Source organism: Vibrio sp. 1641 (assembly GCF_033339995.1).
GTDB classification, from domain to species: domain Bacteria; phylum Pseudomonadota; class Gammaproteobacteria; order Enterobacterales; family Vibrionaceae; genus Vibrio; species Vibrio alginolyticus.
In genome coordinates this window covers 1-115,343 of record NZ_JAWOVP010000005.1, presented here as the reverse complement: position 1 = coordinate 115,343, position 115,343 = coordinate 1, and the positions used below count along the sequence as shown (strand labels likewise).

The window sequence follows — 115,343 nt, the reverse complement described above, 5'->3', positions numbered from 1 at the left end:
ACAGTCGCGTACAATGCCATTGCTTTTGGGTAAAAGAGACCGTGCAAATGAACATCAAGCATGCTCATTCACCTTTTTATCCATTCTTTTTGTTCGTACGCAATGTTTGTAGTCGCGAAATTGTATGTCTTGAAATGCTTCAACCATCATACCTAAATTCCAGAAACCGCGGTATGTCTTGGTACCGTCACCGTTAATGTCGCGGTATCCTGAGTGAAAGTAGGCACTTAAATCAATAGATTGATAGAAATTTAACATAAATACTTGCTCAATAATGGTAAAGCCGAGCTTATAGCCTGCTTTATAGAGCTCGCTCATCATAGTTTTTTGCGCCAGATACAAAAAATACAGCTTTTGTTGAATGTTGCCTCCCACCGTAAGACGCAGTACTTCGCAAACCGCTTCACTGTTCTTTACACGAGATTGAAACTGAGCATCAAACTCAATAAGAGTGTGCTCATGAGTTAGAGCACGACACTCCAAAATACCCAGTTGATTGAGAACACTGTACCCATGATTAGGAAAGCAAAACTGCCATTGTTCGTTACTAAACTTTGGTGAGTAACTGAGCCAGTTATTTCGTTGATGCCAGCTTTGCACTAAAGCGGAGGAGGCCATGATTGGTGAAGATGACGATTTGAGCAAGAGGGCAAAGTGCTGCCCTTTTTGCGAGAGTGATAAAAGAGGCAAGATTTCAAACCATTGTTCAGTTTGGACGAAAAGCTCAAGATTACTCAGTGTGATCGCTTCGGAAATCGGCATTAACGCTGCATGATTTGGCAGCATTACCTCAAGATCGCAATCTGCGATATCTTCAATTAACACGCTAGTATAGCTGTGGTCGTCAAACGGAAGCGGAGTAGGAATCGCAGCTTCGTTTGAAGGATATTTTTGCTTGATTGCTTCGATCTCGCATTGACACCAGAAAACCATCCAATGCGGGTAACAATCTGCGGCAAGTTGTTCAAGTAAACGAATCTCTTTGGAGAAACCTGTCGGATACTGTTGCACTAAATCTCGATAATCCATTAACTCAAATAGTGCAGAAAGACTTTTTGATGCGTGTTTAGGAAAGAGAGATTTAAGCAGTTTTATTCGATACAGAGCAACCTGTTGAAAAAGAGCATCTCGTTTTTGTTTCGTTAGGGTAAGAATAACTGAGTCAACCAGGGCCTGCTGCTTTGATTCGATCGGCAAATTTATTTTGGTGAGATATTCCAAAGATTGCTCAAGACTCATGATATAACCTAGCTCTAACGTTTTGTTATATTTTGTAATGGTTTATATCATTTTGAAAAATTTATGCCATCGGTTTCTATTTGTATAGTTACGTAATGCAAGAAAAGACAAAAAAACCGCTCATTATGAGCGGTTTTTGGTCTATTCAAGAAAGGGTTAGGCTTCTTGCTTTTTTAGCTCAGCTTCTGCCGTTTCTTCTTCAATTAGCGCATCAACGATAACTGCACATGCAGCATCACCTGTGATGTTCAGTGCTGTACGAATCATATCGAAAATACGGTCAAGAGCGAATAGCAGCGGTAGACCTTCAATTGGAATGCCAGCGGCAAGAAGCACGGCAACCACTAGGAAAGAAGGGCCAGGAACACCCGCTTGACCAACCGCACCCAATGTAGACGTTACGATAATTGCAATGTAAGCGCCCATGCCTAGATCGATATTGAACAGTTGAGCAAAGAAGATAGCAACCAAGCCATAGTAAATCGCATTACCTGACATGTTGATCGTTGCGCCTAGAGGCAGAACAAATGATGCAGTTGAATTTTTTACGCCCAGCTCTTTTTCACAGGTGTCCATTGTAACAGGCAGTGTTGCCATAGAAGACGCTGTTGAAAGCGCAACTGCTTGCGGTTTCTTCATTGAAGACAGGAATTTCTTCGCAGATGTCTTCGTGAAAACATGCACCATTGCTGGGTAAACAACGAAACCGAAGATTAGGATGGCGGCAACGTAAACAACGAACAGTTTAAACACCACCATTAGCGCACCAAAACCGAACGTACCGACGGCTTCTGCCATCAGACCAAATACACCGATAGGTGCAATGATCATTACTTTGTTGATCATCCAAACCATTGCGTCAACGATGCAGTTAACACCATTGATGATTGGTTCACGACGCTCTTTTGCTTGCTTAGAAATCGCAATACCAAAGAACATACAGAAAACGAGGATCTGTAGGATGTTTGCTTCATTTAGTGATTGGAAAACGTTGGTTGGGATCATACCAGTGATGGTTGCCCAGAAAGTAGGTAGTTCACCTTTTGAAGCGTATTCTGCTGAGAACATGCCTTCAACGCCAGAGACGTCGATACCCATGCCTGGTTGGAATACTTCACCCATAAATAGTGCAAGCGCAACGGCTAGGGCGGATGTTAAACCAAAATAACCTAGAGTGACGATGCCAACTTTACCTGCTGACTGGCTGTTCCCAAGACCAGCGGCGCCAGAAATCAAGGCGACAGCGACCAAAGGAATAACCAACATTTTGATTAAGTTGATAAAGATAGCACCTAAAGGAGCGAACACTGTCGCATCATGACCCATCATGGCACCAACGGCTGTGCCCACGATCATGGCGATTACGACTTGTACGCCAATGTTGTTTAGCAAACTCTTTTCTTTTAACACTTCCATAACCTCTGTGCTAATAAAATGTAAAATCCTAAAATTACCCACTAACCATAAATGGATTTACGGATAATTATCTCGCCTTGCTTTTTACACTTATCGTTTACAATTGGCAATATGCAGCAAGGTATTATTGATGGATTAATCGATATTTTATTGACGAACGATAAAGTTTTGTTCAATAGCAAACGTTTGCTATTGATTTTTCTTATAAGGGTCGCGCTTAGGATTGTTCAAGTTTATTTTTCTTTATTTGTTTTCTTTTTGTTAATTTTAACCGCTTTTGTATTTGCTATTGCAGTCAGAGTTTTTAGTGACTTGGGTTGATATTTATAACAATTCATCTCTTTCAAGCTCACACTTTTATTAATTTGCCTTCTGAAATGTTAATTGCTTTACATTCTTGGCTCTAATTGCGTTGTAAACATAATGTTAAATTGTAATGACTGGTGAGACTCAAATGCTGACGATCCAGTGTTAGAGATAACTTGCTTAGTTAATGCTCCTGAGCTGATTAGACGAGAAAGACAAGTAAGAGGTGAAGAGACTATGATGAATCTTGCTGCTGCGTTACAAAGAAATGCTGCGAGTAAACCAGATAAAACGGCGTTGATATGTGGCACTGAAAAGATAAATTATGCGCAGTTTGATGCGATCGCCGGCAAGATCGCAGCGTCTTTAATCAATAAAGGCGTAAAGCCAGGTGACCGCGTTGCGATTTCATGCCCAAACATTCCTTTTTTCGCGTTTGTTTATTATGCAATACAAAAAGCTGGCGCGGTTGCAGTCCCATTAAATGTGCTTTTGAAAGCGCGAGAAATTAAGTATCACTTAGAAGATTCAAAAGCGAAGTTTTATTTCTGCTTTGAAGGGACGAAAGAACTGCCAATGGCAAAAGAGGGTGTAAAAGCCTTTGAACAAGTCGATACATGCGAAGGCATAGTCGTACTGACTCAATCTCAAGATGAAAGCTATTGGAATGGTGTAATAACTCTCAATGCGTTTATAGCCGATGTCCAACCGTTGCCAGATTATATACCGCGTAATGCGGATGATACTTGTGTGATTTTGTATACATCAGGGACGACAGGCTTACCAAAAGGCGCTGAGCTGACTCAGCAGAACATCATAATGAACGCTCTGGTGGCACAAAACATTATGGGCAGCCAGGCCGATGATATTCACTTAGTAACTTTGCCTTTATTTCATACATTTGGTCAAACCGTCCACTTAAATGCTAGTGTTTTGGGCGGGGCAACATTGGTGTTAGTGCCTAGGTTTGAGCCTAAACATGTTCTTGAGCTGGTGGAAAAACATAGGGTGACGATATTTGCTGGTGTGCCAACGATGTACATCGGTCTGCTTCATGTGCAGCATCAATTTGATACCTCGTCATTGCGTGTTGCAGTAAGCGGTGGTGCGTCATTGCCAACCGAAATCTTTCGAACCTTTGAAGAAACATTTAATGTGCCGATCTTAGAAGGATACGGGTTGTCGGAGACAAGTCCTATTGCATGTTTTAATCATTTGGATCAGGAGCGCATACCAGGCTCGGTAGGTCAACCGGTTCAAGGTGTCGAAGTAAAAGTTATCGATATTGAAGGTAATGCACTACCGATAGGCGAAGAAGGTGAGATTGTTGTGCGTGGTCATAATGTTATGAAGGGATATCTTGACCGCCCAGAAGTTACTGAATCTGCACTACAAAATGGTTGGTTCCATACTGGTGATGTGGGCCGATTTGACAGTTCAGGTAATTTGTTTATTGTCGATAGAATGAAAGATCTGATCATTCGAGGTGGATTTAATGTTTATCCCAGAGAAATTGAAGAAGTTTTCATGACTCATCCTGCAGTTTCAATGGTCGCGGTGATAGGGATTCCAAATGAAGAGTATGGCGAAGAGATAAAAGCCTACGTTGTACTTAAACCAAAAGAATACATTGACGCCGATTCATTACAAAAGTGGGGTAAAGAGCAATTAGCCTCGTTTAAATATCCTCGTTATGTCGAAATTCGTGAGCACCTCCCGATGAGTGCGACAGGAAAGATTTTGAAACGTGAGTTGAAATCTGAATTGAATATAGCTTAGTCAATTCAATGGTCTTTGTGTCACAGCGCCACTTGCCTAAGCGCAAATGGTGTTGTGCTCTTGACCAATTAGATGCATAAGGTTTTTAGCTATCGTTAGACAATACTTACCGTTTGTTGAATGGATCTATTGCTCGAGTTTTTTAAAGTATTCTTCTAAGCGCTTCGGATTGGTAATGGTTACTGAGCCATAGTTTAGCTCTAGCATCCCGATACTTTCTAATCGTTTTAGTATCTTGTGTACACTCTGACGAGTTAGCCCCATCATGTTAGCGATATGTTCTCTTGTTACCCTGACAACGCATGGTCGAGTATCGATCGCTTGATTAAGTTGGTATTCAGCAAGCAGCAGCAACCTTTTGGCGACTCGTTCTTCAATTCCTCTAATCGCGTCATCTTCGATAACAGAAATAGCAGACCACAAGCGGCGGCTAAGTAAGTCGAGTATAGTGGGGTAACTTTGAGGGTATTTGGCGAGTAATTGGCGAAATTTATCTCCAGGAAGCTCCATTACAGTCACGTCAGAATGCGCGGTCGCACCAAAAATACGAGGCATACCGGGAGAAAAAACATTGTCTCCAAACCAGCCACCAGCTTCGAAAATCATCAGTGTGACTTCTTTGCCTTTTGAACTAATTGAGTTCACTCTCACTGCACCTTGAGCTATGACCATAAGAGAAGATTGAAGCGCACCTTTATTGCAAATCAGTGCTTTTTCGTCGAAGCAGCGAACCTTAGTCATTTGCGCTGCTTCACTAAGCCCTTTATCTGGCAGCCCTGATAGTACAGGACATTTGGCTAGCAGTGTTTTGACTTCTTCCATGTAGCAACCTTACTGCACATTGCTTTATTGAGTGAGTTAAGTTACCCAAGCTTAACACTCTTTGAGTGCTCTGCTTGAGATAGATTTGGAAAGTGCGGGCGTTGAACAAAAAATGACGTGGTATAAACGCGATAGTAAGAAAACGCCCACTAAACATAATGTTAAGCGGGCGTTGTTGTGTCATATCAAACTGAAATTATTTTTGAGTGGCAGCTTTCATTGCAGAAACGAATTCACCTAGCTTGTCGAGCATAATTTGTGGCTGATCAACGTTCGCTTCAATGATTTTTACCACGGCTGAACCAGAAATTGCACCAGCGGCGCCAGATTCTAGTGCTTGTTTCACCTGTGCAGGCTCAGAGATGCCAAAACCAAGTAGTGCTGGTGGCGCATCAAACTGGTTCAGTCTATCGAGCATATGACCTACAGGCATGTTTGCTTTGGTTTCTGCGCCAGTAACACCTGCACGAGAGAGTAGGTAAGTGTAGCCGCCACCTAACTCTGATACTTGCTTCAGTGTTTCATCACTTGCCGTTGGTGGTGCGATGAAGATTGGGTGAATACCAAACTTTTCTGCAGCAGCAACAAATTCGGCACTTTCATTAGTTGGTACATCTGCAATCAAAACAGAATCGATACCTGCTTTTGCACAACGCTCATAGAAGTTCTCGATACCACGAGAGTAAACAAGGTTCGCGTACATAAGAAGACCAATAGGTAACTCTGGGTATTTAGCACGGATCTTACCAATTTGCTCAAAGCAGATATCTGGTGTTGCGCCTGAGTCTAACGCGCGAATGTTAGCGCCTTGGATGGTTGGGCCATCCGCTAGCGGATCTGAGAATGGAATACCAAGTTCAAGGGCATCTGCACCAGACTCAACCAGTGTTTCCATGATTTTGTAAGACTGCTCGGCGTTTGGATCGCAAACCGTTACGAACGGTACAAATGCGCCTTGGTTCTTTTCGTTTAGGCGCTCAAACATCTTTTCATAACGGCTCATTAGATTGCTCCTTTTTCTTCTAAGATGGCGTGTACGGTGAAGATGTCTTTGTCACCACGACCTGATAGGTTAACGACCAATAATTGCTCTTTTTCTGGATTCTCACGAGCCATACGCAGTGCATGAGCCAGTGCGTGAGAAGATTCAAGTGCAGGGATGATGCCTTCGTGACGCGCAATTTCTTGGAATGCTTCTAGTGCTTCATCATCCGTCACGTTGTCATATTCAGCACGGCCAATTGCGTTTAGATGTGCGTGCTGTGGACCAACTGAAGGGAAATCAAGACCAGCAGAGACAGAGTATGACTCTTCAACCTGACCGTTTGGATCTTGCATCAATGGAGCTTTCATACCAAAGAAGATACCCGTTTTACCATGTTTAAGTGGTGCACCGTGCTGGTCAGTATCGATACCTTTACCTGCTGGCTCAACACCAATTAGGCGAACGCTTTCTTCTTCGATGAAGTCAGCAAACATGCCAATCGCGTTTGAACCACCGCCCACACATGCGATAACCGCATCAGGAAGACGACCTTCACGTGCCAAAATCTGATTCTTCGTTTCTTCACCAATCATGCGTTGGAAGTCACGCACGATTGTTGGGAATGGGTGAGGACCTGCCGCTGTACCTAATAGGTAGTGTGCATCTTCATAAGTTGCAGACCAGTCACGCAGCGCTTCGTTACATGCGTCTTTAAGTGTTGCTGAACCCGAGTGGACAGGAATAACCTCTGCGCCCATTAGCTTCATACGGAATACGTTCGGGCTTTGACGCTCAACGTCTTTTGCACCCATGTACACGCGACACTTAAGGCCAAGCAGTGCACATGCTAGTGCGGTTGCAACACCGTGTTGACCTGCGCCAGTTTCAGCGATGATTTCGTTTTTGCCCATGCGTTTCGCAAGTAGCGCTTGACCCAACACTTGGTTGGTCTTGTGCGCGCCACCGTGAAGTAGGTCTTCACGTTTTAGGTACAGTTTGGTTTTCGTACCTTTGGTTAGGTTACGAGTTAGAGTCAAAGCCGTTGGACGGCCCGCATACTCTTGAAGAAGCGTCATGAATTCGCTGCGGAATTCTGGATCTTCTTGCGCGTCGATAAACGCTTGCTCTAGTTGCTCCAGTGCTGGAACTAGATTTTGCGGAACGTACTGACCGCCGTATTCGCCAAAGTAGGCATTCAGTTTTGCCATCGTTATATTCCTTCTCGTATTTTTCGCTACGAATAGCTTTAAATTTTTTAGCTGATATCCAGCTTTAGTAGTTGCGAATAGCAGTGAATGCCGCGAGCAACTTCTGTGAATCTTTTTTGCCTGGTGCGCTTTCTACACCAGAGTTTAAATCTAATCCCAAGCAACCTAGTGTCGCTGCTTGTTGAGCATTTTCTGGCGACAGTCCGCCCGCTAGCATAATTTGACTTGGGTCGCCGATCAGTGACCAGTCGAACACTTGACCAGTTCCACCAGTTTGAGTGCCAACTTGCGCATCTAATAAATGGCGATCAATGTTGTCTGCTAGCAGTTCTGGCTTGGCATCAGTCACGCCGTAAGCTTTCCAAATTTCTACCGCTGCTGGTAGTTCGGCTTTGAGTTGGTTTACGTAAGCTTGGTCTTCTTGACCGTGCAGTTGCACCGCTTTTAAACCCAAAGAGGTGACGACAGAAGCAACAAAATCGATATCGTGATTTTGGAAAACGCCTACATAGTTCAGTGGAGCACCGCTCATGGTTAAGCGAGCACCCTCAAGGTCGACCGCACGCTTCGACTTCTCGACAAAAATCAGGCCACCAAATACTGCGCCTGCTTGATATGCTTTTGCTGCGTCATCTGGATGCGTTAAGCCACACACTTTGTTTTCGCCTAAGGTCACTTTACGTACAGCAAGTTCTAAGTTGTCTTCTGCCATCAGTGAACTACCAATCAAGAAGCCGTCTGCGTATTCCGCTAAATCACGAACTTGTTGATGCGTATAAATGCCAGATTCTGAGATTACTGTTGCGTTAGGAGCCAGTTCACGAATTGTCGGTGCCAGTTCTTTAGTACGATTCAAATCAGTACTTAGGTCGCGAAGGTTACGGTTATTAATGCCGATAACGCGTGCGCCAAGCTTAACGGCACGATGAAGCTCTTCTTCGTTGCTGACTTCGGTCAAGATACCCATGTTCAGGCTGTGCGCCGCTTCCTCTAGCGCTTTGTACTCTTCGTCATTAAGGACAGAAAGCATCAGTAGCACGGCATCAGCACTGTAATGACGTGCTAGGTAAACTTGGTAGGTATCTACCATGAAGTCTTTGCACAGAACAGGTTGTTTGACTTGACCGCGTACTTGAGGAAGAAAGTCAAAGTTGCCTTGGAAGTACTTCTCGTCTGTTAGGACTGAAATCGCATCAGCATGGTTGTTATAAACCGATGCAATGTAATCCAAGTCGAAGTGATCACGAATCAAACCTTTAGAAGGAGATGCCTTCTTACATTCGGTGATGAATGCCGTCGTTTCGCCACTCAGAGCATCGTAGAAGCTGCGGTCCGATGGCAGCAAATCAGACTGAAATGTGCTTAGCGGTTGAGACACCTTACGGTCTGCTACCCACTGATATTTGTCGCGGACAATTTTCGCCAGTACTTCTGCCATTTCTGCTTCTTTCTTAGAAACGTGTTCAGACAGGTTGTCAGCTTGCTGAGTGTTGAAGTCAGTCATGTTCTTCAATTCCTTAAGCGTGTGCGGCAAGTTGTTGTACCAATTGGTACGCCTTGCCTGAATTCATTGCCTCAATCGCTTGTTGCGTGTTGGCTTTTAAATCTTCGTGGCCGAATAGGCGCATTAGCAGAGCAACGTTCACCGCCACTGCGCCCAATTGCGCGTCTGTACCTTTACCCGTCAGAATGTTGGTAATGATCGCTTTGTTTTCTTCAGGATCGCCACCTTTGATCGCTTCTAGCGGGTGCGCTTCTAGACCGAAGTCTGCAGGCGTTAGTTTGTATTCTGTGATCTTACCGTCTTTGATCTCGGCAACGGTTGTTTCACCGTGAATTGCTACTTCGTCCAAGCCACTGCCGTGTACTACAGCGGCGCGCTTCATACCCATTTGTAGCATGGTTTCTGCGATAGGACGAACCAGTTCTTCACTGTAAACGCCCATCAATTCGATGTTAGGACGAGCAGGGTTAATCAGTGGGCCAAGAATGTTAAAGATAGTGCGTGTTTTCATGGTTTGACGCACTGGCATCGCATGGCGCACACCACCGTGGTATTGAGGTGCAAATAGGAAAGCAACACCGATATCGTCTACCGCTTTGCGCGTATCTTCTGCGCTCATGGCTAGGTTGATACCAAATGAATCAAGAAGGTCAGAAGAACCCGATTTGCTTGAAACGCTGCGGTTACCGTGTTTCGCCACTTTTAGACCACATGCTGCAGCAACAAACGCCGCAGTGGTTGAAATGTTGATGGTGTTGTGACCGTCACCGCCAGTACCTACGATATCTGCGAAATCGTAATCTGGACGAGGGAATGGGTTTGCGTTTGCCAGCAGTGCTTTCGCTGCGCCCGCAATTTCATCTGGTGTCTCGCCTTTGATTTTTAGTGCAGTCAGTGCTGATGCCATTAAAATTGGGTCTAGTTCACCACGGATAATGATGTCGAATAGCTGTTGGCTCTCTTCCTGAGTAAGCGATTCTTGCTCGTACAGTTTGGTAATAATAGGGTTGATGATTGCTTCCATATTTCCTCTCCTAAATTTCTTATGTGCCAAGTGCTTTTTAAGCAGTGAGTGGGTTCGCTGAAGTTTGTTCTTCAAGTGCCCATTCAATGGCATTGGCCAACAGTGTTGCTCCGTAGGTCGTCATAATAGATTCCGGGTGGAACTGGAACCCGCAAACTTTATCTTCTTCATGTACAACAGACATTACCAAGTCATCTACTTCTGCTGTGATGTTTAGGCTCTCAGGAACCTTGGTCGCAACCAGCGAGTGGTAACGTGCAATCGCAAGTGGTGATGGTAGGTTTTGGTAAATCGCATGGTTTTGGTGCTCCATCATAGAGACCTTACCGTGAATGATTTCGCCTGCGCCAGCAACGGTGCCGCCGTATGCTTCAACAATCGCTTGGTGACCAAGACAAATCCCGATCATCGGCACTTTGCCTTTCATGCGTTGGATAAGCTCTGGCATTGAGCCTGCCTCTGACGGTGCGCCTGGGCCTGGCGATAGCAGAACCACTGGGTTTTCAAGCTCGTTTACCGCTTGTTCAATGGTTTCTGCTGGGATGTTGTTTCGGTAAATCTTGACTGAGTGACCTAGCGAGCGGAATTGATCCACAAGGTTGTAGGTGAACGAGTCAAAGTTGTCGATAAAAATGATATTAGCCATCTCTGAACCCTATTCCTTATTGTGACTTATGCGCTGCTTGGATAGCAGAGATTACCGCTTGTGCTTTGCTGCGCGTTTCGTCTGCTTCCGCTTGCGGGTCAGAGTCGAACACCACGCCAGCACCAGCTTGAACTTGAGCAATGCCGTTCTCAACGTACGCTGAGCGGATCACGATACAAGTATCTAATGTTCCTTCGCCGGTAAGGTAGCCCACAGCACCGCCGTAGCTACCGCGTCGTGCGCCTTCTACGTCGCGAATCAACTGCATTGCACGAATCTTTGGTGCACCAGTGAGTGTGCCCATGTTCATACATGCTTGATATGCGTGCAGCGCGTCTAGGTCTTCACGCAGTTGACCAACCACACGAGATACCAAGTGCATTACGTGGCTGTAGCGGTCGACTTTTAGAAGGTCTGCTACGTGGCGAGTGCCAGCTTGAGCAATACGAGCGACGTCGTTACGTGCTAAGTCAACCAGCATCATGTGTTCTGCGTTTTCTTTCATGTCGGTACGCAGTTCAAGTTCGATGCGGCTATCTAGGTCGAAATCAATCTCGCCGTTAGGGCGCTTACCGCGGCGACGAGTGCCTGCGATTGGGTAGATTTCAATTTGGTTAGTGTCGGTTTCGTACTTAAGCGCGCTTTCTGGTGATGCGCCAAACAGAGTGAACAGCTCATCTTGCATGTAGAACATATAAGGGCTCGGGTTACTTTGTTTTAGTTCTTTGTAAGCTGCCAGTGGAGAAGGGCAAGGTAGAGTGAATCGGCGAGATGGTACAACTTGGAATACATCGCCTTTCACTACGAACTCTTTTAAGTCGCGAACAGTTTGGCAGAAGTCTGCATCAGATACGCTAGGTTCTACCGTTACGTCAGCGATTTGTTTTGCGCTTGGCAGTAGTTTTGGCGCTGCACACTGAGCGCTGACTTCTGCAATACGAGTCTCTAACGCTGTTTTCTCTGAACCATCAACAAACAACGTCGCTTGAAGCTGGCAAGATTCCGTTTGATGGTCGACAACAAGCAGTGTTTCCGCGACGTAGAAAACGTAATCTGGACACTGATTTGTTGCTTCTGCATTCCCAAGCGGCTCGAAATTTGCGACTAAGTCGTAGGCAAACAGACCACCAAGGAAAATCGCGTGTTTGTCTTGCTGTGAAATATCAAAACTATGCTGAACCAAACGCAGCGCATCGAAAGAAGAGGCTTCACGTAGGCGAGAGTCTTCATCTAACGTGCCGCATGGCTGGCTAAATTCCAAAGTTAGCGTTTCGCCATCGAACTTACTCTCTACATCACCACGGATGTTCTGGTTTAGGTGAGACAGTAGGTTTTTACCGTTGTTGGTCAAGGCGTGCATGCTAACGGTATGGCCGAAGCAAACAATGCGAACCGCTGAATCTACGATCAGCAGGGATTTTAAATTTTGCTTTGAATCGATCTCAGCAGATTCCAGCAATAGGCTGTCAGTTTTGTTCTCACATAGTGTGTGGAACAAGCGAGTCGGGTCTTGAGTATAAGGGACGGAAGCCGTTAGCACTTCAAGCTGTCCAAGTTTCTTAATTTCAATGGCCTTGTTCACAAGACCTCCTTGTAGCTGTTTAAATCTTCCTGCCGTACATAGTCGCATAAAGCAAACGTTCTCCCAATCTAGAGTTGGCTATATTCGATTAATGTTTAGGCAGTTGAATGTGAAATGAGCAACAAAACAAAAAAGCCCGCTTAAGTAGCGGGCTTTACAACGTTTGGTTCTATAAACTAGAAGTATACGTTTGCCCACCAAGAACTAGTCCAAGTGCGCCACCAAGCAAGATCTGATGAGTTTGCCTTATTAAGACAAACCGCAACTTTCGCTTTTTGGTTTTGGTTAAATTCTTGTAACATGGTGAACCTTAAATTACGTACTTTGTATTTGTGTACTAGTTAACTAGTGCGAGAGTAAAAAGTCAACCCCAAAACGGCATTAAAACGATAAAAATATGAGAATTGATTTACATAGTCACACCACTGCATCGGACGGTCGGTTAGAACCTAAAGATTTAGTGGAAAGGGCGCTGAGTTTTGATATCGAGGTTTTGGCGATCACTGATCACGATACGGTTGACGGTTTGGCGTTAGCTAAGCAATACGTTCAAGATAATAATTTGCCGATAAAAATCATCAATGGCATTGAGATATCGACCGTCTGGCAAAACAAAGACATTCATATTGTCGGCCTGAATATTGATCCGGAAAATGAACAATTATCTGCCCTCATAGAACAGCAGAAGCAGCATCGCATAACACGATCTGAGTTAATTGCAGAGCGACTACAAAAAGCTACTCGAGTAGGTGTGCTTGAAGAGGTAAGGCAAATCGCCGGTGATGCTCCAGTGACAAGAGCGCATTTCGCGAAATGGTTGGTAGATAATGGTTACGCAAAAACCATGCAAATGGTGTTTAAAAAATACCTAACGCGTAATAACCCAGGTTATGTACCACCGAATTGGTGTTCGATGAAGGATGCGGTTGATGCTATCCATGCGGCTGGTGGAATGGCGGTATTAGCGCATCCTGGCAGATATAAGTTGACAGCGAAGTGGATTAAGCGTCTTCTAGCAGCGTTTGTCGAAGCAGGTGGTGATGCGATGGAAGTTGCACAGCCACAGCAAGCGCAACAAGAAAGGCGCAACTTGGCTGATTATGCTATACAATACAAACTATTAGCCTCTCAAGGCAGTGATTTTCACTACCCATCACCGTGGATGGAGCTAGGAAGGAACCTATGGTTGCCTGCTGGCGTCGAACCAGTTTGGAAAGATTGGGGAATAGATCCTTCGTTGAATAATACTCAGTAATACGAAGTCGAGAACCCATAAAAATATAGAGCCGAGAGGCTCGATAATGAGGAATTACAATGAGCCAGTTTTTTTACGTTCACCCAGAAAACCCACAGGCTCGCTTGATTAATCAAGCAGTAGCAATCATTCGTAACGGCGGCGTTGTGGTTTACCCTACTGATTCAGGGTATGCACTTGGCTGTCAGTTGGAGAACAAACAGGCACTGGAACGAATCTGTCAGATTCGTCGTCTGGATGATAAGCATAACTTTACTTTGCTGTGTCGTGATTTGTCGGAGCTTTCTCTCTATGCCCGAGTGGATAACTCTGCATTCCGACTGCTGAAAAATAACACACCAGGTCCTTACACCTTCATCTTCAAAGGCACAAAAGAGGTGCCGCGTCGTTTGATGAATGCAAAACGTAAGACCATCGGTATCCGTGTTCCAGACAATCAAATTGCCTTGGACTTGTTGGAAGCATTAGGTGAGCCGATGATGTCTACGTCGTTGATTCTACCTGGCAGTGACGTAACAGAATCTGATCCAGAGGATATTCGCGATAAACTAGAACATGCGGTTGATGTGATTCTTAATGGCGGTTACTTAGGTGAACAACCTACGACTGTAATTGACTTTAGCGAAGGTGAACCTGTTGTGGTTCGTTTGGGATCTGGTGACCCTGCACCATTCGAATAGTAGACGCACACCACCGTCAAACAAAATAGGAGGCATCGCGCCTCCTATTTTAGTTGTCATATCGAATATCTCATTGAACTTAACTGATTGAGGTTAAGCGAAATCGAAAATGTCGATACCATTTTGTTCTGCATAGTTGATGTATGCAGAGCTCACACCGTTTAGTGTCACTTCAACATTGTATTCATCACTTGAGAATACTGCCCAGCCACATTCATTGTAAGATAAAGTCAGATCATCCGCTGAATCCAAGAACGTATCTCGAATGCCATCGTTATCAGTGTCTCGGCCCATATCAAAGACAAGTTTGTCATGGAAAATATTAAAATCGACAATGTCGGCTTTAACATCAATATCGTTGGAAGACACTGGCTGATCAGGTACACCAATAGCCAGGCGGTTTGTAAGCACGAAGGTGTCGTCTCCACAGCCACCGCTCAGTACTGATTCACCATCACCAACAACGAGCGTGTCGTTACCCCAGCCACCACTCAAGTAGTTGTTGCCTGAATAATCAAAAATTGTGTCGTCGCCGCAGCCACCAAAGAGTTTGTCGTTTCCTAATCCGCCGGATAGGAAATCGTTTCCAAAGCCGCCAGAAACAAAGTCGTTACCTCGGCCACCAAGCAAGGTATCATCTCCCCAGCCACCGAAGACAATATCATTACCTCCGTATCCTACAAACTTATCATCACCACAGAAGCCGAAGAAGATATCGGTTGTTTCAGAGCCTTTTGTGCCTGTCATATCGTCATCTTGAGATGTCCCAAAAATCCAATTTAGGTCGAGATTTAGCATAGACATTGTTCTATTCCTTTTTGTCTGATTTATGCCAATCGCCGAGAGTGCAGAGCGAACCTAGAGAGTCAGAGTACACGATAGCATTAGTGTTATTTTTGATGTGAACTAATGACTTAAAGACAATTTTTGTCTTGTTACCCACGACCTTGTTTTGCTATGAGCGCTCATTGTCTGCGGTGATTGGTATTACTTAGCAGCAAACAGGGACGGCTTATTCTTCGTTGCTTTCTAGCAATACGAACAGTAAACACACCCCAAGTGGTTATTGTTGTAACCCTGACAATTTTATCAGGTACCGCGTGGTTAAAGTGGTTCAGGAAGACCGATATTAGTGGGATTCTCGTTGAGCAATGCCTGCATTAAGTAGTAAAAAAGTTGCAGAATAGGACAAATATTTCGGTCATTTTTGAAGTGAATTTTGGTGTGGAGAATGGCGCCGATTTAGCTTACATTAACTAAGAAAGTTACGTATAATGTCCGACCGAAAAATCCCACTGAAATGGGTAAATAGCAAAATGCAGACCAATCCTGGTCTAGACGTCTGTGAAGACGACACATAGGTAGATAAATGAGCGAAAAGTTACAAAAAGTATTAGCACGTGCTGGTCACGGTTCTCGTCGTGAGATTGAATCGTTAATTAAATCTGGTCGCGTTAGCGTGAACGGTGTAGTCGCTAAGCTTGGTGAAAGACTTGAAGACGAGAGCAGCGTAGTTCGTATCGATGGTCACATTGTCTCTGCAAAGATTCAAGAAGAAGTGATTTGTCGTGTACTTGCGTACTACAAACCTGAGGGTGAACTGTGTACTCGTCACGATCCAGAAGGTCGTCGTACTGTTTTTGATCGTCTGCCAAAAATTCGTGGCTCTCGTTGGATTTCAGTTGGTCGTCTGGATGCGAACACTTCTGGTCTTCTACTTTTCACAACGGATGGTGAACTGGCGAACCGCTTAATGCACCCAAGCCGCCAAGTTGAACGTGAATACCTAGTACGTGTGTTCGGTGAAGTAACTGAACAGAAAGTTCGTAATCTAGTAAAAGGTGTTGAACTGGAAGACGGTTTAGCTCGCTTTGAAGATGTTGTTTACGCGGGTGGTGAAGGCATGAACCACACGTTTTACGTTGTTATCAACGAAGGTCGTAACCGCGAAGTTCGTCGACTATGGGAATCGCAAGAGTGTACCGTTAGCCGTCTGAAACGTGTTCGTTACGGCGACATCTTCTTAGACAAGAAACTGCCTCGTGGCGGTTGGATGGAGCTTGACCTGAAAGAAGTAAACTACTTGCGTGAGCTTGTAGAGCTTCGTCCAGAGAAAGAAACCATGCTTGATCTGAACAAAGACAATACGTCACGCAAACGAGAGCGTGCACGCAGCCAAAAAATTCGTCGCGCAGTTAAGCGCCATGAAGAGCGTGTTAACACGCCAAAAGGTCGCAGCAACAACCCTTCTCGTCGTAAGCCGAAGAAGACTGCTGGTGACCAAGGCGCACGCAACAAGCATCGTTAATCGATAGCAAAACATCAGAAAGGCTTGCCAATTCGGCAAGCCTTTTTCTTATCTGTTACATAACAAAAGGATCTAAAGCCTATATAGAGCAGGGTGCTTTGTATAAACATATATCTCAGCTAGACGAAAACAACAGATAAAAAAATACCAGCACTAGGCTGGTATCTTTGTTCATGATGAAGAAACGTTAATCGCGTTTCCAAAGCATATGGCAGAACTTATGTTCAGGGTCTCGGCTGATTAGCATACGAGCAAATACGTCATCAAGAACGTCATTTTCCTCATTTACTAGGCCGATACGAACCTCTGCATATACTTCTTTGTCGATCTCGAAGCCAACATGTTCAACCCAGTCATCACCGGTTTCAACAAGTTCTGCGGCACCACGATCTTCAAATTGCGCAGTAAACAGAATCACGTCAGCTGGCTCTAGGTTATCTGGAGCCATCTCAAGGAAAATGTCGTACGCTGCGTCGATGACGTCGTCGTAAGAAATCAAATCAGACATGCTTATGCTCGGCTCATGTATTTACGTTCAGCTGTGTTAATGATAACTCGGTCACCAGTTGCAATGTACTCAGGAACCTGGATGACAAGACCTGAAGCGAAGCGTGCTGGTTTAGTACGAGCAGATGCAGAAGCACCTTTGATTGAAGGGTCAGTTTCTTCAATCACTAGCTCAACAGAAGATGGTAGTTCAATACCCACTGCAGCACCGTTAACAAGGATAATGTGGATACCTTGTGTATCTTCGTTGATGAACAGCATGTCGTCTTCAACTTCATTGTGCTTGAATGTGTATTGTGAGTAGTCTTCGTTATCCATGAAGATGTGCTCATCGCCGTCAGCGTATGAGTACACAACTGCACGTTTGTTCATTTCTACCGTTTCAACAACGTCATCAGACTTGTAACGCTCATCTACACGTGCGCCCGTGTTTAGATCTGTACAACGCATTTTGTAGATTTTAGCGCCGCCACGACCGCCAGGAGTCGTTACTTCGATGTCTTTAACTAGAAGAGTTTTACCATTAGACTCGATTGCGAAGCCTTTTTTGATTTCACTTGCCTTTGGCATTGTATATTCCTATTCATACTTATTAAGCAAAACTCGGTGATTATAGCGCTAAGTTAGCCGCCTAGCATTAAAATTCATTACAGAAATTTGTTGTTACTCCCATGACTAAACACCTGAATGGACTTGATTCGGTGAGTCGGCTAAGAGAACATATAGCCCAACTTCTTGAACCATCTGAGAACACGTTCTAAGTCATGTCTCTGCCTGTTATCGATCCTAAACAACCATTTCAACCAGAGTTTGCGCCTTTAATTAGGGAAGTCACCGCTTGTCTCAAAGGTGGATTGGGGCAAAACTTACACAGCGTTTATGTATACGGTAGTGTTGCTCGTAAAACAGCGATCGTTGGGAAGTCGAACTTAGACCTGGTTGTCGTTACTCAATCATCCTTTGAGCACAATCGCGCGACTTTGCTCAACACAATTAAGTGGCGTGCGCAGCAGAGTTACCCTCACGTTAATGGTGTATCGGTCCGTACAGCCTTAGTGAGTGAAGTGGCTAATTTAGACAGTATTTTCACTTGGGGCTTTATGCTTAAGCATTGCTGTGTCTGTGTTTATGGTGATGATCTAGCAGACTGTTTTGGTGATTACGTCCCAAGTTGGGAAATTGCTAAGCACTGGAATATGGATGTGGAAGATTGGATTACGGTGTATCGCAAAAAAATCGTACAAGCGAAGACGATAGAAGAGCAGGTGGCCGCCCAGCGCGTGATTGCTAAAAAGTTACTAAGAGCGTCATACTCTTTGGTGATGTATCGAGATAAACGTTGGTTTGATGACCCTATACAATGTGGCAAGGTATTCTTAACTTATCATCCTGAAAAGCAGCTTGAGATCGAGCGGCTAGAAATTTTACTTTCTGGCCGGGGGATTCCCAAGCGTTCTGTTATTGGGCTAATTGATGCGTTTGGTGATTGGTTAGTCAAACAGTACCAGAAAACAGAGTTTCGTATCGGCTAAAACAACCCCATTTGTGGCGCTGAAAGCCTGTCAAAGTCCGTCCCAATGAAAGGGAGAATCGCATCCGCAACGGGTTTGAGTTGTTTATCAATGTAATGTTGATAATCAATCGGGCTATTGAGGTACTCATAAGGTTCAGGGCCGTTCACGGTAATAATGTATTCAATTCGCCCTTTGTTTTGATACTGTAATGGGCGGCCAAGCTTGGCATTTATCTCATCCGCTAAACGAGCTGCACGCACTTGTGGCGGGACGTTCTTCTGATACTCATACAGTTTTCTGCGCAGTCGCTTTTGATACACCAACTGTTCATCAAATTCACCGTTATTAGTTTTCTCAACCATCTCTCGGACATAGTCGCTTGGATCTTCACCATGGAAAATCATGCTATAGAGTGTATTTTGAAATTTCTGTGCTAACGAGGTCCAGTCAGTACGGGCACTTTCTAACCCTTTAAATACAATCCGTTCTTGCTCTCCTTCACCGATTAAACCCGCATAGCGCTTTTTCGAGCCAGTTTCTGCGCCACGAATCGTTGGCATAAGGAATCTGCGATAATGGGTTTCATACTCGATTTCCAACATAGATGTTAGGTTGTACTCAGAACGCAGGTGTTTTTGCCACCAAGAGTTGATGTAATCAACTAATTGATTTCCAACAGCGTCAGCTTCTACTTGACTGTATGGTCGATTCAACGACACGAATGTGGAATCCGTATCGCCGTAAATCACTTGATATCCTTGCTCTTCAATCAGCACCTTAGTTTGCTTCATGATTTCATGTCCGCGCATGGTAATACTAGAAGCTAACCGAGTATCAAAGAATCGACATCCCGATGAGCCCAGTACGCCATAAAAGGAGTTCATGATGATTTTGATTGCCTGAGAAAAAGCTTTTTCATTGTTCTTCTTTGCAACATCACGTGCTGCCCAAAGCTTTTCAATCATTTCTGGTAAAAAGTGTTTCGTACGATGGAACTGCCCACCGCGAAAGCCAGGTACAGCCTGATTTTCTTCTTTTCCAATATCGAGCAATAACCCCTCAACTAACCCCATAGGATCAATCAAGAACGAGCGAATAATCGATGGATATAGACTCTTAAAATCCAATACTAAAACAGAATCATATAGGTTAGGGATGGAGTCCATCACGTAACCTCCGGGGCTGGCAATCCAATTTTCAGGGTGTAGGTTTGGGGCAACGTAGCCTGCTCGGTGTATCTGAGGCATGTATAGGTTTGTGAATGCTGCAACCGAACCGCCGACACGATCCAGTTCGACACCAGTGAGACGAGAGCGCTCTATTGCAAAGTCTAGCAGGTGAGTGTGATTGAAAATCTTATTCACTAACACGCAGTCTTGTAAATTATATTTAGCCAGCGATGGTTTGTCGGAGCGGTACATACGATTGATCTCATCCATGCGGTCATGAACGTTATGGATTTCTTTCCCTTCCCCTAAGAGTTCTTGAGATACAGACTCTAATGACCAAGACCGAAAGTGATAAGTCGCCGTTTTTAACGTATCGATACCGTCCATTACAACTCGCCCTGGAATGGAAATAAACCCTTGTTGGCTTTGAGATGAACTTCTGAAAAAGCTGGCTTGGTCTGCTCTACCAAGCATTAGCTTCATGTTGTGCCATTCTGCTCGTTTGTGCAGTAGACGAAAGTCAAAATCAATGACGTTCCAACCGACAATGACATCGGGGTCGAATTGTTTAAACCAAACGATGAGTGCTTCTAGAAGCGCTTTTTCATCCTTAACCCATTGTATCGGTGTCTCCGAAGGTTCTGGTTCTCCGATCATGATAACGCGGGAATCCATGACGCTGTCTAATCCGATTGAGTAAAGAATGCCTTTCTCAGAGCATTCTAGATCTAGCGAGACAACGTTTAACTTCGGCTCATATTGCCCCGCACGGCATTTTGCGCTCTGGACGCGTTGGTAGCCATTGGTGCGAGTCACATTGCCTGTAAACTCGATACTGCCTTTGATAAAACGCTCCATTAGGTAGCGATCGGCGAGGCGAATATCACTTTCATACGTAGTGATATCTTTTTGAGCGAATGTGTCTTTGAGTGCGAGAGCGTCTTTGGTTACATTGGTATAGCAGGCAGCAAGAGGCGTATGTTCAAACGTTTTGAGATCCAAAAGGCGGATGTCGACGAATATGTTTTTTTCTCGTGCGAGTGTCTTTGCTTGCTCTGAGTGTTTCTGAGCGATGAAAAAGACTGGCTTCTCACCATTAATAAGTAACTGAGTAGGACCTGCTTCTGTCGAAAGCCACAGCTCGATTTGAGTTTGACCTTTGATGTCTCGTGCCTGTCGAGTTAGCAGGAAGCCTTGTTGAATATTCAAATGTGAGAAACCTTAGAAAACTTGAAGAACGTTAGTCTAACACTAAGAACTGTGAAAATAACCAGTAAAGAAAGCGTCTCAAATTTTTGCTGGAATTAGTGATTACAAGTTAGTCTTTGGTGCAAGAGGGACAGTGTCATTTTAAGTTATAGCGTGTTTCTCTGGGCAATATGAAACCTAGTTACTTGATTTATTGTACTTAATGTTGTTAATTGTCTTTTCTTAGATTTCGGTTCTGCTCATCACGCTCTAAAATAATAGAGTGGTTTATGAATAAGTTCTTGCTAAAGTTTGCGTTTCAGCACATATTCATAGAAAGCAATTTTTTGTCGATTACGTTAGTATATAGGCAGTCATACTGATATCCACATTTAACAAATAATGGTTATGTGGGTGCAGAACCAATACAAAGTGTGGAGATACAAGTTTGATAAATGTTTTCCTTGTAGATGATCACGAGCTGGTTCGCACAGGGATACGACGTATTATTGAAGACGTCCGTGGAATGAACGTAGCAGGAGAAGCTGACAGCGGTGAAGATGCAGTAAAATGGTGTCGCAGTAATCATGCTGACGTCGTTTTAATGGACATGAACATGCCAGGAATTGGCGGCTTGGAAGCCACTAAAAAAATTCTTCGCGTGAATCCTGATGTGAAAATCATCGTACTTACCGTTCATACAGAAAACCCGTTTCCAACCAAGGTGATGCAGGCAGGTGCGTCTGGTTATTTAACCAAAGGTGCTGGCCCTGACGAAATGGTGAATGCGATTCGTGTAGTTAATAGTGGGCAGCGTTACATCTCGCCAGAGATTGCGCAGCAGATGGCATTGAGTCAATTTTCTCCAGCCTCTGAGAACCCTTTTAAAGACTTATCCGAACGTGAATTGCAGATCATGCTTATGATCACCAAAGGCCAAAAGGTAACGGATATTTCTGAGCAACTTAATTTAAGTCCAAAGACAGTCAACAGCTATCGCTACCGACTCTTTAGTAAATTGGACATTAATGGTGACGTTGAGTTAACTCACTTAGCGATTCGCCACGGAATGCTGGACACCGAGACCCTTTAGCGTGAATCCTCCTTTCGATTCGGCTTCCTTTCTCAAGACAGTAACTCATCAGCCCGGCGTTTACAGAATGTACAACGCCGAAGCTGTTGTAATCTACGTAGGTAAAGCCAAAGACCTTAAAAAGCGCCTTTCAAGCTACTTTCGAAAAAAAGTAGACAGTGAGAAAACTCGCGCGCTTGTCAGTAATATCGCCAAAATAGACGTCACGGTGACTCACACTGAGACAGAAGCGTTGATCTTAGAGCATAACTACATCAAGCAGTATTTGCCGAAATACAATGTGTTGCTGCGAGATGATAAGTCTTACCCTTATATCTTTATTAGCGGTCATAAGCACCCACGGCTTTCTATCCACCGTGGCGCCAAGAAGCGCAAAGGTGAATATTTTGGCCCCTACCCAGATTCTGGTGCAGTAAGAGAAACATTGCATTTGCTGCAAAAGATATTTCCTGTGCGCCAGTGTGAAGACACTGTCTATTCCAACCGAACGCGCCCATGTTTGATGTACCAAATTGGTCGCTGTGCAGGACCATGCGTTAATACCATCATTTCTGATGAAGAATATGCAGAGTTGGTTGGCTTTGTGCGCATGTTTTTGCAAGGCAAAGATCAGCAAGTACTCAAACAGTTGATTGAGAAAATGGAAGTTGCCAGTCAGCAATTGCGCTTTGAAGATGCCGCTAAATTTCGCGATCAAATCCAAGCGATTAGGCGTGTTCAAGAGCAGCAGTACGTCTCAGAAGACAGCATGGATGATATGGATGTACTCGGGTTTGCTCAGGAGAATGGTATCGCGTGTATCCATATCCTGATGATACGCCAAGGCAAAGTGCTTGGTAGCCGTAGCCATTTTCCGAAAATCCCACAAAATACAAGCCAGCAGGAAGTGTTCGATAGTTTTCTGACTCAATACTATTTGAGCCATAACGAAGCACGTACAATTCCTTCTCGTATTATTTTGAATCAAGAGTTGGCAGAAGATATTGCGCCAATACAGAAAGCGTTAAGTGAAGTGGCAGGGCGTAAGGTTCATTTTCATACGTCGCCAACTGGCTCTCGAGCAAGGTATCTCAAGCTTTCGAACACGAATGCACTAACGGCGATTACCACAAAAATCAATCACAAGATGACGATTAATCAGCGTTTTCATGCGCTTCGCGAAACATTGAAGTTGGAGTCTATAGCTCGAATGGAATGTTTTGATATCTCCCATACGATGGGGGAAAGCACGATTGCGTCATGTGTGGTGTTCAACAACGAAGGCCCCGTAAAGCAAGAGTATCGTCGCTACAACATTACTGGGATTACCGGTGGTGATGATTACGCAGCAATGGGACAAGCGTTGGAGCGCCGTTATTCGAAGCAATTGGACGTAGAGAAAATTCCCGACATCATCTTTATCGATGGCGGTAAAGGTCAGTTAAATCGTGCGCATGACATCATTTCGCAATATTGGGGGGATTGGCCAAAGCGTCCCATCATGATTGGTATTGCAAAAGGCGTTACTCGCAAACCAGGTTTAGAAACGCTGATTACAGTCGATGGGGAGGAGTTTCATTTACCAAGCGATGCTCCTGCGCTGCACCTTATCCAACATATTCGTGATGAAAGCCATAACCATGCTATAGCGGGGCACCGTGCTAAGCGAGGTAAAACCAGACGTACGAGTGCACTCGAAGGGATTGAGGGAATCGGCCCTAAACGACGTCAGGCGTTACTCAAGTACATGGGTGGGTTACAAGAACTTAAACGTGCAAGTGTCGAAGAAATCGCCAAAGTACCGGGAATAAGTCACTCTTTAGCAGAAATTATTTTCCAAGCATTGAAACAATAAGGAAAATCGCGCAACATTAAGCCGCAATGTGTAAGAGAATAATAAAATGCGTTTGAATATCCCGAACATTCTGTCTCTTCTTAGACTGTTCCTAATCCCTGTTTTTGTGGTTGTCTTTTATCTACCTTATTCATGGGCACCGTTTGCAGCAGCAATGGTGTTTTGGGTAGCGGGTTTTACTGACTGGCTTGACGGCATGTTGGCCCGTAAACTTGGTCAAACTTCTCGTTTTGGCGCGTTTATTGATCCTGTCGCTGATAAAGTGCTAGTGGCAACGGCATTGATTCTAATCACGGAACATTATCATTCAATTTGGGTGACCATTCCTGCGGTAACGATGATTGCGCGAGAAATCATTATCTCAGCATTGCGAGAATGGATGGCTGAAATCGGTAAGCGAGCAAGTGTTGCGGTATCTTGGGTTGGCAAAGTAAAAACTGTTTCGCAAATGTTCGCCTTATGGGTGTTGATATGGCGTTACGATGAATGGATGGTTTGGCTAGGCTTTGCGGCCTTGTATGTGGCAACTTTCTTGACATATTGGTCAATGATTCAATATTTGGCTGCTGCGAAAGACGATCTGTTGAATGAAGAGCACCATTAAATTCTGATGTTAGAAAGCAGGCTTAATAGCCTGCTTTTTTGTATCTAAGACAATCTACAGCATTTTTTGGCTTCTCTCGCTTTTCAATGCTTGCTAACGGCCATGTTTGCAATTTGTATCTGGGGCTTTTGCTTCGATAGGGTTCTATTTGTGATCTAAGTCTTGTTTTTGTCCTTGGAGAGTCTTAGAGAGGCGAGTCTTCTGATTATTAATACTTCAATGCACGCAACGCACGGCCAGCAGTGTAAGGCGTAGCCAAAGTTTTATGATAAACAAGTGTATTTAAGCGATTTTTAGTATTAAAACTAAGCAATCCATCGTCTTTCGCACAAATTCTAGTCAAACGATTTAAAAAAATAAAAATAGTGTTGACTCGATCGCTCGAATCCGTAGAATGCATCCCGTACCCAAGAGAGCACGGCTCGAAAGGGTGGTGAAAAAGCTTAGCTTTATTCACAAATGAGGCGCCTTGGCAGAGTGGCTATGCAGCGGATTGCAAATCCGTGGACCTCGGTTCGACTCCGGGAGGCGCCTCCATTATTATTTTGAGAGCGAATGGCTTTCGAGAAAAATGCGACACTAGCTCAGTTGGTAGAGCGCAACCTTGCCAAGGTTGAGGTCACGAGTTCGAACCTCGTGTGTCGCTCCAAATTTTATTGATATGGCATTGGCGATATCAGATGGTGTTTTACTTTTCTGTAAAGGCATCACAAAGAATATTTGTGTGCCCTGGTGGTGGAATTGGTAGACACAAGGGATTTAAAATCCCTCGACGTTCGCGTTGTGCCGGTTCAAGTCCGGCCCGGGGCACCATCTCATATTAAATGCGACACTAGCTCAGTTGGTAGAGCGCAACCTTGCCAAGGTTGAGGTCACGAGTTCGAACCTCGTGTGTCGCTCCAGATTTAAGGCCTAACATGAAAATGTTAGGCCTTTTTCGTATTTTTTGAAAATCTCAAACTTCTTTTCTGTCACAGGCTTCGTTAAGTAACGAACCCTTTGTCTCATTGACTCAAGTGATTGCTCATTCTGCCATTGCAAAGCATCTTAGCCATTCCTACTAGCCTATGTTTAAACCATCACTTGTGGAGAATAACCACTCTTAATCCAGGCAAAGCTGTGACGAGAATGCTATCTTTTTAAATGTTCCGGATATAGAAAGGAATGTTTTACGATTAAGCAGTACAACCTTAAACCTCTGTTGGATGAGGTGATGATATCTCAAGAATATTTGTTTAAATAACAGCTGTTTGAGAGAAGCAGAAAAGCATAGCTCATGAATATGAACATGTGAGTTACGATGGGGTATGTTTTGTTGTGATTTACATCACTGCTACTAATATGAAAAATCGTTGCCAGAAGATTTTATTTTGTGATAAATTCGCGCGCAATCTCGGAGCGTAATTAACAACGTTTGATCTCTGGGGGATACGCGTAGTGACCATTCAAGCTGATTGTGACACTGCGTAGGGTAGGTATCGGCAAAGCCTTTTGTCGATAGACGGGATACTAATGCTGTAAACGCGGCATATTAATGGGAAACCCAACATTGAAACCTTTGAATAAACACACACTAATCAGCTTCATACTGCCGAAATGTCCTGTTTTACAAAACGGGTGCATTACAGAACCTTGATTAATCCCTTTTACATATAAAGTCGCGAGTATCGTGGCGGATGATCTGTATTTGTCATTTATGCACTGACAAATGCGGAGGGGTATTCACACCTCCTGTAATTTCATTCTAATGATTATTAATACAGGATACAGAATTATTATAATTCAAGGGATTATGTAGTATGAGCACTGCCTTTGAAGTCGATAGCAATATCGCAAACATTTTTTCGTCTCAGGTTCCTATCGTTGAGGGAACGTATGACTTAACGCCAGATCAGGTATTGATTGATCAGGCTGAGCATGAATCTGAAGTACGTTCTTATCCACGTCGTTTGCCGATCGCAATTAAACAAGCCTTTGGGTGCTTGGTTGAAGATACGCGTGGACAGATCTTTCTAGACTGCCTTGCGGGGGCAGGCACTCTAGCTTTGGGGTATAACCATCCTGAAATAAACCAAGCGCTGAAAGAACAATTAGATTCAGGACTGCCATATCAGACGCTAGATATTGCAACATCAGCAAAAACGACGTTTATTCAATCCGTTAAGTCTTTTCTTCCTCAAGAGTTAAGCGAGAACAGCGTTATCCAATTTTGTGGCCCGTCTGGAGCTGATGCGGTTGAAGCTGCGATCAAGCTAGCGAAACAAACGACAGGTCGTAATACCATGTTTGCTTTCCGTGGTGCATACCACGGTATGACAAACGGTACGATGGGCATGATGGGTAACTTAGGCACCAAAGCTCGTCGAACTGGTTTGATGTCGGATGTGCACTTTATGCCTTTCCCATACAACCTGCGTTGTCCTTTTGGGCTTGGCGGTGATGAAGGTGCTAAAGCAAGTATCCGCTATATCGATCGTCTTTTAAACGATGATGAGTCAGGCATTATGAAGCCTGCCGCGATTATCGTGGAGCCAGTGCAAGGTGAGGGTGGTGTTGTTCCTGCGCCAGCATTCTGGCTACGAGAGTTACGTCGTATTTGTGATGAACACGGTATCTTACTGATCTTCGATGAGATCCAGTGTGGTGTTGGTAAAACTGGCTACAATTTCGCGTTCGAAGAGTCGGGCATTGTTCCAGATATTCTGTGTTTATCAAAAGCAATTGGTGGTGGTTTACCAATGTCGCTATTGGTTATCAACAAGCAACATGATACATGGAAGCCGGGCGAGCACACAGGTACATTTCGTGGTAACCAGCTAGCTATGGTCTCTGGTGCGAAAGCATTAGAAATTATCCAGCGTGATAACCTTGTTGAGCATGCCAATGTTGCGGGTCAGTACCTGCGCTACGGCCTTGAAAGTATTCAAAAGCGTGTGAACTGTATCGCAGAGGTTCGTGGCAAAGGTTTGATGCTAGGCGTGGAGATTAAAACTCCAAACGGTGAGCTCAATAAATTTGGTGAACCTCAAGCGGATAGTGAACTCACACTTTCTATTCAACGCGCAGCACTCGAGCGTGGCTTGATCGTTGAGAAAGGTGGACGCGAAGGCGCAGTAATTCGTTTCCTTCCTCCTCTTATCATCTCGTTTGAGCAAATCGACTTTGCTTTACGTGTATTTGAAGACGCGATTTTAGCCGCTGGCGGTAGTCACATCGAAACTCAGCCACAAGATGAATGGAAGAAGCATTTCATCCACACTGGAGAGATGGGCAGCAATGAATTTGCTTCGGTGATGAATCACACTACTACGGCAATGAAGTCAGTGTTTGAACAAGTGACTGCACCGTATTCAGGTATGGATCCAAAAGCATTGGAAGCAGCGATTCACGACGTTGATCTTGATAATGGAAATGCGCCTCTTAAATCCGTTATCGACGATGCTGCTGATCTGGTCGCGAAAAACGCAATTTTTACTCAACATCCAGATTGTATTGCTCACCTGCATACTCCACCGTTGATGCCAGCGATTGCGGCAGAGGCAATGATTGCGGCTTTGAACCAGTCGATGGACTCATGGGATCAAGCTTCATCAGCGACTTATGTTGAACAGAAAGTTGTGAACTGGCTATGCGATAAATATGAGTTAGGTGAAAAAGCGGACGGTATCTTCACGAGCGGCGGCACGCAAAGTAACCAAATGGGTTTGATGCTTGCGCGAGATTGGATTGCTGACAAACTCAGTGCACACTCAATTCAAAAGCTTGGCCTTCCTGAATACGCAGACAAGCTACGTATTGTATGTTCGAAAAAATCCCACTTCACGGTTCAAAAATCAGCGTCTTGGATGGGATTGGGTGAAAAAGCGGTCATGACCGTCGATGCTAATGCCGATGGAACGATGGATGTCACTAAGTTAGACGAAGTTCTCAATCAGGCCAAAGCAGAAGGTTTGATCCCATTTGCCATTGTTGGTACAGCGGGTACAACGGACCACGGTGCTATTGATGGCTTAGACTTTATCGCCGATATCGCAGCGAAACATGACATGTGGATGCACGTCGACGGTGCATACGGTGGAGCTCTGATTCTAAGTAGCCAAAAAGCGCGTCTGAAAGGTTGTGAGCGTGCACATTCCATCAGCGTAGACTTCCATAAGCTGTTTTACCAAACCATCAGTTGTGGTGCGCTATTGGTAAATGACAAGTCTAACTTTAAATTCCTGCTTCACCATGCAGACTATTTGAACCGCGAACACGACGAACTACCGAACTTGGTGGATAAGTCTATTGCGACAACTAAGCGTTTTGATGCGCTCAAAGTGTTTATGACGATGCAAAGCGTAGGGCCAAAAGCCCTAGGCGATATGTATGATCATTTGCTTGAACAGACGCTTGAAGTGGCGGACATGATTCGAGATAACAAACACTTTGAGTTGTTGGCTGAACCATCACTATCTACGGTTCTGTTCCGCGCGACACATGAATCAGCGGATCTTGATGAACTGAACAAAACGTTGCGCTTAGAAGCGTTAACACGCGGTATCGCGGTATTGGGTGAAACCATTGTCGACGATAAAACTGCATTGAAATTTACGATTTTGAACCCGTGTCTGACGACGGCGGACTTTGAATCTTTGCTCTCAAAAATCAATACGCTAGCGGCAGAGCTAGTTTAACAAAGGTAACGGAAAACTATGGCAATTCTACAGATTGGTGCAGGCGGCGTTGGCTGGGTAGTTGCACATAAAGCAGCACAAAACAACGACGTTCTGGGTGATATCACAATCGCATCACGTACCGTAGGTAAGTGTGAGAAAATCATCGAATCGATTCAGAAGAAAAACAATCTGAAAGATTCAACTAAGAAATTAGAAGCGCGAGCGGTAAACGCGGACGACGTAGATTCTTTAGTTGCTTTAATTAAAGAAGTACAACCTGACTTAGTGATCAACGCAGGTCCTCCTTGGGTGAACATGTCTATTATGGAAGCATGTTACCAAGCTAAAGTGTCATACCTTGATACATCTGTTGCGGTTGATTTGTGCTCTGAAGGCCAACAAGTACCTCAAGCTTACGATTGGCAGTGGGGTTACCGTGAGAAGTTTGAAGAAGCGGGCATTACAGGTATTCTTGGTGCTGGTTTCGATCCGGGCGTAGTATCGGTGTTTGCCGCATACGCAGTGAAGCATCTGTTCGATGAAATCGATACTATCGACGTAATGGATGTAAACGCAGGCGACCACGGTAAGAAGTTCGCAACTAACTTTGATCCAGAAACGAACATGCTTGAGATTCAAGGCGATTCGTTCTACTGGGAAAACGGCGAGTGGAAACAAGTACCTTGTCACTCACGTATGCTTGAGTTTGAATTCCCGAATTGTGGTTCACACAAAGTGTACTCAATGGCGCACGACGAAGTTCGATCTATGCAAGAGTTCATCCCGGCGAAACGCATCGAATTCTGGATGGGCTTTGGTGACCGTTACCTAAACTACTTCAATGTGATGCGCGACATCGGTCTACTCAGCCCAGATCCACTAACGCTTCACGACGGTACGGTTGTTCAACCTTTGCACGTGCTAAAAGCACTACTACCAGATCCAACATCACTCGCGCCAGGCTACACTGGCCTAACGTGTATCGGTACTTGGGTTCAAGGTAAGAAAGATGGTAAAGAGCGCAGTGTATTTATTTACAACAACGCTGATCACGAAGTCGCATACGAAGATGTTGAACACCAAGCTATCTCATACACCACTGGCGTACCAGCGATCACTGCGGCTTTGCAGTTCTTCCGTGGCAAATGGGCAGACAAAGGCGTGTTCAACATGGAGCAGCTAGATCCAGACCCATTCCTAGAAACCATGCCATCTATTGGTCTAGATTGGCATGTTCAAGAACTGGAGCCAGGACAACCTGTTATCCATAAATTGAAGTAAGAATTTAGCGACTCTTATTTGTACGTTTAAGCCGATGCACTTGCGTCGGCTTTGTTCGATTTTATAGTGTCTTTGCTAAGGCGAAGGGACGTAAGGTATCAAAATGCAACAAAACGAACTAAAAACGCCATACTTCATGATCAATGAAGACAAGCTGATTGAGAATCTAGAGAAAGCAAAACAGCTAAAAGACATCTCTGGTGTGAAGCTTGTATTAGCACTGAAGTGCTTCTCAACATGGGGTGTATTCGACATCATCAAGCCTTACCTAGACGGAACAACAAGTTCTGGCCCGTTTGAAGTGAAGCTTGGCTACGAAACGTTCGGTGGTGAGACACACGCATACAGTGTGGGTTACAGCGAAGATGACGTTCGCGATGTGGCGGACATCTGTGACAAGATGATCTTTAACTCTCAGTCACAGCTAGCGGCTTATCGTCATATTGTCGAAGGTAAAGCATCGATTGGCTTGCGCCTAAACCCAGGTGTGAGCTATGCAGGGCAAGACTTAGCAAACCCAGCGCGTCAATTCTCTCGTCTTGGGGTTCAGGCTGATCACATCAAACCGGAAATTTTTGATGGTATTGATGGCGTAATGTTCCACATGAACTGTGAGAACAAAGACGTGGATGCGTTTATCGGCTTACTCGATGCTATTTCAGATCAGTTTGGCGAGTACCTAGATAAGCTGGACTGGGTGAGCATGGGCGGCGGGGTATTCTTCACATGGCCGGGTTATGACATCGAAAAGCTTGGCCTAGCGCTGAAAGCGTTTGCTGAAAAACACGGCGTGCAAATGTACCTAGAACCGGGCGAAGCGATCATTACCAAGACGACTGACCTAGTGGTCACTGTGGTTGATATCGTTGAGAACGTAAAGAAGACGGCGATTGTCGATTCAGCCACAGAAGCTCACCGCTTAGATACGTTGATCTACAATGAGCCAGCGTCAATTCTTGAAGCATCTGAAAATGGTGAACACGAGTATGTGATCGGCTCGTGCTCTTGTTTGGCTGGAGACCAGTTCTGCGTGGCGAACTTCGAACAGCCTCTAGAGATAGGACAGCGTCTGCATATTCTAGATAGTGCCGGTTACACCATGGTGAAACTGAACTGGTTTAACGGTCTACGTATGCCGTCGGTCTACTGTGAACGCTCGAATGGTGACATTCAAAAACTGAATGAATTTGACTACTCTGATTTCAAACGTTCACTGTCTCAGTGGTCAGTGAAATAAAACGTATTGAGTATTAGAACGACAAAGAGCAGCTGAATTGCTGCTCTTTTTATTGGGGAAGCGTTAAAGGTGTGCAGTTAGCTTTCTACAATTACACGAGTGTCTTCACTCAGAGATTCTAACTCATTGGCTATGTCTTCAATTTCTAGCTCGCTAGGCAGTTTTATCGCCATTTTAGCGCTGAATAAGCTAGAGCTTACCCCTCCGCCTCCAGCAATGAATACACGCTGACAATCCATATCTAAAATTGAGATACCTTGATTATCGAGAACGTGAGTAATTTCATTCACAATACCCGCTCTATCGTTGGCATCTAAACGAAGTTGGAAGATAGTGTCTTCACGATATGAATGAGGCTCAGAGTCGACGAACCTAACAACAAGAGTCTGACAAGAAGAGAACGCCTGTTTAACGATGTCGGCATTTTCTCTTGGAAGCTCTACTTTGATGACACCTGCAACTTGGTCTTCGATAAAGTTTACTTTGCTGATCAGCCATTTCCCGCCGTTTTCGTGTGTGATTGCAGCGAGCTCTTTAATCGTGGCGGGTGACGCTTGTCCGACAAAATTAACAATAAATACGGTGTTCATAATGTCCCCTCCTGGAATCAAGGTTTGGACGCAGTACGAATAAACGTGCTACTTAAGTTATTGGAATAAATCCTTTTATTTAGTGTAGGTGCTAAGGGCGGGTAATGTTTGATGAAAGTCAATTTTTAACACTAATTCGTGATGGAAATAATTAAAACAATGTTCAGAGCACAAAAAAGCAGCCATCGTAAGGCTGCTTTTTACCGAGTATCAACTTAGGATTAGAAGGTTACTTTTAACTCGACACCATAAAATTGACTGTCGTAGTTTGCGCCTGCGTCCATGGCGAATTTTGCAACATCTTGGTTTCCAAACCAAGGTGATGAATTGAATTGTAGTTCTGCACTACCGCCCCATGCATCAGTTACCCAATAATGAATATGTCCAACAGGGTTTAAGAAGAAGAGCGAAACATCACCTGCGGTTTCAGAGCCCATAACTTCGCCACCGTTGGCAATAATGTCTTGCTCAGCCGTTAACATCATTTCACCAACAACAGCACCAAAGAACGGTGTGATAAAAATATCCTGCCAAGATGGTACTTCTGCGAACGCCTCTACGCCATACTCCCAAAAGAACGTCGACATAGTTGCGGAGTACAAAAACGACTGAAATTCATTATAGCCAGCGTGACGTGCTGCCGTGTAGTAAACGCCGCCAAAATATGGGTGCATGATGTAGTTGAGGACATGTTCATCGCGATCCCAAACGGGGCCGTCAGAGACATTATCTTTCCACTTTTGCCCCAACTTACTCATGTCTCGGTCTTCTTCGTCCCATTTGGTGATACTTTCTGGAAGAAAAGTCATCATGCCTACGGTCGCGATACTGAGACCTAGAATGGTGTAGGTTTGACCCATCAGATAATCCCAGTCTTTATCTTGAGGGATGATGAGATGTTTAGGCTGAAGCCCTGCGTCAAGGTTTAGCGAATCATCATTATTCTGTTCATACATAACACCGCGATTTTGAGCCTCGAAGGTGTACAGAGTCGTCGTTTCGCAGTAACCTGACAAACAATCAGGTGTGTAAGAAAACTCTGTATGACGGCTTAGGTCATAGTGACTTGCGTGCGCAAGCGCTGACGAAGCCAAGCAAAGGCCTGTTAGAGTCGTCTTGAACATGGATGATTTTGACACAAAGGTCTCCGAGTTAATGGTGTATGTTCGGGCTCGTAATTATCCCTCAAAACATCAATCATTTAAACACTTGACCCTTATTTAGTCCCAACAAACCTCGGCGAGATTTGTCCAAATAAAAAGAAAAATAAGCGCTATAACGAAAATAGGATTGTGCTTACGTTCAGGAGTCAGTTGTGAAAATAGCAATGCTTAGTACTGGTGAGGAAGTCCTCCACGGTGATATTGTTGATACTAATGCGGCATGGTTGTCTAGCCTGTTTTATCAACATGGATTTGGCTTAACAAAGCGCTCAACGGTTGGCGATAGCCTATCGAGTTTGGTTGAAGAGTTTTTAATGCTCAGCTTTAACAACGATGTGGTTATTGTTAATGGTGGTTTAGGCCCTACAACGGATGACATGAGTGCCGCCGCCGCCGCGAGAGCCGCCGATTGTAAACTGGTGCTATTCAAAGAGTGGTTGCAGCATCTAGAAAGTTTGTATGCTCGACGTGGCATCCCTATGCCGGACAGTAATTTAAAGCAAGCAATGCTGCCAGAAACGGCAGAGATATTGGACAACCCGATAGGCACTGCTTGCGGTTTCAAAATGCTGATTAATGATGCCATTTTTTATTTCACACCGGGTGTACCAAGTGAATTTAAGCTCATGGCAGAGACGCAAATTCTTCCCGATCTGAGAAGAGTGTTTCCCGATGTGCAAGGTTCATGTTGTAGCCGAATCTACACGTTTGGTCTGTCTGAATCCGGTATTTCAGATAAGCTAGATCAGCTAAAACTTCCTCAAGGCTATGAGCTAGGGTATCGCTCTTACTTGCCTTTTATTGAAGTGAAACTTTTTGGTCCTTCAGATCAGCTTGAAAAGCGTTTGAAACTCGTACAGATAATTAATAAACACCTTGAGAGTAATACCGTTAGTATTGACTTACCTATGGTTGAAAATGTCGGCCAGTTGTTGGTCGATAAAGGACTAACAGTGTCGACCTCCGAAAAAAGTAGCGGAGGATACTTAACGTACTGGCTAAACGGTGATGAAAACGCTGAAAAGCAACTAGGGCATGGTTGGATACTACCGAGCCTGACTCAAGCGATGGCCAACAGCGGAGATCCATTAGCAGAAACGTTTGCTCTGGCTGGTGCTACACGAGAGAAGTGTGGGACGGATTTATCACTCGTTACTGGCCATATTGAAGAGGGTGTTTTTTCCGTCGCTTTATCGACACCGTCAGGCGAGTGGGGAGCGTTATATAAACTCTCGAAAAAGTATCAGCGCAGTGATCAAGTTAAAGTGATCAGCACGGCAGCACTAGACTTGTTGCGTCGCTACCTAGAACGTAAACCGATGTTTGCGCATTATGCATTTTTAGAGAAAGTTAAAGAGATGCACCTCCCGAGCAGTGCTTTATAACCAAAGCTCTATACAGTAGTCTGAGAGACAAAACACAGAGACAAAAAAGCCAAGGTGATTGCCTTGGCTTTTGCATTTTATACCGTCGAGTCAACGTTATGCGCGCTGCTTTTCTTTCATCGCGTAGTTAACGCCGCTAAGTGACAAATCTGATTTTGCTTTACAGATACAAGGTAATATTTCATCACTTTGTGTGTAAGCCATGGCAAAACCAACATACTCCACTTCACCAGACTCCAATTTGCAGCGACAGGCGCCGCAGTGCCCATCACGGCAGTTATATTCTGGTAATAGGCCAGCTTGCTCCATTGTTTCCAAAATCGTATTGGAAGGGTTGGATTCAATGCTGATCAGTTTGTTGATTTTGAGTGTTGCCATTACAGCTCGAATCCTTCGAAGTCATCTGCGCGAACTTCATTGTCAATTTGACCCACAAGGTAAGAAGAGATTTCTGCTTCTTGAGGCGCAACTTGAACGTTATCTGAAGACAACCAAGCGTTAATCCATGGAATTGGGTTGGTTGTTGCTTCTGGATACGCTGCTGGTAGACCTACCGCTTGCATACGAATATTTGTGATGTATTCAACGTATTGGCTTAGGATGTCTTTGTTTAGACCGATCATAGAGCCATCTTTGAATAGATACTCTGCCCACTCTTTTTCTTGCTCAGCCGCTTCTTTGAATAGGTCAAAACAGTCCTGTTTTGCCTCTTCTGCGATTTGCATGAAAGTGAAGTCATCTTGACCGTTACGTAGCAGGTTGATCATGTGCTGCGTGCCGTTTAAGTGAAGTGCTTCGTCACGAGCGATCAGCTTGATGATTTTCGCGTTACCTTCCATTAGTTCGCGTTCTGCGAAAGCGAAAGAACATGCGAAACTGACGTAAAAACGAATAGCTTCTAATGCGTTAACAGACATCAGACAGATGTACAGCTTCTTCTTAAGATCGTACAGACTAACCTTAACCGTTTCACCGTTAAGGACATGCTCACCTTCACCGTAGCGATGGTAATCATTCGTCGCTTGAATCAAATCGTCGTAGTAGTGCGCGATGTCTTTTGCACGCTTCAGAATGTGCTCGTTCTCAACGATATCATCAAACACTACAGCAGGGTCGTTCACGATGTTACGAATAATGTGTGTGTAAGAACGAGAGTGAATCGTTTCAGAGAAAGACCAAGTCTCAATCCAAGTCTCTAGTTCTGGCAGAGACACAAGCGGCAGCAGTGCCACGTTAGGGCTGCGGCCTTGGATAGAGTCAAGAAGCGTTTGGTACTTCAAGTTAGAGATGAAGATGTGCTTCTCGTGATCTGGCAGTTTGTTGTAATCGATACGGTCGCTAGATACGTCTACTTCTTCTGGACGCCAGAAGAAAGAAAGTTGTTTCTCGATAAGTTTTTCGAAAATCTCAAACTTTTGTTGGTCGTAACGTGCAACGTTTACTGATTGACCTAGGAACATTGGTTCCTTCAATTGGTCATTCTTTTTTTGGTTAAAAGTACTGTAAGCCATAATGCCTCAATTCCTTTTAAACCTCCCCGTAAGGGGGAGGTTATCGATAGTCTGTCTTTACGGGTTCGCTAGGTACGGGAAGATTAAATCTTACAACCGCCGCCAGCACAATCGTCATCTTGTGGTTGAACAGCGTCTTTCTGTTCATCTTTCGCGCCATCACGAGTGTTGTGGTAGTAAAGCGTTTTCACACCAAACTTATACGCTGTTAGCAGGTCTTGAAGTAGTTTCTTCATTGGAACCTTGCCAGTCTCGTAACGTGACGGGTCGTAGTTAGTATTAGCAGAGATAGCTTGGTCAACAAACTTCTGCATAATACCCACAAGGTGCAGATAACCGTCGTTCGAACCGATATTCCAAAGCAGTTCATAGCTGTCTTTAAGTTCTGTGAACTCTGGTACAACTTGCTTCAGGATACCGTCTTTCGAAGCTTTTACTGAAACGTAACCACGTGGTGGCTCAATACCGTTAGTTGCGTTTGAAATCTGAGAAGAAGTCTCAGAAGGCATTAGCGCAGTCAGTGTTGAGTTACGTAGGCCGTGCTCCATAATTTCTTTACGTAGGCTGTCCCAGTCGTAGTGCAGCGCTTCGTCACAAATTAGGTCGATATCTTTCTTATACGTATCAATCGGCAGTAAGCCTTTCGCGTAGTTCGTCTCGTCGAATGAAGGACACTTACCTTGTTCTTTCGCCAGTGCTACAGATGCTTTCAATAGGTAGTACTGCATTGCTTCGAACGTACGGTGAGTTAGGCCGTTCGCGCTACCGTCAGAGTATTTCACGCCATTCTTCGCTAAGTAGTAAGCAAAGTTAATCACACCAACACCTAGCGTACGACGGTTCATAGTCGATTTGTATGCCGCTGGTAGAGGGTAATCTTGGTAATCAAGCAGTGCATCTAACGCACGAACAACAAGATCGGATAGCTCTTCGAAATCATCTAGAGACTTGATAGCACCTAAGTTGAATGCAGAAAGCGTACACAGTGCGATCTCGCCTGAGTCATCTTCAACGTTAGTTAATGGTTTCGTTGGCAGTGCGATTTCTAAACATAGGTTCGACTGACGAACTGGAGCGACTTCAGAATCAAATGGGCTGTGAGTATTACAGTGGTCCACGTTCTGGATGTAGATACGACCCGTTGATGCACGCTCTTGCATTAGCAGAGTGAACATTTCAATCGCTTTAACCGTTTCTTTCTTGATTGAAGGATCGTTCTCGTACTTCACGTATAGACGCTCAAACTCTTCTTGGTTTTCGAAGAATGCGTCGTACAGACCAGGTACATCAGATGGTGAGAATAGCGTAATATTGCCGCCTTCAACTAAACGTTGGTACATCAGTTTGTTTAACTGAACACCGTAGTCCATGTGACGAACACGGTTTTCTTCAACACCACGGTTGTTCTTAAGTACCATTAGTGAGCGTGCTTCACCGTGCCACATTGGGTAGAACACAGTAGCTGCGCCACCACGTACACCACCTTGTGAACAACATTTTACTGCTGTTTGGAAGTACTTGTAGAACGGAATACAACCAGTGTGGAATGCTTCACCACCGCGAATCTCTGAGCCTAATGCACGGATACGACCTGCGTTGATACCAATACCAGCGCGCTGAGATACATAACGAACAATTGAGCTTGCTGTTGCGTTAATAGAATCAAGACTGTCTCCACACTCGATCAGAACACATGAGCTGAACTGGCGAGTAGGGGTACGCACGCCAGACATAATTGGCGTAGGTAGAGAAATCTTAAATGTCGATGTCGCATCGTAGAAACGTTTGATGTAATCAAGACGTGTCGCTTTTGGATATTTCGCAAATAAGCACGCTGCTACAAGGATGTATAAGAACTGAGCACTTTCGTAAATTTGGCCCGTAACACGGTTCTGTACGAAGTACTTACCCTCTAGCTGCTTAACTGCCGCGTATGAGAAGTTTAGGTCGCGTTTATGGTCGAGGTACGCATCAAGTTCGTCGAGTTCTGCTTTTGTGTAGTCTTCTAGAATATGTTGATCGTACTTACCCATATCGACGAGGCGAGACACGTGATCATAAAGCGTTGGTGGCTCGTATTGGCCATACGCTTTTTTACGCAGATGGAATACCGCTAGGCGAGCAGCTAGGTATTGGTAATCCGGAGTCTCTTCAGAGATCAGGTCTGCCGCAGACTTGATGATTGTCTCGTGAATATCTGTCGTTGTGATGCCGTCGTAAAACTGGATGTGAGCGCGAAGTTCTACTTGAGAAACCGAAACATTATCTAGACCTTCTGCAGCCCAAGTGATAACGCGGTGGATTTTATCCAGATCGATACTTTCTTTACGGCCATCACGCTTGGTGACGGTAAGTTGTTGGTTCATTCTGCTTTATTTCCCTAAGAAAACTGATAAAAGCCGTATTTTTGTTTGTTTATGTGCAATATGAGTAAAGCTTGCGGCGGCTTTGTGATCAAAGTCTATCTATATATTGTCGCTTAAACACAACATATAGGGGTTCATTTGTTTGCGGGTTACAAGATAGTGCTATTACACTGATTTATCAAGGTACAGTTCGGGGATGACTTGTGGATAACTGACAAAATGAAAAAAATCAGTAAGTGAACACTAACCGATGAGAAAAGGGCAGACTTGAATGGTTAAAAGTACGGTTTCGAGATCGGTTTAGAAATAACCGCATGCAAAAATATTTTCCTTGATCTTTGGCCGTTTTTATCTACGAAAAATGGCTTGGTCAAAATGGAATCTAGAGCACGAATTTTAGCCATAAAAAGACAAAAAAAGCGGCAACTTTGTGCTACCGCTTCCGATTCATTTTCTTTAAAAAATGTCAATCACAAAACTCATTTTTTAACTTAATAGCGTTCAGTATTTTTTAGTATGAACGATGTAGTTTACATCTACATTACGACCGAGTTTGTAGCTGTCATTTAGAGGGTTGTAATGAAGCCCAGTAATGCCCATTTCCGTCAGGTCAGTTTGGTCTATCATCTTCATCATTTCGGCTGGCTTGATAAACTTATCGTGCTCATGAGTGCCTTCAGGAACAATCTTAAGAAGCTTCTCAGCACCGACAATAGCAAATAAGTACGACTTAATGTTTCGGTTCAAAGTTGAGAAAAACACGTGACCACCGGGTTTGACTAGCGCAGCACAAGAGCGGATAACGGAGAGAGGATCTGGAACGTGTTCAAGCATCTCCATACAAGTCACGACATCGTAAGTTCCTGCGTTTTCTATAGCGTGGTCTTCTATTGTGCTCTGAATGTAGGTCAGTTGAGTACCTGTTTCTAATGCATGTAGTCGCGCGACTTCTAATGGTTCTTTACCCATATCAAGTCCAGTCACAATAGCGCCTTCTTTTGCCATGCTTTCAGCAAGAATGCCACCACCACAGCCGACATCAAGTGCGCGCTTGCCAAACAAGCCATTTGCTTTTTCAAGTACATAGTTCAAACGAAGTGGGTTAATTTGATGAAGTGGCTTAAACTCGCCTTCTAAATCCCACCATCGAGAAGCCATGTCCTCGAATTTCTTAATTTCACTTGGGTCGACGTTTTGTGCTTTAGTCATAATTGGTTTTATTGCATTCAATCTGAGTCCTTTAGAGGGCGCCAGTATACTCCAACGTTTTATACCCAAACAACCTCGATGTGCTTAGTTAAGGGACAATGACAGAGTTCACTGGCGCGGCAATAGCGACAGGTTCCTGTATTTTTGAAAGCGCTCGCTATTGTTTTTGGTTCATCCTTGAACTGGTGCCAGTGACAATAACTCTAAAACCTGCATTTTCGCGTTGTGTAGTTAAAGGAATTTACCTCGCTTTTCCGCGTAAAGAGTCCGATTTTGCTCAATGTTGACCGAAATATAACCACTAATCAGAAAGATATGGGATTAGTGTGCAAATTCTCGACATTTGATTCATAACCAAGCTCACAACCTGATAAAAGGAGAGGGAAAGTGATGCCGAAGTGATGAATTGTGTGTTATATTTTTGCACCTTACACGTATCGTAATTACGATCAGATAATAGAGGGATAATGGCTCTATGAGCGATTTAGCTAAAGAGATCACGCCCGTAAACATTGAAGATGAGCTTAGAGGTTCATACCTAGACTACGCGATGTCAGTCATCGTGGGTCGTGCTCTTCCAGATGTGCGTGATGGCCTAAAACCAGTACACCGCCGCGTTTTATTCGCGATGAACGTACTAGGCAACGATTGGAACAAACCATATAAAAAATCAGCCCGTGTTGTCGGCGACGTAATCGGTAAATATCACCCACATGGTGATAGTGCTGTGTACGACACAATCGTACGTATGGCTCAGCCGTTCTCGCTTCGTTACATGCTGGTCGATGGTCAAGGTAACTTTGGCTCGATCGATGGCGACTCTGCTGCGGCAATGCGTTACACCGAAGTTCGAATGGCAAAAATTGCCCATGAACTATTGGCTGACCTAGACAAAGAAACCGTAGACTACGTACCAAACTACGACGGTACTGAGCAGATCCCAGCGGTTCTTCCAACTAAAATTCCAAACCTATTGGTTAACGGTGCTTCTGGTATCGCAGTAGGTATGGCAACCAACATCCCGCCTCATAACCTTGGCGAAGTGATTGATGGCTGTCTTGCATACATCAATAATGAAGAAATCACTATTGATGAACTAATGGATTACATTCCTGGTCCTGATTTCCCAACGGCGGCGCTTATCAGCGGTCGTAAAGGCATTGTAGACGCGTACAAAACAGGTCGTGGCAAAATCTACATGCGTTCGAAAGCGGACATCGAAGTGGAGAAGAATGGTAAAGAGACCATTATCGTCACTGAAATTCCTTACCAGGTGAACAAAGCTCGCTTGATCGAAAAGATCGCTGAGCTAGTTAAAGATAAGAAAGTAGAAGGTATCAGTGCACTGCGCGACGAGTCAGATAAAGACGGTATGCGCATTGTTATTGAGTGTAAGCGCGATGCTGTGGGCGAAGTAGTTCTAAACAATCTTTACGCTCAGACTCAGCTGCAAACCACTTTCGGTATCAATATGGTGGCTCTAAACAATGGCCAGCCACAGCTATTCAACCTAAAAGATATGTTGAAGTGCTTCGTTGATCACCGTCGTGAAGTTGTGACACGTCGTACTATCTTCGAACTGCGTAAAGCTCGTGAACGTGCTCATATCCTTGAAGGTTTAGCTCTAGCGCTTGCTAACATTGATGAAATCATTGAGCTTATCCGTAAGGCACCTACACCGGCTGAAGCAAAAGCGGGTCTTATCGCTCGTGGTTGGGATTTAGGCAACGTTTCAGCAATGCTAGAGCGTGCTGGTACAGATGCTGCGCGCCCTGAATGGCTAGAGCCTGAATACGGTATTCGTGATGGTCAGTACTTCCTGACTGAGCAACAAGCACAAGCTATCCTAGATCTACGTTTACATAAACTAACAGGTCTAGAACACGAGAAGATTCTTGGCGAATACAAAACACTTCTAGAAGAAATCGCTGAACTCATGCATATCCTTGCGAGCACTGAGCGTTTGATGGAAGTTATCCGTGAGGAACTTGAAGCGGTTCGTGACGGCTTTGGTGACGCTCGTCGTACAGAAATCACAGCTGCGAGCCATGATATTGACATGGAAGAGCTGATCGCACGTGAAGACGTTGTAGTTACTCTATCTCACGGTGGTTACGTTAAGTACCAAGTACTGAGCGACTACGAGTCACAGCGCCGTGGTGGTAAAGGTAAGAGTGCGACTAAGATGAAAGATGAAGACCATATCGAGCGTCTTCTAGTGGCGAATACCCACGATAACATTTTGTGTTTCTCTACTCGTGGTAAGACATACCGCCTGAAAGTTTACCAATTGCCTCTAGCGAGCCGTACTGCGCGTGGTAAGCCAATTGTGAACATCCTTCCACTCGAAGAAGGTGAGCGCATTACCGCAATTCTGCGTGTTGATGAATTCTCTGAAGACAAATTCATCTTCATGGCAACAGGTGACGGTACGGTTAAGAAAACGCCGTTGAACCAGTTTGCAAACGTACGTTCAAACGGCCTAATCGCTGTGAACCTACGTGAAGACGATTCGTTAATCGGTGTGGATATCACTAACGGCGAAAACGAAATCATGCTGTTCTCTAAAGCGGGTAAAGTGGTTCGCTTTAAAGAAGCAGAAGAGATTCCAGTACTTGATGAAAATGGTAAACCAGTTCTTGATGAGAATGGTCAGCCAGAGATCAAGTTTAAAGGTGTTCGTCCTATGGGTCGTACCGCCTCTGGTGTTCGTGGTATGAAACTGGCTGAAAATGACCAAGTTGTATCACTTATTGTTCCTTCGCACGAAGGCGACATCCTAACGGTTACAGAAAACGGTTATGGTAAACGTACAGCACTTAGCGAGTACCCGACAAAAGGTCGTGGCACTCAAGGTGTAGTTTCTATCAAAGTTTCTGAGCGAAATGGCCCGGTAGTTGGTGCTATCCAGGTTGTTGAAGGTGATGAAATGATGATGATCACCGACGCTGGCACGTTAGTACGTACTCGTGTGGGTGAAGTTAGCCAGGTTGGTCGTAACACACAAGGTGTAACGCTTATCCGTACTGCGGAAGATGAATCAGTTGTTGGTTTGCAACGTATTGAAGAAGTTGATGATGAAGAGCTGCCTGCTGATGAAGATGCAGAAGCGTTAGAGTCAACAGACGAAAATACGCAGCAAGACGCTTCAGAAGCTCCAGCTGCTGATGATGCAGAGGAAGGTAACGAAGAGTAATCTTACATCGTTATCCTGATATGAAAAGCCGAGCCTTAGTTGCTCGGCTTTTTTGTATCTGTATCAACGCATTTAAAGTAAGAAATGCGTACACTGACGTTATCTTTGTTTACAGGACGTGTTATGTCTGTTTGGTTTTTCGCTGCCATCACTCTGATGGGGCTGTTTATCGTACTCTTATCACTGAGTGCATCAAAAGTTAAACCTGCTCAATGGTTTGGCTTTTGCCTGTTAGTACTTGTCGTGACGAGTGCCAGTTTCTTATTGCTGCATCAAACTCCGCCTAAACCAATACAAGCGGAAATGTCACGAATGATGACTGCTCGTGACATCATGAAAGAGATTCAAGACCAGTTGCGTGAAGATCCGAACAACGCTGAATTGTGGTTCCAACTCGGGCAGGGCTACCTGCTAGAGGGGGAATTTGATGGCGCGCTGATTTGTTTTGATTACGCGATCCAGCTGACTGAGCCAGTCAGTGCCACGCAACTTGCCGCAAAAGCGACGACCTTGTACTACATTCACCAGCAATCAATGACGCAAGAAGTTAGCTTGCTTTTGGAGCAAGCTTTGCAGATAGAACCGCACAATGAAGCCGCTTTGTCTTTGATCGCAAATGATCATTTTCTGTCATTCCGATTTCAGGAAGCGATTGATGCCTGGGTACTATTATTAGATTCTGATGATCCAAATTTAGATAGGGTGCAAATCATTAACTCTATTAACAAAGCAAAAGAGCTGTTGTAAGCGTACAATTTAACAAGCAATAGAGGGAAAGGTGGGCAACGAATGAAAAATAAAGCACTAAGCATATTGGTTTTGCTGTGCGGCTCTGTGCTGGCGGGTTGTAGCTCTTCCGATCATTCTGGCTCTTCCTCTACGGTTTATTATTCATCGGGTTACTACGACCCGTGGTGGTACGATCATGACGACTACTGGATTTATTACTATCCGGGCTGTTGCGATAACGACGATGAATACAAAGAGAAACTGGAAGAGTGGTGGAATGGTTTAGATGAAGACCAACAGCAATCCATCAAAGACAAAGTCGAAGATTGGAAAGACGATGATATGTCCGCCAATATCGATAACATGAAACGCCAACTCGACGATCATTGGCAATCACTGCCAGACGAGCAAAAGCAAGAGATTCAAACCAAGTGGGAGAATCGTCCGGAGCGTATTGAGCCAGCGGCTTTACAAGACAAAGCGGTAAAAGAAAAGGTTCAACAAAGAAAAGCATTACCGGAAACGAAGATCCAGCGTCCAGTTGCTCGTCCAAATGTGCAGATACCTAAAGCACGTCCAAATATTCAACCTAGACCTAGGCTTCCTCGTCGCTAGTACATTCGATTTTTGTCTCTCGATAGAATCAGGATGAAGAGATAAAGATAATAAAGAAAGAAAAGGGGCGTTCAGTACGCCCCTTGTTGTATCTATAAGTTAACCGTTGCCAGTTAGACTAATACGTGGCTTCGCGTTCAGCCGCTGCTTTATCCCATTCTGGTGCCACCGTTTCTAGGAAGTGTTTCTTATCTGCGTTCATCTTTTCCATATCCATGCCCAGTGCTTGTTGTGCTTTCGCTTTGGTCGAGATATCTGGAATTTGAACAGGATCAGTAATGCCTTTGGTTGCCAGTAAACGAACCAATTTGGTACGGGCGTCAGCAGCGCGATCAACTGCAGTACCTAGTACTTCAAGTGCTATCTCAGGAGCATGCATGTGGACACCGTGAGAAGCAATCGCGTAGTCCCAACGCCATTGTGCATGGCGAATATCTTGTAGGATAGATTCCATCTCTGCTTCTGTTGCACCTGCTTTCCACGCTGCGCCTGCTTCAAAGTGTGCCGCTACGATTTGCTTCTCGGCGGTTAGCTTCATGTTCAGTACTTGCGCTTTGCGAGTCGAGACGATGCCTTGTAGCTGCTCTTTAGTTTGGGTATGGCATTGCGCACAGGTGTCTTCAAAACGATCAAATGGGTTACCCACTTTGTGGTCTGTGTACACCGTACCGTCTTCTTTGGTCACTTTAGGCATGTGGCAGTCCACACACACCACTTTGTTTTTACCATGAATACCCGCTCTCCAAGTTTCGAAACCCGGGTGTTGTGCTTTTAGCATCGGCGCTTTAGATACGGCATGCGTCCAATCTTTGAAATTCAACGCGTCGTAGTATTTCTCCATGTCATTAACGGTGGTGCCCATATCCCATGGGAATTTAACCGCTTTAGTTGGGCCGGTGAAGTAGTATTCAACGTGACATTGAGCGCAGACCGATGCTTGCTTATCTAGGCGAGACTGTTCATCAAAGTTTTTACCAATAGTATCAAAAGCACGCTCGACGTATGGGCGAGTCAGTGCTAGCGCAGGTTCGCCTTTCTTGAAGGCTTCAGAGCCTGTGTTGTGGCAATCGGAACAACCGATAGGGTTGACGATTTCTGAGCCTAAGCGTGCCCATTTACCTTCGAAATAACCGTCTTCACCACGTTCATCAATCACGCGAGCAACGTCTGGGCTTTTACAGCTCCAGCACGCCATCGGCATAGGCCCGGACTTCTCGTCGGTTGGTGCGCCGGTACGTAAGGTTTGGCGAACATCATCAAGTGCGTAAAAGTGACCGCGCGCTTTGTTGTAGTCTTTCGCGAAGCCATAACCTGCCCACAGGATAACCATGTTTGGGTCTTCACTTAGAGCATCTTCAATGTGCTCACTTTCGGATGTTGCTTTCCAAGAATGGTATTGATCAGGGTGGTTCTGTTCAAAGACATCGTTACGAGGATCGATAAAATCCTTCTCTTCTGCCGCTAACGGAGCGTCAACCAAAAATAATTGGCTGGCGAATAAGGTCGCAACCGCAATAGGTGCGCTCATCCAGTGTTTTATGCTCACAGTGTTATCTCCATATTCGTTTTTATTAGCAGCGTTGTGAGGAGCTATTCCAAATAAGAACTGGAGATCTACGATTAATAATATTGCTTAATTGGATAGATGAAATAGTGAGTGAATCTTGTCTTGTTTTAGATCAATTTACACCAGTGATCTCAGTCATGTTTGAATTCATATACCCCTAAAGTAGTAGTTGTTAAGTCATTGTTCTGCAATGCTTTGGGTTTTTAACCTTTTTAAAAATAGGGTGATTTAGTTCGCTTTTTGAGCAGGCGTTTCTACCCCTTATGAATAATAGAGGTATTATAAATATAGGTTTAGCGTTGTGGCTTTCCGAAATAAGAATTGATGTCATTTGAAGATCTAAAAAATATCTTCAGAGGAAATTAATTGTCGCTCAAATAAATAATTGAGAATAGTTATCAATTATTATCGAGCTAAGGAAAGAACAATATGGGCAATATAAAATTGACCATAGAGACAATGCTGAAACTTCTCTTCGTCTTTGCCATCTATGGTTTCTCCATCGCCGCCCATGCGACTTCTTCAGAGCCGATTGAAGGTGCTCAAGCTGAGCGTCATCAAGTCGAGTTGATCCGTGACCGTGACTACAAGTGTCTGCAATGTCATAAGGATGCAAAAGAGACTCTGAACCTTTCGCATGACCCGCAAGCTCTACTCAGCCAAGGGAAGCAACTTAATTGCACCAATTGCCATAGCAACATTGGTCCCGACCATCGTGAGGGCGCGCCTGATGTAATTAAGTTTTCTGCCGCGCAATCGAAAGAGGTACACGACAAAGTGTTCCTTGATCCAAGTATGATTCTTAAAGCCAACAGCCAATGTGTGGATTGCCATGCACCGACACAACTGAGAGAAAGCCACTGGACGCACGATGTGCACGCCAAAAACCTCACTTGTTCAAATTGCCACGATGTACACGCAGCGAAAACCAAAGCGTTGTCGTACGACAGAAAACAACTGATCAAGCAGTGTGTGGATTGTCACTCTGAATTTGCCGTCGAACCTGAACTTGCCAAAGAAGAGGAGAGATAGCATGAAATGTTCGAGAAGAAACTTTTTAGCCGGCAGCGGCGCGTTGATTTTAACTACAGGCGTTGCAGGCACTTCCGTTGTTAGCTCCTCTCTTTATGCCAGCAACCGTGAACAAGCGAAACGCATGGGTATGGTTCATGATGAAAATGCCTGCATTGGCTGTACCGCTTGTACCGATGCTTGTCGCGAAGTAAATAAAGTCCCTGAAGGCGTAACGCGACTTAAAATTCATCGCAGTGAACCGATTGGCGAATTTCCAGATGTGGAATACCAGTTTACTCGCGAATCCTGTCAACACTGTGATAACCCTCCATGTGTATACGTTTGTCCAACAGGCGCTGCATACAAAGATGAAGCGACCGGCATCGTGGATGTACACAAAGAGAAATGTGTCGGATGTGGTTATTGCCTTGCTGCTTGCCCTTACCAAGTGCGCTTCTTTAATCCAGTCGATCACTCTGCGGATAAATGTAACTTCTGCCGTGATACCAACCTAGCGCAAGGTAAGCAGCCAGCTTGCGTGGAATCTTGCCCAACAAAAGCACTCATCTTTGGTGATTTGAATGACCCAACTAGCGAGGTGAGCAAAGCTATCGAAAGCCATGTTGTCTATCGCGATAAATCGCATTTAGGTACGCAACCTAAACTGTACAAAATTCCGCATAGCAAAGGGGAGGTGTCATCATGAACGGCTTCGAAAGTGTATTCCACTTTGACTCGTTAGTCTGGGATTGGATCATCGCGATTTACTTATTCCTTGCTGGGATGTCAGCGGGTGCGGTGATGATTTCAATCTATTTAAAACGCAAAGTGATTGAAGGTGATCCCGCAAAAAACGGCATCATGAAAGCGATGGCTTGGCTCGCACCATTTGGCATCATTGCTGGGTTGGTAATTTTGATTTTCCATTTAACCAAGCCTTTAGAGTTTTGGAAGATCATGATCTACTACAACCCAACGTCTGTGATGTCGATGGGCGTGATCTTATTCCAAGTGTACATGATCGTGTTGTTTGCTTGGATTGGCGTTATCTTCCGCCATCAAATCATCAGCTTCTGTGAAGGGAAGTTACCAAGCAAACTGCTGGATTTTGCCGATGGCATTTTGATTAAGGCGGGGAAAGCCAACAACGCCATTGAATTGTTCTTGGGCTTCTTAGCCATCGTGCTTGCAGCGTACACTGGCTTTCTATTGTCTGCGTTGAAGACTTACCCAATGCTAAACAATCCAGTACTGCCAATCTTGTTCCTGTTCTCTAGTTTGTCCTCGGGCGCAGCAGCATGCTTGATGTTCGGCATCTTGGTGTTTAAAGAGTCGACTAGCAGCCCAAGTGTGTCTTGGGTACACGGATTTGAACGCCCAGTAGTATTGTTTGAGCTGTTTGTCTTAGTGACTTTCTTTACTGGACTGATCTTCAGCGGTGGTCAGAACGAAGTCGCGGCTTGGAATGCTATTTCGAGTGGATTCTGGGCTCAATGGTTCTGGGGTGGGGTAGTGTTCATCGGCATGATAACGCCTTTGACTCTCAATTGGTTGACGCCTTCTGAAGTGCGCCACAAAGGCAGTTACGTTTTTGTGGTCACGACGTTGAGCTTGGTTGGCGTACTTATGCTGCGTACTTTCATTCTCTATGCCGGTCAAATGACCGTAGTGTAAGGGGGATAAATGGAAGCTGAGCTAGGGTTCTTCTTACTGATATTGGTGGCTGTAACATCGACTTGTGCATCGTTGCTGCATTGGCTACGTCTTGCTTTGGGTAAGAAGGCGACATTGCCGCATCAAGTCGCGATGTCCCACATGATTAGCTTAGCTTCCATCATTTGTTTAGCACTTCTGATCGTCTGCTTCGTGCAAGACAACTTCGCGTTGGAATATGTTGTTACGCATTCCAACAGTCAACTTCCCGTGGCGTTCAAAATTGCTGCCGCTTGGGGTGGGCACCAAGGCTCCATGTTGTTTTGGGTCGTCACCTTGAGTTTATGGGCGTCGTTTATTGCATTTAAGTCACCGCTCAACGCCCAATATACTTGTGACTGTTTAGGAATCATGAACGTTCTTATTGCGACATTTGCTTGGTTCACGTTAATGACCTCTAACCCGTTCGAGTATGCCCAAGTATTGGCGTCGGAAGGACGAGATCTAAACCCAATGTTGCAAGATGTTGGGCTTATCATTCATCCACCATTGCTTTATCTCGGTTATGTCGGTTACGCAGCAATATTAGCTTTTGCATTAGCAGCCCTATTGGGTAAACAACCGATGAGCGATTGGTATGTGGTTGCTCGAAGCGCAGCGTTTTTTGCATGGGGAACGCTCACGTTGGGTATCTTGGTGGGATCATGGTGGGCGTACAATGAGCTAGGGTGGGGCGGCTGGTGGTTTTGGGACCCTGTGGAGAACGCTTCTCTACTCCCTTGGCTTACTGGTACTGCTTTGTTGCACAGCGGTGTTGTCGCAACACGTAACAGAGGCGCAATTTGGAGTACCTATGCACTGGCGTTTGCTACGTTCAGCCTAAGCATTTTAGGGACATTCGTGGTGCGCTCTGGCGTGCTGACTTCAGTGCACGCTTTTGCGGTGGACCCAACTAAAGGTTTGGTGCTGATTGGTGTATTGAGCTTGCTTGTCATTATCACTTTTGGCGTACTGATTTTGCGAGGAGAACAACTCCCTCGTTTCAAACTTCAATCTCTAGCGAGCCGAGCTTACACTGCTTATATCGCCAAAGGGCTGCTGGTTATTGCGACTGCCATCGTTTTTCTTGGCACTTTTTATCCGATGGTTTATCAACTGCTCGGTTTAGGGAACATTTCGGTTGGCGCACCTTACTTTAATAGTCTGACCTTTCCATTAAGCATACTGGCTCTGATTGCCTTAGCATTCATGCCAGTGCTGAAATGGACAAAAGGCGCAGTGCCGAGTGGAAGCACTGATATCGCGATCAGTATTGCGTTATCTCTTGTCTCTGGGATCGGGTTTATCTTCTTAGTGCACGCACTGCATTTCGAAGTATTGCTAACCATAACGTTGGCTACTTGGGTGATTGTGGCGCATCTCGTTATGCTGTTTCGTTGTTCCAATAAGCGCAAACTCATGCCAATCGTGATGGCACATATCGGTTTTGCGCTGGCGGTGAGTGGAGCTGTATTCAACAGTCACTACTCATATGAACACAATTTACGTGTCGAACCCGGCAGTTCTCAACAAAGGGCGGGGATCACTATCGATTATCATGGTATCGAATGGCTGGTGGGGCCAAACTACACCGCGGAACAAGGACAGATCACCTTGCACTTGGGAGATGGCCGCATGCTCAATTTCAACCCGCAAAAGCGTCATTATCCTGTGCGAGTGATGAATATGACCGAGCCTGCGATTCGTTCACTATGGCATGGCGATTATTACGTGACATTGGGTGACAAAGTCGATACTCATGCTTATGCGATTAAAGTTCAGTACCGCGCAGGTATTTGGTGGATATGGTCTGGCGGGCTACTAGCTGTGTTTGGTGCGCTATTAACCGGCCTAAAGAAAAGGAGAGAGGCTATCAATGCGATCGAGAAATACGCTTAAACTCGCAGGTCTGTTTGTGGCTGTTGCCGTGTTTGCTGTAGTAACTTCGGTGGCTTTGTCTGAGCGACCACATGTTGAATTGTCCCCACAACGAAATTTAGAGACACCTAATTTTCGCTCTACTTCTCTGATCTCTGATGACATGGTTTCTGAGCAGTTGTTCAAAAGCGACGGATATAAATTATTGAATGTTTGGGCATCTTGGTGCGGAGTATGCAAACGAGAGCATGAAGAATTATTGCAGTTAGCAGAACTCGGTGTGCCTATTATTGGGCTGAATTATAGAGATCAAAAACAAGCCGCTCGTGAATATTTGAGCTCTAAACGAAATCCATATATTGAAGTAATTAGTGACCCTAATGGAAAGCTCGCTGTGGAGCTAGGTGTTATCGGAACGCCGGAAACTTACTTGATTGATCCAAATGGTCGTATATTGATCAAATATCGTGGAGAGCTAACGGCAGATAAATGGAACGATATATTTTCAGGATACTTGAATGTTTCGATTTAATAATCTTCTCCTCACTTTAATCCTATTTATACTATTTTCTCCTTTCACGAGAAGTGCGGATATAGAACAGAATGTTGATCTGTTTGAATTTCATTCTGTTGAAGTGCAACAGCGTGCAACCTCGTTAGCCAAGACATTACGCTGCCCGCAGTGTCAAAACCAAAACCTTGTCGAGTCTAATGCACAAGCGGCTAAAGACCTGAGGTTGAAAGTGTATACGATGGCCAATGAAGGCAGCTCAGATCAAGAAATAAAGGACTATCTAGTTGCTCGTTATGGGAATATTGTTCTGTATCAACCACCATTAAATTATTCCACGGCGCTGTTGTGGATCTTTCCTGTGCTATTTTTGATCTTTTTTGTCTTATATTCGATCCGAATGGTGAAGCGTAATTAATGTGACCGTTATTCCACTATTAAAAATAAATTGTGCACTTAACAAGCAGAATGTTATCATTTTTCCGAATTTATGAAGTTTCCAGTATAAAGAAAATAAAAATTTTGAGCTGGATAAGTAATAAAAGAACGAAATAGGTGCACGCAGTGGATTCAGTTATATTACAACTTAAAAAAGACTTCTATTCGCAGATTCGTGCATTGCAATCACCGAACCTGCCTCAAGTTACTTCAACGCTCGCCGTGTTGACCGACGAGGAAATCCAAGAACTCGAAGCAGTTTGGATTGAACTCGCCGTTTGGAAGCGCAGTCAGACCCATTAAAAGATAGACCAAACGACCTTCTTGAAACCCCAGACAAAATTTGTCTGGGGTTTTTTATTGTAGTTTTTTTAAATTGTTATAATATAACAATTGTTCAGTTGGAGAGTGGTTCTCTTTTACTGTCTTGAGTGGATAACTGCCCTCAATTGTGATCTCTATATTGCAAAATGCGGTATCAGTCCCCATAGTTGAAGAGCAACGAGTAAATCCCATGAATGCAATAACGAAAACGCATCAAGCGCATCAAGCAATAAATCGAGTGAGTATAGATATGGCGGAAGTACGTGCCAGAGTAGATTTTAAAGTCGGGGCAAAAAGTAACATTGATGCCGAAATTCTGTCTTTCCATGGTCTGAAGACAGACAAAGAGCATGTTGCTATTATCTTTAAACAAGCGGACCAAACTCAGGACATGCCTTTAGTTCGTATGCACTCTGAGTGTTTGACAGGCGATGTGTTCCACTCTTCACGCTGTGACTGTGGTGAGCAACTAGAAGAGACGATCAATCGCATGGGCGAGTCCGGTGGTATCATCTTGTATCTCCGTCAGGAAGGTCGTGGTATTGGTTTGTACAATAAGATCGATGCATACCGCTTACAAAGCCAGGGCATGAACACGTACGAAGCTAACAACCATTTGGGCTTTGATGATGACCTGCGTGATTTCACAGAAGCAGCACAAATGCTAGAAGCTTTAGGCGTGAATAAGATCCGCCTCGTGACGAACAACCCTAAGAAAATTCGTGAGTTATCTGAGTACGGAATTGAAATTGGCGAGGTTGTCAATACCTCTGCACATATCAAAGATGGCAACGAAAATTATCTGAAGGCAAAAGTCTCTCACGGAAAACATGACCTAAAGGTTTAATCCTAAAGATAAAACTGACAATAAAGTCTGTGAAAAACCTCATTTTTATGAGGTTTTTTTGTATCTGGAGTTGCAAATAAATTGTAAATTTGTATTATCTCGAGACTAAAGTGCAAATAAGAATAATTAGCACTACCAATACGATAATTGAAAAGCTCAACAAGGATGCTTCAGATGAATGCAAAAAAAGTTTTAGTCCAATCTATTGCTGCATCACTCCTCATTGCCAGTGGTTCTACCGTTGCTGCCACAGTAACTAAACAACAAGTAGTCGAACATTACGCGGACGTTGCCCATGCTGTATTTGCTGATTCAGTAACAACAGCGAAAGCGCTTGATGTGAAAATCGACGAATTTCTACAATCACCATCAGCGAAAAAGCTTGAAGAAGTAAAACAAGCTTGGCTAGATTCTCGCGTGCCTTACCAACAGTCTGAAGTTTTCCGTTTTGGTAACGCGATTGTTGATGATTGGGAAGGTCAGCTGAACGCATGGCCACTTGATGAAGGTTTGATTGACTACGTAGCGGCTGATTACCAATACGAATTGGGTAACGAGGGCGCTGCTGCCAACATCATCGCGAACACTAGCCTACAGATCGGTGCTTCTAAACTGGACGTTTCAAAAATCACTCCAGAATTGCTAGCGGATCTAAACGAAGTAGGCGGTTCTGAGGCAAACGTTGCATCAGGTTACCACGCGATTGAATTCTTACTTTGGGGTCAAGACCTAAACGGTACTAACGCGGGTGCAGGTCAACGTGCTTACACTGATTTCGTTGTGGGTTCTGAGTGTACGAATAGCCATTGTGAGCGTCGTGGAGAGTACCTAAAAGCAGCCGCTGATCTACTGGTTCAAGACCTTGAGTGGATGGAAAAGCAGTGGTCTGCTGAAGTAAAAGGTAACTACCGTGAAGAGCTACTGAACGACTCAGCGGACAATGGTCTACGTAAGATGCTATTCGGCATGGGTTCTCTTTCTCTAGGTGAGCTAGCGGGTGAGCGCATGAAAGTGGCACTAGAAGCGAACTCAACTGAAGACGAGCACGATTGTTTCTCAGACAACACGCATAATTCTCACTACTACAACGAGCAAGGCATCTACAACGTTTACACAGGTACATACAAAGGTGTAAACGGCAAAGAGCTATCTGGTCCAAGTATTGCTGATCTTGTTGCTCAAAAAGATAAGAAAGCCGCGACCGACATTCAAAAGCAGTTTGATACAACACTTAGCCAAGTTGGTGAGCTAGTGACTTCTGCAGAGAAGAATAACCAGCATTTTGACCAACTTATTGCGGCGGGTAACGCACAAGGCAACGCGCTGGTAAACGACACCATCATGTCGTTGGTAGCGCAAACTGGTGCGATTGAGCGAGCGGCAAACATTGTCGGCATCGACAGCCTAAGCCCTGATACTGCTGACCACGAGTTTTAATAAGAAAACCATAATAAATAAGGGCTCTTTGTGAGCCCTTTTGCCGTTTGAGCTCGTTGTTATCACCCTTGTTGTCTATGTAGAGCAATGATATGAAGCCATACCTAATTTCTGCGCTAGCCGCGATCCTTTCTTCTTCTGCCATGGCTTACGATGTTAAGTCTGGTGGCAAAACCAGTGTTAAAAAAGATGGCGCGAATGCCTATTCTCTTCCTGCTGCCAACCTGCCGATGAGCAAACGCCTAGATTTTAGTGTGGGTAACAGCTTTTTCCGCAACCCTTGGGTACAAGCGCCAGCGTCAACAGACGCTCGTGATGGCCTAGGTCCGCTTTTTAACACCAATGGTTGTCAGAACTGTCACATCAAAGACGGTCGTGGTCATCCGCCAGAGAAAGATGATTTACATGCCGTGTCTATGTTAGTGCGCTTAAGCATTCCTGCGATGACGCCAGAACAAAAGAAAGCCTACATCAAAGACGGTGGCATACCTGAGCCGACTTATGGTGGCCAGCTTCAAGATTTCGCCCTGCAGGATCAAACGCCAGAAGGCAAAATCGAAATCACTTACACCGATGTCCCAGTGAAATTTAAAGACGGTACGACGGTGACACTAAGAAAACCTCATTTGAACATTACCGAACTGGGTTACGGCGATATGCACCCAGATACCGAGTTCTCAGCACGCGTGGCACCGCCAATGATCGGCCTTGGTTTGTTAGAGAGTATTCCCGACGAAACGCTACTTGCTTGGGCTGATGAACAAGATGCCGACAAAGACGGTATCTCAGGCAAAGTAAATAAGGTGTGGGATATTGAGAAGGACGACTTCTCGATTGGTCGCTTTGGCTGGAAAGCAGGACAACCGACGCTAATGCAGCAAAATGCAGCAGCATTTAATGGTGATGTGGGTCTTACGAGCCATTTATTCCCAAATGAAAACTGTACCTCGAAACAAAGCATTTGTGACGACATGCCAAATGGCGGCAAACCTGAAGTGAGTGAAAATATTCTCGACTTCGTAGAGTTTTACAGCCAACACTTAGCCGTACCTATTCGCCGTAACGTCAATGATCCTAACGTGAAACTTGGTCAGCAAATCTTTGCTGCGTCTGGCTGTGAAAGCTGCCACAAGACCAGTGTTAAAACGGCGAAACGACCAGAGTTACCAGCGCTTTCTGAGCAGCTTATCCACCCATACACCGACATGCTTTTGCATGACATGGGTGAAGGCTTAGCCGATAACCGTCCGGAATATCAAGCAAACGGCCGCGAGTGGCGAACAGCACCGCTATGGGGCATTGGTTATACCGAAGAAGTAAACGGACATACTTACTTCTTACATGATGGTCGAGCTCGTAACCTGATGGAAGCAGTGTTGTGGCACGGCGGCGAAGCTGAAACTGCGAAACAAAATGTTTTAGCTCTGAACAAAAAAGAACGTGATGCTCTCATTGCGTTTCTGAACTCTCTATAAGGACCTAACCATGAAAAAGACACTGTTAGTGAGTGCGATTGCCGCAACGTTAAGTTTGGTTGGTTGCCAATCGACCATCGGTTCGAGCTCTGCCAAGCCTGAGAGTACAAGCCATATTTCTCAAAGCGTGTACGAGGTCGAGTTTCAATCAGCTCAGACGTTTTTAGCGCAAACCACAGAACTTGAACAGCGCTTCGCGGATTACTGCGCATCAGAGTCGAAAGATGATGCACAAGTAAAACAGCAGTGGCATCAAACTATGCTTGCGTGGATGGCATTACAAGGTCAAGAACGTGGCCCTGCTACGGCATTGGAGCAAAGCTGGAATGTTCAGTTTTGGCCAGATAAAAAGAACACGACTGGTCGTAAAATGTCTGTACTGACGAAATCTGATCAAGCTTGGAGTGCAGAAGATATCTCCACCCAAAGTGTCACCGTGCAAGGTTTAGGGGCTCTGGAATGGCTGCTTTACGATAAAGCGTCGACCTTATCTAGCAACAGCAATACCTGTGTGACAGGCGTAGCGATTGCAGAAAACCTCGATAACAAAGCGCAGATCATCGCGGATTCTTGGGCAGAGAACCCTTGGAAATCGCTAGAGATGACGGAATGGGAGTCTGAGTACATTTCACTGCTCTCGAATCAGCTTGAATACAGCATGAAGAAGTTGAGCCGACCGCTAGCGAAGATTGGTAAGCCTCGCCCGTATTTCTCAGAATCGTGGCGTTCAGAGACCTCGCTTTCAAACTTAAAAGCCAACCTTCAAGGGATGGAAGCGTTGTACTTTGCTAACGGGAATGGTCTAGATGCGCTACTTAGAGAGCAAGGCCATGCAGATCTCGCAGACCGTGTCGTTCATCAGTTTGAAATGGCGTTAGAAACTTGGCCAGAGGATAAGAGCTTGTTTGCTGCACTACAAACAAAAGAAGGCTATCGCATGGTGCTCGCTCAATACAACAAGCTAGAGCAATTGAAGTACCTGATTCACGAAGAAGTGGCGATCGAGCTTGGCGTAGTTATAGGATTTAATGCAACCGATGGTGACTGATCAAACCCGCCGAACTTTGCTGAAAGCCGCTCTATTCGGGGCGGCTACACCTATGATGCCATTTGGTTGTTCTTCAACAAGCTCACGTGAGCCTGCGTTGATCGGCTGCTCTATCATTGGCCGAGATAAATATGCAGCGGTGGTGGCGGATGAGCATGGTATGCCGCTATCTTCATTGCCGATTCCTGAGCGTGGTCACGGTGTGGCAACCAACCAACAAGGCCACGCCGTAGTTTTTGGTCGTCGACCAGGTACTTTCTTCATGGTATTTGATTATCGCTCAGGGCAGATGATCAAACTGCAACTAGCAAAGTCAAATCGTCATTTCTATGGGCATGGCGTTTACTCCCACGATGGCACGTTGCTATTTGCCACAGAAGGGGAGAGGGGGACAAGCCGCGGGATCATTGGTGTTTATGATGTGCAGAAGCAATATCAAAAGATTGATGAGTTAACGGGTTTTGGCCTTGGCCCTCATGAAGTGATCATGATGCCTGATGGCGCATTAGCGATTGGCGTCGGTGGCGTACACACCAACGGCCGTGAACCTCTCAATCTTGATAGCATGAGACCCAGCCTGAGTTACCTTTCACAAGAAGGTGAGCTGTTGGATCAAGTGTCTTTACCGGATCATAAGTTGAGTATTCGCCACTTAGCCCATGATGGTGCGGAAACCGTGCTTTGTGGTCAGCAATATCGTGGTGAGCCGGACGAGTATCCAGCCTTGATCGCCATGCACACGCGTGGTGGTGAAATGCAAGATCTTCAAGCTGAGCCTGAAGAGTGGGCGCGTTTCAATCACTACGTTGCGAGTATTGCAGCAACCGATGAATGGATCTTAGCCACTTCGCCTCCGGGCAGTTGTTATGGTATATGGTCTAAATCTACGGGCAAATTGGTCGAGTTAAGTGCGTTACCAGACGCCTCTGGTGTTGTGATCTACGGTGATGAATTCCGAGTCAGTTCTGGAGCGGGAAAAGTGGTAGAGCAAAGGCCTGAAGAGTCAAAAAATACCTTCGCAAGCGGTGTGCAATGGGATAACCATTGGTCGAGAATTATCTAGAAAGATCATTGAGTAATTACTTATAGAGAGTTTTGTTGTCGTTTTCGGCATCAGATTCTTAATTTTAAACCTGCAAGCTGTGAGATATTTGCCATACTTTTTATTATGGCAAGTAGCGCAAGGATCATTTCAGTGTTTGCTAGGGTTTTAATCATGACGGCACTTCTGGTGCCGTTTTGCAGCTTTTCCACCGTCGTTTCTCTCGAAGCTTCAGCGCAAGTCGAGCAAGAGGGAGCGGTACAAAAGCTGTCTGTAGAAAAAATGATCCATTATCCAGAGGTGATTGATCAACTGTATCAAAGCACCAATTACCGTTTGAACTGGGAAAATGAAAGTGATATTGAGCAGTTTCTTTTTCAAGTAAACCTGGTTGCACTTGCGGATGTCACCGACGAATTCGAAAATCAACTTCACCGGATAAACCAAGTAAGGTGGCAGGGAGATAATCTCGACTTCGATTTAGTGATGACAGATTCACTCTTGATGTACCTTAGTTATCTTGAGCAACTCCCCGAAGAAGGGATTAATTGGCTATTTACAGACAAAGCCCATGTTACGTTACCCGCTCCTAGCATCGATACTTTATCGGTTCTGAGTAATGAGATTACGGTTGGCAAACTTGGTCAGTTTTTGGCAAGTCTCCGGTCTCCACTACAAACAGATGATGCTTTCTACTCCGCCTATTCTTCGCTATCGGAACATTCTCAGTACCAATATCCGGCCTATCAACAAACTGGGCTAGCACGTGTTGGCGATACATTAGAAAACAGACCCCTGTTGATTGAGCGAATGGAGATCGTAGGCGTAGATGTTTCTTACTTGGATTTAGTCACTGAAGAATATGACGAACAATTAGAGCTTGCGATAAAAGAGTTCCAGCGTATTCATGGTTTGAAAGAAGATGGCGTTATCGGCCCGAATACCATTCGATGGATCAACTTTTCTCCTCAAGAGCGATTGCATCTGTTGGCGTTGAATTCTGAGCGTTCAAGAATTTGGTCGAAAGAAAGGGATAATGTTGTCTTTGTTAACGTGCCTGGATACGAAGTCACGTATTGGCATGACGGTCAACCCTTGTTTGAGTCTAAAGTCGTGGTAGGGAGAGCATCAAGAAAAACGCCCATCATGTCGGTAGCACTGGATTCAGTTATTCTCAACCCAACTTGGAACGTGCCTTGGACTATCATGGTTAAAGACATTATTCCTAAAGTAAAACGTAATCCGATGTATTTGATTAACCATAACATTCAAATCATTCGGTCTTGGACTTCGAACGAAATTATTGACCCTACAACCATCAATTGGGCAACAGTGAATCCGAGAACATTTCCTTATCGTATGCGACAGGCGTCAGGCTTACAAAATGCACTGGGATTGTACAAGTTCAATATGCCTAACCCACAAGCTATTTATTTGCATGACACGCCAAGTAAGAACTTGTTTGAACAGGACAGACGCGCATTCAGCTCAGGATGTGTTCGTGTAGAACATGCAGACCGGTTAGCAGAACTTCTGTTCAAAACTCAGGGGTTGGAAGAACGTTTAGCGAAAAAGCGAGAAAGTTCTCGTCGGTCTAACACGTCAGTTCCTTTGGGAGAGCGCATTCAAGTACACATCATTTATCAAACAGCATGGTTGGAAGAGGGAACGCTTTACTACCGTGATGATATCTATAAGTACGATCACCGCAGTTGAAATCTTTAAGGAAAATTTACAAAACGAAGAATTCTCTTTTCGTTCAATAATTAATCAATAATTACTGCGTCTGAAAATCAAGATGGAGTGTTTTATGCGTTTGACGTGACAAATGTGTTTGGTTAATGTCCACGACTTGTCTAGTTGTTGAGCACTGTATTTTGAAATGGTAAGTCGTAACTTTTCCCGCCGAGATTTCCTTAAAATGACCGCTGGTGGTGTGGTGTTGGCGTCTGCCCTGCCATCATTTTCTTGGGCTTCACTCCCTGACGAGCCACGTGCGCTGGCGATGAACAACCTTAATACTGGAGAGATCCTCGAAACATGCTATTTCGATGGAAAACGATACATTAATGATGAACTTCAAAGGCTGAATGAGTTTTGTCGAGACCATCGACGAAATGAGGTTCATCCCATGGATAGACGCTTGTTCGATCAAATAAGTCAAATTCAAAAGTTAATTGGTACAGAAGCAGAGGTGATCGTCATTTCAGGTTACCGTTCTCCTGCCACTAACGCCTCGCTGCGCAACGGGTCTTCTCGTGTAGCGAAAAAGAGCATGCACATGGAAGGAAAGGCCATTGATTTTCGTTTAGACGGCGTGAAGCTTTCAACGGTTCGTGATGCTGCATTAAGCCTAAAAGCCGGTGGCGTGGGTTATTATCCAGGTAGTAACTTTGTTCATATCGATACGGGAGCTGTTCGTTCCTGGTAGTGCTAGTTGAGACAAGGTTTCTAGTCTCAGAACGTCGTCGATTACCCACAGTTCAAAGCTTGAAGTCGCTAGGCCTTAGTGTCATAGTTGCGGCAGTTTTCACGCAAATTTATTCGGTATAGGTTATCTATGGCTCTGAAATACCAAGTTGTTCCAGTAACATCTTTCTCTCAAAACTGTTCTATTGTCTGGTGTGACGAAACCATGAAAGGTATTGTGGTTGACCCAGGCGGCGATGAAAAGCAGCTCGTTATGCTTATCAAAGAGCTGGGTGTTGACGTGGTAAACCTAGTGCTAACACACGGTCACTTGGACCACGTAGGTGGCACGGAGCCGCTGTCTGCACTGCTTGGCGGTACAGAGATTGTTGGCCCTCACAAGGCAGATAACTTCTGGTTGCAAGGTTTGGAAGGTCAGAGCCAAATGTTTGGTTTCCCGCTGACAGAAGCGTTTGAACCGCACCAATGGCTAAATGAGGGTGACACTGTCACTTTTGGTAATCAAGTGCTGAATGTATTCCACACACCTGGTCATACACCTGGTCACGTTGTGCTTTACAGTGAAGAAGCGCGTTTAGCGTTTGTGGGTGACGTTTTGTTTAACGGTAGCATTGGTCGAACTGACTTCCCACAAGGTGATTTCAATACGTTGATTAGTTCTATCAAAGAGAAATTGTGGCCTTTAGGCAATGATGTCACGTTTGTCCCTGGTCACGGCCCTCAATCGACTTTCGGTCACGAGCGTAAAACTAACCCGTTCGTTGCTGACGAGATGCCGCTTTACTAAAAGTGCGTGTACTAAGCATTATTCTGGCTCGGCGGCAGCTAAGTATCGCCGAGTCAGTCCCACAAAATCCTCAGCCTCACGATCTAGATCACTTGCTGATATAAATAGATCGTAGCCATAAAAGCCTCTCTGATACTTCATCCGGTTGGCGAGCATCGCTAACAAACCTTTGTACTCAATCCCATCTCTGTTTATATACGGTTTAGGGTCAAGCACCATATCCTCAAACTTATCTTCACACTGATTTTGTTTCGCGCCTAAGTAAAGCAGTGCTCGCTGGCTGAGGAGAATTTCTGTCGCTATACGAGGGCAGATTGAATTTAAGTAGGGTGAGTAGTGTTTTAGACGAATACCGATCCAAGGTAGCGGTTGGTGCCACCCTTCCTGTTGGTAGCTACAAATACCGATTGACTCAATATTTCGCCATCGGACGACCCAACCTCCTTTAAAAAGGTGTTGCTGAAAGTGAGAAGCTGTCAGCGTAAAAGTGACTTGGCTTTTCTTAATCATCAAGATGGCGAAACCAACGATTGCAGACATCAAAATGACCGACAGCATGGCTTGCTTCCATCCCGGAGAAATGGCAACCAAAAACAAAGTGATGAGTGCAACGAGCAACAAAAGTATTCTGTTGATAGGGGAGTCGGGTTTGAAATGTGAATTTGTTAGGTGCAGCGTTTCCATGCTTATAACCTCATCGAATACTTGTTCAAAAATGAGTGGGCAGCTTTATATGCATTGACTTGCATTTAAAATAAAACAAACCTCTGTTTTTATACCCAGTATTCAATAAATCCGTTCATAAAATATCTGATTAAATAGTAGACGTTCTATGCTTTGAGCGCATTTTTCATCGCGTTTCGCCGCTAAAACCTACAAATTGCTTGTGAATTTTGGTATAAAACGCGCTTCAAATTTTCATCCCTGCTGAGATGCAGTGAACTGGAGAAATATTCAATGAGACTTGCTCATAAGCGTAAAGTGCAGATGAAACTGCAAAAACGCATTAAAGCGACAGTAGCAAACTTAGCTGCAGCACCTAAAGCAGTGAAGCCTGTTGCGGAAAAAGCAGTAGCACCTTCTGTTGCTGAAAAAGCTGTTGCGGAGAAAGTAGTAGCTGATAAAAAAGTAGCTGCAGTGAAAACAGTTGATGTTGCCCTTACTCCTAAGCAACAACAAGTATTAGACATCGTTATGGCGAATGCTGAAGGTATTAACCCTAAAGGCATCGGTCTAGCTGCAGGTCAAGAAGATACTAAAGCGGCATCATGGGCTACTGGCGCACTAAAGAAGCTTCTTGAAGAAAACCTAGTTCAAAAAGAGCAGTTAGCAGGTAACAAAGTTATCTACAAAGCAGTTTAATTACCGCTACCGTTCTGGATTGAATACCTCGGCCGATGCCGAGGTATTTTTTTATCTTGGTATTGGAAATAATGCATTAAGTACTGACTTTAACACTACCAATAAGTGGTTTGTCACATTTTCTTAAATACTATGTAAATTTTTTGGCAGAAAAATACGTAAGTATTGTCTTTTATTTTTATTCATAGATAAAAATATAATTTATTGATTTTGCTATTATTAGTCTTTTGTCATGACGGTTTTCCTACGTACTTGTACGTAATACCTTAGGCTAATGCCTTATTGATGAATCACTCGCTTCCGTGTTCATGCCCATTTCGCATTAGACAACATTGTTACATCTTTTATACCGAATACAGCCAATCCTAATGAAATGGATGACAACAATAACCTTGGTGATAAAGGACGTGAACGATGAGTCTAATCCAAAAATCTTTAAAACGAGTGCTCAAAACAACCGCTGTCGCTGCCGCGATGGCACTCGCAGCGACTTCTGTAAACGCTGCTGAAAAAGTCTATCGTTTAAAGCTTGCTGAAACTTGGGGGCCTAATTTCCCAATTTTTGGTGATACCACAAAAAACATGGCCAAAATGGCGGAAGAGATGTCCAACGGACGTTTGCAAATCCGCATTGATTCCGCAAACAAGCATAAAGCGCCTTTTGGGGTGTTTGATATGGTTAAGTCGGGTCAGTATGACATGGGTCACTCAGCGTCTTATTACTGGAAGGGTAAGGTTCCAAACACACTTTACTTCACTTCTATGCCCTTCGGTATGTTGCCAACTGAGCAGTATGCATGGTTTTACTACGGCGGTGGTATGGAGCTGATGGAAAAAGTGTACTCTCCACATAACTTGATGTCTTTCCCTGGCGGTAATACCGATACTCAGATGGGCGGGTGGTTCCAAAAAGAGATCAAGTCCGTCGAGGACTTACAGGGTTTGAAAATGCGTATCCCAGGGTTTGCTGGTGAGATTTTGGCTGAGTTAGGTGCCAAGCCAACGAATATCGCCCCTGGTGAGCTATATACTTCTCTAGAGCGTCGCACAATTGATGCCTTGGAATGGGTTGGTCCATCGCTGGATCTACGTATGGGCTTCCACAAAATCGCGCCTTACTACTACACAGGTTGGCATGAGCCAGCGACTGAGCTTCAGTTCCTCGTTAACAAGCGTACCTGGAATCGTCTACCTGATGATCTAAAAGCGATTTTACAAGTAGCCATGAAAACGGCCGCTTACGATATGTACACGCAATCGAAACACGAAAGCGGCAAAAACTGGGCATCTATTAAGTCTGAATACCCAAATGTTGAAGTAAAAGATTTCCCACCTGAAGTCGTAGCTGCGTTGCGAGAAGCAAACGATCGTTTGTTGAAAGAACATGCAGAAAAAGATGCTTTGGCGAAAGAGATTCAAGAGTCGCAAGCGAACTATATGAATCAAGTTCGACCATGGTCAGATATTTCGCACCGAGCGTACTTAAACAGTCAAGCTCCACAATAACGTTATGAAGCAGGCGATGCCGAGAGGTTTAGCCTGCTATCGAAGCCCAAGAAAACTTCATAATGAATGCTCCGCACCATAGCGGAGCGCATCTAAACGTTCCACGGAGTTCGGAATGAGAAGTCTTATTTATATTGAGCGATTATTTAACCGCTTTAGCGATTTTCTCGGATGGTTATCCAGCATCCTGTTTATTTTGTTGTTAGCAAACGTTGTGTACGACGTTGTCATGCGTTACGTGTTTAATGATGTGTCTATCGCATTCCAAGAAATGGAATGGCATCTATTCTCTGCCGTATTCTTGCTTGGTGTGCCTTACGCAATTAAGTCCGGTGGCCATGTCCGAGTCGACATTTTTTATGAACGCTTATCTTACAAAGCACAATCCATCATCGACATCATAGGCACACTATTTTTCTTATTCCCTTTTTGCCTACTGGTCGCTTGGTTTGGTATTGATTTCGCCAAGGAAAGTTACGCGTTAGGCGAGACGTCTGGTGACCCAGGTGGGTTACCATATCGTTGGATTATCAAAGCGATGATTCCGCTGTCATTTTTCTTTATGGCGGTGAGTGGTATTGGATTGTTACTTCATTCAATCAACAAAATTGTCAACCCTCATCTCATCTATGCCGGTAATAACGGTAAGTCGTAAAAGGAAGTCATTATGATCGGTATAGTGATGTTTTTTGTTGCGCTCTTTGCGCTTCTATTGGGATTTCCCGTTGCCTTTACTTTTGGTGGTATCGCGCTGATTTTTGGTGTTTGGGCTGAAGGCATCGAGATGTTTGCTTTTATGCCATATCGAATTCAGTCCATTATGGAAAATACGGTGCTAATGGCCGTACCGCTGTTCGTTTTTATGGGGCTAGTGCTACAGAAAACGAAGCTTGCTGAACAGCTACTAGAATCAATGGGGCGTTTGTTCGGTGGCGTTCGCGGTGGTATCGCTATTTCTACCGTGTTAGTTGGCGCATTGCTTGCAGCTTCAACGGGTGTGGTAGGCGCATCAGTTGTTGCGATGGGCTTAATATCTCTTCCTGTGATGCTCAAGTACAATTACGACAAAGGTTTAGCGTGTGGGACTATTTGTGCGTCTGGCACGTTGGGCCAAATTATCCCACCTTCTATCGTGTTGATCTTGTTGGGTGATGTACTTGGCGTACCGGTAGGGGACCTATTTCAAGCTGCGATCTGGCCCGGTATTACACTTGTTGGCGCCTATGTGATCTATATTCTCATCTACGCGAAGTTGAACCCTCAAGCCGCACAGGCGATAGAGCGCGATGAGTCGATCAGTCGTAAACAAGAAGTGCTCACCGCACTGAAAGCTGTATTGCCACCTTTAGCATTGATCATCGTGGTATTGGGCTCCATCTTTGCAGGGATTGCAACACCAACAGAGTCAGCGGCACTGGGCGGTGCAGGTGCGATAATTTTATCACTATTGTATAAACAGTTTAGTTGGTCGATGATTTATGATGCATCAAAAGAGACAGTTAAAGTAACCGCAATGGTCTTTGCGATCTTACTTGGTGCGACCGCCTTTTCAATGGCATTTACCTACACTGGTGGTGATTATTTAGTTGAAGAGTGGATGTTAGAACTGCCGGGTGAAAAGTGGGGATTCCTTATTATTACCATGGTGGTGATTCTGATTTTAGGTTTCTTTATCGACTTCGTTGAAATCTGTTTTATCATCGTGCCAATTATTGCGCCAGTCGCTGAATTGATGGGCATTAATATGACGTGGTTTGCGATTCTTATTGCGATGAACTTACAGACGTCGTTCCTCACACCGCCATTTGGCTTTAGTTTGTTCTATCTAAAAGGTGTCGCTCCAGCAGGGGTTACTACGCGAGATATCTACAAAGGTGTGATGCCATTCATCGCGATTCAGATTGTTGTGTTGGCGTCTTTGCTGTTTTTCCCAGGTTTTTACGGTATGAGTTAATCACTCGATAATAAAGAGATTTTGTGAACTGAGAGTTTTTACCTTTTGAGACAAGTTGTTAAGCTGTTAATTATGTCTATGCAGACACAATCGATTCGTTTGTACTGCTAAGATAGTAAGCTGTAAAGGCAGCGTTTCATGGAGGGAAGGGATGCCTCTCAAAGCAAAGTTAATTCTGCTGACACTGATACCCGTGGTATTGGTGTCAGCGAGTATCAGCTGGATCTCTATCTATCAAACTAAGACCCTTGGCAAAAGGGAGGTGGAGATCTTTCATCAAAACCTGATCCAATCAAAAGAAGCGGCGCTGAAAGATACGGTCGACGTCGCTTTTGACTCCATTTCTTACATCTACAACGATCCGACTTTAGAAGAGAGTGCTGCCAAAACGCGTGTGAAAGCGATTTTAAATCGTTTGAGTTATGGGTCGGACGGCTATTTTTTTGCTTATGATAAATATGGTACCAACCTTGTACACCCAGTTCTTCCGGAGCTTGTCGGGGAAAACTTACTCTATCTTGAAGACGAAAATGGCGATCGCTTAATCGAAGCTTTATTGTATCAAGCGCAATCAGGTGGTGGATTTCATCAGTACCTATGGCAAAAGCCATCTACAGGTGAAGTCGTCCCTAAGCTTAGTTACGCTGCATGGCTCGATAAGTGGGAATGGATGATAGGGACTGGGCTGTATATTGAGGATGTCAGCCGAGAAGTCGCCAATATGCGCGCGGCAGTGAACAAAAATATCGAAACGACATTTTTCTCAGTCGTCGTGATCTTAGCGGTGACCGTTGCTGTAATCATTGTTCTCACTTTGGCGATCAATCTGCACGAGCATCGCCTCGCTGATAAGAACCTGAAAGAATTGGCACATAAAACCGTGATGTTCCAAGAAGATGAGAAAAAGCATTTAGCGCGAGAACTGCACGATGGAATCAATCAGTTGTTAGTCTCCAGTAAATGTCATTTAGACTTAATGAGTCATAGACTTGAAGACGAAAAACTCAAATCCCACTTAGATAAATCACAACGATCGCTCGTCACCGCGATAAATGAGGTGCGGCATATTTCTCATCAGCTCCGTCCAAGCGCCCTCGATGATATCGGTTTAGAAGCAGCACTGACGACCTTGCTACAGGATTTTCATTCCCATTCCGGGATTGATATCGAGAGCAATTTCGATACTCAGCAGCACAAACTGACTTCGGAAGTCGCAACGACGCTATATCGCGTCGCTCAGGAGTCTTTGAATAACATTGAAAAACATGCGCGAGCGAAAAAAGTAACGGTTACTTTGCAAAAAATGGGCAATATGCTGCAATTACTCATACGTGACGATGGGGTTGGATTTGTGGTTAACCATGCAGTGCACCAACAAGGGATTGGGTTAAGGAACATGCAAGAGCGTGTAGAGTTCATCGGTGGTGAATTTGAGCTAATGAGTGAGCTTGGCTTGGGAACAGAGATTACTGTGCTGCTTAATTTGGATGAAATAGTTTATGGATAAACCGATTAGTGTAGTGATTGTCGATGATCATCAAGTGGTATTGGATGGCTTCATGGCTCGTTTGGAGTTAGAGTCTGACATCGAAGTGGTGGGTACAGCAAGTAATGGCTTGGAAGCGATAGAGGTCGCAAAACACTTGCAACCGGACGTCATATTGATGGATATCAGCATGCCAATAATGAACGGTATTGAAGCGACTGGTGTAATTAAAGAAGCTCGCCCAGAGAGCAAAATACTTATGTTGACCATGCACGATAATCGCGAGTACATCATGAAGGTCATGCAAGCTGGTGCCGTAGGATATATGCTCAAGGAAATCTCGGCCGAGAAAATGGTGCAAGCAATAAAAACGGTGAACCAAGGCTCGACGTATTTCTGTGAATCCGTCACACAAACACTCTTTACCCAAGAAGTGGTGCCTGCCACGCAAAAAACGAATCCTCTCAGCCGCAGGGAAGAAGCGGTACTTAAATTAGTTGCTCAAGGAAACAGCAGCAAAAAAATCGCCACTTTACTCAATATTAGTTATCGAACGGTAGAGACGCATCGCCATAACATTAAGCACAAGTTGGACTTACATTCGACGGCAGAGTTAGCAAAATATGCGTTTGAAACTGGCTTGACTGAGTAGGAGAGTAGTGCCCGCAAAAAGCGAGCACGTGGGAGCGAAACTAATCGGCTTTGGTAATGCTACCAAGCTCTAGCATTGGAGCAACATCGATGTCCTCTGCATTCATCATCGTCGAGATGCGTTGAACGGAAGATAGTAGAAGGGATTGCTCCCATTCTTCCAATTTTTGGAATCGATTAATGAAGTGCTCTTGCAGCGGCGTTGGTGCTTGTTTTAAGGCTTCTTGGCCCTTGCTCGTAAGTACAGCATGCACTTTACGCTTGTCTTGAACACTGCGCTGACGCTCAACAAACTGGCCTCGTTCTAGTCTATCTAGAATGGTCGTTGCGGTCGCTTGGCTCATGTTAGTGTGGCTAGACAACTGTTTAATCGTCACGTTATCTAAGTCATTGATAGCGCGCATCAAAATCAACTGTGGAGCAGTCAATCCAGACTCTTTGCTCAGCTTTTTAGAATGTAAATCAATAGCGCGGATGATCTGACGAATCGAGACCAATACTTCTTCGTACTTTTCCAATTTATTCATCCAGTCTGTAGGGAACATTTATCGAGGCGACACTAACTTAAATGCGCCCTTATTTAAAGGGGGGAAATCAAAAATTACCCCTACAATTTTACGCCGTGTCCTCAATACCATTTTGTCGCGCCTTTTCGACAAAATAAGAAGAGCTAAAATTATTATAGCAATAAATGTTTGTGGTCTAACTATTGTAGTAGTGATTTGTTCTATCAAAGGCCGTAACCACACAGTGAAAAGTAAGTTATTGGATTTTTTAATAGCAAAAAGATAGACAAAAACGTGTCAAATGATAGGATCTTGCGCCTTCACGGAATGCAAAACGTATCGTGTTCGAAAGATTTTTTTGTTTGGTACGTAAAAACACTACAAAAATAGAGAGGAACGATGACAAAGGGTATAGATAAGTACAGTATCGATAGTACCGACTATACGGTAGGTCAGGACAACGTTCAAAAATGGGGTTTTGATGTTCATAACCCAGTTTTTGGTATTAGTGCAGGTTTAATTGCGCTGTTTCTTGTCGCTGCATTAGTTCTAGATGCACATACCGCAAAGACGGCACTTGATGGGCTGAAGTGGAAAATTATTGGTTCATTCGATTGGTTGTTCATTATTGCAGGTAACATTTTCGTTATTTTCTGTTTGGCGCTTATCGTCTCACCAATGGGTAAGATTCGACTAGGTGGTAAAGACGCTGTTGCCGATTACTCGTTTATGTCATGGCTTGCAATGCTATTTGCAGCTGGTATGGGTATCGGTTTAATGTTCTGGAGTGTTGCAGAACCTGTCGCTTACTTCACCGGTTGGTATGAAACGCCACTTGGTGTTGAGGCAAATACACCAGAAGCCGCGAGATTGGCACTGGGTGCAACGATGTTCCACTGGGGCCTTCACCCATGGGCAATTTACGGTGTTGTAGCACTTTCTTTAGCATTCTTTGCCTACAACAAAGGTTTACCGCTATCTATGCGTTCGATCTTCTACCCACTTCTGGGTGATCGTGCATGGGGTTGGGCTGGCCACATTGTGGACATTCTGGCTGTGCTTGCGACTTTATTTGGTCTTGCTACATCCCTAGGTCTAGGTGCGCAGCAAGCAGCAAGTGGTATTCATCACGTATTTGGTGTTGAGCCAGGCCTAGGTCTGCAAATCGTCGTTATTACCGTGGTGACTTTACTTGCTGTTGTTTCAGTCGTACGCGGCATCGATGGTGGTGTTAAAGTCATTAGTAACATCAACATGGTTGTGGCGTTCTTGCTACTTCTCCTTGTTGGTCTTATCGGTTGGGCGGCGAGCCTAGGTTCGATTCCAACCACACTTATGGCATATGTAGAGAATATCATCCCACTAAGTAACCCGTTTGGTCGTACGGACGAAGCTTGGTTCCAAGGCTGGACAGTGTTCTACTGGGCTTGGTGGATTTCATGGTCGCCATTCGTAGGCATGTTTATCGCGCGTGTTTCTCGTGGCCGTACCGTTCGCGAGTTCATCACAGCAGTTCTGCTGGTTCCAACTGCGGTTACCGTTGTTTGGATGTCTGTATTTGGTGGCCTGGCGATCGAGCAAGTTGTTGATAAAGTAGGTGAGCTGGGCACAAATGGCTTGACTGACGTATCACTTGCTATGTTCCAAATGTTTGATGTTCTTCCATTTGGTAGCGTGCTTTCTATCATCGCTGTTGTGTTGGTACTTGTGTTCTTCATTACGTCTTCTGACTCTGGTTCACTTGTTATCGACAGTATCACGGCAGGTGGTAAAGTCGATGCACCTGTACTTCAACGTGTCTTCTGGGCATTCATGGAAGGTGCAATTGCGGTTGCTCTGCTATGGATTGGTGGCTCCGAGGCGGTTCAAGCTCTTCAGGCTGGTGCCATTTCTACAGCACTGCCATTTACCTTCATTCTGCTTGCAATGTGTGTGAGCTTATTGATGGGTATGCGAACTGAGCGTCAGTAATTCGGCATTTTATAAAACCGTTTGACTAACAATCAATCAAAAGGCCAGCAATTTGCTGGCTTTTTTTGTGCGGTTTTTATGACGCTCGAGACAAAAAAATGACACATGAAAGTTCATATTTTACAAAGAGTTAATGTGCTATTTTGTTTTTTAAAAATTAGTGAATAGTCGTAAAAAAGTGTGTAATATTCATGCACCTTAACTGTTCTCCCAACTCAAAAAACTATAAATATGAAATTATCATTAAAACAAAAGCTTATAGGCGCAAGCCTTTCTGCTGTTGTTGTGATGGCAACAGCACTTACTTGGTTGTCGGCTGGTCAATTATTTGATCAGACTCGTTCAGGTGTCTATTCACGTGCGCAAAGTCTTAGTACTACTGCGTCAGAGGGAATTTCTGATTGGGTCAATATCCGTAAAGATATTGCCACTGCGTTCAACGACTACTCGACCGAGCAAGACGTTGTTCCTTTCCTACAACAAGCTCGCAAGGCTGGTGGCTTCGATGACATCTTCCTTGGTACACCAAACGGCGATATGTACCGCTCTCATCCGGAGCGTAACCGTGCTGATTATGACCCACGCACACGTCCTTGGTACAAGGATGCTGATGCCGCGGGTAAGCAAATCATCACAGCCGCATATCAAGACGCAATCACGAATGCACTACTTGTGACCATTGCTGAGCCAGTAATGAAAAATGGTCAGTTTGTTGGTGTTGTTGGTGCGGACGTACTGATCGATCAGCTTATCAGCGATGTGATTAACTTAGATGCAGGTGAAAACGCGCATGCGATGCTAATCGACATGAATGAAGGCACCTTCTTAGCGCATCCAGATAAAAGCTTGACGCTTAAGCCTATCACCAGTGTTCTAAAAGATTTTTCAGAAGAGGCAATTGAGCGCGCCGCCGATGAAGGTCGTATCGAAGATACGGTAATCAAAGGAAAAGAGAAGCTTTACTACTTCAATAAAGTTCCTGGTACGCATTGGATGTTTGCGATTGAAATGGATCGCGCAACAGAAGAAGCAGGTCATGCGGTATTGCTACGAGATCTATTGTTTACTGCTGTGGCGATCACGATTGTGGTTATTCTTGCAGTTTCTTGGCTAGTTGGTTTCTTGTTCCGTGACTTGAACCGCGTATCAAATGCACTGGAAGAAATTGCATCTGGTGAAGGTGACTTAACGCAACGCCTAGAACCACGCAGTGATGATGAAGTAGGTAAACTGGCGGAAAACTTCAACCGTTTTGTTGGCAACATGCACACAATGGTTACTAAGCTTAGCCACGTATCTTCTGCGCTTTCAGAGCAAGCACGCACGACAGCACAGCAAGCTGAGGAGCGTAGTCAGCGTATCTCTTACCAGCAAGATGAAATCAACATGGTGGCGACGGCCGTGAACGAAATGGCAGCAGCGACACAAGAAATTGCAGGTAATGCTGATAGCACGGCAAGTAACTCAGAAGAAGCGGTTCAAGCTTGTTCACACGGTTCAAGCCAAGTAACTCAAACGCAAGGCTCTATTCAGAACTTAGCGCAAGAAGTTCAAGTTGCTACTGATGTGATTCAAGAGCTAGAAGCACACGGAAATAGCATCAATACGATTCTATCAACGATTCAAGGCATTGCAGAGCAAACGAACCTACTTGCACTTAACGCGGCGATCGAAGCGGCACGTGCAGGTGAGCAAGGCCGTGGTTTTGCTGTGGTTGCAGATGAAGTCCGCGTATTGAGCCAACGTACTCATGCTTCAACGCAAGAGATTCAAGAAACTATCGAGATGCTACAAGGCACAACAGCCAAAGCGGTCGGTATTATGGGTGACAGTCGTCGTCTAGCTGATACCAGTGTTGATGATGCCAATGCGGCTGCAGCGAGCTTGACGCAAATCCACACTGCTGTTGAGCGTATCAGTGATATGGCAACGCAGATTGCTTCAGCAGCAGAAGAGCAAGCATCGGTAACCACTGAGATCACTCGTAACACTGAAGGTATTCGTGACGTGTCTAACGAGCTGTCAGTCGAAGCTCATCAAGCAGCAGAACAAGCTGCTCACCTGTCTGAGCTATCACACGAACTTGAACAAGAGATTCAACGCTTTAAGCTGTAATCTTGTCTCAACCTAAGTAAAAAGGAGCCATCTGGCTCCTTTTTTGATCGCTATTAAGCGTGAAGTATATTACAGCCAGAACTCACTGATGGGTTGCTCTTCACTGTAATGATGGGCGATTTGCGCTTGCAGTAGCTCTGCGGTAGCAATTGCATCGGTTAATGCATGGTGAGGCGTATAGTCTGGCAACCCATAACGGCGTCGAGATTGCGCTAGCCGAACCGATTCTGGTTTTTTCCCTTTTAAACGCTCCCAGAGAGAGCCTGAACGTTTCTGTTGAATCGTTTCTTCAAGGTGCAGCGTATCTAAAACAGGAAACTCAATACCTTCCCCTAAACGGCTTTTGAGCGCTTTATCCAGAAACTCTCTCTCGATACGACGGTAATGAACAACAATGATTTTCCCGCTTAAGCATGGTAGCAGCTCGCTTAAGATATCGCCTAAGTCAGGTGCATCGATCAATTCGCTGTGAGTAATACCGTGTATAATGACTGAATCTTCATCGAGTGCACGCTGTGGACGTACCTTCCAATGACGCGAGTTACGTAGGAAAATTCGCTTCAGGTTAAACGGCACCAAACCAATAGTAATGATGTCATGTTTTTCAGGATTCAAACCCGTCGTTTCGAAATCTAACGCCACGAACTCCACCTCAGATAACGGTGTTTCTGGAGCAGGCGGCTTGTTGCTATAAAACGCAATTAAATTCTCATCCTTCGCCATCTCCAGCTTTTGTTCAAACTTCGTTGGCCACTGAATGGTTGGCTTCTGAAAGAGCTTTTTAATCATGCTAAACCTCACTTAAAGCTCTTGTTCGCTTGGTAGCGGAACTTAAGGAAATTTTGACCATTGCTTAGGATCTGGAATGCATCCTTTAGGTTGCGACGTTCAAACTCAGAGAGGTTTTCCGGTTCGATATTGTTATCAGGATCAATGCCTAGTTCCACATCCGTCGCTTGGTGACGAATACGTACCATGGAAATAAATTCTAACGCGTCTTTTAAGTCTTGTGCTCGACCTTTTGGCAAAATGCCAGCATCAATAATGTCGTCAAGACGCTCAAACGAGTTCTGTGCACGTGAACCAACCGCCAGAGAGTGAACGCGAATTAAGTCGACCAGAGGAGCAGTACCGCGACGTTTGAGGTTGATGGAGTTGTTGTGTCTGCCATCTTTTTCCATCACGAAGTCTTTAAAGAAGCCCAGAGGTGGTGTTCTGTTTAGTGCGTTACGAGCCAAACACGCTAAGAAGCGGTTGTTCTTTCGAGCGCGACGAACAATAAAGCTAGTTAACTGTTCTGCCCATTTTAAGCGGCCATAGACGCCATCCAAGTCGAAAAAGATGGAGGCGTTGAGTAGTGCTTTCGGGTTCGGGTTATCAATCCAGTCAGCAAAACACTCTTCCCACTCTGAACGAGTCATGCGCCATAGTGGGTTGGTTGCCATAATATCACCTGTGCAATATTTGTAGCCACAGGCATCTAACCCATCGCTGACGTATTTTGCTAGGGCTTCGAAGTATTTACCATGTTTCTCTTCTTGATAAGTCTCATCTAGAATGATGGCGTTATCTTGGTCAGTCACCAACAGTTGCTCATCTCGCCCCATTGAGCCAAGTGCAAGGAAACAATAAGGAATTGGCGGTGGGCCAAGCTCTTCTTCTGCCATTTCTAGCAGACGCTGTTTGAAGCTTCGGCCAATGACCGACATCGCGCTACCCACCATGTGAGAGTTGGCATCTTCATTGACCAGACGCACGAAGCTGCTTTTCACTTCTTCGGCAACAACGGCTAAATCTTCGATAGTCTGTTGTTGGAAAATACTACTCACCAACAACAACGAATTCTGAGATTCATAACGAACAATGTCGGTTGTTTCGATAATACCGATTGGTAATTGGTTTTTTACCACTGGTAGGTGATGTACGTTGTAACGCAGCATCGTTAACATTGCTTCATAGATGTAAGCGTTGTGGTCAAGAGACATGACCTCCGTGGTCATCACACTGGACACATCGTCCTGTGGGGACAAACCTTCAGCTAACACACGGGTACACAAGTCACGGTCAGTAATGATACCAAGTACTGGGGACTGTGGATCGTCTTCGTCACGAACGAAATCTGGGTCGACGATAAGTAAAGCCGATACGTTGTCATTCGCCATTTGCTGCGCGGCTTGCTGGATTGTCTGACCACGATCAATCGTATGAGCATCGCCAGTCAGCAAGGTTTTCACTTTCGACGTCGTCAGGTCATTGGCGTCTTTGTTTTCTGAAATGGCTTGGCGTAAACGAGCGCTATTTTCAACTTCAACAAAATCCGCAAAGGAATCAAAGTTATCGTAAATTTCTTGGAAAATGTCACCAGGAATACAGTAGAGCAGGGTATCCTCAATGGCTTTTACCGGAAAGCGGACTTTGTTATTGGTGAGCATGCCCATCTGGCCAAATAGGTCACCTTCGTCAAGGCGATTATACAGCTCACCTTTGCGTCGATAAACTTCAACAACACCGCTTCGCACCACGTATAAATCTTGGATATAGTCTCCAAAATGGATGATGGGGGTATCTTCTCGGTAGTACGAGATTTCGACACTCTCTGTCACCTTGTTTAGTGTTTCTTCAGGGAGTTCATTGAACGGGGGATACTTGGCGAGAAAGTTGTAAATCTCGAGAAGTTCTGCATCCATCGAAGGCGCCTTTTAGTTCGCAAATAATAAAGTAATCTTAACTTAGTTTTAAAACAGAGTCTTATCTGAACCGCGATTTTCGTGCTCAGTCATAAGATTCTGACATATCGCACGATAAGGGAGCTTCATTTTTACTACTATATGGTCACCTCAATTGAAAAAGACGTCGTCGATATGTTTTCTTCGTGATGACTGATTAGATCTTTGGCTGTTTCAGATCGTTATCACGTCTTTAGATTAAGCTATTCTTCTTGAGCCAAGTAGCTCAGGCGATGGAATACAGTGTTTAGATAATTCTCATGAAAGGAAGTCGAATGGTGAGAAATTTATTGCTTGTTTCTTTAGCTGCTTTGCCGGCGATATCAAGCGCAGCGGTCATGGACCAAGCAGAAAAATTTGGGTACGAACACATTCATTTGGATGTTGGTGCCGGAACGACAAACGAAGAATGGTTAGATAACTCTAATGCGACCACAGTTGGACTCGGTGGTAACTATTTGTTTACTGAGAACTGGTTGTTTAATGTTGATTACTCAGCGCAGTTTTTCCATCCGGATGATTTTACTCTTCGCATTGACCGCCTTTTGTTTGGTGGTGGTTACCGTTATGGAGTTACAGAGCAATTCGATATCTACGGGATATATGGAATAGGCGCAATCAAAGCGAAAGCGACGGACGACAAAACGGATAATACGTTGTCTTCCGATAGCGAATTGATTCAAGCTGTAGCTGTTGGGGTGAATTACTTGCTCAGTGAAAAGCTTATTGCGACAGCTGAAGTGGAGTTTAACCGTAGTGATATCGTTGATGAGAACAATTTTAAGATCGGTTTTAACTACCAATGGCATAAAGTCATCGGCACTGGTCTTTTTTATCAGTTTAGAGATACTGATTACAGCGGTGAAAGCTCAGATTACGTCAATGAAGTAGGGCTGAGTTTGAAGTTTGTCTACTAGATCGGACGGGTTCGTTTTTGGCGTTAAGTTAAAACAAAAAAGGTCAGCTTATGCTGACCTTTCCTTTTAATAAAGTATGCGACAGTCGATTATAAAACCGCTGCAATGCCTTTACACAGAGGGCCCATATTTGACTTCGTCATACCAGCAACACTGATTCGGCCAGAACCGACAATGTAAATACCGAACTCTTCTTTAAGGCGGTTAACTTGCTCTTTAGAAAGACCAGAGAAAGAGAACATACCATTTTGACGTTCGATGAAACTAAAGTCTGCGTCCACACCCTCTGCTTTTAGTGTCGCTACAAATAGTTCACGCATTTCTTGAATGCGGTCACGCATTTCTGCTACTTCAGCTTCCCATTCCGCACGCATTTCGGCGTTGCCAAGAATGTGAGTCACGACAGCGCTGCCGTGTGCAGGTGGGTTAGAGTAGATAGAGCGAATAATGGCTTTAACTTGAGAAAAAGCGGTTGTTGCGACTTCTTCTGACTCAGCTACTAACGTGAAGGCACCTACGCGTTCATTGTATAGGCCAAAGTTTTTCGAGAAAGAGCTCGCGACTAGGATTTCTTTGTTGTATTTAGCAAAAGTACGAAGACCTGCAGCATCTTCTTCCACACCTTTAGCAAAGCCTTGGTAGGCGAAGTCGAACAGAGGAAGCAATTTCTTCTCTGCGACAAGTTTCGCCAATGTTTCCCATTCTTCAGTCGTAGGATCGATCCCTGTAGGGTTGTGACAGCAGCCGTGTAGAAGCACGATGTCGCCTTCAGATGCAGATTGCAGATCATTTAGCATCGCATCGAAGTCTTTGTCTTTTGTTTCAGCATTGTAGTAGCTGTATTGTGCCGTTTCGATACCAGCAGCAGTAAATACGCCGTTGTGGTTCGCCCATGTTGGGTTGCTGATCCAGATCTTTACATCGCCTAGTTGACGTTTAATAAACTCGCCGGCAACACGTAGTGCACCAGTACCACCCGGAGCTTGAGCTGTTTTAGCGCGTTTTTCGTTTACAATTTCTGCATCAGAGCCGAAAAGCAGTTTTTGCACTGCAATGCCGTACTCTGCTGTGCCTTCGATGGTTAGGTAAGATTTGGTTTTTTCAGTTTCAACAAGTGCTGCTTCAGCTTTCTTTACTGTCGCAAGAACGGGAGTTTCGCCTTGCTCGTTTTTGTAAATACCTACGCCAAGGTTAATTTTGTCTGCGCGAGCATCTTTTTTAAACTCTTCAGTAAGGCCAAGAATAGGGTCAGCCGGAGCGGCAACTACTTTTTCAAACATAATCTTCATCCATGTTAATCGAAGGGGTGTGCTAACATTTATACCTTTCAGCAATATTGGTTACAACCGTTACTGAAAAGAAAACCTAAAAAAGTTGCGATTTGAAACAGAATTCTAACATAACTAAAGTTTTTGCCATGAAAACGTTTGGTAGGCACAGAGTTTGAAGGGCATTTATGCCATGGTTGGAGAAGTTTTGCACACATCCCAATCGTTTCAATTCAGTGCTTTGCGTTAACACGTTTATAATTGTCTAGTGAGGATTTGTTGAGACAAAAACGCCCCACCAAAGGTGGAGCGTTTACTGTTAGAGTATGGATATCGGTTGGGGTTATTTCTTCAGATTGATTTCCGACTCAACCGCATTGGTTTCGATGTCAGGGTTAGAAGAAAGTTTTTCAGTCGCCCAGTCGTTCATATGCTTTAAGATCGCTTTTAATGCGTGCTTTTCGGTTGGTACTTCTGTCTTTTCAACTTCAAGTTTTTGCTTCGGATGCGTACCCGTCGCATCTTCCGCAACGTGTAGCCAATCTGGGTGCCAGTAATAAGGTTGGCCGGAAGGAGAGCTCCAAGAATGTACGCCGTTGGATTCACCTTTGTATTTAATATCTTCTTCGTTGTATTTCGCCATTATTGTTTTCTCTCATAATCCATGAGTTGAGGTGTGCATCACCATTACTATTTAAATGTAACAGATGTAATGAAAATTAATGTGATAACAATCGACTTATTTTGCCCTTTGAACGCTATAGAAGATGCGTACTTCTCATTCAGAAGAATTTACTATTTGGCAGGTTTTAGCTTTATTTGTGTTTAAAGCATACAACGATGGATTCGCCTACCTAATGCTATTCTTGAACGGTGATAGAGCCTAAACTACTCGTCATTCAAGTGTTTGAGAATCGCCGCTTTTGCATGCTCTTCTGTCGCTGTTTCTCCATCAGGGACTTCAAGGTCAGCCTTTTTGTGTTCACCCAAAGCATCTTCAGCGATATGCAGCCAATCAGGATGCCAATAATAAGGGGTGGTACTGCCAGGATGGTCCCAACTATGTACACCTTTATGTTTTCCGCGATACGAGAGATCGTCCATTGTAAAAACTTTCATCGCTTCCTCCTGATTTAAATACAGTAGCTCGAAGTGAGTTTAACGCACTCAGTCCAACGTAAAACCTTGGCTTTTAGGTATTGCAAAGATGTGAGGCAATATGTGTGTAACGGTCAAAGTATGGGATATAAACGCTCACTTCGTGGCTGAAATATCTATTGATAAACTTGATAAATTACGTTGCTAAATTGAATACTCCCATATCAGAATGCTGGCGCGAAGTATGCTATGGTGCGGCTGTAAGTGAAATGAGGGAAACATGAACCGATACCGTCAACTGGCTGAGCTGTTCAAAACGCAGATTCAGCAAAATACATGGAGAGCAGGGGAAAAGCTGCCATCAGTGCGTGTAACAAGCCGAAACCATTCTGTCAGCGCAGGTACGGTATTACAAGCTTATCAGCTGCTCGAAGCACAAGGTTGGGTCGCAGCGAAACCTCAGTCTGGATACTTTGTGACTGCGGAGCTGGACCGCTTCGAACCGAGTTCTCCAGCCACTTCCGTTTATCGCTCCAGCATCAACGATGAACTTTACGACTACCTCAAAAATCAGGCCTCACCGAATGCGGTGAAGTTTGGCTCCGCGTTTCCAGACCCTGCATTGTTCCCATTAGAAGCGCTAAACCGCAACCTAGCCAGCTCAGGCAGGAAGATGGGGGCAGAGACGTTATTGGATAACTTGCCGCCGGGCTGTGAGTCTCTACGCCGTTTGTTTGCTCAACGGTACATCCAACAAGGTATGGTGTTTACCCATGATGATATTGTCGTTACTTCTGGCGCATTAGAAGCGTTGAATTTGAGCCTTCAGGCCGTGACCCAGCCTGGAGATACTGTTGTAGTTGAATCACCGACGTTTTATGGCGCACTTCAAGCGATTGAACGTTTAGGTCTAAAGGCGATAGAAATAACGGTGGATCCGTTAACTGGACATTCAGTAGATCAAATTGAATCGACTTTTGCCGACAATGATGTTCGCGCATGTTGGTTAATGACTAACTTTCACAATCCAACAGGAACCTTATTAATTGACGGGCAGAAGCAACGTATCGTCGAACTGGCTGACAAATACGATGTGTACTTGATCGAAGATGATGTGTATTCAGAGCTTTATTTTTCTGAAAAAAAGCCAAGCTCACTTAAAGCTTTTGATACACAAGAGCGCGTGTTGCATTGTGGATCATTTTCAAAAAGCCTTTGCCCTGGCTATAGGCTGGGCTGGGTGGTAAACAAACGCTTCAATGAGCAACTTCAAAAGCTGCAACTTATCTCGACGTTGTCAGGCAGTGCACCAATCCAGCAGGGTATCGCGCATTACTTACAAAACGATAGTTATGATAGCCATCTTAGAAAACTGCGAAAGAATCTTGAGCAGCGGCAATTGGCGTTTATTGAACTGGTTGATAAGTACTTTCCCCAATCGATTCGTTACACGCAACCGGAAGGCGGCTATTTTCTTTGGATAGAACTGCCGAAAACAAAGTGCGGAAAAGCGATTTATCAAAAGTTATTGGAAGCGAACATCACTGTAGCATTTGGTCAGTTGTTTTCTGTCGCTCCAAATTATGAGAACTACCTGAGGCTTAATACATCGTTACCTGTAAATGATGAATTAGAACAAGCCGTGAAGACGGTCGGAGAATTACTTCATTAGCCAACTGTTTACCTGTTTTTTGCTCAAACTGTATCAGTGGACGATACCGAAGCTGTGTTTCAATCATGGGCAGACAACCATTTAGGTTAGGAGCCGTAATGAAAAAGCAGTTGGTAAAGCATGAACTTAGGTTGATGGGTGTTGCTATTTTTAGCGCATTTTTGTTGGTGTTTGCACACTTGATATTGGCGAAATCTTTTTCTCATATGGTTTGGACGGAATACACTGCTGCCGTTATCCCATTTGTGATGTTTGGCTTGTGTGTGGTTGGAGTAAAATACGCAGCGCGAGCAGATGAGGATGACGACGAAAATAACAACTAGAGTGCATACACCGGTTGCTAGAAAATCATTCGTACAAATAAAAGACCTCCACATGGGAGGTCTTTTTAATTCGATATCACTAAAAAGTGATTAGAAGTTCGCAGAGCGAGGAGTACGTGGGAATGGGATCACGTCACGAACGTTGCCCATACCAGTGACGTAAGATACTAGGCGCTCGAAGCCTAGACCGAAGCCTGCGTGTGGCACTGTGCCGTAACGACGTAGATCGCGGTACCAGCTCATGTGTTCAGGATCGATACCCACTTCACGCATACGTGCATCTAGAATGTCTAGGCGCTCTTCACGCTGAGAACCACCGATGATTTCGCCGATGCCCGGTGCTAGAACGTCCATCGCTGCAACTGTTTTACCGTCATCGTTAGCACGCATGTAGAATGCTTTAATGTCTTTCGGGTAGTTCTTAACGATTACAGGTGCTTTGAAGTGTTCTTCAGCAAGGAAACGCTCGTGCTCAGAAGACATATCGATACCCCATTCAACTGGGAATTCGAACTCACGACCTGAATCAAGAAGGATCTGGATTGCGTCAGTGTAGTCAACCTGCGCGAAGTCAGAAGAAACGAACTGCTCTAGACGAGTGATTGCTTCTTTGTCGATGCGTTGAGCGAAGAACTCAAGGTCATCGCGACACTCTGCAAGCACTGCTTTAAACACGTACTTGAGCATGTCTTCAGCCAGTTTCGCTACATCATCCAGTTCTGCGAACGCAACTTCAGGCTCAACCATCCAGAACTCTGCTAGGTGGCGGCTTGTATTTGAGTTTTCAGCACGGAAAGTAGGGCCGAAAGTGTAAACTTTGCTTAGCGCACAAGCGTAAGCTTCTGCGTTTAGCTGACCAGATACTGTTAGGAACGTCTCTTTACCGAAGAAGTCTTCGTTGTAGTCCACTTTACCAGCGTCAGTGCGAGGAAGGTTTTCCATGTCTAGCGTAGATACGCGGAACATTTCACCAGCGCCTTCAGCATCTGAAGCCGTGATCAACGGCGCAGATACCCAGAAGTAACCTTGCTCGTGGTAGAAGCGGTGGATTGCTTGAGATAGGCAGTTACGTACACGTGCTACTGCACCGATTACGTTTGTGCGCGGACGTAGGTGCGCAACTTCACGTAGGTACTCGATTGAGTGACGAGTTTTTGCCATTGGGTAAGTTTCAGCATCTTCAACCCAACCAACCACTTTAACGTCAGTGGCAGCAAGTTCGAAGTCTTGACCCTTTGCAGGAGATTCAACAATCTTACCAGTTACTTCAACAGAGCAGCCAGTCGTTAGCTTTAATACTTCCTCTTCGTAATTATTAAGATTATTTGGGACCACGGCCTGAATCGGGTCGAAACAAGAGCCGTCATATATGGCAAGGAAAGAGATTCCAGCTTTGGAATCACGACGTGAACGGATCCAGCCACGAACAGTCACTTCGCTGTCTACTGCTAGCTGACCTTTCAATACGTCTGATACAGGCGCGTAAGTCATGTTTTCAATATTCTCCATTGAGGTAAAAATTCAACTCAACGCTTACTTAAAGTACTTGTCTAATAACATTTTTGTTCAAAAAACAAGCTAAGCGCTGAGTTGGGTAGCATTTTACAGATTCAACGAGACATATTACCTGTCAATTCGCTCGCATCAACCTTTATATTCGTTTTGATGGGGAGAATCTCTCTATTTATTCACTCTTTGGTGCTCTGAAAGTGTGAATTGGTTTAGTAATTGCTCTAAACGTTCGGATAGATGCTCTAAATCAACACTAATATCACGCGTGTGTGATGCTGATTGCGATGTGTCGTTAGCATGCAGTGTGATCACATCTATTTTAGATTGAATATGCTGACTTACATCAGATGTGGTTTGCGTCTGGTTTTGGATATCTTCTGCATGTCTGAGCACTTGGCGCATTTCGTCAACAACGTTATGCATTGTGGCTGATAGTGCCTCGACATCGACAGAGCGTTGATGAGCAAACTGGCAGACGGTATCAACAGAAGTTAATGACTCTTCACTTCCTTGCTGGAATTGAGAAATGATATGTTCAATATTACCAGTGGCTTCAGCCGTCCTAGAAGCCAGGTTACGCACTTCTTCCGCGACGACCGCAAAACCGCGTCCTTGCTCTCCGGCTCGGGCGGCTTCAATAGCAGCATTCAACGCGAGCAGATTGGTTTGTTCTGCAATACCCTTAATAACCACAAGAATGGACGACACTTCTTCGGTTCTTTGGTTTAGAGAGCTGATTTTTTCCCGTACGGTATCAATGTTACTTACTAGTTGTTTGATGTCTTCACTTACATTGTGTGCTTGGCTTGCACTATGAGTGGCGACATCAACGGTGTGATTGACCAAAACAGTAGCGTTGTTAGTCGAGTCCTCAACAGCAGTTTGTTGCTGCAGCATATCGGTGATATTGCTTTGTACTTCGCTGGTCTCTAGCTGTTGGTTATTGGCCGCTTTATCTGTGGACTGCGCGACAGCAGTTAGTTTACTCGCGGAGTCGGCAAGTGAGTGAGAGGTGTCTTGCACACGTTCTAAGCTTTCGGAGACCGTGTCCATGAATGAATTGATGGCTGTAGAAAGTTGGCCCACTTCATCCTGTTGGTGATGCATCAGTCGTTGAGATAGATCTTTACTATGGCTCACATTCGACATGAATTTCGACGTTCTTTGAATTGGTCGTACAATGATTTTTTGAATCAAACTCATCGTTATGATGAAGCCCACAAATGCGATTACGGCCATTATTCCCATCGCAAACATTGCCTGTTTACTGATCATTGAATTGACATGATTCATGTTGTATTCCAAGCGAATCGCGCCCAACACTTCTCCTGCTGGTGCAACGTGGCAAGAAACGCAGTTGGTGCCACGGTAATTTTCGCTCGATTTCATTGGTAGCGCGACTACTAACCCTTTGCCCCAATCGGCTGAGATTGGTTCAATCACCAGTTCACCATTCAACGCTCGTTGATCAATATCATCGACAGGCTGCTGGTTTTGTTGCCCAGGTCCGTAAAGTTTGGTCACAGTATCAGCTCGCAACACGCGAACTGCTTCAATGCCTTCTTGGGCCAGGGCCTTTTGACGTAAGGTTTCTTTTTGCGACATGGTGCCCGTAAGCATCATCATATTTAGGCTATCGAAATAATTACTAGCCTTATCATGGAGTTGTTCACTAAGAACATCATTGATTAAGGTTTTTTGTTGATGGTATTGGTAAGCCGTAGAGGCAGCTAGAACGCAGCTGAAGACAGCAATTAACGCCAGTAAGAGCTTAAAAGTGATAGTTGAGCGCATAAATTTATAAGTGTAATTGGAACGAACTGCACAATATTAATGTGCACAAATGCCCACTGCGAACAACGAAATGAATGATTGTGACCCCACACATGTTGGGGATATGTAATTGTGATGTGAGTGCTGTGTAATCAAATGTTTGGCGCATGACAGAAATACGGCGCTTTGGTGTGAGTGATAGCAAAGAGGCCAGGAACCAGCGGAAGTTTTTGCTACGCTTGTATGGGGTAACGCTTGTCTCTTGGCAGCGAATTCCTTAGTATTGCCTGTCTTTTTAAAGCCTGAGAATCAAGATGAAAACAGAATTATACAAAGAGTTTATGTTCGAAGCAGCACACCATTTGCCACACGTACCAGAAGGTCACAAGTGTGGTCGTTTGCACGGACACTCTTTCCTTGTTCGTCTTTATGTAGAAGGTGAAGTTGATCCACATACAGGTTGGGTAGTGGATTTTGCAGAGATCAAAGCTGCATTTAAACCAATTTACAATCGCTTAGACCATTACTACCTAAACGACATTGAAGGGTTAGAGAACCCGACTAGCGAAGTGTTAGCAAAATGGATTTGGCAGCAGCTCAAGCCAAGCTTACCACTGCTAAGTAAAGTAGAAATCAAAGAAACGTGCACAGCGGGTTGTATTTACAAAGGCGAATAAGTCACTTTCTGTTGAGCATTAAACAAAGGCAAGCGAGAAGCTTGCCTTTGTTGTATCTGAATGGCCCAATTTTGATTATGCTTCACCAGATAGCTTAATGGGTGTCGTAGAATCCATTCTTTTTCATTATCACCCAATGTTGTTTCCTCTGTATTAATGAATCCGCACGCATCAAGAAAACTGATAGCGTATTGCTGACTTTGTGGGACAGTGGCGCAAAGAGAGGTGCTTTTAGGGTTAATGGTATATGCATAAAGGAACAGTTTACGCAATGCCTCACTCCCAACCCCTTGACGTTGGAAACGTTGATCAATCATCAAGTACTTAAGCTCCAGTTCGTATCGTTTAGCAAACGGCGCATGTTGGGAGAAACCTTTATCGATAACAAGGTAGCCTACTAATAGATCATCAGAATAAATCGTAAAGAACGCCTCTGACTTACTACGTTTTTGATAAGCCATTTCAAACGGTGTAAAAAATCCTTTTTGCTCTTCTTGCACATCCAATTGCATCAAACTTGAAAAATCTTTCAGTTTGGTGGGTTTAATCGCAATCATCGCTCAATCACAAATTGGCGGCATACCTTTATGCCACCACGAGTTTTTATAGAGTATTAAATCTATTTTAAGTAACTAACCGAGTGAAGAAAAGCTAGCAATGAAGAGGGTAATAATAACCTTGGTGAATGTATGCGCCCAATGTTGTGAGTAAGTGAGCACTGTCTGCCGTTTCTACGCCTTCAACAATGACCGTGCAGCGATACGTATTGCCCATAGCAATTAACTGACGCAAGGTTTCTATCTTTTTATCATCAGTTTTTAGGCCAATAACAAATTCTCGGTCGATTTTGAGGTAGTCCGGATTCAGCTTGCTGATAAGCGCCACATTATTATTACCGGTGCCAAAGTCATCAATACTGATTTTACAATCCAGAGCTTTTAGTTTCGCGACATTGCCATAAATCTCAGAGGTATAGTACATCGATGCATTTTCTGTGATTTCGATTGTCAGCAAACGGCAATCCCGATTAGATAGCTCTCTATATAGGATTGAAAAGTTACGCCCTCGCAGCAAAGAAGGACAAACGTTAATGCTAATAGGGATGGGCAACGCTTTTTGTTTGGTGTAGATGGAATCAATCACCAGTAAGGTATGAGTTAGCAGCAATCCATTGCGGATCAGTGTTTCAATAAACCGTTGCGTATTTTTTACCTTAAACCGGGAGAGGGCTTCGTAGTGCACAATCTTTTGTGCCGAAGTGTTATAAATCGGTTCCAGTTTTATTTTGAATTGTCGAATTGCGCACAAGTAAGCCATAAAGGCTTGTAGGGAGCGGTGACGCAGTATAATGAGAAAAAGTAAGCTCAGTAGAATGATACTTTGAAACGGTCCAGAGATGTAATACACCTCTTTATAGCCACTATTCTTTACGTGATAATTGAAGAAGCGTTCATTGGTGTTACCAATCTCTAACGACGTTCCGGTATTCGTTGATAGCTTCATACCGGAAAGAAAAAAACGTGAAATATGATTTTCAACATTGTCGGATAAGTTAATGTTTTTAACACGAACCAAAACGGTTGCGTTATTTAAGTCAAATGATTGGGTCGTGTAATTGTTATTGTTACTCCACTCTTCAAAGGCTTTTTTGCTGACAGGGACAACGGTTTCTGGAGTGACTAAGCATCGAATATTGAAACGATCTAGCATCATGCTCGATTCCACCAACTTCACATTATCAAATAGTGACTTCAGTTCGCTTTCATTAGCAAAGCAACTCCTACGGGAAAGGTTCTCTGCAATTTCGAAGGCGTTATCCAGATAATTATGTTTAACGATGCTGTTTATCGCGTAGTAACAGATAGCAAAGAAAATGATCGCAGTGATCAACACAACCCACATTGCTTCTGAATAGATCTTTTTATTACGCAAGCAAATACGAAGCGCTTTGCGAAGACTATTGGTTGTGTATTGATTGATCTTCTGTTGATGTTCGATGCCATTCTGATGGTTGTTTTGCATAGTAAAAGGGATGAAGTATCCGGTCCGGTGAATGTTTTCGATAATGTTTTTGTTAGTGGTTAAATGTTCTTCCGTGAGCTTGCGAAATTTCTTTCTTAGAGCGGCCACCGCGTTTTTAAAGCCATTTTCAGGCAGTGTCATTTTGTATTGTTGAGTGATTTTGCTTTCTATTAACCGCTGACTAATCGGCGTATTTAAACTGCCGTATGTGGCGATAGTTGACAGAATGGCGTACTCATTTGGGTTGACAGGAATGGAGTGGTGGAGTGACTGATTGAGCTCTAGAGATATTTCGTTTTCGGACAAGCAAACGCAGATTTGGTTTCCAATTTCAAACCTAATCATGTGTTGATGTGCTCCAAGTTTAATTTTTGGCTACGTTATCAATAAAGCTTGGGAAGAGATGTGATTTTTTACTGAGATATCCATAATATTTGGATATATTCAACGTTTTAGGTTTTTTTTACTTGTCCTGATAACGCATTCTCCTGGGTTTTTGGGGTATAAAAAAACCCGAGCATAAACTCGGGTTTTGATTGGTATTCAGAAAGGCGTGTTAGCAAATCACTTTGATTGCTAGACCACCTTGAGATGTTTCGCGGTATTTCGCGTTCATGTCTTTACCTGTTTCTAGCATGGTTTCGATAACCTTATCTAGAGAAACAGTTGGAGCTGAAGAGCGACGTAGTGCCATACGAGTAGAGTTGATTGCTTTTACTGCCGCAATACCGTTACGCTCGATACATGGAACCTGAACCTGACCTGCAACTGGGTCACACGTTAGACCTAAGTTGTGCTCCATTGCGATTTCTGCTGCCATACATACTTGCTCTGGGCTACCACCCATAAGCTCAGCAAGGCCTGCTGCTGCCATAGAACATGCCACGCCAACTTCACCCTGACAGCCAACCTCTGCACCAGAGATCGACGCGTTACGCTTGTAAAGACCACCGATTGCGCCAGAAGCTGCAAAGTAACGGATGTAATCTTTTTCAGTCACAGTTTGGATGAACTTATCGTAGTAAGCCAGTACCGCAGGGATGATGCCACACGCACCGTTAGTTGGTGCTGTAACAACGCGGCCACCTGCTGCGTTCTCTTCGTTTACTGCGAAAGCAAACATGTTTACCCAATCAACAACAGACATTGGGTCGTTTGTTGTCTTTTCTGAAGTAAGTAGCTGCTGGCGAAGTGCTGCTGCACGGCGAGGCACACGCAGTGGACCAGGCAAAATACCTTCTTCATTCATACCGCGATCCATACACTCGCGCATTGTGCGCCAGATGTTTGCGAAATAAGTACGAGTTTCTTCATCTGAATGAAGCGCATGCTCATTCTTCATGGTTAGTGCGCTGATGGACAATCCACTTTCGTGGCATTGGTTAACCAGTTCCTCTGCCGTTGTAAACGGGTAAGGTACTTTTACTGGGTTTTCAGCTTCTTTACCGAAATTTTCTTCATCAACGATGAAACCACCGCCGATAGAGTAGTAAGTTTTTGAGTACGCCTTTTCGTCATCAATCCAAGCGTGGATCTGCATGCCGTTTTCGTGTAGCTCTAGGTTTGTTTTGTGGAAGTTCATTCCACCTTCACGTGGGAACGATACTGTGTGACAGTGCATGCCAACAGGAAGGCGTTCAGTTTCTTCTACACGAGCGATAAAGCCCGGGATAGAATCGATATCAACTTTCTCAGGAGTGTTGCCTGCAAGACCCATGATGATAGCAATATCTGTGTGGTGACCTTTCCCTGTCAGTGATAGTGATCCATAAACGTCAACGGTGATTTTAGTGATGTCGCGCAGTTTTCCCATTGCACGAAGATCATCAATAAACTCTTTACCCGCTTTCATTGGGCCTACAGTGTGTGAGCTTGAAGGTCCAACACCGATTTTATAGATATCAAAAACACTAATCATATCGATTACCTCAGAAGAAAGCCTCCCAAGGGGAGTTGGGAGGCTTAATTTTATCGTTATATTTTTGGATTAATCATACTGCAACGGGCAGAGATGATTAAAGAGCGCCGTAGATTACAGAACTAATTGCAGCAAGACCACAGATTGCTGTGAAAATTTGCACAGGTGCTGAAGTTTTGTACTTAGCCATCGCAGGAACTTTTTGCATTGCGAAGATTGGCATCAAGAATAGGATTGCCGCAATCATCGGTGCACCCATTGTTTCAATCATACCTAGGATGCTTGGGTTAACGATAGCAACGATCCAAGTTGTGATTACAATGAAGATTAGAGACATCTTCTCGATCTTGCTTACTGGTGATTTTGAACGAGATTTCACTAGACCAACTAGACCTTCGTGCGCACCTAAGAAGTGGCCAAAGTAGCTAGAGGTGATCGCTGCGAAAGCAACCAATGGACCCATGTAAGAGATCAGTGGAGATTCATGCACGTTTGCTAGGTAAGAAAGAACAGAGATGTTTTGCTCTTGCGCTGTTGCTAGTTGCTCTGGAGACAGAGAAAGTACAACAGAGAAAACGAAGAACATAACAAAGCCCATCAGCATCATTGCTGCGCCACCAGTGATAGCGTCAGTTTTCTTAACTGCGTCATCACCATATACACGACGTTGCTCTTTAGAGAACTGAGAAATGATTGGGCTGTGGTTGAAAGAGAACACAATAACAGGGATTGCTAGCCAAACGATAGCTGGCATTGCACCCCAGTCAGGTGACACTTCCATCATTGAAGTGTTCCAACCAGGAATTAGGTATACAGACAGTGCTAGTAGGATGAACACGAGAGGGTAAACCATTGCTGAAGTTGCTTTCAGCATAAGCTCTTTACCGAATACTACGCCTGCTGTCATTGCAGCAATAAGTGCACCAGAAAGTAGCCAGCGAGGAATAGATTCCATGCCCATTTGGTTAACTAGGAAAGAGTCAACTGTGTTTGTGATACCAACACCGTAGATAAGTACGATTGGGTAGATAGCGAAGAAGTAAGCGAACGTAATAAGGTTTGCGCCAGTCTTACCAAAGTGCTCTTCTACTGTGTCGGTGATGTCCGCTTCAGGGTTTTTCGCAGAAAGAACGAAACGAGCTAAAGATTTGTGTGCGAACCAAGTCATTGGTGCTGCAATTAGGGCTAGGATTACTAATGGCCAGAAGCCACCTGCACCTGCTTTAATAGGAAGGAACAGTACACCTGCACCTACTGCCGTACCAAAAAGGGACAGACACCAGGTAAAGTCTTTGTAAGAAAACTTACTAGACGATTGTGCGGTAGAAACCGCAGAAGTAGTTGTATTCATTTTTTAGTTACTCATTTTGGGAACAGGAAATAAGTCGGGAGTAATTTTGCAAGATTTTACACTAGGAAAATTAGATCTAAATCATTTATTGCTTACGCTTATTGAATGATATGTCAAAAACCTGCTTTTTATCACGAAAATGATGTGCTACTCGTGATTTCTGCTAATGAGTAAAATTAGAAAAACTTATCAATAGGGCTGTTTGTATAAATTTATTTCACCGCAAGCGTTTGCGGTGAGAATGGAAAATTAATCTAATGTGAATGAATGTTTATGAAGCAACGTTTTATTAATATTGATGCGCATAATGATCGCGCCTATAAAAGCACCGATATCAACAACTGTTTAATGTGAAATAATATGTTTTTGCATTGATTCGATAATTTGTGCCGTCATGCCCCAGATGAAATGCTGTCTATATGGGATAGCAAATACACGATGACTGCTTCTTTTTAGGTCAAATTTGGTGCTATACAATTTTTTGGGGTTCAGAATATGGTTGGCAGGAACCTCAAAAACTGACTCTACTTCATTTGGGTCAATATGCGTTTTATATTCCGGAGAAACAAAAGCCAAAAAAGGTGTCACATTAAATTGACTAATCGTTGGTAGTGTAGGCAGTTGACCAAACACATGAATATGCTCATCTTCTATCCCAACTTCTTCTTTGGTTTCCCTTAAAGCGGTATTCACGAGCTGAATATCTTCCTGCTCATATTTGCCACCGGGAAAGCTGATTTGTCCCGGATGATGGCGTAAGTGGGCTGCACGCTTAGTCAGAATGACTTGTAACCCGTCATCGCGTTCCACAAAACCGATTAAGACTGCCGCATCTCTCAGGGACTTTTCTTTCATCCATTTCAGTCGTGCAAGGGACTCTTTGTGGTAGCCCGTTGGAAGCCGAAATTGAAAGTTCTGTAGTAAATGAGTTTTGTCGATAACCAAACTGAGTCCTTATTTATCGTGCCTAACCATTATTTATTATACTCAAAGACGGCAAAGCGTATGGCGTTATCGTTACTGGTTACCAAATAAAGCATTCGCATTAAAACACTCGCCAGCACTTTCCCTCTTTGTGTTGTGTGTCTCACTCTGCTTGAACATATTAATTTGAAACTTATAAGGTTATACACCATTCTTTATTTTAGGACGTCACTATAGGGCAAGTATTGGCCAATGAAAGGGATTATTTTCACCGAGTTCATGGAGTTAGTGGAAGAGAAATTCGGTCTTGATGTGTTAGACCAAGTTCTCGATCTTTCTAACGATGAAGGTGTTTACACTGCTGTTGGTAGTTACGATCACAAAGACTTGGTTAAGTTGATCGTGAATCTCAGTAAAGTATCTGGTGTTCCCCCCGAGCAACTGCAAGAGGTGTTTGGAGAGTGCGTCTTTTTGAATTTACTTCGCTCTATTCCTAGTCACGCCAGTTTGCAACAGTGTGAAACGACGTTTCAATTTGTTCGCCATGTTGAAGATTTTATTCATGTCGAAGTTAAGAAGCTCTATCCTGATGCTAACCCTCCGCAATTTGATTTCATTAGTGAAAACCAATCCCAATTGGTATTTGACTACCACAGCGCAAGATGTATGTCTCACGTATGCTTAGGATTGATAAAAGGTTGTGCTGCACATTTTGGTGAGGTAGTTCATATCAAACATCAAAACCAGTCAGAAGATGGCAGCAAAGTACGTTTTTGGTTAGAGGCTCAATAAGAACGATATGACGGGAAGTTCCTCATTAGAAAGGAAACTCAAACGAGAAGTTGCATCAAGAAAAGCAGCTGAGCAGCTGTTGGAACAGAAAAGCTTAGAGTTATATGAATCCAACCAGCAACTCAGTGTTGCATTGAAAAAGCTGGAGCTGAAATCTAAAAAGGATCTTCGTAAGTTTGAGTTTGAAGAGCAAATTGATGCCACGTTGATTAAGTTCGGTCGTACTTTTTTATCGAGCACGTTCGATGAAGCAATGATAGCGAGCTTTATTGAGCAGCTCACTTCTAACTCGATCATTTCTGCGGCTTACTTGTTTCTTGACGCTACAAAGCTGAGCTCATTGCGTCGTCATCACTTTGGTCACATACAGCTTCGTCATAACAACGAGATTTTCACCACTCCTAATTGGCAGGGAGAGAATTTGCATTTGCCAGTTATCATTGATGGGGAAACGGTTGGGGAGTTGATTTTCTCTGTGTTGCAAGATCAAATCGATCAGTCTTTTATTTCCAAACAGATGGAGCTCGTGTCTGACTTAGTTCATGGTGTTATTGGTCGACACTTAAGTTTAGAGCGAGAGGTCGAGCTGAGAAAGCGGGCTGAGGAATCAGAGAAAGCGACGAAGGAGTTTGTCGCCATGATTAACCATGAGCTGCGAACTCCTCTCAATGGCGTATTGGGTAGTGCGGAGTTATTGAGTCGAACCCAATTAGAAGAAGAGCAGCGTCAATACTTGAGCAATTTGACTCAATCAGGGGACTTATTGAGAGTTATCATTAATGATCTTCTTGATTTCAGTAAGATGAATGCCGGTATGATGGAAATCATACATAAAGTTTTTGCCTGGGAGGAGCTTGAAAAAGCCATCATGGGTGTATTTGCAGCTAAGGCTGCGGAAAAACGCATCCATTTCTCTATCGACAAAAAGCTGGGGATCCCTGAATTTTTAGTCGGTGACTTAGAGCGCATTACACAAATTTTGGTTAACTTGGTGGGAAACGCGATTAAGTTTACTCACTTGGGTGGTGTCGTGTTACGTGTGGAATGGCTTAACGGCACGGCTTATTTTGAGGTTGAAGACACTGGTATTGGCATCCCAATAAAAGCACAGCCGTCACTCTTTGACCCATTTGTCCAAGTTGATCGCTCGGCGAAACGCAGCTTTGAAGGCTCAGGTTTAGGTCTCGCGATTTGTAAAAACCTCGTGGATTTGATGCAAGGTCAAATTAGCTTTGAGAGTGAAGAGCGCAAAGGGACAACTTTTAAAGTTGCTATTCCTCTTGAGGAAGGGCAAGCACAAGGCACAGCAGAGGGGGAATTGGTCACTATAGAGCGAAGCGATTTAGCAGGACGCTCAATATTAGTGGTTGATGACATCAGAATGAATCAAGTCATTGTTACTCAAATGCTGAAAAAACTCGACATTACACCTGATTTAAAAGCCAACGGAAAAGAAGCATTAGAAGCGGTGAAAAGTAAAGACTACGAACTGATATTCATGGACTGCCGAATGCCAGAAATGGATGGTTATGAGGCGACGATGTATCTGAGAGAGCGTGGCTTTACTCATCCTATTATTGCATTAACCGCTGGCACTACCATCGAAGAGCGTCAAAAGTGCATTGATTCAGGCATGGACGACATACTCACTAAGCCGTACACCGCAACCGATATCGAACAGATTATGTGTAAGTGGCTTGAGCAGTAGACGCTGCCTCTTAAAAAGTATGTTTGTTGGCCAACGGCTAAAAGCTAAAGTACATGCAAATAAAACACACAAAAAAACGCACCAAACTGGATAATGCCGCTCGTTTAACGATGTTTTTTGGGTCATTCTAGCGAGCCTTGGCGAGACTAAGAATCTAGTAGCAACACGATGAGCGGGTAATGAAACAAATTTGACCACAAAGTGCTTGAATAGAAGAACCTGTATCACGCTCCTTCGTCGCTGTGCAGGGTGATGAGATACAGAAATATGCCACTCGCTGTTAAATGAGCGGCATTATCCGTTCTGGAGGCGTTTTAGATTGTTTTCGTCAATAGCATTAAAGCGGCGTTGTGTGCTGTTGAAACCTACGATTGCAGCGCTGGCAAAATCTTTGAAAGCTTATCCAACGTTTCTTGATACTCAGAGGCGCAATCGCTATCTGCCACGACGCCGCCGCCAGCCCAAGCGTAAAGTTTGTTTTTTTCCGCTACAAGAGTTCGGATAGTAATGCTGGTGTCCATACGACCATGGCGTGAAATGTAGCCAATACTGCCGCAATACGCGCTGCGTCGATGCGGCTCCAGTTCTTCAATAATCTGCATTGCGCGAACTTTAGGTGCTCCCGTAATTGAACCGCCTGGAAAACACGCTCGCAGCAAATCCGCAGGAGCGTATTGTTCATCCAAATTTGCACGAATGGTGCTCACCAAATGATGCACGGCAGGGAAGCTTTCAATATCGAACAACTTTGGCACGTGGACGCTACCCGGTGATGCAACTCGACCAATATCATTACGCAGCAAATCGACAATCATCAGGTTTTCTGCCTGATCTTTTTCCGCTGTCTGCAAGTCATGGGCATTAGCGTTATCTTTCGTTGGATCTTCGCTGCGTGGGCGAGTACCTTTGATTGGTTTTGTTTCAATGACGCGATCTTTGAGCTCTAAAAAGCGCTCTGGAGAGATACTCAAAATCGAAGACTCAGGCATACGGATAAACGCTGAGAATGGCGCTTGGTTGGCGGACTCCAATTTCAGATACGCTTGCCACTCGCTGCCTTGATACGGTGCGTTAAAGCGCTGCGCCAAATTTATCTGATAACAGTCACCGCTCAACAAGTATTCTTGCACCTTGTCAAAGCGAGTAGCGTAGCTCTCTTTCGTCATGTTTGACTGCCAAGCACCAGACAAAGCGAAGTCAACGGTTTGTTCTGCTTTTTGCTCGTTTAACCACTGCCAAGCTTGCTCGATATTCTGACCAACTAGGCATGCTTTTTTAAGCTTGTGGTCAACAACAACGGCCCATTCATACAGACCTACCGCCATATCCGGCGTGTTGAGATCTTTTTCTGCCACTTCTGGCATCGTTTCTACGCGGCGACCTAAATCGTAACTGAAGTAACCGAGCGCACCACCAACAAAAGGCAAATCCAATTCTTTATTTAACTCTACGTGAGGAAGCCACTGTTCTTGCAATTGATGAAGCAGCGTGAATGGGTCATCTTGAGTTGAATAGGCATTCGATGGCGTTTCAACTTGTGTGTTGTCGGCAGTGGTTTCTAACGTTGCAATCGGGTTGGCGACCAACACATCGAAGCGGCTATCGATATGCGTTTTTGATGCAGAACGCAGCAACATCGCCCAAGGTAGGTGTTGAATGCGAGAAAAAAGGTGAAGAGCAAACTCTGGTGCGTATTCCAACGCTTTAAAATCAATGAATTGATTGTCCATGTTGTTCATTTGTGTAATTTGTGACAAAGAGATCGTTCACTGCATGGCATGTCATGGGCAGCAAGAGTATCATATTCCTCTGTGTAGCCAAACTCCCTCTATTCATAGGGTTTTGAGATGGTTTACAAGTAGGCAACTTCAGCATTTCGTGTGTCGATATCAGCCGTTCGACAATTGTTTATAAAAAACGAAGCTCAAAAGAGCAATAAGCTCAACAAACACGATTGAAGCCAAGCCAATAATGGAAGCATAACTATAACGAGGCATGTAATGACGGTAATACGCAAGCAGGATGTGATCAGCAGTGTCGCTGATGCGCTACAGTATATTTCTTACTACCACCCGCTAGACTTTGTTCAAGCTCTTGAAAAAGCCTATCACCGCGAAGAGAGTCAAGCCGCGAAAGACGCGATTGCTCAGATCCTAATTAACTCCCGAATGTCCGCAGAAGGTCACCGTCCAATTTGTCAGGATACTGGTATTGTGACGTGTTTCGTCAACATCGGTATGGGCGTGCAATGGGATTCGACCGACATGACGGTTCAGCAGATGGTAGATGAAGGTGTTCGACAAGCGTACACGAACCCTGATAACCCGTTGCGTGCGTCAGTACTTATGGACCCTGCTGGTAAACGTATTAATACCAAAGACAACACGCCTGCCGTCGTACATATCAACATGGTTCCGGGCGATAAAGTTGAAATTCAGATCGCTGCGAAGGGCGGCGGTAGCGAAAACAAAACTAAGATGGTGATGCTAAACCCATCTGACGATATTGCTGAGTGGGTAGAAAAAACGCTACCAACAATGGGGGCGGGCTGGTGTCCTCCTGGCATGCTTGGCATTGGTATCGGCGGTACGGCTGAAAAAGCAGCGGTATTGGCAAAAGAATCTCTAATGGAACACATCGATATTCAAGAGCTTATTGACCGTGGCCCACAAAACGCAGAAGAAGAGCTTCGTTTGGATATCTTCAATCGCGTGAACAAACTTGGTATCGGCGCGCAAGGCCTTGGCGGTTTGACGACTGTTGTCGACGTTAAAATCAAAACTGCGCCAACGCACGCGGCTTCTAAGCCTGTTTGTTTGATACCGAACTGTGCGGCGACTCGTCACGTGCACTTCACGCTTGATGGTAGCGGCCCAGCAGAGCTAACACCACCTAAACTAGAAGATTGGCCAGACATCACTTGGGAAGCGGGCGAAAATACGCGTCGCGTAAACTTAGATACAATTACTAAAGAAGAAGTACAAGAGTGGAAGACAGGCGAAACGGTTCTTCTATCAGGTAAAATTCTGACTGGTCGTGATGCTGCGCATAAACGTATTCAAGGCATGCTAGATAACGGTGAAGGTCTACCTGAAGGCGTAGATCTAAACGGTAAGTTCATTTACTACGTAGGCCCTGTCGATGCAGTTGGTGATGAAGTCGTTGGTCCTGCTGGCCCAACAACATCTACGCGTATGGATAAATTCACCGACATGATGCTAGAAAAGACCGGCATCATGGGCATGATCGGTAAAGCTGAGCGTGGCCCTGCAACGGTTGAATCTATCAAGAATCACAAAGCGGTTTACCTAATGGCTGTCGGTGGCGCTGCGTACTTGGTGGCGAAAGCGATCAAGAAAGCTCGCGTTGTCGCATTTGAAGATTTAGGTATGGAAGCGATTTACGAATTTGAAGTTGAAGATATGCCAGTAACAGTGGCTGTCGACTCAAATGGTGTTAACGCGCACCAAATTGGTCCAGACACTTGGAAAGTGAAAATTCAAGAGATGGAAGCATAAGGCAAAGGGCAATCTTGCTGCGTCTCAGTAGAGAGAATGTGACAAGGTGCTGATTTACCTAGCAAACAATTGACAAAAGTGCAGCGAAACCTGCACTTTTTGTCTATATAATTAAGGATATAAACCTTTAGGCATAGCAATCAAACGTTATGCGAACAATAATTAGGAGACGGCATGCCTCGTTTTATTCAGATTCTACAAATTATTCTTGCTGTAGTGATAGGTGGCTTTGTTGGCTATGACTTGATTCTTCACGGTATCAGCATCTTTGATGAAAAGTACGTGACCATCACATGTGTGTTGTGGTTGATTTTAGAAATCGCTCTATTTGTTATCTATAAGTTAATCGAAGACGACTAGGCTTAAAGAAAGCGGGTTCCTGTTTAACATAGTAATCAGCGCATATAGAGTTACTAATGCTGTAGATTAAGTAAGCCTCTGAACCACTCAGGGGCTTTTCTTTTTTAACACAGCATTAAGCCGGATGTTTTGTTCATCTTTTATTAAGGTATATAAAGTTAAACTCATAGGATTCGGGATAGAACAGTATTCATAGCTCGAAATTCGAAGTCGCTGACAACGTTGTTTTAAAGTGGAGTAAGATAAAGAAGCGTAATGAAGAGAATAAAGAAAGAAGTTAATGACTTTATCAACAGAGGTATGGACTCTAATGTTCGAATTGCTGTCACCGGACTTTCTCGTGCCGGTAAGACGGCATTCATCACGTCATTAGTGAATCAGCTTCTTCATACTGCAACCCATGACAATTTGCCTCTTTTGACTGCGGCTAGAGATAAGCGCCTTATTGGAGCGAAACGTGAGCCTCAATCGAATATGATGGTGCCACGCTTTGCTTACGATGAGGCGATGAGCCAAATTCATGCTACTCCACCTCAGTGGCCAGTACCGACACGTGATGTGAGTGAGATTCGCTTAGCGCTCAAGTACAAACCAAATAAAACCACGAAAAAGCTGTTGAGTAAAACCGCAATTTTAAATGTTGATATTATCGACTATCCAGGAGAGTGGTTGCTCGACCTGCCTTTATTGGACATGGACTTTGCAACGTGGTCGCAAACTCAGTTTGATGCACTTAAAGGCCAGCGTGGCGATTTAGCCAAAGCTTGGCTTTCTGAACTAGAGAAAGTGGACCTCTATGCAGAAGTGAATGAGAAACTACTTGAGAAAGTTGCACACACATACACCGAGTACCTTCATGCCTGTAAAGACGCTGGCCTTCATTGGGTTCAGCCTGGCCGCTTTGTATTACCTGGTGAGCTAGCAGGCGCGCCGGTGCTACAGTTTTTCCCGTGTCGTGTTGATTCAGAAAGCAAAGCGCCCAAGGGCAGTAACTTAGCGATGCTAGAAGCCCGTTTTCAGGAATACCAACAGAAAGTCGTGAAAGCGTTTTATAAGCATCATTTTGCGACCTTCGATCGCCAGATTGTACTGGTGGATTGTTTGCAGCCTCTCAATGCCGGTGATGAAGCGTTTTACGACATGCGCCAAGCGCTAGAACAGATCATGCATAGCTTCCGTTATGGTCGTAGTAGCTTTTTGCGTCGCTTGTTTTCACCAAAAATCGACAAAGTGTTGTTCGCTGCTACAAAAGCGGATCATATCACGCCCGATCAGCACCCAAATTTGGTGTCTCTGCTCCAACAAATGGTGCATCCAGCATGGCAAACGGCAGCCTACGAAAATATTGAGATGAGCTGCATGAGTATCGCTTCCATCCAAGCAACCACGACGGGGTTTATTTCCTCTGGAGATAAGACCATCCCGGCGTTACAAGGAACAACATTGGGTGGTGAGCCGATGACTATGTTTCCCGGAGAGGTGCCGAAAAAGCTACCAAATGCAGCTTATTGGCAAAACAACGGGTTTGATTTTACGTCGTTTCGTCCGATGCCCTCACCCAATGATGAGCCAGTGAAGCACATACGCTTAGACAAAGCACTGGATTACCTGATTGGAGATAAATTGAAATGAGTGAGTTGAAGCAAAAACAAGTTTTCTCTGAAAAGGTAATGGAAAAAGAGCAGCAATCGAATCAACCGGAATTGACGGCGCAGCAAACATTCGGCGAAAAAGAAACATTTGTACCTGTTGAAGTTAAAGAAGCGCACCAGGAGACCGAACAGGAATTGCAACTCGAGCATGTCATTCGTCCAAAATCGGGCAGAAAATGGCTCGCGACTGGCGCATTTGCAACTTTTGCTGGTCTGGTTGGCTGGCAAGCGGTGGACTCGGTTATAACCGCAATTCAGGCTTCTGATTGGCTAGCCTTAAGCTGGACGGGGTTTATTGCTGCGATCGCTTCGCTTGGTTTAGGAGCTATGGGTAAAGAGCTTTGGAAACTGCGAAAACTACGAAATCATTTTAGTGTTCAAGAAGAAGCAGAAGCACTTGTTAATAGTGAGAGCGTTGGGAAAGGGAAAGCCTTTTGCGAAACCGTAGCAGAACAAAGTGGTGTGATGGCAGAGAATCCGGGCTTTGATCGTTGGCAGAACAGTATTAACCCTGCTCATAGTGACGCTGAAATTCTTGATATGTATGACTCGATGGTGGTGAGCCAACAAGACAAGTTGGCAACGAAAATCGTATCACAGCACGCAACCGAGTGTGCGGCCCTAGTCGCCGTGAGCCCTCTGGCTGCCGCTGATATGTTGCTGGTGGCTTGGCGAAATTTCAAAATGATCGACAACCTCTCCAAGGTATATGGGGTAGAGCTAGGTTATGCATCTCGCATCAAGTTACTAAGAGCGGTATTTGTCAATATGGCGGCGGCTGGTGCCAGTGAGCTCGCTATTGATGCCAGTATGGACTTGATGTCGATGGATCTTGCTGGCAAAGTTTCTGCTCGTGCGGGGCAGGGGCTAGGTGTTGGTATTCTAACGGCACGTTTGGGCTTGAAAGCGATGACCTTATTGCGTCCACTACCCTGGTATCCTGACCGTCAGGTTAAGTTGGGCACCATACGCAAGGCAGTGGCGGCGAAAGTTGCATCAATTACGATGAAACCGTAACGAATATCAACTTTGATGGATAGGATTGCTTGACGCCATTCCAAGCATGATAGAAACTACTGTCAACTTTTCCTGACAGTTGTGAATTGGGATATTTTAAGTGCGTCTTGAAGTCTTATGTGAAGATCGACTCGGCTTGACCCGAGAACTGCTCGATATTTTAGCGTCTAAAAGCATCGACTTGCGTGGTATCGAAATCGATATTAGCGGTATTATCTATTTGAATTGCCCGGATATTGATTTTGATACGTTTAGTGAGCTGATGGCTGAAATCCGCCGTATTCCGGGGGTGAAAGACGTACGTAAAATCCAGTTTATGCCGATGGAGCGCCACAATACGGAGCTGCTCTCGTTAGTTGATAACTTGCCCGATCCGGTTTTTGCCATTGATCTTAAAGGTGCCGTAGACATGGCAAACATGTCTGCACTTTCATTGCTTGGCCTTCACAAGCAAGAAGTGATTGGTACTCAAATCGGTGCTTTGTTACCAAGTGTTCGTTTCTCTCGTTGGTCTGAAGGTGTTAATGGTCGAACGCGGGAAAACCTTGTGATTGATGGCTTGGACTATGTTCTAGAGTTGATGCCCGTTTATATCCGAGACGAAGCGCAAAACTCGACTCTAGCGAGTACTCTAATGACGATTCGCTCTAGTCAGCAAGTTGCCAGAATTGAAGAGGCACTACCGCTGCATAATCCTCTGGGTTTTGAGCACTTTGTTGGTATATCGAACCGTCATAAAGCACTAATGAACCAAGCTAAGAAGCTGTCTGTGCTTGACCAACCATTGTTGATTGAGGGCGAAACGGGGACTGGTAAAGAAATGCTTGCTAAAGCTTGCCACAGCCGTTCTAGCCGCGCGAGCAAGCCATTCCTAGTTTTGAGTTGTGCTTCGATGCCTGACGATGTAGCAGAAACCGAACTTTTTGGTCATGCGCCGGGTTCATTTAATCATGAACAAGGCCACAAAGGCATCTTTGAGCAAGCAAATGGCGGGACGGTATTTCTTGATGAAATCGGTGAAATGAGCTCGCATCTTCAAATCAAGCTGTTACGTTTTCTACAAGATGGTAATTTCCGTCGTGTCGGTGCAGAAGATGAGATGCATGTCGATGTTCGTATCATAGCTTCAACAAAACATAACCTTGCCGAGCTTTCTGAAGCAGGAATGTTCCGTGAAGATTTGTATTATCGTCTCAACGTACTTACGCTCAGCATTCCTCCGTTACGTAAGCGCTCAAACGACGTTGCACCATTGCTTGAGTTGTTTGTGGCGAAACATGCTCAACAGCTTGGGATTGATAAGCCAGAGTTTGATGATGGTCTAGTTGATGCCCTTGCAAATTATCAGTGGCCAGGAAACATGCGCCAGCTGGATAACATGGTTCTTCGAGCGCTCACGGAAATGGATGGTGATATACTAAACGCGGATCACTTCAATTTACCTCAGCCTCAGTCAGTCGGCGCTGGTAGTGCAACGCTTAACATCGACGGTTCTTTGGATGAGATCATGCGTGATTATGAATCTCAAGTTCTGGAACGTTTGTATCAGTCATTCCCATCAAGCCGCAAGCTTGCTAAGCGCTTGAATGTATCGCATACCTCAATCGCTAATAAACTGCGTGATTACGGTATACGTAAGAATTAATCGAATTGAACGAAAAGACGGAATTAATCATTTGTAATGGAAGATAACAGCTCATCTATCGCCGTTCATAAGTTGGACGGTGACTTGCTTCTTCGTACCGCTGAAATCGGTGACGCAGATATGATTGCCGAATATTTTCAAGCCAACCGAGAATACCTGAAACCGTTTGAACCGAAACGTGAAGAGGCTTTTTTCTCAGTGAACGGTTGGTTGCAAAAGCTTATCAAGCTCAATGAGCTGCATCGAATGGGATTGGGGTATTATTGCCTTTTAGTCAGAGCCTCTTCGGGTGAAATGCTAGGTACGATATCCTTTAGTAGTTTGAGTCGTTTTCCTTTTTATTCTTGTAACGTCGGATATTCTCTCGCTGAAAAAGCGCAAGGGCATGGTTATATGCGTCGTGGATTAACCATGGCTTGCGACTACATGTTTAACGTTCAGAAACTGCATCGTATTCAAGCTGGATACATGCCTCACAATAAACGCAGTGAAGCTGTGCTAGAGCATGTAGGTTTCAACCGAGAAGGGTATGCAAAAGATTACCTTTTGATTAATGGTGAGTGGCAAGACCACGTTCTAACGTCGCTTATTAATCCGAATTGGCAGCCAGAAGGGCGATAGTATGGAACGATTGGAAAAGCAGTTAGCACTTGTAATCGAGCTCGATAAACTCAAAAGCATTTTGCGCCGAACTCGAGTTAAAAGTGCTGAAGGGCGCCTCGAAAATAGTGGTGAGCATAGTTGGCATGTCGCACTGATGGCAATATTGATGGAAGAGCATGCGAATGCACCTGTTGATATTTGCCGAGTGATGAAAATGTTATTGATACATGACGTAGTAGAGATCGACGCGGGCGATACCTTTGTTTATGATACTGCTGCGTCTCAAGAGCAAGCAGAAAAAGAAATTAGAGCTGCAGAGCGCTTGTTTGGTATGTTACCCAGCGATCAGGAGCAAGAGCTATTGGCGCTTTGGCATGAATTTGAAGCCGCGCAGACCGATGATGCTAAGTATGCAAAAGCACTCGATCGATTAATTCCAATGCTCTTGAACTACCATAATAATGGTCAGAGTTGGAAGGAACATGGTGTCTCACGCGAACAAGCACTTACCATTAATAAACGAATTGAATTTGGCTCTGTTACCTTATGGGACAAAGCGAAAGAGTTGATTGAAGAAGCCACAGAGAAAGGTTGGCTGAAATCGTAATAAAGGAGACTGAATGTCTTATTTGCCTTTGGACGAATACCAAAGAAAATGGATTTTTACGCACCAGTCGATGCCTGTGCCAGAAGAAGATTTGGCTTTTATTAAGCCGATGAGCCAAGCCCGTTCAGCACAATTTTGGAAAGAAAATATCAGTGCTCAAAGCCCTGATATGGATAGACTTAGTTCCCAAGACTGGCCAATGAATGAGGCGAATTGGTCTGAAACTGTGGATTGGATGGCTGCGTGGGAGTCGGATGATCCTGACATGCCAGCGGAAGCTGAGGCACATATCGATTGGCAAGACGATGTAACCGTTTACTTTTGCTACGAGAAGTACAATGTCATCGAAACGAAATGGTCTATTTTTAAAAAGCACTGGAAGAACTTTCTCTTTTATGATGATGGTCCGATCCTAATAGGACGTCGCCGTTCGCAAGCACTTTGGTTTGATTCAAAAGGCAATGTGAAACTCGGTGTTCGTCAATAACGAGTTATAAAATAAAGCCACCTTTCGAGGTGGCTTTGTTTTTCTAAAGGCTGGATAATGGACTCAACACACCGCCAGCCCCGCGCTCGATAACGTGAGTATAGATTTGCGTGGTTTTCACATCAGTATGCCCTAATTGTTCCTGAACAGTTCTAATGTCTGCGCCAGATTCCAATAAGTGCGTGGCAAAACTGTGTCTTAGTGTGTGGCAAGTTACAGTTTTCTCAATGGTTGCGTCGCTTGCCGCGCGCTTTACTGCTCTTTGTATTGCGCTTTCATTGATATGATGCCTTCTGAGTTCACCAGTGTCTCGATCTGCGCTTAACTTTGTTGATGGAAACAAAAAGTGCCAGTTAAAATCTAGCTCCGCTTTTGGGTATTTACGTCGTAAACCTTCAGAGATGTATACGCCCGCATAACCAGGCATGTGCCTATCTTTAAAGTAATAGTTTCTTGCTAAATTAACTTGAGCTTTGAGTGGTTCATGCAGTTCTTTGGCTAATGTGACTGTACGATTTTTACCTCCTTTTCCTTGCCAAACGCGAACTGCACCATAATCATAATCGATGTCTTGAACCCTTAAGCGTAAACATTCCATAACTCGAAGCCCTGAGCCGTAAAGCAGCTGAATATGGAGTCTATACCTCGGGTCGATATGCTGAACGAACCTTCGGATCTCCTCCCTGGTTAATACAACGGGAAGTTTCTTTTCGGTCAAGGATTTCTGAAATCTCATATCAAGTGATAGTGGGGTTTTGAAATAATCACGATATAAAAATGATATTGAGTTCAGCGCCAAAGCTTGCGTTTTTACCGCAACTTTTTCTTCTACCGCTAAGTAACTCAGAAATTGAATGACATCATCTTCTGCTAGTGTTGATGGGTGTGCAAGCTGGTGAAAAGTGATAAAGCGTTTTATCCAAAATAGATAACTTTCGATAGTTTTATTCGCATAATGACGAGTAAGCATGTGCTCTTTTACACTAAGTAAAAACTGACTTTTCATGATAAATTAACCTGTTTATTTATACAGCTCCGTTAATGTATCACCACTTTTGAAATTAGCGTGCTGTGCGCCGCCTAATTGCGCGCGCTACCACACATATTCATACTGTTTTTCTATTTGTTTCATGCATATAGGTGCTACGATTTATAGCGCTTTTGATCAGAAGGAGGGCGGTAGCCTGCTAGAAAGGAGGCAAATTGCCGTATAGAAAGCGTTAGTTCCCCAGAGAAAGCAATCAATCCATAGGAAATTTTTGTTTCTGGTGGAGTACGCGCATGATTCGGATAATGTCGCCTTCGATCCAATAGGAGACGATCATGGAAATCTCGGGAATTATAAGTAATCGCCCACGAACACCGTCTCGCTGTACACCCATAAGAGGCTGCTCTAGCAAGTTTTCTACCTTTGCTTCAATGAGGTTGTCAGTTTTTTCTGCCGCATCAGGGTTAAAGTCATAGAGAAACTCAAAGATCTTTTCACGATCATTAAGTGACTCTTCTTCCCATAAAATCATTGCTTACCTCTATTACGGATTCTGGCTTTGCGTTCTTCCATTCGAGATTTAGCAGTTTGGTGCTCAACGAAAACGGTTTTTCCTGAGTCAAACTTCTCAAATGCTAGGTTTACTTGTTCAGTTAGCCACGCATCGTGAGATAATGTTTTTCTTTGTTGTTCAGCGAGTTGCTCAGTAAGTTCTCGGCAAGCATCACTTAGTGTGCGACCTTGGCTCTCAGCCATTTGTTGAGCTAGGCGTTTTGTTTCTTCATCAACACGAAATTGAATTCTAGTGTCCATGATGTATTCCTTTTTTGGTGTGTGTACAAATGTTAGCACTAGCCTTTACGATGGGCAACTAACAAACAATTTAAGAGTGATTCGGCACGCGTGGCATTTTTACTGTGCGTCGGTTTTAGTGATTATGGTGGTATGCGGCAGCATTGGTATTGCGTGCCTCACACCTTAATTGGGCGTTAGCATGCGGGAGTAATATGAAGAAAATTCTCATCATCGGTAATTCTGGCTCAGGCAAGAGTTGGTTGTCGAAACAGTTATCCCGAAAACTTCAGTTGCGAGAAGTTAACTTGGACTCGATTGTATGGGAGTCAGGTGGCTATAATCAAAAACGCTCCACCGGAGCAATCGAAAATGAAATTGCTAGTATAAAGTCTCAATGCAACTGGGTAGTCGAGGGAGTATTTGGTGCTTTAGCTGAACAGCTTATTTTCTCTGCTGACATGCTGTTGTTTTTGGATTTGGAATGGTCTGAATGTGAAAGTTCTCTTTATGCTCGTGGTTCGGAGAGCTCGAAGCAACTTAATGAGGAACAGGCGGAGAAGAATTTTCGTGAATTATTAAAATGGGCTTCTGAATACTCGGTTCGCGAATCCAAAAGTTCACGGCAGTTCCATCAGCAATTGTTCAGAGATTTTCATGGTACTAAAGTACGTTTCACTACACGCTCTCAAGTGAATGAGTTTGTAGCGGAAACAACATGCTAACAAACTGTTTAAGAGTGATTCGCAACGCGTGGCATTTTTACCATGCGTTGGTTTTAGTGATTAAGGTGGTGTGCGGAGGCTTTTGTATTGCGTTGCTCACACCTTAACAGGGCGTTATGTGCTTTGGTGGTTATGACGGTAAGATGTTCATGAAAGTCATTTTAAATAGTAAAAGGAATTACTATGTCCAAAAAGGAATCGGATAAAAGTACCGCACTTAAGTTGGGTTTGTTTATAGCTGGCTCGGTATTTGGTGCAGTCTTGTATATCTATTTTGCATTTTCAACATCTTGATTGTTCGGGTTACTAAATGTCGTTGGTTGGGTAGTCCACGGTTAGGTTCAGGCTACATGTAGGGATAGAATGTTAGTTGCCATCGTATACATCATTGTCACACTTCTTATGGTTAAAGTGCTTTTAAAGAAGAAAGGCTCTAAAAGTGTACTTTTTTACTTTGCTCTTGAACTCTATTTTGGTGCAGTTGCGGTCGCCTCTTATATCGATTAGCGGTTCTGAGAGCAAAGGTGTTCAGTTTAAGCACGCACATAACAAACTGTTCAAGAGGGATTCGCAACGCGTGGCATTTTCACTATGCGTTGATTTTAGTGATTAAGGCGGTTTGCAGTAGCTTCGGTATTGCGCTGCTCACCCCTTAACAGGGCGTTAGCATACTTTGATAGGAGTTCAGATGGCTACGATAGTCGAACAAATTGTTAATCGTGAAATTGACTCGGTCATCGTGTACGAATCTGACCAAGTTATAGCTTTTGCAGACCATGATCCAATCAACTTTGGGCATATTTTAATTTGTCCTAAGACTCAATACCGTACTTTCATTGACCTGCCTGAGTCTGTGTTTTTTGAGATCACCGACGTTGCAAGAGATTTATATAAACGTATAGAAGCTAAGTTCAATCCCGATGGTATCGGCTTTATGCAAAACAATGGAGAGACACCTCATTTCAACGAGCTCGATCACTACCATTTGCATATTTTCCCTAGGTTTCATGGCGACCAGTACGGTTGGGTTAGTAGTGAACTTGGAATTCAAACTATGGATAAACTAAGAGAATCACTTAAAGATCTATGAGCATTGAAAAAGTATGCTAACAAATTGTTCAAGAGTGATTCGGCACGCGTGGCATTTTTGTCATGCGTTGGTTTTAGTGGTTAAGGTGGTATGCGGTGGCTTAGGTATTGCGTGCCTCACACCTTAACAAGGCGTTATGCGACAAGGCTAAATTTTAATATATCTTCAATTTCGTTCTCTTTGGCAATTCGTTTTTGGGTTTCGGCAAATCAGCATTTTCGGCTCAAATTCTTGAATCACTCAAACCGTAAAACATGTCAAAGTTCGTGAAGTTGTCTCATTAAAAATCGCATTTGGGCGCGGAACATTTTCTGGGTGTAAAGTGTGGAAAGGGCAAGTTTATAGAAAGTCCGTATTCGCTGACATTTCGGCTCGTTTAGTTTCTTACAAGCAAAAGCCAAATCTTCGCTTTAAGGCAGCGTTCCGTGTTTGTGGCGGTATTTATACAAAATGTTGAATCCGTTGGTTCTTGAATCACAAAAAGTTATTTACGCGTTTGTGGTTTTTCGTGTTTAAGGTAATGTTTTCGTTGGCCAATTTAGTATTGTCGAAAAATCGCATAACAAACAATTTAAGCAGATTCGCAACGCGTGGCAGTTTTGGTTTGCAGTGAGTTTTGCGTTTATGGCGCAATGCGGTGACTTTTGTGTTGCGTTGCTCACTACTTAATTGGGCGTTAGTTGCCAAGGGGAAAACGCAGCTAAAGCAGAATATATAGGGCTAATGTTCGTGCATTTTTGGCTCGGTTTTGTATTCCAAATTTTAGTCTTTTGGGTTTGAGCAAATCAGGCTTTGGTTTTTGTGGCCGGACTTTCTGTTTCAGAAGTCGATTCACTTGTTGAGAGTCAGCTCTGTGATATTGTCTTTCCAAATGAGCTTTTTGGTGTTGTTAGGATGTGTTCTACGGCGCTGTTTATTCCAAGTGGCATCAGTGACAGGCGCTTTGAAACTGCGCCTGATTTGAGTTTTTCAATACACGTAAAGCTAGCGTTGGCAAAGTGACAATTAACTTCAAATCAAAGGGTTAAGTTTGGCAACTAACAAAGCATTCAAGAGGGATTCACAACGCTAGGCAGTTTTGGTTTTAATCAGCTTAAGTGTTTACGGCACAATGGTTTAGGTTGGGTGGTGGCGTTGTTCACCCCTTAATGCGGCGTTAGCTTTTTAGTAGCAAACTATCAGAATTTACGATTTTAATTCCAGTGTATGATACTGTGATGTCTGTATTTTGGCTGCGTATAATGGAATTATTCTTATGATGCTTGTTAACTATTTGAATGAAAACTTCATAACTTTGGAAGAACTGGCGATCGTAACGAAAATCGACCAACAAGATATTAGGGCTTATCAAACAGAGAAGCTGATGCCACTGGCATCATACAAGTTAGATGTTGCACTCAACTGTAGTTCATTTACTGGTACTCATAGTGAGAATTATGTCATGGAGTACTATGCAAAAGGATATATTTCTTGGTTAAGTACAGTTCATACATTAAAAAGTGAAGAGCGCGTATTCGAGGAGTTCTCTAATCGTTATAGCAGGGCACTTTCTGTTTTAAAAGGTTCAAAATGTGAGGTTGCTACCCCAGGGGTGCACGAAATAATCATGGAAGACTGGGAGCATTTTTTACAAGGCACTTATGGGCTTTGCACTCAAACGGGACTTCCGGAAGATATAGCAGCGAAAGGATTCGCGGTTGAACAAATCAAAGCCCTGCTAGAACGTGATGTACTTGATAGTAACGAAATAAAGCGCCTCGAATACTTTGTTAACCTATTGGATAACGCTAGTTCACCTTTTGCCCCACATGAAAGGCTAAATAGTTCAAGACATCGTTTAGTTAATGAAGTTCGACGAAAATATAAGCTTCAAAGCTAACAAAGCATTTAAGAGTGATTCCCAACGCTTGGCATTTTCAGTTCAAGGTTGGGTTTCGTGTCTATGGCGCAATGGTTTAGGTTTAGTGGCTGCGTTGCTCACACCTTAATGCGGCGTTATACCTTACTGGAGAAAGTAACATGGAGTTAGTTGTACCATCACTAGAGTTTGAGTCTGCATTTGCTAGTTTCTATGATGACTTTGCTAAAAATGATGCCGAAAATGCAGAATATTACTATGAAGGCAAATCTGATTTTCCAAGGTATGTTCAGCGCTTGTTGGATGAAGCGAAGGGAGTCAACTTACCTGAAGGCTATGTACCATGTAGCCATTTCTGGCTAGTAAACACAGACAAAACTATTCTAGGTGCTATTCGAGTTCGCCATAATATTGAAAATGAGTTCCTCTCTTTAGAGGCAGGGCATATTGGTTATGATATTGCTCCTTCATCTCGTGGCGAAGGTAAAGGGAAATTAATGCTAAAACTGGTTCTACCTAAGGCCAAAGAGTTAGGCATTGACCAAGCATTAGTCACTGCTGACGAGGATAATAACGCCTCAAGAAAAGTCATTGAAGCCAACGGTGGTCAGTTTGAGAAAATCGTAATGGGTAAGGTGTTTCCAAATCCTTTAGCCAGGTATTGGATTAGCTGTAAGTAACGGTATAACAAAGCGTTTAAGAGGGATTTGGCACGCGTGGCATTTTTAGTATGCGTTGGGTTCAGTGTTTAAGGCGCTGTGCGGTAGCTTTTGTATTGCGTGCCTGCACCCCTTAACGCGGCGTTAGCCGTCATGGAGCTTGCTATACTCAAAGTGATAGAATAGTATCACTTTAGTATTCCTTTGGAGCAGCTCTCATGAAAGTAGAACTAGTTACATCACTCAAACGTCAAGCAACTAAGATCCTCGCAGATCTCCACGACACCAAAGAACCAGTGTTAATTACTGAGCATGGTAAGCCATCCGCGTATCTCGTTGATGTTGATGACTACGAGTTTATGCAAAATCGTTTAGCTATTCTTGAGGGTATTGCACGAGGTGAGCGTGCACTAGCTGACGGTAAAGTGGTAAGTCATGATGAAGCCAAGGACAAAATGTCAAAATGGCTGAAATAATCTGGACTGAGCCAGCGTTATCTGACCTCAACGATATCGCTGAATACATCGCACTTGAAAATATCGTAGCTGCAAAGCAGTTAGTGCAAACGATCTTCTCCAAAGTCGAACGCTTGCAAACTTTCCCAGAGTCAGGTCGTATTCCACCCGAGCTAGAACACTTAAGTTATCGTGAAGTTGTCGTTAATCCATGTCGTGTTTTCTATAAACAAGACGGTGACAAAGTGTTTATTCTGTTTGTTATGCGTGCAGAGAGAGATTTGCGTAAGTTCCTGTTGAGTAAGCAGTAACCTTTGGGAATGAGCGGCTAACAATCTGTTTAAGAGTGATTCGCAACGCTTGGCATTTTTACTATGCGTTGCGTTTAGTGTTTAAGGTGGTATGCGGTGGCTTCGGTATTGCGTTGCTCACACCTTAACAGGGCGTTAGGCATCAGGAACAATATGAACACATTTAGAACAATCGAAGAATATACAGATATAAAAGAAGCGTTGGTAACTATGTGTGGTTTGTTTCTTTTTGAGTTCGCTAAAGAATCCAATCTTGAAACAAAAGATATAATGTTACGTAACTTTTTAGCTAAATCGATTATGAGTTTAAAAGGTGTATTTGCACTTTGGAATATCCAAAATTATCAAGATTGTTGGGCGATTTATCGTGCACAAATGGATAGACTTTTCCACTTGGAGCATATTGCAACTCGGGATGAATTTCAGTTATTTGATGAATGGTCTATTTATAAACAAGCTCAAGCAAATAACTTGGCTAAAAGTGACAAAAGATTTCCACTAGAACAGACCTCGCAAGTATATTCCTTTGATAGTAGCTACGCTGATAAGGTCAAATCAGTTCTAAAGTCACAACCTAAGTGGGGTAGACCTAAAGCTGAAAAGGTCGCAAAGGAAATGGGCATGGATTTTTTATACAAGTTTGGTTACGACCTTGCATCTATGCATGTACACCCTATGTCTAATGATGGGCAGCAAGACTACTTTACAATTACAGGCATAGAGCCATCTGTTGAGTTTCCAAGTCAAATCTCGGTAGTACATAACTCAATTTTAACTACGACAATGATTGCCCAAAACGTATTTAATTATAGTTCTCTTGGTTGGCGAAGCATACTATGGGATTTTATAGAACAAATAAGAGACGCAATTAATACAGGTGATAAGAATTATATGGTTACGTATTTAAAGGTTGCTGAGCTGGCAAGTCAGGGACAGCGGCTAGCCGCGAGAAATGCCTAACAAACTGTTTAAGAGTGATTCGCAACGCTTGGCATTTTTACTATGCGTTGCATTTGGTGTTTAAGGTGGTATGCAGGAGCATCGGTATTGCGTTGCTCACACCTTAACAGGGCGTTATGTTTTCGGAGGGAATATGAGCAGCTATAAGAAGCTATTTGAGTGTGTGAGACCTGACTTTATTTGTAGTCTCACAGCGACTCGGACCGAAGAACAAGGAGTTCTTAAGCTTAATCTTCGAAGTGAAAACGAAAATGTTGAACTCTATGGGTTTGAAGATTTGGCTGATTCAGTTAGTGATTTATTATCGTCTGAACGTATAACAATCTCAGAAGAACTAGGTACTTATAAAGAGTTTGGCACAATACGAATTGAGTGTTGGGTAAACGAAAGTTACTCAGAGTATTGGTGTGATCGCGCGAATGTAGAACAAACATAACAAATTGCTTAAGAGCGATTCGCAACGCGTGGCATTTTTACCATGCGTCGGTTTTTGTGTTTAAGGTGGTCTGCAGAGGCTTGGGCATTGCGTTGCTCACACCTTAGCAAGGCGTTATGTGCTTTAGGAGAAAACGATGAATAAGTGTCTAATCATCATATTAGCTAGTCTTTCATTTGGTGCTCTTGCTGAAGAAGAGTCCATTGACTGTAATAATGCGATGACCACAATCGAGATAAACCAATGTGCTGCTATTGAACTAGAGTCAGCACAAGTTAAATTAGACAAATATCTAAACACTAGCTTTGAGCACAACTCCCATGACCCAGAACTGATCGCAGCAATTAAGCTTGCTCAACAGGATTGGCAAGCATATATGTCCTCTCACTGTGATTCGGTTTATACGCAATGGCGTGATGGAACTATTCGTGGAGTTATGGCGATATCGTGCAGAACTAAGTTAACTAAGCAAAGAACGCACGAGTTATGGGAAAACTTTTTAACTTATATGGACAGTACACTACCAGTTTTACCGGAGCCAAGTGTAGAGTAGGTTTCAACCACGCACATAACAAACTGTTCAAGAGTGATTCGCAACGCGTGGCATTTTTGCTATGCGTTGAATTTAGTGATTAAGGTGGTATGCGGGGGGCTTCGGTATTGCGTTGCTCACACCTTAACAGGGCGTTAGCCCTTTTCGAGGAAACGATATGGAAATCGTACAAGAAATAGATGTTTCAGAATTGCATCATAAGGCAATCGAAGCATTAAGAAATCAAGCTTTTCCAGATAGCCAAGTAAGTCGTTCTTACTTTAAGCAGTTGCCTCATATGCGTGCCCTTCATTTTCAAGGTGAACAGCTGGTTGGCTATCTTGGACTGGATTATCGCGTTGTTAGTGTCGGCGGGGAAATACATAAGGTTCTGGGCGTAATCGACTTTTGTGTTGACGAACGTTATCGAGGGCAAGGTATTGGCTCTTTTATGTTGTCAGAATTATCGGCATTTGCTGAAACTAAAGATGTGGATTTCATAATCCTTATATCTGAGTTACATGATTTCTACTCTACAAACGGCTTTTACCAAGTTCAGTGCATGCAGTCTTGGTTAAGGCTTCACGAGCACACCAACTTTGGAGTTGCTGTAGAGCATCTTGATGAACTGTATGTGAAACCACTCAGAGATAAGCAGTGGGGTGTTGGACATTTTGATTGGCTAGGTTATATGTACTAGTCAACCACAGGGCTAACAAACTGTTCAAGAGGGATTCGCAACGCGTGGCATTTTCACTATGCGTTGGTTTTAGTGTTTAAGGCGGTATGCGGCGGCTCTTGTATTGCGTTGCTCACCCCTTAACAAAGCGTTAGGCTTCTATCGATATTTCACATACGCAATGATATTATCGAAAAGTTTTATACCACTTGGAATTTTAGTAGAAAGGTCAATGTATTAATGAGTAATACGCAAGAAAAAGTAGAAGACGATAATGTTGTGGATTTATCAAGCGGTGATAGCAATGAACATCAACCTCAAGTTCGTCGGAAAAACCTAAACTATATAATCAAGCTTTATACCGCAACGATCATAGCGGGTGCCTTATTTTATACGGCTTATTTAAACCCGGAAGTGTTTACCCTCCACGAAACCACTCTTTCTGAAATCAAAGAGGCATATAACCTAATTGTGTTACTTGGTATACCTTTCATTTTTGGCTCAATTGGTGCGTCCGCTCGTGTTTTAATCTCTGGCATGCAAGTCGGTCAAAGTTTAAAGCTGATATTTTCTTCTGGCTTAATAGCGACTTTTTCTTGGTTAAGCGTAAAGAGTAAAATCTTCCTTGCACTTATAACACCGTATGTTGCTGAGAGTGCTTTAAAAGGAAGTAAAGAAGCAAGCGAAGCCTTGCAAACTAATAGTAGCGAGATCTATTCACTAGCATTGGTAGCGGTGCTAGTCGGTATGTTTGCTTCAAATATCTATATTTTTATTGAGCAAAGGGTCGAACAACTTTCGTCTAAGGGGCAAAAGCCAGCCTAACAAACAATTTAAGAGGGATTCTCAACGCTTGGCATTTTTGGTTCTACTTCAAGTTTTGTGTTTATGGCGCAATGCTTTAGGTTAGGTGGAGGCGTTGTTCACCCCTTAATTGGGCGTTATATGCCTAAAGGGAGTAATCAATCATGATTGGTAAAATCAACGCTATCAGTGTTTATTTCTCGTGGTTTTTTCTAGCGTTAACAATTATCGTTTTTGCTTTCGCTATGTTTAATTTTCACGATAGTGAAAATGCAATTGTTGTTTGTTTTACGGTGTTCATATTTTTTGCATTTGTTCATCTTATTTTAGCGAGTTTTGTTCGGTGTCCCCACTGTAATAAATGCATTACTATTCAAGGCTTTAATGAATCACATCCAATGTCTGATGGTAGTTGGTCAAAAACTGTCATAAAGTGGTTTAGTGGTTATGTTCGCTGCATTCATTGTGGTAATGGTGTAAAAACGAACGGCATATAACAAACAGTTCAAGTGGGATTCAGCACGCGTGGCATTTTTGGTATGTGTTGATTTTGGTGTTGAAGTGGCATGCGGAGGCTTGGTTATTGCGTGCTTCACCCCTTAACTGGGCGTTATGTAGCAAGGAGGATAGATATGCTTAAGTTCATGAATAAAAAGGCTTATGTTCAGTCAGTGGCTAAAGATGTAGCTCCTAAGCTGTGTGCTAAATTTGGGAAAAAGAACACCTATTCGTTTCATGAGATTAGTTGGGTATTGAACCAGATTAATCGCAGCAATGACCGATTCTATAAGTCAGTTTCTTATGGCATGTTGCTGCCATACAGTAAAGAGTTGGCTTTGGAACTACATGAAGATCTAGGCGACTTATTGGATTTTCAAAAGTCTGTTGGAAAGATCCTATTTAACGTATCTGAAGTCCCATCATTTGAAAGCTACTTACTATATGCAGAAGTAAATGTAGAACCTAATAGTAAAGTGACGAATACCAGTCTAGATAGTTCTGGTGGTATAAACCTTTTTGATTTGGGTAATGGCGAATAGCTACATAACAATCTGTTTAAGAGTGATTCGCAACGCTTGGCATTTTTACTATGCGTTGCGTTTAGTGTTTAAGGTGGTATGCGGCGGCATCGGTATTGCGTTGCTCACACCTTAACAGGGCGTTATGTGCTTTGGTGGAAATGAATATGGGAATCACAATCAGGCGTATCGAAACAGAAAGCATTGAGGACAAAAGTATATTCGAGACTCTGTTCAAAGAGTATCTATCTGGATTCTCAGTTGAACTAGATCTCTCAGTAATTGCTCGGCTATTTACGTTGCCTTATTTCCACGGGTTTATCAGTTTTGTCGGCAATAAGCCTGCTGGCTTTGCGGTTTGCTTTGAATCATTCTCAACTTATCGTGCGCAAAGAGTGATGAATATCCATGATTTTATGGTGTCGGACAGCTTTCGTGGTAAAGGTGTTGGCAAGGTGCAATTGAATGGTATCGAACAGTATTGTCGTGATAATGATTACCTCAAAATCACACTAGAAGTCGGTGATGATAATGTTGCAGCTAAAAAGCTCTACAGTTCATTGGACTACAAAGATTACAGAATAGTTTTGAAAGGTCAGCAACATTGGCAAAAGTACCTCAGTTAGCACGCACATAACAAACTGTTCAAGAGGGATTCGCAACGCGTGGCATTTTTACTGTGCGTTGATTTAAGTGATTAAGGTGGTATGCAGCGGCTTCGGTATTGCGTTGCTCACCCCTTAACAGGGCGTTAAGTGTAATGAGGGAGTTATGAAAAAAATCTTATTTCTATTATTGGTAATTTCAACATCTGTATTTGC

Annotated in this window: 104 protein-coding genes, 4 tRNA genes, 1 pseudogene and 1 other annotated feature (1 of these 110 running past the window's edge); of the genes and pseudogenes, 69 read left to right on the top strand and 40 right to left on the bottom strand. The window is 44.0% G+C overall.

Going from position 1 to position 115,343, the window contains the following annotated elements:
- The 3 genes from R7Z47_RS12880 to R7Z47_RS12870 all read right to left on the bottom strand — a co-directional run.
- Positions 1–62, bottom strand: the 5' end (the start) of a protein-coding gene (locus R7Z47_RS12880) for a hybrid sensor histidine kinase/response regulator (RefSeq protein ID WP_167415321.1). Its footprint begins 2,479 nt before the window's first position; 62 of the gene's 2,541 nt are visible here — the first part of the coding sequence; it begins with the start codon at positions 60–62; the stop codon falls past the left edge of the window.
- The gene (locus tag R7Z47_RS12875) at positions 55–1,239 is read right to left on the bottom strand and encodes an acyl-homoserine-lactone synthase (RefSeq protein WP_256902919.1); all 1,185 of its coding nucleotides are present in this window, start codon (positions 1,237–1,239) and stop codon (positions 55–57) included. Before R7Z47_RS12875 ends, R7Z47_RS12880 begins: the two co-directional genes overlap by 8 nt.
- A gap of 156 nt (positions 1,240–1,395) precedes the next feature.
- Positions 1,396–2,655: a dicarboxylate/amino acid:cation symporter gene (locus tag R7Z47_RS12870; protein ID WP_005376774.1), complete on the bottom strand. Its 1,260-nt coding sequence runs from the start codon at positions 2,653–2,655 to the stop codon at positions 1,396–1,398.
- Positions 2,656–3,198: 543 nt separating this feature from the next.
- On the opposite strand from R7Z47_RS12870, the gene R7Z47_RS12865 reads away from it, so the two are divergent.
- A complete protein-coding gene (locus R7Z47_RS12865) occupies positions 3,199–4,740 on the top strand; it encodes a long-chain-fatty-acid--CoA ligase (RefSeq protein ID WP_213894015.1) in 1,542 nt (513 codons plus the stop codon).
- A gap of 126 nt (positions 4,741–4,866) precedes the next feature.
- Here R7Z47_RS12865 and R7Z47_RS12860 read toward each other — a convergent pair whose 3' ends face one another.
- The 8 genes from R7Z47_RS12860 to R7Z47_RS12825 all read right to left on the bottom strand — a co-directional run bounded on the left by R7Z47_RS12860 (position 4,867) and on the right by R7Z47_RS12825 (position 12,813).
- Positions 4,867–5,562, bottom strand: coding sequence for a Crp/Fnr family transcriptional regulator (locus R7Z47_RS12860; RefSeq protein ID WP_182016734.1), 696 nt, complete (start codon positions 5,560–5,562; stop codon positions 4,867–4,869).
- Positions 5,563–5,758: 196 nt separating this feature from the next.
- On the bottom strand, positions 5,759–6,565 hold the full coding sequence (trpA, locus tag R7Z47_RS12855; protein ID WP_047103302.1) for a tryptophan synthase subunit alpha: 807 nt from the start codon (positions 6,563–6,565) through the stop codon (positions 5,759–5,761).
- The gene (gene trpB, locus R7Z47_RS12850) at positions 6,565–7,755 is read right to left on the bottom strand and encodes a tryptophan synthase subunit beta (RefSeq protein ID WP_256902918.1); all 1,191 of its coding nucleotides are present in this window, start codon (positions 7,753–7,755) and stop codon (positions 6,565–6,567) included. The genes trpA and trpB overlap by 1 nt, the downstream gene beginning before the upstream one ends.
- Before the next feature lie 64 nt (positions 7,756–7,819).
- Positions 7,820–9,259, bottom strand: a complete 1,440-nt coding sequence (trpCF, locus tag R7Z47_RS12845) for a bifunctional indole-3-glycerol-phosphate synthase TrpC/phosphoribosylanthranilate isomerase TrpF (RefSeq protein WP_213903921.1) — start codon at positions 9,257–9,259, stop codon at positions 7,820–7,822.
- 13 nt (positions 9,260–9,272) lie between these two features.
- Positions 9,273–10,283 (bottom strand): anthranilate phosphoribosyltransferase, encoded by a 1,011-nt coding sequence (gene trpD / locus R7Z47_RS12840; RefSeq protein ID WP_017635721.1) that lies wholly within the window; start codon positions 10,281–10,283, stop codon positions 9,273–9,275.
- Positions 10,284–10,320: 37 nt separating this feature from the next.
- Positions 10,321–10,929: an aminodeoxychorismate/anthranilate synthase component II gene (locus tag R7Z47_RS12835; RefSeq protein WP_045480888.1), complete on the bottom strand. Its 609-nt coding sequence runs from the start codon at positions 10,927–10,929 to the stop codon at positions 10,321–10,323.
- Between the two features lie 16 nt (positions 10,930–10,945).
- Positions 10,946–12,511 carry an anthranilate synthase component 1 gene (locus R7Z47_RS12830; RefSeq protein WP_256902917.1) on the bottom strand — a complete coding sequence of 522 codons (1,566 nt, stop codon included), beginning with the start codon at positions 12,509–12,511 and terminating at the stop codon, positions 10,946–10,948.
- Positions 12,512–12,637: 126 nt separating this feature from the next.
- Positions 12,638–12,741 (bottom strand) — a sequence feature (Trp leader region).
- Complete coding sequence (locus R7Z47_RS12825) at positions 12,688–12,813, bottom strand: trp operon leader peptide (RefSeq protein WP_005376787.1); 126 nt, start codon at positions 12,811–12,813, stop codon at positions 12,688–12,690. Its footprint overlaps the feature before it by 54 nt.
- Positions 12,814–12,908: 95 nt before the next feature.
- Here R7Z47_RS12825 and rnm point away from each other — a divergent pair, with 95 nt between their 5' ends.
- Both rnm and R7Z47_RS12815 read left to right on the top strand, forming a co-directional pair.
- Positions 12,909–13,766: an RNase RNM gene (gene rnm / locus R7Z47_RS12820; RefSeq protein WP_005386777.1), complete on the top strand. Its 858-nt coding sequence runs from the start codon at positions 12,909–12,911 to the stop codon at positions 13,764–13,766.
- Positions 13,767–13,825: 59 nt separating this feature from the next.
- Entirely contained in the window at positions 13,826–14,446 is a 621-nt protein-coding gene (locus tag R7Z47_RS12815; RefSeq protein WP_005376791.1) for an L-threonylcarbamoyladenylate synthase, read from the top strand.
- A gap of 93 nt (positions 14,447–14,539) precedes the next feature.
- Here the strand turns inward: R7Z47_RS12815 and R7Z47_RS12810 are convergent, their stop codons facing one another.
- Positions 14,540–15,250, bottom strand: a complete 711-nt coding sequence (locus tag R7Z47_RS12810) for a calcium-binding protein (protein WP_005376796.1) — start codon at positions 15,248–15,250, stop codon at positions 14,540–14,542.
- 565 nt (positions 15,251–15,815) lie between these two features.
- Here R7Z47_RS12810 and rluB point away from each other — a divergent pair.
- On the top strand, positions 15,816–16,754 hold the full coding sequence (rluB, locus tag R7Z47_RS12805) for a 23S rRNA pseudouridine(2605) synthase RluB (RefSeq protein ID WP_005376798.1): 939 nt from the start codon (positions 15,816–15,818) through the stop codon (positions 16,752–16,754).
- Positions 16,755–16,941: 187 nt separating this feature from the next.
- Here rluB and R7Z47_RS12800 read toward each other — a convergent pair whose 3' ends face one another.
- Positions 16,942–17,262: an HI1450 family dsDNA-mimic protein gene (locus R7Z47_RS12800; RefSeq protein WP_005376800.1), complete on the bottom strand. Its 321-nt coding sequence runs from the start codon at positions 17,260–17,262 to the stop codon at positions 16,942–16,944.
- 2 nt (positions 17,263–17,264) lie between these two features.
- Entirely contained in the window at positions 17,265–17,831 is a 567-nt protein-coding gene (yeiP, locus tag R7Z47_RS12795; protein ID WP_005376801.1) for an elongation factor P-like protein YeiP, read from the bottom strand.
- A 194-nt stretch (positions 17,832–18,025) separates the two neighbouring features.
- Between yeiP and R7Z47_RS12790 the strand changes: the two genes are divergently transcribed.
- A complete protein-coding gene (locus tag R7Z47_RS12790; protein ID WP_017635724.1) occupies positions 18,026–18,793 on the top strand; it encodes an elongation factor P in 768 nt (255 codons plus the stop codon).
- Here R7Z47_RS12790 and R7Z47_RS12785 read toward each other — a convergent pair.
- Positions 18,790–21,153, bottom strand: a complete 2,364-nt coding sequence (locus R7Z47_RS12785) for a DNA polymerase II (protein ID WP_256902915.1) — start codon at positions 21,151–21,153, stop codon at positions 18,790–18,792. The two genes, R7Z47_RS12790 and R7Z47_RS12785, sit on opposite strands and share 4 nt — an antisense overlap.
- Positions 21,154–21,580: 427 nt before the next feature.
- Here R7Z47_RS12785 and uvrY point away from each other — a divergent pair, with 427 nt between their 5' ends.
- The 10 genes from uvrY to nspC all read left to right on the top strand — a co-directional run bounded on the left by uvrY (position 21,581) and on the right by nspC (position 31,839).
- Positions 21,581–22,225, top strand: a complete 645-nt coding sequence (gene uvrY, locus R7Z47_RS12780) for a UvrY/SirA/GacA family response regulator transcription factor (protein ID WP_005386783.1) — start codon at positions 21,581–21,583, stop codon at positions 22,223–22,225.
- Position 22,226: 1 nt separating this feature from the next.
- Positions 22,227–24,059 (top strand): excinuclease ABC subunit UvrC, encoded by a 1,833-nt coding sequence (gene uvrC, locus R7Z47_RS12775; protein WP_025998705.1) that lies wholly within the window; start codon positions 22,227–22,229, stop codon positions 24,057–24,059.
- A 46-nt stretch (positions 24,060–24,105) separates the two neighbouring features.
- Positions 24,106–24,663, top strand: a complete 558-nt coding sequence (gene pgsA / locus R7Z47_RS12770; RefSeq protein WP_005394805.1) for a CDP-diacylglycerol--glycerol-3-phosphate 3-phosphatidyltransferase — start codon at positions 24,106–24,108, stop codon at positions 24,661–24,663.
- 463 nt (positions 24,664–25,126) lie between these two features.
- Positions 25,127–25,200, top strand: a tRNA-Cys gene (locus R7Z47_RS12765).
- Between the two features lie 36 nt (positions 25,201–25,236).
- Positions 25,237–25,312, top strand: a tRNA-Gly gene (locus R7Z47_RS12760).
- Between the two features lie 77 nt (positions 25,313–25,389).
- Positions 25,390–25,476, top strand: a tRNA-Leu gene (locus R7Z47_RS12755).
- A 13-nt stretch (positions 25,477–25,489) separates the two neighbouring features.
- Positions 25,490–25,565, top strand: a tRNA-Gly gene (locus tag R7Z47_RS12750).
- Positions 25,566–26,462: 897 nt separating this feature from the next.
- The gene (locus R7Z47_RS12745) at positions 26,463–29,339 is read left to right on the top strand and encodes a pyridoxal phosphate-dependent class III aminotransferase (protein ID WP_256902914.1); all 2,877 of its coding nucleotides are present in this window, start codon (positions 26,463–26,465) and stop codon (positions 29,337–29,339) included.
- Positions 29,340–29,357: 18 nt separating this feature from the next.
- A complete protein-coding gene (locus R7Z47_RS12740) occupies positions 29,358–30,602 on the top strand; it encodes a carboxynorspermidine synthase (protein WP_012841628.1) in 1,245 nt (414 codons plus the stop codon).
- 103 nt (positions 30,603–30,705) lie between these two features.
- Complete coding sequence (gene nspC / locus R7Z47_RS12735) at positions 30,706–31,839, top strand: carboxynorspermidine decarboxylase (RefSeq protein WP_213962751.1); 1,134 nt, start codon at positions 30,706–30,708, stop codon at positions 31,837–31,839.
- A gap of 77 nt (positions 31,840–31,916) precedes the next feature.
- Here nspC and R7Z47_RS12730 read toward each other — a convergent pair whose 3' ends face one another.
- The gene (locus tag R7Z47_RS12730) at positions 31,917–32,429 is read right to left on the bottom strand and encodes a glycine cleavage system protein R (protein WP_005376814.1); all 513 of its coding nucleotides are present in this window, start codon (positions 32,427–32,429) and stop codon (positions 31,917–31,919) included.
- 221 nt (positions 32,430–32,650) lie between these two features.
- Entirely contained in the window at positions 32,651–33,553 is a 903-nt protein-coding gene (locus tag R7Z47_RS12725) for a DUF3943 domain-containing protein (protein ID WP_005376815.1), read from the bottom strand.
- Between the two features lie 191 nt (positions 33,554–33,744).
- On the opposite strand from R7Z47_RS12725, the gene R7Z47_RS12720 reads away from it, so the two are divergent.
- Entirely contained in the window at positions 33,745–34,977 is a 1,233-nt protein-coding gene (locus tag R7Z47_RS12720; protein WP_256902913.1) for a CinA family nicotinamide mononucleotide deamidase-related protein, read from the top strand.
- Between the two features lie 96 nt (positions 34,978–35,073).
- Here R7Z47_RS12720 and yfaE read toward each other — a convergent pair whose 3' ends face one another.
- The 4 genes from yfaE to ubiG form a co-directional block, all read right to left on the bottom strand.
- The gene (gene yfaE, locus R7Z47_RS12715) at positions 35,074–35,355 is read right to left on the bottom strand and encodes a class I ribonucleotide reductase maintenance protein YfaE (RefSeq protein WP_005376817.1); all 282 of its coding nucleotides are present in this window, start codon (positions 35,353–35,355) and stop codon (positions 35,074–35,076) included.
- The gene (nrdB, locus tag R7Z47_RS12710) at positions 35,355–36,488 is read right to left on the bottom strand and encodes a class Ia ribonucleoside-diphosphate reductase subunit beta (protein WP_005376818.1); all 1,134 of its coding nucleotides are present in this window, start codon (positions 36,486–36,488) and stop codon (positions 35,355–35,357) included. The genes yfaE and nrdB overlap by 1 nt, the downstream gene beginning before the upstream one ends.
- Positions 36,489–36,571: 83 nt before the next feature.
- Positions 36,572–38,854 carry a class 1a ribonucleoside-diphosphate reductase subunit alpha gene (gene nrdA / locus R7Z47_RS12705; protein ID WP_005376819.1) on the bottom strand — a complete coding sequence of 761 codons (2,283 nt, stop codon included), beginning with the start codon at positions 38,852–38,854 and terminating at the stop codon, positions 36,572–36,574.
- A gap of 501 nt (positions 38,855–39,355) precedes the next feature.
- Positions 39,356–40,063: a bifunctional 2-polyprenyl-6-hydroxyphenol methylase/3-demethylubiquinol 3-O-methyltransferase UbiG gene (gene ubiG / locus R7Z47_RS12700; protein ID WP_005376820.1), complete on the bottom strand. Its 708-nt coding sequence runs from the start codon at positions 40,061–40,063 to the stop codon at positions 39,356–39,358.
- A 475-nt stretch (positions 40,064–40,538) separates the two neighbouring features.
- On the opposite strand from ubiG, the gene gyrA reads away from it, so the two are divergent.
- The 3 genes from gyrA to R7Z47_RS12685 all read left to right on the top strand — a co-directional run bounded on the left by gyrA (position 40,539) and on the right by R7Z47_RS12685 (position 44,603).
- On the top strand, positions 40,539–43,259 hold the full coding sequence (gyrA, locus tag R7Z47_RS12695) for a DNA topoisomerase (ATP-hydrolyzing) subunit A (RefSeq protein WP_213868126.1): 2,721 nt from the start codon (positions 40,539–40,541) through the stop codon (positions 43,257–43,259).
- A gap of 123 nt (positions 43,260–43,382) precedes the next feature.
- Complete coding sequence (locus tag R7Z47_RS12690; RefSeq protein ID WP_165401636.1) at positions 43,383–44,006, top strand: tetratricopeptide repeat protein; 624 nt, start codon at positions 43,383–43,385, stop codon at positions 44,004–44,006.
- A 42-nt stretch (positions 44,007–44,048) separates the two neighbouring features.
- A complete protein-coding gene (locus R7Z47_RS12685) occupies positions 44,049–44,603 on the top strand; it encodes a hypothetical protein (RefSeq protein WP_213971098.1) in 555 nt (184 codons plus the stop codon).
- A 118-nt stretch (positions 44,604–44,721) separates the two neighbouring features.
- On the opposite strand, the gene nrfA is transcribed toward R7Z47_RS12685, so the two are convergent.
- Positions 44,722–46,149, bottom strand: coding sequence for an ammonia-forming nitrite reductase cytochrome c552 subunit (nrfA, locus tag R7Z47_RS12680; protein WP_256902912.1), 1,428 nt, complete (start codon positions 46,147–46,149; stop codon positions 44,722–44,724).
- Between the two features lie 450 nt (positions 46,150–46,599).
- On the opposite strand from nrfA, the gene nrfB reads away from it, so the two are divergent.
- From nrfB to R7Z47_RS12605, 15 genes are all read left to right on the top strand, one after another.
- Positions 46,600–47,202 (top strand): cytochrome c nitrite reductase pentaheme subunit, encoded by a 603-nt coding sequence (nrfB, locus tag R7Z47_RS12675; RefSeq protein ID WP_009706898.1) that lies wholly within the window; start codon positions 46,600–46,602, stop codon positions 47,200–47,202.
- Position 47,203: 1 nt separating this feature from the next.
- A complete protein-coding gene (nrfC, locus tag R7Z47_RS12670) occupies positions 47,204–47,890 on the top strand; it encodes a cytochrome c nitrite reductase Fe-S protein (RefSeq protein ID WP_086046905.1) in 687 nt (228 codons plus the stop codon).
- A complete protein-coding gene (gene nrfD / locus R7Z47_RS12665) occupies positions 47,887–48,858 on the top strand; it encodes a cytochrome c nitrite reductase subunit NrfD (RefSeq protein ID WP_213960502.1) in 972 nt (323 codons plus the stop codon). The genes nrfC and nrfD overlap by 4 nt, the downstream gene beginning before the upstream one ends.
- Before the next feature lie 9 nt (positions 48,859–48,867).
- Positions 48,868–50,775: a heme lyase CcmF/NrfE family subunit gene (locus R7Z47_RS12660; protein WP_256902911.1), complete on the top strand. Its 1,908-nt coding sequence runs from the start codon at positions 48,868–48,870 to the stop codon at positions 50,773–50,775.
- The gene (locus R7Z47_RS12655; protein ID WP_256902910.1) at positions 50,753–51,286 is read left to right on the top strand and encodes a DsbE family thiol:disulfide interchange protein; all 534 of its coding nucleotides are present in this window, start codon (positions 50,753–50,755) and stop codon (positions 51,284–51,286) included. Before R7Z47_RS12660 ends, R7Z47_RS12655 begins: the two co-directional genes overlap by 23 nt.
- Complete coding sequence (nrfF, locus tag R7Z47_RS12650; protein ID WP_025767282.1) at positions 51,273–51,683, top strand: heme lyase NrfEFG subunit NrfF; 411 nt, start codon at positions 51,273–51,275, stop codon at positions 51,681–51,683. Before R7Z47_RS12655 ends, nrfF begins: the two co-directional genes overlap by 14 nt.
- Positions 51,684–51,829: 146 nt before the next feature.
- Positions 51,830–52,006, top strand: coding sequence for a hypothetical protein (locus tag R7Z47_RS12645; protein WP_020480909.1), 177 nt, complete (start codon positions 51,830–51,832; stop codon positions 52,004–52,006).
- Between the two features lie 271 nt (positions 52,007–52,277).
- On the top strand, positions 52,278–52,874 hold the full coding sequence (locus R7Z47_RS12640) for a GTP cyclohydrolase II (RefSeq protein ID WP_025767283.1): 597 nt from the start codon (positions 52,278–52,280) through the stop codon (positions 52,872–52,874).
- Between the two features lie 174 nt (positions 52,875–53,048).
- Positions 53,049–54,311: an imelysin family protein gene (locus R7Z47_RS12635; protein ID WP_256902909.1), complete on the top strand. Its 1,263-nt coding sequence runs from the start codon at positions 53,049–53,051 to the stop codon at positions 54,309–54,311.
- Between the two features lie 92 nt (positions 54,312–54,403).
- Positions 54,404–55,786 (top strand): di-heme oxidoredictase family protein, encoded by a 1,383-nt coding sequence (locus R7Z47_RS12630; RefSeq protein ID WP_226083566.1) that lies wholly within the window; start codon positions 54,404–54,406, stop codon positions 55,784–55,786.
- 10 nt (positions 55,787–55,796) lie between these two features.
- Positions 55,797–56,834: an imelysin family protein gene (locus tag R7Z47_RS12625; RefSeq protein ID WP_033905647.1), complete on the top strand. Its 1,038-nt coding sequence runs from the start codon at positions 55,797–55,799 to the stop codon at positions 56,832–56,834.
- The gene (locus R7Z47_RS12620) at positions 56,815–57,897 is read left to right on the top strand and encodes a DUF1513 domain-containing protein (protein WP_318130116.1); all 1,083 of its coding nucleotides are present in this window, start codon (positions 56,815–56,817) and stop codon (positions 57,895–57,897) included. The genes R7Z47_RS12625 and R7Z47_RS12620 overlap by 20 nt, the downstream gene beginning before the upstream one ends.
- A gap of 153 nt (positions 57,898–58,050) precedes the next feature.
- Positions 58,051–59,592: a murein L,D-transpeptidase gene (locus R7Z47_RS12615; RefSeq protein ID WP_318130115.1), complete on the top strand. Its 1,542-nt coding sequence runs from the start codon at positions 58,051–58,053 to the stop codon at positions 59,590–59,592.
- Positions 59,593–59,758: 166 nt separating this feature from the next.
- Positions 59,759–60,307: a DUF882 domain-containing protein gene (locus R7Z47_RS12610; protein WP_031778936.1), complete on the top strand. Its 549-nt coding sequence runs from the start codon at positions 59,759–59,761 to the stop codon at positions 60,305–60,307.
- 129 nt (positions 60,308–60,436) lie between these two features.
- Positions 60,437–61,093: an MBL fold metallo-hydrolase gene (locus R7Z47_RS12605; RefSeq protein ID WP_149191754.1), complete on the top strand. Its 657-nt coding sequence runs from the start codon at positions 60,437–60,439 to the stop codon at positions 61,091–61,093.
- An 18-nt stretch (positions 61,094–61,111) separates the two neighbouring features.
- On the opposite strand, the gene R7Z47_RS12600 is transcribed toward R7Z47_RS12605, so the two are convergent.
- The gene (locus R7Z47_RS12600; RefSeq protein ID WP_005376857.1) at positions 61,112–61,777 is read right to left on the bottom strand and encodes a DUF2982 domain-containing protein; all 666 of its coding nucleotides are present in this window, start codon (positions 61,775–61,777) and stop codon (positions 61,112–61,114) included.
- A gap of 273 nt (positions 61,778–62,050) precedes the next feature.
- Between R7Z47_RS12600 and R7Z47_RS12595 the strand changes: the two genes are divergently transcribed.
- The 6 genes from R7Z47_RS12595 to R7Z47_RS12570 all read left to right on the top strand — a co-directional run bounded on the left by R7Z47_RS12595 (position 62,051) and on the right by R7Z47_RS12570 (position 68,053).
- Positions 62,051–62,455 (top strand): hypothetical protein, encoded by a 405-nt coding sequence (locus R7Z47_RS12595; protein ID WP_005376863.1) that lies wholly within the window; start codon positions 62,051–62,053, stop codon positions 62,453–62,455.
- Between the two features lie 414 nt (positions 62,456–62,869).
- Positions 62,870–63,961 (top strand): TRAP transporter substrate-binding protein, encoded by a 1,092-nt coding sequence (locus tag R7Z47_RS12590; RefSeq protein ID WP_225491958.1) that lies wholly within the window; start codon positions 62,870–62,872, stop codon positions 63,959–63,961.
- Between the two features lie 115 nt (positions 63,962–64,076).
- Entirely contained in the window at positions 64,077–64,616 is a 540-nt protein-coding gene (locus tag R7Z47_RS12585) for a TRAP transporter small permease subunit (protein ID WP_005376869.1), read from the top strand.
- Positions 64,617–64,628: 12 nt separating this feature from the next.
- Positions 64,629–65,915, top strand: coding sequence for a TRAP transporter large permease subunit (locus R7Z47_RS12580; RefSeq protein WP_005376871.1), 1,287 nt, complete (start codon positions 64,629–64,631; stop codon positions 65,913–65,915).
- 151 nt (positions 65,916–66,066) lie between these two features.
- The gene (locus R7Z47_RS12575; protein WP_025767289.1) at positions 66,067–67,422 is read left to right on the top strand and encodes a cache domain-containing protein; all 1,356 of its coding nucleotides are present in this window, start codon (positions 66,067–66,069) and stop codon (positions 67,420–67,422) included.
- Complete coding sequence (locus R7Z47_RS12570) at positions 67,415–68,053, top strand: response regulator (RefSeq protein WP_017636110.1); 639 nt, start codon at positions 67,415–67,417, stop codon at positions 68,051–68,053. The genes R7Z47_RS12575 and R7Z47_RS12570 overlap by 8 nt, the downstream gene beginning before the upstream one ends.
- Before the next feature lie 40 nt (positions 68,054–68,093).
- Here R7Z47_RS12570 and R7Z47_RS12565 read toward each other — a convergent pair whose 3' ends face one another.
- Complete coding sequence (locus tag R7Z47_RS12565) at positions 68,094–68,570, bottom strand: MarR family winged helix-turn-helix transcriptional regulator (RefSeq protein WP_005376877.1); 477 nt, start codon at positions 68,568–68,570, stop codon at positions 68,094–68,096.
- Between the two features lie 387 nt (positions 68,571–68,957).
- On the opposite strand from R7Z47_RS12565, the gene R7Z47_RS12560 reads away from it, so the two are divergent.
- Positions 68,958–70,529, top strand: a complete 1,572-nt coding sequence (locus R7Z47_RS12560) for a BCCT family transporter (protein ID WP_318130114.1) — start codon at positions 68,958–68,960, stop codon at positions 70,527–70,529.
- Positions 70,530–70,760: 231 nt separating this feature from the next.
- Entirely contained in the window at positions 70,761–72,644 is a 1,884-nt protein-coding gene (locus R7Z47_RS12555) for a methyl-accepting chemotaxis protein (RefSeq protein ID WP_005376880.1), read from the top strand.
- Positions 72,645–72,713: 69 nt separating this feature from the next.
- Here R7Z47_RS12555 and R7Z47_RS12550 read toward each other — a convergent pair whose 3' ends face one another.
- Positions 72,714–73,433 (bottom strand): 3'-5' exonuclease, encoded by a 720-nt coding sequence (locus tag R7Z47_RS12550; RefSeq protein WP_005376881.1) that lies wholly within the window; start codon positions 73,431–73,433, stop codon positions 72,714–72,716.
- 8 nt (positions 73,434–73,441) lie between these two features.
- Positions 73,442–75,331 carry a DUF294 nucleotidyltransferase-like domain-containing protein gene (locus R7Z47_RS12545; RefSeq protein WP_017636107.1) on the bottom strand — a complete coding sequence of 630 codons (1,890 nt, stop codon included), beginning with the start codon at positions 75,329–75,331 and terminating at the stop codon, positions 73,442–73,444.
- A 314-nt stretch (positions 75,332–75,645) separates the two neighbouring features.
- Between R7Z47_RS12545 and R7Z47_RS12540 the strand changes: the two genes are divergently transcribed.
- Positions 75,646–76,287, top strand: coding sequence for a porin family protein (locus tag R7Z47_RS12540; RefSeq protein WP_318130112.1), 642 nt, complete (start codon positions 75,646–75,648; stop codon positions 76,285–76,287).
- Positions 76,288–76,376: 89 nt separating this feature from the next.
- On the opposite strand, the gene R7Z47_RS12535 is transcribed toward R7Z47_RS12540, so the two are convergent.
- The 3 genes from R7Z47_RS12535 to R7Z47_RS12525 form a co-directional block, all read right to left on the bottom strand.
- Positions 76,377–77,567, bottom strand: a complete 1,191-nt coding sequence (locus R7Z47_RS12535; protein WP_171344302.1) for an amino acid aminotransferase — start codon at positions 77,565–77,567, stop codon at positions 76,377–76,379.
- Between the two features lie 331 nt (positions 77,568–77,898).
- Positions 77,899–78,198 carry a hypothetical protein gene (locus R7Z47_RS12530; protein ID WP_005376885.1) on the bottom strand — a complete coding sequence of 100 codons (300 nt, stop codon included), beginning with the start codon at positions 78,196–78,198 and terminating at the stop codon, positions 77,899–77,901.
- 245 nt (positions 78,199–78,443) lie between these two features.
- Positions 78,444–78,674, bottom strand: a complete 231-nt coding sequence (locus R7Z47_RS12525) for a hypothetical protein (RefSeq protein WP_017636104.1) — start codon at positions 78,672–78,674, stop codon at positions 78,444–78,446.
- 259 nt (positions 78,675–78,933) lie between these two features.
- Here R7Z47_RS12525 and R7Z47_RS12520 point away from each other — a divergent pair, with 259 nt between their 5' ends.
- Entirely contained in the window at positions 78,934–80,325 is a 1,392-nt protein-coding gene (locus R7Z47_RS12520) for a PLP-dependent aminotransferase family protein (protein WP_318130110.1), read from the top strand.
- 98 nt (positions 80,326–80,423) lie between these two features.
- The gene (locus R7Z47_RS12515) at positions 80,424–80,648 is read left to right on the top strand and encodes a hypothetical protein (protein WP_017636102.1); all 225 of its coding nucleotides are present in this window, start codon (positions 80,424–80,426) and stop codon (positions 80,646–80,648) included.
- A 90-nt stretch (positions 80,649–80,738) separates the two neighbouring features.
- Here R7Z47_RS12515 and asnS read toward each other — a convergent pair whose 3' ends face one another.
- Both asnS and R7Z47_RS12505 read right to left on the bottom strand, forming a co-directional pair.
- A complete protein-coding gene (gene asnS, locus R7Z47_RS12510) occupies positions 80,739–82,139 on the bottom strand; it encodes an asparagine--tRNA ligase (protein WP_318130109.1) in 1,401 nt (466 codons plus the stop codon).
- A 189-nt stretch (positions 82,140–82,328) separates the two neighbouring features.
- Positions 82,329–83,954: a methyl-accepting chemotaxis protein gene (locus R7Z47_RS12505; protein WP_213871687.1), complete on the bottom strand. Its 1,626-nt coding sequence runs from the start codon at positions 83,952–83,954 to the stop codon at positions 82,329–82,331.
- A gap of 293 nt (positions 83,955–84,247) precedes the next feature.
- Between R7Z47_RS12505 and queD the strand changes: the two genes are divergently transcribed.
- On the top strand, positions 84,248–84,610 hold the full coding sequence (gene queD / locus R7Z47_RS12500; RefSeq protein WP_005376896.1) for a 6-carboxytetrahydropterin synthase QueD: 363 nt from the start codon (positions 84,248–84,250) through the stop codon (positions 84,608–84,610).
- Positions 84,611–84,702: 92 nt separating this feature from the next.
- On the opposite strand, the pseudogene R7Z47_RS12495 reads toward queD, so the two are convergent.
- From R7Z47_RS12495 to R7Z47_RS12475, 5 genes and pseudogenes are all read right to left on the bottom strand, one after another.
- A pseudogene (locus R7Z47_RS12495) lies at positions 84,703–85,167 on the bottom strand (GNAT family N-acetyltransferase); the annotation flags it as partial.
- A 94-nt stretch (positions 85,168–85,261) separates the two neighbouring features.
- Positions 85,262–86,977: an EAL domain-containing protein gene (locus R7Z47_RS12490; RefSeq protein WP_154204465.1), complete on the bottom strand. Its 1,716-nt coding sequence runs from the start codon at positions 86,975–86,977 to the stop codon at positions 85,262–85,264.
- Positions 86,978–87,188: 211 nt separating this feature from the next.
- A complete protein-coding gene (locus tag R7Z47_RS12485) occupies positions 87,189–88,550 on the bottom strand; it encodes an L-serine ammonia-lyase (RefSeq protein ID WP_005376899.1) in 1,362 nt (453 codons plus the stop codon).
- Positions 88,551–88,647: 97 nt separating this feature from the next.
- On the bottom strand, positions 88,648–89,901 hold the full coding sequence (locus R7Z47_RS12480) for an aromatic amino acid transport family protein (RefSeq protein ID WP_005388284.1): 1,254 nt from the start codon (positions 89,899–89,901) through the stop codon (positions 88,648–88,650).
- A 345-nt stretch (positions 89,902–90,246) separates the two neighbouring features.
- The gene (locus R7Z47_RS12475; protein WP_005376901.1) at positions 90,247–90,846 is read right to left on the bottom strand and encodes a CoA pyrophosphatase; all 600 of its coding nucleotides are present in this window, start codon (positions 90,844–90,846) and stop codon (positions 90,247–90,249) included.
- Positions 90,847–91,077: 231 nt separating this feature from the next.
- Between R7Z47_RS12475 and R7Z47_RS12470 the strand changes: the two genes are divergently transcribed.
- Together R7Z47_RS12470 and R7Z47_RS12465 are read left to right on the top strand one after the other, a co-directional pair.
- Positions 91,078–91,617 (top strand): heme NO-binding domain-containing protein, encoded by a 540-nt coding sequence (locus tag R7Z47_RS12470; protein ID WP_005388282.1) that lies wholly within the window; start codon positions 91,078–91,080, stop codon positions 91,615–91,617.
- A gap of 7 nt (positions 91,618–91,624) precedes the next feature.
- Entirely contained in the window at positions 91,625–93,325 is a 1,701-nt protein-coding gene (locus R7Z47_RS12465) for an ATP-binding protein (protein ID WP_017820446.1), read from the top strand.
- Positions 93,326–93,690: 365 nt separating this feature from the next.
- On the opposite strand, the gene pabB is transcribed toward R7Z47_RS12465, so the two are convergent.
- The gene (gene pabB / locus R7Z47_RS12460) at positions 93,691–95,055 is read right to left on the bottom strand and encodes an aminodeoxychorismate synthase component I (protein WP_017820445.1); all 1,365 of its coding nucleotides are present in this window, start codon (positions 95,053–95,055) and stop codon (positions 93,691–93,693) included.
- 270 nt (positions 95,056–95,325) lie between these two features.
- On the opposite strand from pabB, the gene R7Z47_RS12455 reads away from it, so the two are divergent.
- The 8 genes from R7Z47_RS12455 to R7Z47_RS12420 all read left to right on the top strand — a co-directional run bounded on the left by R7Z47_RS12455 (position 95,326) and on the right by R7Z47_RS12420 (position 103,214).
- The gene (locus R7Z47_RS12455) at positions 95,326–96,843 is read left to right on the top strand and encodes a fumarate hydratase (RefSeq protein ID WP_005376905.1); all 1,518 of its coding nucleotides are present in this window, start codon (positions 95,326–95,328) and stop codon (positions 96,841–96,843) included.
- Between the two features lie 174 nt (positions 96,844–97,017).
- Entirely contained in the window at positions 97,018–97,203 is a 186-nt protein-coding gene (locus R7Z47_RS12450) for a hypothetical protein (RefSeq protein ID WP_005376906.1), read from the top strand.
- Between the two features lie 255 nt (positions 97,204–97,458).
- Complete coding sequence (locus tag R7Z47_RS12445) at positions 97,459–98,835, top strand: YcjX family protein (RefSeq protein WP_262607072.1); 1,377 nt, start codon at positions 97,459–97,461, stop codon at positions 98,833–98,835.
- Positions 98,832–99,872 carry a YcjF family protein gene (locus R7Z47_RS12440; RefSeq protein ID WP_005388274.1) on the top strand — a complete coding sequence of 347 codons (1,041 nt, stop codon included), beginning with the start codon at positions 98,832–98,834 and terminating at the stop codon, positions 99,870–99,872. The genes R7Z47_RS12445 and R7Z47_RS12440 overlap by 4 nt, the downstream gene beginning before the upstream one ends.
- Positions 99,873–99,972: 100 nt before the next feature.
- Positions 99,973–101,517: a transcriptional regulator TyrR gene (tyrR, locus tag R7Z47_RS12435; protein WP_017820442.1), complete on the top strand. Its 1,545-nt coding sequence runs from the start codon at positions 99,973–99,975 to the stop codon at positions 101,515–101,517.
- 36 nt (positions 101,518–101,553) lie between these two features.
- Complete coding sequence (rimJ, locus tag R7Z47_RS12430; protein ID WP_005376916.1) at positions 101,554–102,138, top strand: ribosomal protein S5-alanine N-acetyltransferase; 585 nt, start codon at positions 101,554–101,556, stop codon at positions 102,136–102,138.
- Position 102,139: 1 nt separating this feature from the next.
- Complete coding sequence (locus R7Z47_RS12425) at positions 102,140–102,727, top strand: HD domain-containing protein (protein ID WP_005376917.1); 588 nt, start codon at positions 102,140–102,142, stop codon at positions 102,725–102,727.
- Positions 102,728–102,740: 13 nt separating this feature from the next.
- Positions 102,741–103,214, top strand: a complete 474-nt coding sequence (locus R7Z47_RS12420) for a DUF2947 domain-containing protein (RefSeq protein ID WP_017636094.1) — start codon at positions 102,741–102,743, stop codon at positions 103,212–103,214.
- A gap of 43 nt (positions 103,215–103,257) precedes the next feature.
- Here the strand turns inward: R7Z47_RS12420 and R7Z47_RS12415 are convergent, their stop codons facing one another.
- The 3 genes from R7Z47_RS12415 to R7Z47_RS12405 all read right to left on the bottom strand — a co-directional run bounded on the left by R7Z47_RS12415 (position 103,258) and on the right by R7Z47_RS12405 (position 105,015).
- Positions 103,258–104,220 carry an integron integrase gene (locus tag R7Z47_RS12415; protein ID WP_262607073.1) on the bottom strand — a complete coding sequence of 321 codons (963 nt, stop codon included), beginning with the start codon at positions 104,218–104,220 and terminating at the stop codon, positions 103,258–103,260.
- 235 nt (positions 104,221–104,455) lie between these two features.
- On the bottom strand, positions 104,456–104,734 hold the full coding sequence (locus R7Z47_RS12410) for a type II toxin-antitoxin system RelE/ParE family toxin (RefSeq protein ID WP_114324153.1): 279 nt from the start codon (positions 104,732–104,734) through the stop codon (positions 104,456–104,458).
- Complete coding sequence (locus tag R7Z47_RS12405) at positions 104,731–105,015, bottom strand: type II toxin-antitoxin system RelB/DinJ family antitoxin (RefSeq protein WP_140085972.1); 285 nt, start codon at positions 105,013–105,015, stop codon at positions 104,731–104,733. Before R7Z47_RS12405 ends, R7Z47_RS12410 begins: the two co-directional genes overlap by 4 nt.
- Positions 105,016–105,209: 194 nt before the next feature.
- Between R7Z47_RS12405 and R7Z47_RS12400 the strand changes: the two genes are divergently transcribed.
- The 13 genes from R7Z47_RS12400 to R7Z47_RS12335 all read left to right on the top strand — a co-directional run bounded on the left by R7Z47_RS12400 (position 105,210) and on the right by R7Z47_RS12335 (position 115,148).
- Positions 105,210–105,719 (top strand): AAA family ATPase, encoded by a 510-nt coding sequence (locus R7Z47_RS12400; protein ID WP_225484842.1) that lies wholly within the window; start codon positions 105,210–105,212, stop codon positions 105,717–105,719.
- Between the two features lie 688 nt (positions 105,720–106,407).
- Positions 106,408–106,809, top strand: a complete 402-nt coding sequence (locus R7Z47_RS12395; RefSeq protein ID WP_023585550.1) for an HIT family protein — start codon at positions 106,408–106,410, stop codon at positions 106,807–106,809.
- Between the two features lie 1,255 nt (positions 106,810–108,064).
- On the top strand, positions 108,065–108,688 hold the full coding sequence (locus R7Z47_RS12390) for a DUF6058 family natural product biosynthesis protein (RefSeq protein WP_015296930.1): 624 nt from the start codon (positions 108,065–108,067) through the stop codon (positions 108,686–108,688).
- Positions 108,689–108,828: 140 nt separating this feature from the next.
- A complete protein-coding gene (locus tag R7Z47_RS12385) occupies positions 108,829–109,347 on the top strand; it encodes a GNAT family N-acetyltransferase (RefSeq protein WP_130250944.1) in 519 nt (172 codons plus the stop codon).
- A 197-nt stretch (positions 109,348–109,544) separates the two neighbouring features.
- Positions 109,545–109,802: a type II toxin-antitoxin system Phd/YefM family antitoxin gene (locus R7Z47_RS12380; RefSeq protein WP_005448240.1), complete on the top strand. Its 258-nt coding sequence runs from the start codon at positions 109,545–109,547 to the stop codon at positions 109,800–109,802.
- On the top strand, positions 109,790–110,092 hold the full coding sequence (locus R7Z47_RS12375) for a type II toxin-antitoxin system RelE/ParE family toxin (protein ID WP_025548916.1): 303 nt from the start codon (positions 109,790–109,792) through the stop codon (positions 110,090–110,092). Before R7Z47_RS12380 ends, R7Z47_RS12375 begins: the two co-directional genes overlap by 13 nt.
- A gap of 153 nt (positions 110,093–110,245) precedes the next feature.
- Positions 110,246–111,052, top strand: coding sequence for a DUF5677 domain-containing protein (locus R7Z47_RS12370; RefSeq protein ID WP_262607142.1), 807 nt, complete (start codon positions 110,246–110,248; stop codon positions 111,050–111,052).
- Between the two features lie 572 nt (positions 111,053–111,624).
- Complete coding sequence (locus R7Z47_RS12365; protein WP_213969112.1) at positions 111,625–112,041, top strand: lysozyme inhibitor LprI family protein; 417 nt, start codon at positions 111,625–111,627, stop codon at positions 112,039–112,041.
- Between the two features lie 157 nt (positions 112,042–112,198).
- Complete coding sequence (locus R7Z47_RS12360; protein ID WP_005433929.1) at positions 112,199–112,720, top strand: GNAT family N-acetyltransferase; 522 nt, start codon at positions 112,199–112,201, stop codon at positions 112,718–112,720.
- Positions 112,721–112,939: 219 nt separating this feature from the next.
- The gene (locus tag R7Z47_RS12355) at positions 112,940–113,524 is read left to right on the top strand and encodes a hypothetical protein (protein WP_262607141.1); all 585 of its coding nucleotides are present in this window, start codon (positions 112,940–112,942) and stop codon (positions 113,522–113,524) included.
- A gap of 143 nt (positions 113,525–113,667) precedes the next feature.
- Positions 113,668–114,000, top strand: coding sequence for a hypothetical protein (locus tag R7Z47_RS12350; protein WP_158174014.1), 333 nt, complete (start codon positions 113,668–113,670; stop codon positions 113,998–114,000).
- 135 nt (positions 114,001–114,135) lie between these two features.
- Positions 114,136–114,543 (top strand): hypothetical protein, encoded by a 408-nt coding sequence (locus tag R7Z47_RS12340; protein WP_176225793.1) that lies wholly within the window; start codon positions 114,136–114,138, stop codon positions 114,541–114,543.
- Between the two features lie 146 nt (positions 114,544–114,689).
- The gene (locus tag R7Z47_RS12335; protein WP_262607140.1) at positions 114,690–115,148 is read left to right on the top strand and encodes a GNAT family N-acetyltransferase; all 459 of its coding nucleotides are present in this window, start codon (positions 114,690–114,692) and stop codon (positions 115,146–115,148) included.
- Positions 115,149–115,343 lie beyond the last annotated feature (195 nt).

What these genes read in the sequence shown, in the direction of transcription:
- trpCF (WP_213903921.1), bottom strand. Translation starts at nt 9,259, where the DNA reads ATGACTGACTTCAACACTCAGCAAGCTGACAACCTGTCTGAACACGTT.
- R7Z47_RS12410 (WP_114324153.1), bottom strand. Translation starts at nt 104,734, where the DNA reads ATGATTTTATGGGAAGAAGAGTCACTTAATGATCGTGAAAAGATCTTT.
- R7Z47_RS12470 (WP_005388282.1), top strand. Translation starts at nt 91,078, where the DNA reads ATGAAAGGGATTATTTTCACCGAGTTCATGGAGTTAGTGGAAGAGAAA.
- R7Z47_RS12385 (WP_130250944.1), top strand. Translation starts at nt 108,829, where the DNA reads ATGGAGTTAGTTGTACCATCACTAGAGTTTGAGTCTGCATTTGCTAGT.
- R7Z47_RS12445 (WP_262607072.1), top strand. Translation starts at nt 97,459, where the DNA reads ATGAAGAGAATAAAGAAAGAAGTTAATGACTTTATCAACAGAGGTATG.
- R7Z47_RS12335 (WP_262607140.1), top strand. Translation starts at nt 114,690, where the DNA reads ATGGGAATCACAATCAGGCGTATCGAAACAGAAAGCATTGAGGACAAA.
- R7Z47_RS12440 (WP_005388274.1), top strand. Translation starts at nt 98,832, where the DNA reads ATGAGTGAGTTGAAGCAAAAACAAGTTTTCTCTGAAAAGGTAATGGAA.
- R7Z47_RS12515 (WP_017636102.1), top strand. Translation starts at nt 80,424, where the DNA reads ATGAAAAAGCAGTTGGTAAAGCATGAACTTAGGTTGATGGGTGTTGCT.
- R7Z47_RS12370 (WP_262607142.1), top strand. Translation starts at nt 110,246, where the DNA reads ATGAACACATTTAGAACAATCGAAGAATATACAGATATAAAAGAAGCG.
- asnS (WP_318130109.1), bottom strand. Translation starts at nt 82,139, where the DNA reads ATGACTTACGCGCCTGTATCAGACGTATTGAAAGGTCAGCTAGCAGTA.
- R7Z47_RS12610 (WP_031778936.1), top strand. Translation starts at nt 59,759, where the DNA reads ATGGTAAGTCGTAACTTTTCCCGCCGAGATTTCCTTAAAATGACCGCT.
- R7Z47_RS12560 (WP_318130114.1), top strand. Translation starts at nt 68,958, where the DNA reads ATGACAAAGGGTATAGATAAGTACAGTATCGATAGTACCGACTATACG.
- nrdB (WP_005376818.1), bottom strand. Translation starts at nt 36,488, where the DNA reads ATGGCTTACAGTACTTTTAACCAAAAAAAGAATGACCAATTGAAGGAA.
- ubiG (WP_005376820.1), bottom strand. Translation starts at nt 40,063, where the DNA reads ATGACTAAAGCACAAAACGTCGACCCAAGTGAAATTAAGAAATTCGAG.
- R7Z47_RS12585 (WP_005376869.1), top strand. Translation starts at nt 64,077, where the DNA reads ATGAGAAGTCTTATTTATATTGAGCGATTATTTAACCGCTTTAGCGAT.
- R7Z47_RS12690 (WP_165401636.1), top strand. Translation starts at nt 43,383, where the DNA reads ATGTCTGTTTGGTTTTTCGCTGCCATCACTCTGATGGGGCTGTTTATC.
- trpB (WP_256902918.1), bottom strand. Translation starts at nt 7,755, where the DNA reads ATGGCAAAACTGAATGCCTACTTTGGCGAATACGGCGGTCAGTACGTT.
- R7Z47_RS12660 (WP_256902911.1), top strand. Translation starts at nt 48,868, where the DNA reads ATGGAAGCTGAGCTAGGGTTCTTCTTACTGATATTGGTGGCTGTAACA.
- nspC (WP_213962751.1), top strand. Translation starts at nt 30,706, where the DNA reads ATGCAACAAAACGAACTAAAAACGCCATACTTCATGATCAATGAAGAC.
- R7Z47_RS12825 (WP_005376787.1), bottom strand. Translation starts at nt 12,813, where the DNA reads ATGTTACAAGAATTTAACCAAAACCAAAAAGCGAAAGTTGCGGTTTGT.
- R7Z47_RS12615 (WP_318130115.1), top strand. Translation starts at nt 58,051, where the DNA reads ATGACGGCACTTCTGGTGCCGTTTTGCAGCTTTTCCACCGTCGTTTCT.
- trpA (WP_047103302.1), bottom strand. Translation starts at nt 6,565, where the DNA reads ATGAGCCGTTATGAAAAGATGTTTGAGCGCCTAAACGAAAAGAACCAA.
- R7Z47_RS12580 (WP_005376871.1), top strand. Translation starts at nt 64,629, where the DNA reads ATGATCGGTATAGTGATGTTTTTTGTTGCGCTCTTTGCGCTTCTATTG.
- rimJ (WP_005376916.1), top strand. Translation starts at nt 101,554, where the DNA reads ATGGAAGATAACAGCTCATCTATCGCCGTTCATAAGTTGGACGGTGAC.
- R7Z47_RS12455 (WP_005376905.1), top strand. Translation starts at nt 95,326, where the DNA reads ATGACGGTAATACGCAAGCAGGATGTGATCAGCAGTGTCGCTGATGCG.
- nrfB (WP_009706898.1), top strand. Translation starts at nt 46,600, where the DNA reads ATGGGCAATATAAAATTGACCATAGAGACAATGCTGAAACTTCTCTTC.
- R7Z47_RS12870 (WP_005376774.1), bottom strand. Translation starts at nt 2,655, where the DNA reads ATGGAAGTGTTAAAAGAAAAGAGTTTGCTAAACAACATTGGCGTACAA.
- queD (WP_005376896.1), top strand. Translation starts at nt 84,248, where the DNA reads ATGAAAACAGAATTATACAAAGAGTTTATGTTCGAAGCAGCACACCAT.
- R7Z47_RS12800 (WP_005376800.1), bottom strand. Translation starts at nt 17,262, where the DNA reads ATGTCTGATTTGATTTCTTACGACGACGTCATCGACGCAGCGTACGAC.
- R7Z47_RS12365 (WP_213969112.1), top strand. Translation starts at nt 111,625, where the DNA reads ATGAATAAGTGTCTAATCATCATATTAGCTAGTCTTTCATTTGGTGCT.
- yfaE (WP_005376817.1), bottom strand. Translation starts at nt 35,355, where the DNA reads ATGGCAACACTCAAAATCAACAAACTGATCAGCATTGAATCCAACCCT.
- R7Z47_RS12355 (WP_262607141.1), top strand. Translation starts at nt 112,940, where the DNA reads ATGAGTAATACGCAAGAAAAAGTAGAAGACGATAATGTTGTGGATTTA.
- R7Z47_RS12605 (WP_149191754.1), top strand. Translation starts at nt 60,437, where the DNA reads ATGGCTCTGAAATACCAAGTTGTTCCAGTAACATCTTTCTCTCAAAAC.
- R7Z47_RS12340 (WP_176225793.1), top strand. Translation starts at nt 114,136, where the DNA reads ATGCTTAAGTTCATGAATAAAAAGGCTTATGTTCAGTCAGTGGCTAAA.
- R7Z47_RS12395 (WP_023585550.1), top strand. Translation starts at nt 106,408, where the DNA reads ATGGCTACGATAGTCGAACAAATTGTTAATCGTGAAATTGACTCGGTC.
- R7Z47_RS12575 (WP_025767289.1), top strand. Translation starts at nt 66,067, where the DNA reads ATGCCTCTCAAAGCAAAGTTAATTCTGCTGACACTGATACCCGTGGTA.
- R7Z47_RS12810 (WP_005376796.1), bottom strand. Translation starts at nt 15,250, where the DNA reads ATGTCTATGCTAAATCTCGACCTAAATTGGATTTTTGGGACATCTCAA.
- R7Z47_RS12865 (WP_213894015.1), top strand. Translation starts at nt 3,199, where the DNA reads ATGATGAATCTTGCTGCTGCGTTACAAAGAAATGCTGCGAGTAAACCA.
- R7Z47_RS12570 (WP_017636110.1), top strand. Translation starts at nt 67,415, where the DNA reads ATGGATAAACCGATTAGTGTAGTGATTGTCGATGATCATCAAGTGGTA.
- R7Z47_RS12740 (WP_012841628.1), top strand. Translation starts at nt 29,358, where the DNA reads ATGGCAATTCTACAGATTGGTGCAGGCGGCGTTGGCTGGGTAGTTGCA.
- R7Z47_RS12465 (WP_017820446.1), top strand. Translation starts at nt 91,625, where the DNA reads ATGACGGGAAGTTCCTCATTAGAAAGGAAACTCAAACGAGAAGTTGCA.
- nrdA (WP_005376819.1), bottom strand. Translation starts at nt 38,854, where the DNA reads ATGAACCAACAACTTACCGTCACCAAGCGTGATGGCCGTAAAGAAAGT.
- R7Z47_RS12790 (WP_017635724.1), top strand. Translation starts at nt 18,026, where the DNA reads ATGTCTCTGCCTGTTATCGATCCTAAACAACCATTTCAACCAGAGTTT.
- R7Z47_RS12630 (WP_226083566.1), top strand. Translation starts at nt 54,404, where the DNA reads ATGAAGCCATACCTAATTTCTGCGCTAGCCGCGATCCTTTCTTCTTCT.
- rluB (WP_005376798.1), top strand. Translation starts at nt 15,816, where the DNA reads ATGAGCGAAAAGTTACAAAAAGTATTAGCACGTGCTGGTCACGGTTCT.
- R7Z47_RS12525 (WP_017636104.1), bottom strand. Translation starts at nt 78,674, where the DNA reads ATGAAAGTTTTTACAATGGACGATCTCTCGTATCGCGGAAAACATAAA.
- R7Z47_RS12685 (WP_213971098.1), top strand. Translation starts at nt 44,049, where the DNA reads ATGAAAAATAAAGCACTAAGCATATTGGTTTTGCTGTGCGGCTCTGTG.
- nrfD (WP_213960502.1), top strand. Translation starts at nt 47,887, where the DNA reads ATGAACGGCTTCGAAAGTGTATTCCACTTTGACTCGTTAGTCTGGGAT.
- R7Z47_RS12420 (WP_017636094.1), top strand. Translation starts at nt 102,741, where the DNA reads ATGTCTTATTTGCCTTTGGACGAATACCAAAGAAAATGGATTTTTACG.
- R7Z47_RS12635 (WP_256902909.1), top strand. Translation starts at nt 53,049, where the DNA reads ATGAATGCAAAAAAAGTTTTAGTCCAATCTATTGCTGCATCACTCCTC.
- R7Z47_RS12655 (WP_256902910.1), top strand. Translation starts at nt 50,753, where the DNA reads ATGCGATCGAGAAATACGCTTAAACTCGCAGGTCTGTTTGTGGCTGTT.
- R7Z47_RS12600 (WP_005376857.1), bottom strand. Translation starts at nt 61,777, where the DNA reads ATGGAAACGCTGCACCTAACAAATTCACATTTCAAACCCGACTCCCCT.
- R7Z47_RS12730 (WP_005376814.1), bottom strand. Translation starts at nt 32,429, where the DNA reads ATGAACACCGTATTTATTGTTAATTTTGTCGGACAAGCGTCACCCGCC.
- R7Z47_RS12620 (WP_318130116.1), top strand. Translation starts at nt 56,815, where the DNA reads ATGCAACCGATGGTGACTGATCAAACCCGCCGAACTTTGCTGAAAGCC.
- pgsA (WP_005394805.1), top strand. Translation starts at nt 24,106, where the DNA reads ATGCGTTTGAATATCCCGAACATTCTGTCTCTTCTTAGACTGTTCCTA.
- R7Z47_RS12595 (WP_005376863.1), top strand. Translation starts at nt 62,051, where the DNA reads ATGAGACTTGCTCATAAGCGTAAAGTGCAGATGAAACTGCAAAAACGC.
- R7Z47_RS12625 (WP_033905647.1), top strand. Translation starts at nt 55,797, where the DNA reads ATGAAAAAGACACTGTTAGTGAGTGCGATTGCCGCAACGTTAAGTTTG.
- R7Z47_RS12405 (WP_140085972.1), bottom strand. Translation starts at nt 105,015, where the DNA reads ATGGACACTAGAATTCAATTTCGTGTTGATGAAGAAACAAAACGCCTA.
- R7Z47_RS12425 (WP_005376917.1), top strand. Translation starts at nt 102,140, where the DNA reads ATGGAACGATTGGAAAAGCAGTTAGCACTTGTAATCGAGCTCGATAAA.
- R7Z47_RS12535 (WP_171344302.1), bottom strand. Translation starts at nt 77,567, where the DNA reads ATGTTTGAAAAAGTAGTTGCCGCTCCGGCTGACCCTATTCTTGGCCTT.
- R7Z47_RS12360 (WP_005433929.1), top strand. Translation starts at nt 112,199, where the DNA reads ATGGAAATCGTACAAGAAATAGATGTTTCAGAATTGCATCATAAGGCA.
- nrfF (WP_025767282.1), top strand. Translation starts at nt 51,273, where the DNA reads ATGTTTCGATTTAATAATCTTCTCCTCACTTTAATCCTATTTATACTA.
- gyrA (WP_213868126.1), top strand. Translation starts at nt 40,539, where the DNA reads ATGAGCGATTTAGCTAAAGAGATCACGCCCGTAAACATTGAAGATGAG.
- yeiP (WP_005376801.1), bottom strand. Translation starts at nt 17,831, where the DNA reads ATGCCAAAGGCAAGTGAAATCAAAAAAGGCTTCGCAATCGAGTCTAAT.
- R7Z47_RS12555 (WP_005376880.1), top strand. Translation starts at nt 70,761, where the DNA reads ATGAAATTATCATTAAAACAAAAGCTTATAGGCGCAAGCCTTTCTGCT.
- R7Z47_RS12400 (WP_225484842.1), top strand. Translation starts at nt 105,210, where the DNA reads ATGAAGAAAATTCTCATCATCGGTAATTCTGGCTCAGGCAAGAGTTGG.
- R7Z47_RS12375 (WP_025548916.1), top strand. Translation starts at nt 109,790, where the DNA reads ATGGCTGAAATAATCTGGACTGAGCCAGCGTTATCTGACCTCAACGAT.
- R7Z47_RS12725 (WP_005376815.1), bottom strand. Translation starts at nt 33,553, where the DNA reads ATGTTCAAGACGACTCTAACAGGCCTTTGCTTGGCTTCGTCAGCGCTT.
- R7Z47_RS12530 (WP_005376885.1), bottom strand. Translation starts at nt 78,198, where the DNA reads ATGGCGAAATACAACGAAGAAGATATTAAATACAAAGGTGAATCCAAC.
- R7Z47_RS12550 (WP_005376881.1), bottom strand. Translation starts at nt 73,433, where the DNA reads ATGATTAAAAAGCTCTTTCAGAAGCCAACCATTCAGTGGCCAACGAAG.
- R7Z47_RS12875 (WP_256902919.1), bottom strand. Translation starts at nt 1,239, where the DNA reads ATGAGTCTTGAGCAATCTTTGGAATATCTCACCAAAATAAATTTGCCG.
- R7Z47_RS12505 (WP_213871687.1), bottom strand. Translation starts at nt 83,954, where the DNA reads ATGCGCTCAACTATCACTTTTAAGCTCTTACTGGCGTTAATTGCTGTC.
- R7Z47_RS12640 (WP_025767283.1), top strand. Translation starts at nt 52,278, where the DNA reads ATGGCGGAAGTACGTGCCAGAGTAGATTTTAAAGTCGGGGCAAAAAGT.
- R7Z47_RS12815 (WP_005376791.1), top strand. Translation starts at nt 13,826, where the DNA reads ATGAGCCAGTTTTTTTACGTTCACCCAGAAAACCCACAGGCTCGCTTG.
- R7Z47_RS12545 (WP_017636107.1), bottom strand. Translation starts at nt 75,331, where the DNA reads ATGGATGCAGAACTTCTCGAGATTTACAACTTTCTCGCCAAGTATCCC.
- rnm (WP_005386777.1), top strand. Translation starts at nt 12,909, where the DNA reads ATGAGAATTGATTTACATAGTCACACCACTGCATCGGACGGTCGGTTA.
- R7Z47_RS12520 (WP_318130110.1), top strand. Translation starts at nt 78,934, where the DNA reads ATGAACCGATACCGTCAACTGGCTGAGCTGTTCAAAACGCAGATTCAG.
- pabB (WP_017820445.1), bottom strand. Translation starts at nt 95,055, where the DNA reads ATGGACAATCAATTCATTGATTTTAAAGCGTTGGAATACGCACCAGAG.
- R7Z47_RS12490 (WP_154204465.1), bottom strand. Translation starts at nt 86,977, where the DNA reads ATGATTAGGTTTGAAATTGGAAACCAAATCTGCGTTTGCTTGTCCGAA.
- R7Z47_RS12390 (WP_015296930.1), top strand. Translation starts at nt 108,065, where the DNA reads ATGATGCTTGTTAACTATTTGAATGAAAACTTCATAACTTTGGAAGAA.
- R7Z47_RS12485 (WP_005376899.1), bottom strand. Translation starts at nt 88,550, where the DNA reads ATGATTAGTGTTTTTGATATCTATAAAATCGGTGTTGGACCTTCAAGC.
- R7Z47_RS12835 (WP_045480888.1), bottom strand. Translation starts at nt 10,929, where the DNA reads ATGGCTAATATCATTTTTATCGACAACTTTGACTCGTTCACCTACAAC.
- R7Z47_RS12450 (WP_005376906.1), top strand. Translation starts at nt 97,018, where the DNA reads ATGCCTCGTTTTATTCAGATTCTACAAATTATTCTTGCTGTAGTGATA.
- trpD (WP_017635721.1), bottom strand. Translation starts at nt 10,283, where the DNA reads ATGGAAGCAATCATCAACCCTATTATTACCAAACTGTACGAGCAAGAA.
- R7Z47_RS12860 (WP_182016734.1), bottom strand. Translation starts at nt 5,562, where the DNA reads ATGGAAGAAGTCAAAACACTGCTAGCCAAATGTCCTGTACTATCAGGG.
- R7Z47_RS12745 (WP_256902914.1), top strand. Translation starts at nt 26,463, where the DNA reads ATGAGCACTGCCTTTGAAGTCGATAGCAATATCGCAAACATTTTTTCG.
- R7Z47_RS12350 (WP_158174014.1), top strand. Translation starts at nt 113,668, where the DNA reads ATGATTGGTAAAATCAACGCTATCAGTGTTTATTTCTCGTGGTTTTTT.
- R7Z47_RS12480 (WP_005388284.1), bottom strand. Translation starts at nt 89,901, where the DNA reads ATGAATACAACTACTTCTGCGGTTTCTACCGCACAATCGTCTAGTAAG.
- R7Z47_RS12415 (WP_262607073.1), bottom strand. Translation starts at nt 104,220, where the DNA reads ATGAAAAGTCAGTTTTTACTTAGTGTAAAAGAGCACATGCTTACTCGT.
- nrfC (WP_086046905.1), top strand. Translation starts at nt 47,204, where the DNA reads ATGAAATGTTCGAGAAGAAACTTTTTAGCCGGCAGCGGCGCGTTGATT.
- R7Z47_RS12540 (WP_318130112.1), top strand. Translation starts at nt 75,646, where the DNA reads ATGGTGAGAAATTTATTGCTTGTTTCTTTAGCTGCTTTGCCGGCGATA.
- R7Z47_RS12380 (WP_005448240.1), top strand. Translation starts at nt 109,545, where the DNA reads ATGAAAGTAGAACTAGTTACATCACTCAAACGTCAAGCAACTAAGATC.
- R7Z47_RS12590 (WP_225491958.1), top strand. Translation starts at nt 62,870, where the DNA reads ATGAGTCTAATCCAAAAATCTTTAAAACGAGTGCTCAAAACAACCGCT.